This window comes from Gardnerella sp. DNF00747 (assembly GCF_049262675.1).
Taxonomy (GTDB): domain Bacteria; phylum Actinomycetota; class Actinomycetes; order Actinomycetales; family Bifidobacteriaceae; genus Bifidobacterium; species Bifidobacterium swidsinskii.
Map to the genome: position 1 here is coordinate 1,441,786 of NZ_CP058394.1, position 115,343 is coordinate 1,557,128.

At 42.9% G+C, this 115,343-nt stretch carries 98 protein-coding genes, 7 tRNA genes and 1 pseudogene (1 of these 106 running past the window's edge); 28 read left to right on the forward strand and 78 right to left on the reverse strand.

The window, feature by feature from the left end; translation table 11 throughout:
- The 9 genes from HXT32_RS05735 to HXT32_RS05775 form a co-directional block, all read right to left on the reverse strand.
- Positions 1-1,497, reverse strand: partial view of an APC family permease gene (locus HXT32_RS05735; protein WP_064621619.1) — the 5' portion only. 135 nt of this gene lie to the left of the window's left edge; 1,497 of the gene's 1,632 nt are visible here — the first part of the coding sequence; its start codon is at positions 1,495-1,497; its stop codon lies beyond the left edge, outside the window.
- Between the two features lie 290 nt (positions 1,498-1,787).
- Positions 1,788-3,059 carry an FAD-binding protein gene (locus HXT32_RS05740; protein WP_004109738.1) on the reverse strand — a complete coding sequence of 424 codons (1,272 nt, stop codon included), beginning with the start codon at positions 3,057-3,059 and terminating at the stop codon, positions 1,788-1,790.
- Between the two features lie 124 nt (positions 3,060-3,183).
- Positions 3,184-3,354, reverse strand: coding sequence for a 50S ribosomal protein L33 (rpmG, locus tag HXT32_RS05745; protein ID WP_004105548.1), 171 nt, complete (start codon positions 3,352-3,354; stop codon positions 3,184-3,186).
- Between the two features lie 53 nt (positions 3,355-3,407).
- Positions 3,408-3,481: transfer RNA gene (locus tag HXT32_RS05750), tRNA-Met, on the reverse strand.
- 4 nt (positions 3,482-3,485) lie between these two features.
- Positions 3,486-3,557 (reverse strand) — tRNA-Thr (locus tag HXT32_RS05755).
- Position 3,558: 1 nt separating this feature from the next.
- Positions 3,559-3,640 (reverse strand) — tRNA-Tyr (locus HXT32_RS05760).
- A 110-nt stretch (positions 3,641-3,750) separates the two neighbouring features.
- Positions 3,751-4,848, reverse strand: coding sequence for a histidinol-phosphate transaminase (hisC, locus tag HXT32_RS05765; RefSeq protein WP_076002616.1), 1,098 nt, complete (start codon positions 4,846-4,848; stop codon positions 3,751-3,753).
- Between the two features lie 193 nt (positions 4,849-5,041).
- A complete protein-coding gene (gene groES / locus HXT32_RS05770) occupies positions 5,042-5,335 on the reverse strand; it encodes a co-chaperone GroES (RefSeq protein ID WP_004114319.1) in 294 nt (97 codons plus the stop codon).
- 172 nt (positions 5,336-5,507) lie between these two features.
- A complete protein-coding gene (locus tag HXT32_RS05775; RefSeq protein ID WP_102703340.1) occupies positions 5,508-6,590 on the reverse strand; it encodes a hypothetical protein in 1,083 nt (360 codons plus the stop codon).
- 309 nt (positions 6,591-6,899) lie between these two features.
- On the opposite strand from HXT32_RS05775, the gene HXT32_RS05780 reads away from it, so the two are divergent.
- Both HXT32_RS05780 and HXT32_RS05785 read left to right on the forward strand, forming a co-directional pair.
- Positions 6,900-7,076, forward strand: a complete 177-nt coding sequence (locus HXT32_RS05780) for an FmdB family zinc ribbon protein (RefSeq protein ID WP_004574103.1) — start codon at positions 6,900-6,902, stop codon at positions 7,074-7,076.
- Positions 7,077-7,188: 112 nt separating this feature from the next.
- Positions 7,189-7,968, forward strand: coding sequence for a hypothetical protein (locus tag HXT32_RS05785; protein ID WP_102703339.1), 780 nt, complete (start codon positions 7,189-7,191; stop codon positions 7,966-7,968).
- 131 nt (positions 7,969-8,099) lie between these two features.
- Here HXT32_RS05785 and HXT32_RS05790 read toward each other — a convergent pair whose 3' ends face one another.
- The 21 genes and pseudogenes from HXT32_RS05790 to HXT32_RS05890 all read right to left on the reverse strand — a co-directional run bounded on the left by HXT32_RS05790 (position 8,100) and on the right by HXT32_RS05890 (position 33,819).
- Complete coding sequence (locus tag HXT32_RS05790) at positions 8,100-8,303, reverse strand: hypothetical protein (RefSeq protein WP_004109746.1); 204 nt, start codon at positions 8,301-8,303, stop codon at positions 8,100-8,102.
- Positions 8,300-12,058 carry a helicase gene (locus tag HXT32_RS05795; protein ID WP_116440338.1) on the reverse strand — a complete coding sequence of 1,253 codons (3,759 nt, stop codon included), beginning with the start codon at positions 12,056-12,058 and terminating at the stop codon, positions 8,300-8,302. The genes HXT32_RS05790 and HXT32_RS05795 overlap by 4 nt, the downstream gene beginning before the upstream one ends.
- Before the next feature lie 17 nt (positions 12,059-12,075).
- Positions 12,076-13,392, reverse strand: coding sequence for an FHA domain-containing protein (locus tag HXT32_RS05800; RefSeq protein ID WP_288231015.1), 1,317 nt, complete (start codon positions 13,390-13,392; stop codon positions 12,076-12,078).
- A 553-nt stretch (positions 13,393-13,945) separates the two neighbouring features.
- A pseudogene (locus HXT32_RS05805) lies at positions 13,946-14,119 on the reverse strand (peptidase); the annotation flags it as partial.
- A 150-nt stretch (positions 14,120-14,269) separates the two neighbouring features.
- The gene (gene rplL, locus HXT32_RS05810; protein WP_004105575.1) at positions 14,270-14,650 is read right to left on the reverse strand and encodes a 50S ribosomal protein L7/L12; all 381 of its coding nucleotides are present in this window, start codon (positions 14,648-14,650) and stop codon (positions 14,270-14,272) included.
- A gap of 97 nt (positions 14,651-14,747) precedes the next feature.
- Positions 14,748-15,269: a 50S ribosomal protein L10 gene (rplJ, locus tag HXT32_RS05815; protein ID WP_012913809.1), complete on the reverse strand. Its 522-nt coding sequence runs from the start codon at positions 15,267-15,269 to the stop codon at positions 14,748-14,750.
- Between the two features lie 391 nt (positions 15,270-15,660).
- Positions 15,661-17,055 (reverse strand): NCS2 family permease, encoded by a 1,395-nt coding sequence (locus HXT32_RS05820; RefSeq protein ID WP_012913808.1) that lies wholly within the window; start codon positions 17,053-17,055, stop codon positions 15,661-15,663.
- Positions 17,056-17,308: 253 nt separating this feature from the next.
- Entirely contained in the window at positions 17,309-18,088 is a 780-nt protein-coding gene (gene pstB, locus HXT32_RS05825; protein WP_004109757.1) for a phosphate ABC transporter ATP-binding protein PstB, read from the reverse strand.
- A gap of 88 nt (positions 18,089-18,176) precedes the next feature.
- On the reverse strand, positions 18,177-19,214 hold the full coding sequence (pstA, locus tag HXT32_RS05830) for a phosphate ABC transporter permease PstA (protein ID WP_004109758.1): 1,038 nt from the start codon (positions 19,212-19,214) through the stop codon (positions 18,177-18,179).
- Positions 19,215-20,162 (reverse strand): phosphate ABC transporter permease subunit PstC, encoded by a 948-nt coding sequence (gene pstC, locus HXT32_RS05835; protein WP_064621725.1) that lies wholly within the window; start codon positions 20,160-20,162, stop codon positions 19,215-19,217.
- A 106-nt stretch (positions 20,163-20,268) separates the two neighbouring features.
- Positions 20,269-21,495 carry a phosphate ABC transporter substrate-binding protein PstS gene (gene pstS / locus HXT32_RS05840; protein ID WP_012913805.1) on the reverse strand — a complete coding sequence of 409 codons (1,227 nt, stop codon included), beginning with the start codon at positions 21,493-21,495 and terminating at the stop codon, positions 20,269-20,271.
- Positions 21,496-21,701: 206 nt separating this feature from the next.
- Positions 21,702-22,427, reverse strand: a complete 726-nt coding sequence (mtnN, locus tag HXT32_RS05845; RefSeq protein ID WP_288231014.1) for a 5'-methylthioadenosine/S-adenosylhomocysteine nucleosidase — start codon at positions 22,425-22,427, stop codon at positions 21,702-21,704.
- Positions 22,420-22,926 (reverse strand): hypothetical protein, encoded by a 507-nt coding sequence (locus HXT32_RS05850; protein ID WP_033888564.1) that lies wholly within the window; start codon positions 22,924-22,926, stop codon positions 22,420-22,422. Before HXT32_RS05850 ends, mtnN begins: the two co-directional genes overlap by 8 nt.
- 106 nt (positions 22,927-23,032) lie before the next feature.
- A complete protein-coding gene (locus HXT32_RS05855; RefSeq protein WP_004109763.1) occupies positions 23,033-24,214 on the reverse strand; it encodes a 3-deoxy-7-phosphoheptulonate synthase in 1,182 nt (393 codons plus the stop codon).
- Positions 24,215-24,412: 198 nt separating this feature from the next.
- Entirely contained in the window at positions 24,413-25,747 is a 1,335-nt protein-coding gene (locus HXT32_RS05860) for a C1 family peptidase (RefSeq protein ID WP_004105599.1), read from the reverse strand.
- 111 nt (positions 25,748-25,858) lie between these two features.
- Entirely contained in the window at positions 25,859-27,283 is a 1,425-nt protein-coding gene (locus HXT32_RS05865; RefSeq protein ID WP_422118948.1) for a cell division protein, read from the reverse strand.
- 176 nt (positions 27,284-27,459) lie between these two features.
- Complete coding sequence (locus HXT32_RS05870) at positions 27,460-28,425, reverse strand: polyphenol oxidase family protein (protein ID WP_012913800.1); 966 nt, start codon at positions 28,423-28,425, stop codon at positions 27,460-27,462.
- Positions 28,426-28,439: 14 nt separating this feature from the next.
- Positions 28,440-29,303 (reverse strand): aldo/keto reductase, encoded by an 864-nt coding sequence (locus HXT32_RS05875; RefSeq protein ID WP_012913799.1) that lies wholly within the window; start codon positions 29,301-29,303, stop codon positions 28,440-28,442.
- A gap of 246 nt (positions 29,304-29,549) precedes the next feature.
- On the reverse strand, positions 29,550-32,330 hold the full coding sequence (locus tag HXT32_RS05880) for a polyribonucleotide nucleotidyltransferase (RefSeq protein WP_004109771.1): 2,781 nt from the start codon (positions 32,328-32,330) through the stop codon (positions 29,550-29,552).
- A 345-nt stretch (positions 32,331-32,675) separates the two neighbouring features.
- Positions 32,676-32,945: a 30S ribosomal protein S15 gene (gene rpsO / locus HXT32_RS05885; RefSeq protein ID WP_004109774.1), complete on the reverse strand. Its 270-nt coding sequence runs from the start codon at positions 32,943-32,945 to the stop codon at positions 32,676-32,678.
- 130 nt (positions 32,946-33,075) lie between these two features.
- Positions 33,076-33,819 (reverse strand): hypothetical protein, encoded by a 744-nt coding sequence (locus HXT32_RS05890; protein ID WP_004109776.1) that lies wholly within the window; start codon positions 33,817-33,819, stop codon positions 33,076-33,078.
- A gap of 227 nt (positions 33,820-34,046) precedes the next feature.
- Here HXT32_RS05890 and HXT32_RS05895 point away from each other — a divergent pair, with 227 nt between their 5' ends.
- Positions 34,047-34,733, forward strand: a complete 687-nt coding sequence (locus HXT32_RS05895; RefSeq protein ID WP_004109778.1) for a DedA family protein — start codon at positions 34,047-34,049, stop codon at positions 34,731-34,733.
- Positions 34,734-34,848: 115 nt separating this feature from the next.
- Positions 34,849-34,921: transfer RNA gene (locus tag HXT32_RS05900), tRNA-Ala, on the forward strand.
- A gap of 89 nt (positions 34,922-35,010) precedes the next feature.
- Here the strand turns inward: HXT32_RS05900 and HXT32_RS05905 are convergent.
- The 10 genes from HXT32_RS05905 to HXT32_RS05950 form a co-directional block, all read right to left on the reverse strand.
- Complete coding sequence (locus HXT32_RS05905; protein WP_422118949.1) at positions 35,011-37,344, reverse strand: hypothetical protein; 2,334 nt, start codon at positions 37,342-37,344, stop codon at positions 35,011-35,013.
- Positions 37,345-37,379: 35 nt separating this feature from the next.
- On the reverse strand, positions 37,380-39,293 hold the full coding sequence (locus HXT32_RS05910) for a serine/threonine protein kinase (RefSeq protein ID WP_012913797.1): 1,914 nt from the start codon (positions 39,291-39,293) through the stop codon (positions 37,380-37,382).
- 190 nt (positions 39,294-39,483) lie between these two features.
- Positions 39,484-40,845 carry a UDP-N-acetylglucosamine 1-carboxyvinyltransferase gene (gene murA / locus HXT32_RS05915; RefSeq protein WP_004109784.1) on the reverse strand — a complete coding sequence of 454 codons (1,362 nt, stop codon included), beginning with the start codon at positions 40,843-40,845 and terminating at the stop codon, positions 39,484-39,486.
- 91 nt (positions 40,846-40,936) lie between these two features.
- A complete protein-coding gene (locus tag HXT32_RS05920; protein ID WP_012913796.1) occupies positions 40,937-42,229 on the reverse strand; it encodes a metallophosphoesterase in 1,293 nt (430 codons plus the stop codon).
- 531 nt (positions 42,230-42,760) lie between these two features.
- Positions 42,761-42,832, reverse strand: a tRNA-Gln gene (locus HXT32_RS05925).
- A gap of 40 nt (positions 42,833-42,872) precedes the next feature.
- Positions 42,873-42,945 (reverse strand) — tRNA-Glu (locus HXT32_RS05930).
- Positions 42,946-43,130: 185 nt separating this feature from the next.
- Positions 43,131-44,693 (reverse strand): glutamate--tRNA ligase, encoded by a 1,563-nt coding sequence (gltX, locus tag HXT32_RS05935; protein ID WP_155104744.1) that lies wholly within the window; start codon positions 44,691-44,693, stop codon positions 43,131-43,133.
- Between the two features lie 56 nt (positions 44,694-44,749).
- Complete coding sequence (locus tag HXT32_RS05940; RefSeq protein ID WP_012913793.1) at positions 44,750-45,718, reverse strand: hypothetical protein; 969 nt, start codon at positions 45,716-45,718, stop codon at positions 44,750-44,752.
- Positions 45,719-45,746: 28 nt separating this feature from the next.
- Positions 45,747-46,439, reverse strand: coding sequence for a histidine phosphatase family protein (locus HXT32_RS05945; protein WP_012913792.1), 693 nt, complete (start codon positions 46,437-46,439; stop codon positions 45,747-45,749).
- Between the two features lie 34 nt (positions 46,440-46,473).
- Entirely contained in the window at positions 46,474-46,980 is a 507-nt protein-coding gene (locus HXT32_RS05950; RefSeq protein ID WP_033888629.1) for a GtrA family protein, read from the reverse strand.
- An 84-nt stretch (positions 46,981-47,064) separates the two neighbouring features.
- Between HXT32_RS05950 and HXT32_RS05955 the strand changes: the two genes are divergently transcribed.
- Complete coding sequence (locus HXT32_RS05955) at positions 47,065-47,412, forward strand: phenylpyruvate tautomerase MIF-related protein (protein ID WP_004574134.1); 348 nt, start codon at positions 47,065-47,067, stop codon at positions 47,410-47,412.
- A gap of 113 nt (positions 47,413-47,525) precedes the next feature.
- On the opposite strand, the gene brnQ is transcribed toward HXT32_RS05955, so the two are convergent.
- Complete coding sequence (gene brnQ / locus HXT32_RS05960) at positions 47,526-49,082, reverse strand: branched-chain amino acid transport system II carrier protein (protein WP_100066718.1); 1,557 nt, start codon at positions 49,080-49,082, stop codon at positions 47,526-47,528.
- A 257-nt stretch (positions 49,083-49,339) separates the two neighbouring features.
- Positions 49,340-51,136 carry an arginine--tRNA ligase gene (argS, locus tag HXT32_RS05965; RefSeq protein ID WP_012913790.1) on the reverse strand — a complete coding sequence of 599 codons (1,797 nt, stop codon included), beginning with the start codon at positions 51,134-51,136 and terminating at the stop codon, positions 49,340-49,342.
- Between the two features lie 112 nt (positions 51,137-51,248).
- Between argS and relB the strand changes: the two genes are divergently transcribed.
- Both relB and HXT32_RS05975 read left to right on the forward strand, forming a co-directional pair.
- Positions 51,249-51,485 carry a type II toxin-antitoxin system RelB family antitoxin gene (gene relB / locus HXT32_RS05970; RefSeq protein ID WP_041160461.1) on the forward strand — a complete coding sequence of 79 codons (237 nt, stop codon included), beginning with the start codon at positions 51,249-51,251 and terminating at the stop codon, positions 51,483-51,485.
- Entirely contained in the window at positions 51,469-51,735 is a 267-nt protein-coding gene (locus HXT32_RS05975; RefSeq protein ID WP_012913788.1) for a type II toxin-antitoxin system RelE family toxin, read from the forward strand. Before relB ends, HXT32_RS05975 begins: the two co-directional genes overlap by 17 nt.
- A 95-nt stretch (positions 51,736-51,830) precedes the next feature.
- Here the strand turns inward: HXT32_RS05975 and valS are convergent, their stop codons facing one another.
- From valS to HXT32_RS05995, 4 genes are all read right to left on the reverse strand, one after another.
- Positions 51,831-54,614 carry a valine--tRNA ligase gene (valS, locus tag HXT32_RS05980; RefSeq protein ID WP_415685049.1) on the reverse strand — a complete coding sequence of 928 codons (2,784 nt, stop codon included), beginning with the start codon at positions 54,612-54,614 and terminating at the stop codon, positions 51,831-51,833.
- A gap of 48 nt (positions 54,615-54,662) precedes the next feature.
- Positions 54,663-56,150: an ABC transporter substrate-binding protein gene (locus HXT32_RS05985; RefSeq protein ID WP_102703325.1), complete on the reverse strand. Its 1,488-nt coding sequence runs from the start codon at positions 56,148-56,150 to the stop codon at positions 54,663-54,665.
- Between the two features lie 130 nt (positions 56,151-56,280).
- On the reverse strand, positions 56,281-56,955 hold the full coding sequence (gene nth, locus HXT32_RS05990) for an endonuclease III (protein WP_415707399.1): 675 nt from the start codon (positions 56,953-56,955) through the stop codon (positions 56,281-56,283).
- Positions 56,955-57,746: a winged helix-turn-helix domain-containing protein gene (locus HXT32_RS05995; RefSeq protein ID WP_421783588.1), complete on the reverse strand. Its 792-nt coding sequence runs from the start codon at positions 57,744-57,746 to the stop codon at positions 56,955-56,957. The genes nth and HXT32_RS05995 overlap by 1 nt, the downstream gene beginning before the upstream one ends.
- Before the next feature lie 240 nt (positions 57,747-57,986).
- Between HXT32_RS05995 and HXT32_RS06000 the strand changes: the two genes are divergently transcribed.
- Positions 57,987-58,778 carry a hypothetical protein gene (locus tag HXT32_RS06000; RefSeq protein ID WP_004109821.1) on the forward strand — a complete coding sequence of 264 codons (792 nt, stop codon included), beginning with the start codon at positions 57,987-57,989 and terminating at the stop codon, positions 58,776-58,778.
- A 149-nt stretch (positions 58,779-58,927) separates the two neighbouring features.
- Here HXT32_RS06000 and HXT32_RS06005 read toward each other — a convergent pair whose 3' ends face one another.
- Positions 58,928-59,422, reverse strand: coding sequence for an inorganic diphosphatase (locus HXT32_RS06005; RefSeq protein WP_004105658.1), 495 nt, complete (start codon positions 59,420-59,422; stop codon positions 58,928-58,930).
- A 304-nt stretch (positions 59,423-59,726) separates the two neighbouring features.
- Here HXT32_RS06005 and HXT32_RS06010 point away from each other — a divergent pair, with 304 nt between their 5' ends.
- From HXT32_RS06010 to pgl, 4 genes are all read left to right on the forward strand, one after another.
- On the forward strand, positions 59,727-62,165 hold the full coding sequence (locus tag HXT32_RS06010; protein ID WP_421777236.1) for an acyltransferase family protein: 2,439 nt from the start codon (positions 59,727-59,729) through the stop codon (positions 62,163-62,165).
- 103 nt (positions 62,166-62,268) lie between these two features.
- Positions 62,269-63,849 (forward strand): glucose-6-phosphate dehydrogenase, encoded by a 1,581-nt coding sequence (gene zwf, locus HXT32_RS06015; protein ID WP_012913784.1) that lies wholly within the window; start codon positions 62,269-62,271, stop codon positions 63,847-63,849.
- Entirely contained in the window at positions 63,846-64,787 is a 942-nt protein-coding gene (locus HXT32_RS06020; RefSeq protein WP_004109831.1) for a glucose-6-phosphate dehydrogenase assembly protein OpcA, read from the forward strand. Before zwf ends, HXT32_RS06020 begins: the two co-directional genes overlap by 4 nt.
- A 54-nt stretch (positions 64,788-64,841) precedes the next feature.
- Entirely contained in the window at positions 64,842-65,666 is an 825-nt protein-coding gene (gene pgl / locus HXT32_RS06025; protein ID WP_116440326.1) for a 6-phosphogluconolactonase, read from the forward strand.
- Between the two features lie 98 nt (positions 65,667-65,764).
- Here the strand turns inward: pgl and gndA are convergent, their stop codons facing one another.
- Positions 65,765-67,219, reverse strand: coding sequence for an NADP-dependent phosphogluconate dehydrogenase (gndA, locus tag HXT32_RS06030; RefSeq protein ID WP_004109841.1), 1,455 nt, complete (start codon positions 67,217-67,219; stop codon positions 65,765-65,767).
- A 425-nt stretch (positions 67,220-67,644) separates the two neighbouring features.
- On the opposite strand from gndA, the gene nrdH reads away from it, so the two are divergent.
- The 5 genes from nrdH (at position 67,645) to HXT32_RS06055 (ending at position 72,861) form a co-directional block, all read left to right on the forward strand.
- Positions 67,645-67,905, forward strand: a complete 261-nt coding sequence (gene nrdH, locus HXT32_RS06035) for a glutaredoxin-like protein NrdH (RefSeq protein WP_033888558.1) — start codon at positions 67,645-67,647, stop codon at positions 67,903-67,905.
- Between the two features lie 3 nt (positions 67,906-67,908).
- Positions 67,909-68,409: a class Ib ribonucleoside-diphosphate reductase assembly flavoprotein NrdI gene (gene nrdI / locus HXT32_RS06040; RefSeq protein WP_004109846.1), complete on the forward strand. Its 501-nt coding sequence runs from the start codon at positions 67,909-67,911 to the stop codon at positions 68,407-68,409.
- A gap of 103 nt (positions 68,410-68,512) precedes the next feature.
- A complete protein-coding gene (gene nrdE / locus HXT32_RS06045) occupies positions 68,513-70,738 on the forward strand; it encodes a class 1b ribonucleoside-diphosphate reductase subunit alpha (protein ID WP_415697922.1) in 2,226 nt (741 codons plus the stop codon).
- An 82-nt stretch (positions 70,739-70,820) separates the two neighbouring features.
- Positions 70,821-71,900, forward strand: coding sequence for a class 1b ribonucleoside-diphosphate reductase subunit beta (gene nrdF, locus HXT32_RS06050; RefSeq protein ID WP_012913780.1), 1,080 nt, complete (start codon positions 70,821-70,823; stop codon positions 71,898-71,900).
- 367 nt (positions 71,901-72,267) lie between these two features.
- Positions 72,268-72,861 (forward strand): hypothetical protein, encoded by a 594-nt coding sequence (locus tag HXT32_RS06055; protein ID WP_041160459.1) that lies wholly within the window; start codon positions 72,268-72,270, stop codon positions 72,859-72,861.
- A gap of 212 nt (positions 72,862-73,073) precedes the next feature.
- Here the strand turns inward: HXT32_RS06055 and HXT32_RS06060 are convergent, their stop codons facing one another.
- Both HXT32_RS06060 and HXT32_RS06065 read right to left on the reverse strand, forming a co-directional pair.
- Entirely contained in the window at positions 73,074-73,361 is a 288-nt protein-coding gene (locus HXT32_RS06060) for an addiction module antidote protein (protein ID WP_004109873.1), read from the reverse strand.
- Positions 73,355-73,633 carry a type II toxin-antitoxin system RelE/ParE family toxin gene (locus HXT32_RS06065; RefSeq protein WP_004109878.1) on the reverse strand — a complete coding sequence of 93 codons (279 nt, stop codon included), beginning with the start codon at positions 73,631-73,633 and terminating at the stop codon, positions 73,355-73,357. Before HXT32_RS06065 ends, HXT32_RS06060 begins: the two co-directional genes overlap by 7 nt.
- Positions 73,634-74,041: 408 nt before the next feature.
- On the opposite strand from HXT32_RS06065, the gene HXT32_RS06070 reads away from it, so the two are divergent.
- Together HXT32_RS06070 and HXT32_RS06075 are read left to right on the forward strand one after the other, a co-directional pair.
- A complete protein-coding gene (locus HXT32_RS06070) occupies positions 74,042-74,254 on the forward strand; it encodes a hypothetical protein (protein ID WP_004105675.1) in 213 nt (70 codons plus the stop codon).
- Positions 74,255-74,443: 189 nt separating this feature from the next.
- Positions 74,444-74,704 (forward strand): hypothetical protein, encoded by a 261-nt coding sequence (locus HXT32_RS06075; RefSeq protein WP_012913776.1) that lies wholly within the window; start codon positions 74,444-74,446, stop codon positions 74,702-74,704.
- Positions 74,705-74,742: 38 nt separating this feature from the next.
- Here HXT32_RS06075 and HXT32_RS06080 read toward each other — a convergent pair whose 3' ends face one another.
- On the reverse strand, positions 74,743-75,960 hold the full coding sequence (locus HXT32_RS06080; RefSeq protein WP_102703322.1) for a histidine kinase dimerization/phosphoacceptor domain-containing protein: 1,218 nt from the start codon (positions 75,958-75,960) through the stop codon (positions 74,743-74,745).
- Positions 75,954-76,694, reverse strand: a complete 741-nt coding sequence (locus HXT32_RS06085; RefSeq protein WP_116431959.1) for a LuxR C-terminal-related transcriptional regulator — start codon at positions 76,692-76,694, stop codon at positions 75,954-75,956. Before HXT32_RS06085 ends, HXT32_RS06080 begins: the two co-directional genes overlap by 7 nt.
- Before the next feature lie 194 nt (positions 76,695-76,888).
- On the opposite strand from HXT32_RS06085, the gene HXT32_RS06090 reads away from it, so the two are divergent.
- Together HXT32_RS06090 and HXT32_RS06095 are read left to right on the forward strand one after the other, a co-directional pair.
- Positions 76,889-77,392 carry a hypothetical protein gene (locus HXT32_RS06090; protein ID WP_116431960.1) on the forward strand — a complete coding sequence of 168 codons (504 nt, stop codon included), beginning with the start codon at positions 76,889-76,891 and terminating at the stop codon, positions 77,390-77,392.
- A 182-nt stretch (positions 77,393-77,574) separates the two neighbouring features.
- On the forward strand, positions 77,575-77,811 hold the full coding sequence (locus tag HXT32_RS06095; protein ID WP_162861111.1) for a hypothetical protein: 237 nt from the start codon (positions 77,575-77,577) through the stop codon (positions 77,809-77,811).
- Positions 77,812-77,823: 12 nt separating this feature from the next.
- Here the strand turns inward: HXT32_RS06095 and HXT32_RS06100 are convergent, their stop codons facing one another.
- From HXT32_RS06100 to HXT32_RS06210, 23 genes are all read right to left on the reverse strand, one after another.
- Entirely contained in the window at positions 77,824-78,423 is a 600-nt protein-coding gene (locus HXT32_RS06100) for an FMN-binding protein (protein ID WP_103013773.1), read from the reverse strand.
- 44 nt (positions 78,424-78,467) lie between these two features.
- The gene (locus tag HXT32_RS06105; RefSeq protein ID WP_103013772.1) at positions 78,468-79,313 is read right to left on the reverse strand and encodes an ABC transporter ATP-binding protein; all 846 of its coding nucleotides are present in this window, start codon (positions 79,311-79,313) and stop codon (positions 78,468-78,470) included.
- A gap of 40 nt (positions 79,314-79,353) precedes the next feature.
- A complete protein-coding gene (locus HXT32_RS06110) occupies positions 79,354-80,721 on the reverse strand; it encodes an ABC transporter permease (protein ID WP_410310247.1) in 1,368 nt (455 codons plus the stop codon).
- A complete protein-coding gene (locus HXT32_RS06115) occupies positions 80,711-82,045 on the reverse strand; it encodes an ABC transporter permease (RefSeq protein ID WP_004109900.1) in 1,335 nt (444 codons plus the stop codon). The genes HXT32_RS06110 and HXT32_RS06115 overlap by 11 nt, the downstream gene beginning before the upstream one ends.
- A gap of 12 nt (positions 82,046-82,057) precedes the next feature.
- Complete coding sequence (locus HXT32_RS06120; protein WP_012913769.1) at positions 82,058-83,329, reverse strand: DUF2318 domain-containing protein; 1,272 nt, start codon at positions 83,327-83,329, stop codon at positions 82,058-82,060.
- A 72-nt stretch (positions 83,330-83,401) separates the two neighbouring features.
- Entirely contained in the window at positions 83,402-84,046 is a 645-nt protein-coding gene (locus tag HXT32_RS06125; RefSeq protein WP_012913768.1) for an iron transporter, read from the reverse strand.
- 95 nt (positions 84,047-84,141) lie between these two features.
- Positions 84,142-85,860, reverse strand: a complete 1,719-nt coding sequence (locus tag HXT32_RS06130; RefSeq protein WP_102703318.1) for an FTR1 family iron permease — start codon at positions 85,858-85,860, stop codon at positions 84,142-84,144.
- A 239-nt stretch (positions 85,861-86,099) separates the two neighbouring features.
- Entirely contained in the window at positions 86,100-89,390 is a 3,291-nt protein-coding gene (locus HXT32_RS06135) for a type I restriction endonuclease subunit R (protein WP_422118950.1), read from the reverse strand.
- Between the two features lie 37 nt (positions 89,391-89,427).
- A complete protein-coding gene (locus HXT32_RS06140) occupies positions 89,428-90,588 on the reverse strand; it encodes a restriction endonuclease subunit S (protein WP_422118951.1) in 1,161 nt (386 codons plus the stop codon).
- Positions 90,585-92,189: a type I restriction-modification system subunit M gene (locus HXT32_RS06145; protein ID WP_422118952.1), complete on the reverse strand. Its 1,605-nt coding sequence runs from the start codon at positions 92,187-92,189 to the stop codon at positions 90,585-90,587. Before HXT32_RS06145 ends, HXT32_RS06140 begins: the two co-directional genes overlap by 4 nt.
- 226 nt (positions 92,190-92,415) lie before the next feature.
- Positions 92,416-93,465, reverse strand: coding sequence for an FAD:protein FMN transferase (locus HXT32_RS06150; protein WP_422118953.1), 1,050 nt, complete (start codon positions 93,463-93,465; stop codon positions 92,416-92,418).
- A gap of 30 nt (positions 93,466-93,495) precedes the next feature.
- Positions 93,496-94,746, reverse strand: a complete 1,251-nt coding sequence (locus HXT32_RS06155; RefSeq protein ID WP_012913759.1) for a Fic family protein — start codon at positions 94,744-94,746, stop codon at positions 93,496-93,498.
- 294 nt (positions 94,747-95,040) lie between these two features.
- Positions 95,041-95,760, reverse strand: coding sequence for a Fic/DOC family protein (locus tag HXT32_RS06160; RefSeq protein WP_012913758.1), 720 nt, complete (start codon positions 95,758-95,760; stop codon positions 95,041-95,043).
- 18 nt (positions 95,761-95,778) lie between these two features.
- Positions 95,779-95,964 carry an antitoxin VbhA family protein gene (locus tag HXT32_RS06165; protein WP_012913757.1) on the reverse strand — a complete coding sequence of 62 codons (186 nt, stop codon included), beginning with the start codon at positions 95,962-95,964 and terminating at the stop codon, positions 95,779-95,781.
- A gap of 739 nt (positions 95,965-96,703) precedes the next feature.
- On the reverse strand, positions 96,704-97,018 hold the full coding sequence (locus HXT32_RS06170; RefSeq protein ID WP_033888552.1) for a F0F1 ATP synthase subunit epsilon: 315 nt from the start codon (positions 97,016-97,018) through the stop codon (positions 96,704-96,706).
- A gap of 2 nt (positions 97,019-97,020) precedes the next feature.
- Positions 97,021-98,508 (reverse strand): F0F1 ATP synthase subunit beta, encoded by a 1,488-nt coding sequence (atpD, locus tag HXT32_RS06175; RefSeq protein ID WP_012913756.1) that lies wholly within the window; start codon positions 98,506-98,508, stop codon positions 97,021-97,023.
- 6 nt (positions 98,509-98,514) lie between these two features.
- Positions 98,515-99,519, reverse strand: coding sequence for a F0F1 ATP synthase subunit gamma (locus HXT32_RS06180; RefSeq protein WP_004574170.1), 1,005 nt, complete (start codon positions 99,517-99,519; stop codon positions 98,515-98,517).
- A 3-nt stretch (positions 99,520-99,522) separates the two neighbouring features.
- Positions 99,523-101,184, reverse strand: a complete 1,662-nt coding sequence (atpA, locus tag HXT32_RS06185) for a F0F1 ATP synthase subunit alpha (RefSeq protein ID WP_012913755.1) — start codon at positions 101,182-101,184, stop codon at positions 99,523-99,525.
- Positions 101,185-101,200: 16 nt separating this feature from the next.
- Entirely contained in the window at positions 101,201-101,782 is a 582-nt protein-coding gene (locus HXT32_RS06190) for a F0F1 ATP synthase subunit delta (RefSeq protein ID WP_064621453.1), read from the reverse strand.
- Between the two features lie 99 nt (positions 101,783-101,881).
- On the reverse strand, positions 101,882-102,424 hold the full coding sequence (locus HXT32_RS06195; protein WP_004109948.1) for a F0F1 ATP synthase subunit B: 543 nt from the start codon (positions 102,422-102,424) through the stop codon (positions 101,882-101,884).
- Between the two features lie 55 nt (positions 102,425-102,479).
- Positions 102,480-102,713 carry an ATP synthase F0 subunit C gene (atpE, locus tag HXT32_RS06200; protein ID WP_004109950.1) on the reverse strand — a complete coding sequence of 78 codons (234 nt, stop codon included), beginning with the start codon at positions 102,711-102,713 and terminating at the stop codon, positions 102,480-102,482.
- Between the two features lie 77 nt (positions 102,714-102,790).
- Positions 102,791-103,645, reverse strand: coding sequence for a F0F1 ATP synthase subunit A (atpB, locus tag HXT32_RS06205; RefSeq protein ID WP_004109952.1), 855 nt, complete (start codon positions 103,643-103,645; stop codon positions 102,791-102,793).
- A 201-nt stretch (positions 103,646-103,846) separates the two neighbouring features.
- On the reverse strand, positions 103,847-104,878 hold the full coding sequence (locus HXT32_RS06210; RefSeq protein ID WP_422118954.1) for a homoserine O-succinyltransferase: 1,032 nt from the start codon (positions 104,876-104,878) through the stop codon (positions 103,847-103,849).
- Positions 104,879-105,032: 154 nt separating this feature from the next.
- On the opposite strand from HXT32_RS06210, the gene HXT32_RS06215 reads away from it, so the two are divergent.
- Positions 105,033-105,106 (forward strand) — tRNA-Met (locus tag HXT32_RS06215).
- On the opposite strand, the gene HXT32_RS06220 is transcribed toward HXT32_RS06215, so the two are convergent.
- The gene (locus HXT32_RS06220; RefSeq protein ID WP_116285258.1) at positions 105,066-105,317 is read right to left on the reverse strand and encodes a helix-turn-helix domain-containing protein; all 252 of its coding nucleotides are present in this window, start codon (positions 105,315-105,317) and stop codon (positions 105,066-105,068) included. The genes HXT32_RS06215 and HXT32_RS06220 overlap by 41 nt on opposite strands.
- Positions 105,318-105,476: 159 nt before the next feature.
- Here HXT32_RS06220 and HXT32_RS06225 point away from each other — a divergent pair, with 159 nt between their 5' ends.
- The 3 genes from HXT32_RS06225 (at position 105,477) to HXT32_RS06235 (ending at position 111,154) form a co-directional block, all read left to right on the forward strand.
- Positions 105,477-106,310: a tyrosine-type recombinase/integrase gene (locus tag HXT32_RS06225; RefSeq protein ID WP_033888551.1), complete on the forward strand. Its 834-nt coding sequence runs from the start codon at positions 105,477-105,479 to the stop codon at positions 106,308-106,310.
- A 198-nt stretch (positions 106,311-106,508) separates the two neighbouring features.
- Positions 106,509-107,567, forward strand: coding sequence for a hypothetical protein (locus tag HXT32_RS06230; protein WP_004109958.1), 1,059 nt, complete (start codon positions 106,509-106,511; stop codon positions 107,565-107,567).
- A 185-nt stretch (positions 107,568-107,752) separates the two neighbouring features.
- Entirely contained in the window at positions 107,753-111,154 is a 3,402-nt protein-coding gene (locus tag HXT32_RS06235; RefSeq protein WP_009993957.1) for an LPXTG cell wall anchor domain-containing protein, read from the forward strand.
- Between the two features lie 115 nt (positions 111,155-111,269).
- Here HXT32_RS06235 and HXT32_RS06240 read toward each other — a convergent pair whose 3' ends face one another.
- Positions 111,270-111,635: a hypothetical protein gene (locus tag HXT32_RS06240; RefSeq protein WP_162861110.1), complete on the reverse strand. Its 366-nt coding sequence runs from the start codon at positions 111,633-111,635 to the stop codon at positions 111,270-111,272.
- Between the two features lie 384 nt (positions 111,636-112,019).
- Here HXT32_RS06240 and HXT32_RS06245 point away from each other — a divergent pair, with 384 nt between their 5' ends.
- Together HXT32_RS06245 and HXT32_RS06250 are read left to right on the forward strand one after the other, a co-directional pair.
- Positions 112,020-112,508 carry a hypothetical protein gene (locus HXT32_RS06245; protein ID WP_226988337.1) on the forward strand — a complete coding sequence of 163 codons (489 nt, stop codon included), beginning with the start codon at positions 112,020-112,022 and terminating at the stop codon, positions 112,506-112,508.
- The gene (locus HXT32_RS06250) at positions 112,492-113,784 is read left to right on the forward strand and encodes an MFS transporter (RefSeq protein WP_004109964.1); all 1,293 of its coding nucleotides are present in this window, start codon (positions 112,492-112,494) and stop codon (positions 113,782-113,784) included. Before HXT32_RS06245 ends, HXT32_RS06250 begins: the two co-directional genes overlap by 17 nt.
- 408 nt (positions 113,785-114,192) lie before the next feature.
- Here HXT32_RS06250 and HXT32_RS06255 read toward each other — a convergent pair whose 3' ends face one another.
- The gene (locus HXT32_RS06255; RefSeq protein ID WP_255358933.1) at positions 114,193-114,315 is read right to left on the reverse strand and encodes a hypothetical protein; all 123 of its coding nucleotides are present in this window, start codon (positions 114,313-114,315) and stop codon (positions 114,193-114,195) included.
- Positions 114,316-114,393: 78 nt separating this feature from the next.
- On the opposite strand from HXT32_RS06255, the gene HXT32_RS06260 reads away from it, so the two are divergent.
- Entirely contained in the window at positions 114,394-114,942 is a 549-nt protein-coding gene (locus tag HXT32_RS06260; protein ID WP_231130963.1) for a hypothetical protein, read from the forward strand.
- Positions 114,943-115,343: the final 401 nt, after the last annotated feature.

Genomic DNA, 115,343 nt, shown 5'->3' on the forward strand with positions numbered 1-115,343 from the left:
ACCGAGCTGCTTAGCTTTACGTAACTGCCTGCCAAGCAAAGAATTGCGGTAAGAGTAGCCGAAGTATACCGCAAAGCCTATTGCCAGCCACACTGCAAAACGAATCCAAGTCAATACAGACAAGTTAAGCATGAGCCAGAATGTAGAAAGTGCTGCAAACAGCGGAAGCCATGGATTGCCAGGAACGCTAAATGAACGGTGCAAATCTGGTCTGCGCATACGCATAATCGGCACACCAGCAGAAACAAGCAGGAATGCAGAAAGCGTACCAATGTTCACCATGTCGGAAAGAATGCCAATATCGAGAGTGGAAGCAACGACTGCCACGACAATACCAGCAACAATCTGAAGTCTTGCAGGAATACCACGCTTGCTTACCTTAGAGAAGCTACGTGGAAGCAAGCCATCGCGGCTCACAGCGAAGATAATGCGCGTAAGACCGAGCAAAAGCACCATCACAACGGTTGTTAAACCAATAACAATACCGAGGGAAATAATCTTTGCAGCCCAAGTAGCACCCACAAGTTCGAAACTTGTAGAAAGCGAAGGAGCGGCTTGCTTTGCCAAATCCTTGTAGGAAACCATACCAGTTGTTACAACTGCGACGAGGATGTAAAGAACAGTAACAATAAACAATCCAAGACCAATACCTCGTGGAATGTTCTTGTGCGGATCCTTAGTTTCTTCTGCTGTTGTTGCAACAACATCAAAACCGATGAATGCGAAGAACACGAGAGCCGCGCCGGAAAGAATACCTGGAACGCCATAAACAGCTGGCTGCATGCCTGTTACCCACTGCCACAAAGGCTGTGCCATAACCCCAGAGACTTCTATTCCCTTTACACTTGCAGCGTCGGTTGCAGGTGGCACAAATGGCGTAAAGTTGGAAGCTTTAATGTAGAAGAAGCCCACAACAACCACGAATAGAACGATACCAATCTTCAAGATTGTTAAAGCGCCGTCGAAGCGTGCAGAAAGCTTAGTTCCAAGGACAAGCATAGTTGTAAAGAATGCAACGATTATAATCGGAGCAACATCAATAGTGAAACCACCTAAGTTAAAACTTGTGGTCATATTCAAACCGAAAAGCTTCATTAAATCGTTAAGATAAACGCCCCAATACTTTGAAATTACTGAGCCAGCCATCAGCATTTCTAGGATCATATCCCAGCCAATAATCCAAGCAATAAGCTCACCAACTGTAGTATATGTAAACGTATAAGCAGATCCAGCAACTGGAATCATAGAAGCAAATTCTGCGTAACACATTGCAGCAGAACCGCATACAATGCCTGCAATAATAAAGCTAATAATTACAGCAGGACCAGCATGAAATGCTGCAGCCTGAGCGCCAACAGAGAAAATACCGGCACCAACAGCGACAGCAACACCCATAACTGCCAAATCCCAAGCATTTAATGTACGTTTAAGATGGCGTTCACCATCCATAGTCTCAGCGATAGTCTGTTCAACAGACTTTTTTCTCCATATTTGCATAATAAACGCACTTTCGTTGAGGTATAGGTATAAAGGTATGCCGCAATCAGAAGCGCATCGACAAATTTGCGAAACAGTTGCGACTTCACCTATATAAAATTTCTACTTAATTTTCTTTATTTATTCCTGTAAATGTAATTAAATAAAAAATTTATATAGATAATGTAGGTAAATATTACACAAAACATTGCTTACACGGTAGTTTTACCGTGTGTTCCTTTATTATTTGTGAAAATTTAAATAATAAACTTATATATTACTGCATAAAACGCATCATATTCGTAAAATTTTCAGTTTATAGAAATATTTATTACAACAGGTTCAGGAATAAGCGTTACACCAAACTTACTTTGCACACCACGGATAATAGTTTTTGCCAAATTTGCAATATCGTCACAAGAAGCATTATTACGATTGGTAAGTGCCAAAGTATGCAATGAAGAAAGCCCCGCAGGCGAAGGTTTCCCATTTTCTATAAGCCTAAAACCCTTATGGAATCCAGCATGGTCAATAAGCCAAGCTGCAGAAGTTTTTATACCATGCGATCCATCTTGCATAATTGCATCAAATTTAGGAGCATCTTCTGGCAAAGTATCGGCTTCACTAGTACTAAGTATTGGATTCATAAAGAAACTACCGCAACTATGACGATCACTGTAAATATTATCGCTCTCTAAAAATTCGCCAGTAACATAGTCTTCACTTTGCAATCGCAAAGCAAATTCAACACCTTCAGCACACTTTGTACCACGCATCCACAGCTTATCGTAACGAGAAGCATCCTCAAGCATGCCTTTAGAGGCACGAACGCGCAAAACTTCACGACGTATTGCTGCTGTTTGCATGCGCTCACCCAATTCTACGTGCAAAGCATTAGCTAATTGCGAATGAGAGACAATGCCGGTTGAATTATGTTTCAAACAAAAAGTAACAGACAGCACAACGTAACGAGGAGTAGGAAAATACGAGTCCGCAGGAACTCCTACTGAAGAGTACATGCTTTTTTTAAGCAATGAAGTGCGATACCCAAAATTTAAAGCATCCTTCTGCAACTCCATAGTTGATTTTGTTTTGCGGTCCCAGACTTCTACGGAAGTAACACTTTGAGATACTTCTTGACCATAAGCGCCAATATTTTGCACAACAGAAGCCCCAACAGTGCCAGGTATGCCAGAAAGACCTTCTACACCCTCTAAGCCAAGAGAAATTGTATGGGAAACAAAATCATCCCAATTACAACCAGCTTCAGCATTGATATGCACTAAATGAGCACCACTTTGCAAATCAATGCCATCTTCTGAAGGTGCTGCTTCATCAAGCACATGAATATCACGTCTAGCATCTCGCACAACAACGCCATTGAAGTTCTCATCGCTAACAAGCATATTAGAGCCGCCACCGATAACGCATAAAGGCAGACCAAGCTCATCAGCATCTTCTACCGCTTCAATAACAGCAACGCGACTTTTTGGCTCTATAAAACGCGCAATTTTGCCACCTACGCCAACAGTTGTTATATCTGCAAAGGATGGATTATTTACTAAAGATGCTTGCATACTCATGGTTTAAATATTAACAGCAATAAATAACAAAAACCCCGCATTAAGCGGGGTAATAAGCATAAAATCTGCGCAACTAGCAATAAGCTTAAACAAGCCAAAATCGTGAGCGCAGTAAGCTGAAGATTCAGCGAGTCTCGCGATGAAGCGTATGCTTGCCGCAGCGTGGGCAGAACTTGTTCAACTCAAGACGATCAGGCGTATTGCGACGATTCTTCGTCGTGATGTAATTACGCTCTTTGCACTCCGTGCATGCCATCGTAATGCCCGGACGGATGTCGGCGCTCTTGCTTGCCATTTCGTTCACCTCTACAATTCATTATTGGCCAGCCAGTCTCCTACTGGCCGTTGTAGCGAGGAAGAGACTCGAACTCTTGACCTTACGATTATGAGTCGTACGCTCTAGCCAGCTGAGCTACCCCGCCAGAGAGCCTCGAGTGAGAATCGGACTCACGACCTCTTCCTTACCAAGGAAGTGCTCTACCACTGAGCTATCGAGGCGTGGCGGGTAGTGGATTCGAACCACTGAAGCACGAAGCGGCTGATTTACAGTCAGCTCCCTTTGACCACTTGGGAAACCCGCCAGCAGTCTCCGTAAGAAGTGAACTTCAAACGGCAACTTTGTTATTTTGCCACGAAATCGCGACTAATGCAAGATTAAGACACGCCGAAAGCAAAACTTTTATGCAAAAAGCTAGTTATTTAGCGAAAAACCTTCTTTTTTTAAATTTTCGCAAACTGTCAAAACCCTGTCATTAGCCTCGCGCTCGCCGATACTAATGCGAATACCTTCACCAGCAAAAGCGCGAACAGACAATCCTGCAGCAATAAAATGTTCTGTTGCACGCTCGGTATCTGCCCCAAATGGCATCCAGAAGAAGTTTGCATACGCATCTTCAATATTCCAACCTTGCTCGCGCAAAGCTTCAAGAATGCGCTCACGCTCAGCAACAAGAGATGCAACACGAGTACTCATCTCCTTGCTTGCGTCATCTTCCAAAGAAGCCAAAGCTGCGACCTGCGCTATTTGAGACACTCCAAATGGCACAGCAACTTTACGCATACCGTCTACGACTTCAGCCGGAGCAATACCATAACCAATGCGCAAACCTGCCAATCCATAAGCCTTGGAGAACGTTTGAGCAACAACTACATTTGGATACTCATGGTACAGTTTTATACCATTTGCAGTGCCTTTTGCTGTGTTAAACTGCACATAAGCTTCGTCAATAAGTACAAGAACGTCGCTTGGCACAGCATCTAATACCTTGCGAGCTTCCTCCTCGCTAAGTGAAGCAGAAGTTGGATTATTAGGATTATTCAAAATAACCAAACGCGTGCGATCGCTAATAGCTGCAATCATAGCGTCAACATCATGGGAACCATCAGCACGGTTAGGAATCTGAACGCTTGTAGCACCAGCTCCAGTCACAATAATCGGATAAGCTTCAAAGCTTCTCCAAGGGTATATGACCTCATCTCCCGGACCTGCAACCAAGTCAACAAGCTGCGTAATAACTTCCGTAGAGCCGCAACCAAGCACGACTTCGTCTGCAGTCACACCAAAACGCTTAGCAAGTTCTTCAACAACTTCTGTGCCACGCATATTAGGATAACGGTTTATTACATTAAGAGCGCGATTTGAGATCGCTTCTTTTACGCTTTGCAAAGGCTCATAAGGATTTTCGTTACTAGAAATCTTATACGCACGAATGCCGTCTAATTTAGGAGCTGGCTTACCCTGCTTGTAGCTAGGAATTGTATCTACAATATTGCGGTGTTTGTATGTCATACTTCTCCATCATACTCCACACATGCCTTAACTGTGCAATAGCAAAAATCCGACCAAAACCTTACAACCGCGTAAAGTTTCTGCCGCCTATCTAAATATTCCACAGACATTCTTACGTACCGCAATAAAAAACGCTGGGAACAACGTTTCCGTCATTTCCAGCGTAAGTTTTATTGTTTCAACCGGCTAAATACTAGCCAAGAATTGCAAGCACATCGCGAGAAGACACGATTAAGTAGTCCTCACCTTCATAATGCACTTCAGTTCCGCCGTACTTGGAATAAAGAACCTTGTCTCCAACCTTAACATCCATAGGAATGCGCTCGCCCTTATCGTCGCGACGACCAGGACCTACGGCAAGAACTTCACCCTGCTGTGGCTTCTCCTTGGCATTATCTGGAATATACAAGCCAGAAGCAGTCTGAGTTTCCGCTTGAGCTTGCTTAACAATAATCTTATCCTCCAACGGTGTGAGCTTAATCGACACTGTTGCCACCCCTTTCATAAGAGATACTATTTCGTACGCAAGAAACAATCCGACGAGGCTGACGATCACGTCCGCAACCGCACTTACGTTCTATGCCTCATAATACCGCGAATTTAGCACTCTAACAACTCGAGTGCTAATCTTTTAAGAAAATTTTTATAAAACTCTTAAATCATGCATTTCGACGAGCAAGAACATCATGCAAATTTGCCACGCCGAGTGAGTCTTCAGAACTCTCTGGAGCATCCACTTCGCTTACTTTTTCTTTTTCGTGGAACTGAGAAGAGTTTGTAGCAGCAAAATTAGCAGCGTCATCGGCATTATCAACATTAGCAACTGGTACAGCTTTAACTACTTGCTTAGTTGACTTAATTTCCAAACTTTCTGGAGTACGAGATGCTAAATTAGCATTACCTGAATCAGACTTAGTTTGTGAATCAAGCGAGAACGAAATTAAATCTTGATTAGACTGATAGTTTTGCTCCGAAGCCACAAAAGCGTTAGAAGAATCGTATGCGTCTTTCTTTTCCGTCTCAACGATATTAGACTCTTTAGATTCAGATTCTTCTTTATACAAACGCTCACGCAACGCTGCATTGCGCTCTTGCTCCGCACGATGTAACGCAACACGAATTTCGCTCTGCTCCATAACCGAAGTTTCAGTATTGTCACGAGACGCATCATTTCGAACAGGCACTACAGTCTGAGATACAGAATATTCAGCACTGTCGTTTTGAGAAATCGCATCACTACTGTTGATTTCTCCATTAAAATCAGAATCAGATGCAGAAGAATAATCTTTCAACTGGCGTATAACAGCACTATTGTGGCGTTCGCACAGCTCATCCTCAGCTTTGCATTTCGAAGCAGCGCGCATTGTTGCAATACGCGCCTCCCAAGCACGAGCATGCTTAGAAGCACGAGCTCCAAAATAAAGCACTACTGCCAATATAGCTCCAGGAATAAGAGCAAAAACTGGAGAAAATATACCAGAGCATCCTGCTAAGAATACGACAAAAGTCAAGGCAGCAAGCGCAACTACCAACACACAACGACGGCGTATTGCAGCACGCCTAGCAGCGCGAATGCGCGCAATATATTCAGGAGTTAATGTTCGTTTTTGTTGTGTCGGTTGCATACAAGCCCCTTTTGCCAACATACTAGTACCGTCGCAAATGCGCGCAGTACTCCACTCACCTACAAGATGAAGTGTTGGTGAAAACCTATCCTCGCGATGTTCAAGCATAGACTTCATGCCGTTAACCGTGCGTTTAGGCAACCACCCGAACCATAAGGCTACGAGGATGACTAATACGAGTACCGCACTCACCGATTCATAACCCATAAGTATTAATATAAAGAAGTCATAGGATGTGTAGCAACATAAACATTTCGGCGTGTCGCCAAAATGTGGGATTATTGCGCGCGACATCACACAATATGCTGTGCCGCAATCATTCACTAAGCAAATTTAACACCTATAATAACTGTCATAGTATGTACTAGGATATGTGAAGGAACAGTAAGCTGCTACTTATGTGCTCGTGTAACTTCGGAGGGACTTTTGCCTACTTATCATTATCGTTGCAAGCAATGCGGATACGATTTTTCAGAACATCAATCATTTTCAGATGACCCTATTACCATTTGCCCTCAGTGCGGAAAAGATGCAGTGCACAAAGTGTACTCTGCTCCTCCAATCAACTTTAAAGGCAAAGGCTTTTATCGAACCGATAAATGATTTTGTAAAATTATAAATATTAATTATTGTTTAAATATTGCGCGCTAATAGGTTTTATCCACAGCGCGCAATTTTTCTTGCTCTTGCATTTTTTATATTTCAAAATGCAGGTATGAGCATAAATTTTTCTTTATTTAAATCTCAAAATAACGCAAAAAATAGTGCGTTATTGCAGCGAAGGCAACGCGCTTTCGTGCGGAAAATCATTATTGTGCTATGTGCTGGAATGATGGCTTTACTCGTTGTGTCAACTATTATTGACTCACAAGAAACTCAAGTTATAGCAGTAGCTAAACACAATATTCAGCAAGGTTCACGCGTTAGCGTAAACGATATTGCATACGTTCGAGTGCCTAAACATAAAGTATTTAATCAAGCGCTATCTAATAATATAAGCGCGAATGCTTCTATTATTGCAACATGCGAAATACGTAAAGGCATGCCAATTTTGCAAACACTATTGAGTAAAATTCCGCGCATTCCAGAAGGATTCACTTCTATTACCATTCATTTAGCTAGTGCAGATCACACACTGCTTCCTGGCGAAAAAATTGATCTAGCTTTTAGCAAGCCGGTACAAGATGAAGAAATTTCTAACTCTAAAAATGCAGAAAGTCACAACAACGAAAAATCTAAAAGCAGCACTATAGAAAATAACGATAAAAACAAAAACCACGATATTGAAGAAAACAATATTGCAGAAATTGACGAACGCTATGTTAGCGTAGTTCATAATGTTACGGTAATGCAAATAACTCAAAGCACCCAAGTTTCACAAAATCAGCAAAATACTACCACTCTTGCTATGCCTGCTGCAGATGCGTTGCGATTATTACAAGCTCAGTCTGCAAACCCCTCTTTGGCAATTGTTGCCATGAAATTGTCACAATGAGATTGCCGTCATGGAATACGTACACGATTAGTAGAAATCAGCGGTAATTATTAGCAATTAGCGATAATGACCAGTCAGCAACAAGCAGCAACAAGAATAAATCATTCTGCTACTTCTCGCGTATTTCAAGCTCAACTAATACGCTCGGAAAACACCGCCCAGTGAGGCGGCAATTCGCTTAAAATACGATTATCGTCGTCTTGATTACGCTGTTGCAAAGTAAGCTCGTCAGAAGGCTCGAGTTTAACGCCATCTGCATCAAAAAGCTCCGAGCCTTCACGAACAACCCTAACTGACCTGCGGGGAGATCTTCTATTGGGATCGTATTTACTCATTCGTTGTCACCATACAATTCCCCGAGACGAGAAACAACACGGTCAACCTCTTTTTCAGGATTGACAAAAGCTCCAACGCTCCACACTGTCATAACTGACCAGCCCAAGGATTCCAAATCCTGAATAATCATGCGATGACGTTCACGAGTTGATTGCACGCTCATAAATTGCGCATCATCCGTAAGCACAGCAACAGCAAATGACTTGTCCGCAAGTCCAACTACTAGAGGAATTCTAACGCCATTATCGAAGCCATAGTTGACTGCAACTTTTAATCCACGCGAGCGAATACGCTCAGCTAAATCAGTAAATAGCACATTTCTTTGTGCAGCTTCTGCAGCAATTTGCGCTTCAACATCGTTGGCATCTTCTGGACGAAGCGGCTTATCACTTAACTTCTCAGCCCATTGCAAAAGGTTCTTCAAAAGCTTTGGACCATCTTGGTGCAAACGCTCATCTTCCATATCTTTAGATGTAAACGCACTAACAATATCTAGATGACGACGAGCTAGAGCCAAAGCGTCAAGAAGCATACTGCTTCCACCTTCTTCTTCAAGCAATCCAAACTGCTGAAGAAGTCTGCCATGAGATGTTTTTGCATAGCAAAGCGACATAATTACATCTGTTGCTATTGCTCCAGAAGCTTCATTAACGCCCAAAAGTCTCACATGTCGCAAGAATCTAGCCATGTTTTCGTCTTTAATAGACAAAGACTTCAATTCTGCTCCTAAACGACTGCGGAACACGTTTGTCAACGTAACTACGACAAGCACATAGCTTGAAGGAACAACCGTAAACGTATTCGCACGCTGACGAATAAGCTCAACTACTTCATCAATTTCACGCTGGCTGCTTTCAATAAGCCCAGAAGACATTACTGGAACTCCAGTTGCTTCAATTTGATGCAAACGAACTTTACCTTGCAAACGTTCAACAGGAACGTCATGACGCAACTTTCCGTAACCATGTTCTTCCAAGAATCGCGCTAAACGAAGCGAGCGCCTTGTTGCTCTAGAAACTACTGTTACAGATGGTAGTAATGAAATAAGCGAACGCAAACTTTCAGAACTTACTGTTTGCTTATGCGCTAAAACTACTACTTGACGAGCACGAGACAAAATAGATAGCAACTCAATATTTGATATATGAGATGCTGAATCAATTATTACAGTATCTGCAATAGGTCTCAACGGAGTCATCATAGTAAGAGTAGATGGCATAGCTACAAGTATTGGTTTCGCAGCCAACACAAGTTCCGCATAATTGCGCAATAATTTATTAAAAGTAATTCCAGAACGGTTTCCTGCAAGCATAGTATGTAACTGATTAGCTTCTTGCGTGTGCGAGAACAATAAATCGCACAAATGCCTCATAGCTTCTTGCTGAACCATTGGACCGATTGAACGCACATGTTCTGTATCAACTTGCACGAATCGATCAGAGACATCTTGCATTGCGGAGCCATCTTGGTGAGAAATAATTGCAGAAGAATTAACGATATCTTCAAAAACAGTAGTCCACCAAGCCAATTGCAACTCACCGTCAATTGCATTACCTGTAACGTTGCGACGACGCAAATCGCTAACTAAATCAGATAAGCCCGCTTTGCTGAACTCACGCTCCAAATTGCAACGACCAGGGAGAGTATCTAGAGATGCTCTGTCGTCATGCAAATCTTGCAAACGAGCTTCAAGCTGCGCAAATTCAATATTTTCAAGATCTGCGCCCTTAAGAGTTGTTGCTAACACTGCATCAAGAGCAACTAAATGCCTTGCTAATAATTCTTGAGTATTTACAATATCATCCAATTTTGGCGGCAAAACAGGCCATCCGCCGTGAGGCACGAAAGTACGCCACTGAGCTGCTTGCTGCGCAACAATCTTTAATGCCTCATGCAAATCATCGACTTTAGCTCCAACTCTTAGCAAGCTGCGCGCTTCTCGAACATGATGTCTACGTTCCCAGAAGCCCATAATTGTGCCTTCGGCTTTACGCTGAACTTTCGGCTTACTCGCTTCAATCATTGCATCTAAATCGCGCTCAAAAATTTCAGGCTGGAATACGTCAAGTACACGTCGCAAATTTTTGAGAACTGTAACTTGACGACTCCACTCACGAGCTGTTGTTGGCACAGGGAAACCACAGCTTTGCACAGTGCTTTTAACTTGTTCTCGAGTTGCTGGAAGAAGCTTAAGAAGCACGTCTACAACACGCTGATATACAGATATAGCTTCATTTTCGTCAAATATCGACGCGCCAAACCAAGGAGTATCTTCAGGATTTATCCTAAACTCTCCAAGCTCATCGGCTTGGTGGAATTTTTTCGACCACTCTTCAATATGACCGGTCATGGCGTGCGCTGCGGAAACATCCAAACGCACATGCGTAGACGGATGGGTTGGAAACATTGCAATTGCTGCAAGATTCTGGATTGTTTGATATGCAGATACTCCCCAAGTTTCGTTGATACCATGAAGATCGCCTAAATAACGAGTAAGGCGAGAACGCACTCCAACCAACTCATCTGCAACCTGCTCAAATCGTGAAGTCGCAATACTATGTCTAGCACCAACTGCTGCAATCAACTGCGCATCGACATGCTTAGCAATATGACCATCCGCAACGTCTAATGCTAATGAGGAAATTTCATGCGTATTCAACGTGTAACGGAAACGCCTCTGCTGCTCAACAACATTAGGCACATACAACACAGAATGTCCTGCAATCACAGAACGAGAAGCAATCGCAGCAGCAATCGCAGCTGAATCTGAGCCCGAATCAATATCCACGAACAGAGAATTTCCAGAAGCAACAAGCTCCGCTGCATAACGCACAACGTTATCTACTTCACCAACTTCGCATTCGCTATGAGGATCTGCGTCGAAAGGACTATATTCTAGCTTATTTGCAGACTGAAGCTTATGAATAGCTCGATCATCGCCAGCCATAGCGTCAATCATCGCATTCCCAACATTGCCAGATTGCAAAGCGTTAATAATTTGTTCACTTTCTGCTACAAAACGCGAACCAGCATCTGTAAAGCAGCCAAGTATAATATCGCGCTCAATATCAAAATCTGTAAAAGCTGAGCGAGCTTGCTTACAAATAGCATCAAACACTACAGAAGTTTCTGGCGTTCCACTTTCATATTGAGATCCGTCGAATAAAACATCTTCCCTAAGTTGAACACCACGCTCACTTAAACGCGACACAAGCGAATTGTTCAGCCCAACACTTCCAGAGAAATAAATAGTGGCGGAGGTCTCATCTTGATTAGTGTCACGAACAACTTTCACAGGATACGTAAGAACAGGCACATGGTTGCCATTCCACGATGCAACACCAACTATTAAAGAAAGTTCGGAAACGCCACTTTCGTGTGCTTTTGCGTCTCTATCTTCAAAAACTCGATCTAGCCTTCGCCCAGCAGCCCGCAACATTCCAGCGTCTCGGAATAAAGATTTTAACGTTACTTTTCCGCTTGCAAAAAGTTGCGCAATTCCGGAAGGATGAGCATGCGTCAACTCTAATTGTGCAGCAAGTTGCGTTATATCTTCTAGTGGAGAAGGAGATAGCTGAGCCTGATATTGCTGCTTCCACCCAACTATATGTTGTAAAGCGTTAGTACGAGCGCTGTTGGTATTGTTAGAGCCAGATTTTTCTAAAGAATCATCTTCTGACGTAGTATTTTCAACTACTGTATCAGTAAAAACTTGCTCTGACGAATCCTGCTCCACGTTGTTTGTATCACTCATATTCCCACCCTACTTGCTTACTGTTCAATAGCTTTGCGATATGCACTATAACCGCTGTTTCTAGCTAGTGCAGCATCTACTTCAGAATTACCTTGAGCTGCGAGCCACGCGTATAAGTCATCATATAACCCAGTGTTTGCAGCCAAAAACGGAAGCAACTGCGAATATTGCGCCATCTCAAATTGCTTTGAAAAATCACTACTTTCTTCAGCTTCTTTTGACGTAAATCCGCCGGCTTCCACTACATTTTCTTGAGAGTCAAATTCGCCTTTTGACACTTTTTCAAACACGGAGCCTGGCTCAAATGCAGGTGTGTACTCCGCATCAGAATTGTTAATATCGAGATTATTAGAGTCGAGATTTGTAGAGCCAAAACTGTTAATATCGAGATTATTAGAACCTGTATTTACACTATTAAAAGCTGAAGTATTGGCAATATTTTCAGCAAAAGTTTCAGTTGAATTTAATGGAGATACTGGAAATTCTTGAGAACTTTCGTTTTGCAATACATCTGTTTCCGAATTAACTGGCGTAACCGGAGAAACCTGAGCAACTGAATCAGCTTGATCAACTGCAGAAACCGAAGAAATCACAGAATCTTGTTGTGAAGGTTCTTCTTTAGTTGAACTTTCTTGCTGAATCGCTTGCGCATCTGCAAATAAATTACGCGGCTCTACAGGAACCTCCTGCTGTTCTCGCATAACAGGCAAAGTTACATCATGATTGATTGGAGCAACATCTGTTTGCGAATCATCATTGAGCTGAGTATGATTCTGCATGCCTTGTTTCCAAGACAATCCAGGATGCGAAACTGATTGAGCATGGAAAACACCTGTTGGCTCACCAGCGCGCAAATCAAGAATTTGATCTACTGATAAATCTGAAGCTGCAGGCTCATCATGCGATTCATCTGTAGCATAAGAGAACAGATTACGCACTGCGTTATCTTTTTCAACTTCAGCAGATTCTTCTTCTACACGCACAAAATCAACAGGAACATCACCGAATTGCATGCGCATTAAGTTATCTGGAAGCTGAAAATCAACATCAGGCTCTAGACGCAGCAAATCACCATTTGCGCTGACTAAATATGTACCGTTAGTTGAATGCAAATCTCGTATTGTTGCCACGCCTCGCATGTCTACAATTAGCAGCGCATGCCTCTTTGACATAGAACGTTTATTATCCACTATGTCGACGCGCGCGAAACCATCTTCACGCAACGGGCGTATAGGCTTTCGACCAATCTCTACAGACTGACCTGCACCCACACGTGCCTGCTCGACACCACCAACTGTAATCATCCAGCGCTGCACGGTTTGTCGCTCACTCACGTGATCTGCTCCCTTCAAAAAACACACTACTTACTATTGTGTCATGCTTTGTGTATATTGCGCTAGTATTTGTTGATTTTAAGCATAAAAATATCACATATTCATATTTGAAGATTTTACAAGAAAATTTATAAGGAATTTTACTAGAACTTTTGCAAAGAATTTTATTTGCAATAATTTTTAAAATCTTTATGCAAATGGAAATAACAAAAGGCTCGGAAGAAACTTCCGAGCCTCGAAACTTGCGATATTACCAACCGTCCCTAGCGGAAAGCAACAACGCAAAGTGCTCAGCATTAATCGGTTAACGAAGCCTGAATCAATAGTAAAAAAGGAAATTTGGCAAACCATATCAACAAGCAAACGCAAACCAATTAATTGCTGTATAAAACTAAAAGATCTACACAGCGTGCAGAGCACAAAATTTTTTACAAAAGCACTTAGTCTAGCGCACCTTTCAGCACACTAGACTAAGTAATTCACAGTAAAACCGACTCAACGATCAACCAATAAGCTAAAGCCCAAATGATTCATCACTGAATCAGATTTCAGCTTAGTGACGGATCTTGCGAAGAGCAGCACCCATGCCAGCAAGCACAGAAGCAGCAACAGCAGCCAAAGCTACAGCAGCACCGGTCTTAGCCAATGGAGCAGCCTTCTTCTCGGAAGACTTCTTAGCTTCAGACTTCTTATCAGACTTCTTTGCGGCAGCCTTGTCATCAACCTTCGCATAACACGCGCGGCAGAAACTTTACGCGCAAGTAAAGAAAAGGTCGCAGCGCAACAAAAAAGGCGGCAGGAATAATCCTACCGCCTAATTTTCACTATGCACACACGCATAAAACTGCGTTACACGCAAAGCAACAAAAAGTTAGAACTACTTAAGTTCAACGGAAGCGCCAGCCTCTTCGAGGGCAGCCTTAGCCTTCTCAGCGTCTTCCTTCTTAGCCTTCTCGAGAACAGCCTTTGGAGCGCCGTCCACGAGAGCCTTAGCTTCAGCCAAGCCGAGGCTGGTCAAAGCACGCACAGCCTTGATGACTGCAATCTTCTTATCGCCAGCAGCGGTGAGAACGACGTCAAACTCGTCCTTCTCTTCCTCAGCAGCACCAGCAGCAGCTGGAGCAGCGGCAACAGCGGCTACAGGAGCAGCAGCTTCGACATCAAACTTATCTTCGAATGCCTTGACGAACTCAGAGAGCTCAACGAGGGTCATTTCACCGAAAGCTTCAAGAAGCTCTTCGTTAGTGAGCTTAGCCATAATTGGCTTCCTTTCTTACTTGGCCGGGCATACCTTATGCCTTACGACCATAACATTTTTACATTTGGTTGGTCTCATGCAGCAAGCTGCAAGGGAATCAAGCGGCCTTTTCCTGCTTCTCGCGCAAAGCGTCGATTGTACGAACTGCCTTGGTTGGCAATGCGTTGAACAGGTAAGCGGCCTTGGACATGGTGCCCTTGAGCGCGCCGGCCATTTCGGAAAGCAACTGTGGACGCGACTTCAAGTCGGCGAGCTGCTTTGCACCTTCGGCATCGTAAACGGTTCCATCTGCGAAACCGCCCTTGATTACGAGGGCTTTATTCTCTTTGGCAAAATCACGCAAGGTCTTAGCAGCCTCAATGAAATCACCCTTAACGAAGGTGACTGCAGTTGGACCGGCGAGAAGCTCGTCGAGACCTTCAATGCCCGCTTCCTTAGCAGCAATACGAGCAAGCGTGTTCTTAGCCACAGAGTAGGAAGTATCGCGGCCTAGCTTTTCGCGCAGAGTAGAAATCTGCGGAACGGTAAGCCCGCGGTACTCGGTGAGGTAGATAGCGTCTGCGTTACGGAAAAGTTCCGTAAGCTCGGCAACTACCGCTTCCTTTTCGGGCCTCTTCATGGCGTTCCTTCCTAAATTGGCCGTAGGTGAAAGAAACGCATCAAGCTTAATTAAACAGAGCAATAAAAAAAGCCCTGCGCACTGGCAGAGCAACATAAGAAGCACTAAGGCGTGCTTAAATTTTCGACTCATAACGAAATTCGCTATAAATCATCGCTCAACCTGTGCTGGCCTGACACATCAATTTCAGGAATTTTTAATTCCGCCAACGGTCTGTGGTTTACGTTGGGTAAGTTTAATACGCCGTTAGGACAATGTCAAGAGAAATACTATAAAAATAAAAAAGAGGGCATGTAATTTACATACCCTCGAATTTTTTAATTTTTACTTTTATATTTTATGTTTCACAAGTTCACTACTTGCAAAATGCACCCTTACATTAAATGCACATTTACAGCACAGCATTAGCAACGAAATCAAGCAGGAACAGCAAGGAAACAATCCAAAGCATTGGATGAACTTCCTTAGCACGCTTCTTGCAAGTCATAACTAAGCAGTACATGATGAAGCCTGCAGCGATGCCGTAAGAAATGGAGTAAGAGAACGCCATGAATACGGCAGCAAAGAATGCAGGAATTGCTTCGGAAATATCATCCCAAGCAATTTCCTTCAAGGAGCTTGCCATCATGCAACCAACAACAACAAGCACGCCTGCAGTTGCTGCAGCAGGAACTGCAGAAGCAAAAGGCGCAAGAACAATAGAAAGCGCGAAGCAAATAGACACAACTACGGAAGTCAAACCAGTGCGACCACCGGCACCAATACCAGCAGCAGATTCTACATAAGTAGTGGTGTTAGAAGTACCGCAAATTGCGCCAACAGAAGTAGCAATAGAATCAGCAAACAATGCACGATCCATCTTGGAGCTAAATCCGGAGCCGTTTTCAAGAGCCTTTTCGTCAGCTTCAGAGAAGATACCTGTACGACGGCCAGTACCAATAAAGGTGCCGAGAGTGTCAAAAGTATCCGACATTGAGAATGCGAAAATAGTTACCAACACAAGCGGCAAACGAGCAGGATCAGCAAACAAAGATGCAAAACCCTTATCGCTAAAAATAGCACCGAAAGTAGTTGGAAGCTGAGCAAAAGCGTCAGTAACAGACACTGCATTGTTCAAAGAAGTCAATCCCAAAGGAATACCAATTAAAGAAGTTGCAATAATTGTAATAAGCAAGCTTGCGCGAACTTTAAGAACTGTAAGAACAATAGCAAAAAGAAGTCCAATAAGGAATAACCAAAGCACAGGGTTATTCATAACAGCAAGACCTGGAATAGCAGCAGTTGGTTTACTCTTTGCAGCGGCGGCAGGATCCTTGGAAGTAAAAGTAATCAAGCCAACACTCATCATGCCCACATAGGCCACAAATAAACCAATGCCACCGCCGATTGCTTGTTGAAGCGAAGTCGGGATGGCACGAATAATCATTTTACGAATCTTGGTAACGGTAATAATAATGTTAATTAAACCGCACAAGAACACCATGCACATGGCCTCTTGCCAAGTAAAATGCAGGCCGAAGCAAACTGTGTAAGTAAAGAATGCGTTAAGACCCATGCCAGCAGCCTGTGCGTAAGGTACGTTAGCAAACAAGCCCATAACAAGGGTACCAATGATTGCTGCGATGATTGTAGCGAGGAAAACGCCACCTTTAGGCATGCCAGTTTGGCTTAAAATCATTGGATTTACGACGATAATATACGACATTGCGAAGAATGTAGTGAGACCTGCAGTGATCTCCGTTGATACATTCGTGCCGTTTTCTTTGAGATGGAAGAACTTTTCCATATACTCTCTGTTCCTTGGTTTACAAGCGCAAAAGACCAGAAAAGCGCGGCGAAAGCACTTGAGCAATCGCGTACGCAATTACATTTGGGCATTCACGCAGAGGTTACTGCGACTCGTCGAATGAACGAAGGCATCACAAAATCTCACATAAAATTATGAAAATTGCGAAACCTTTGAACAACCGAACAGCTCTGACCTTACGCGCACGTGCTGACCAAGGAAATACACCGAAATCAAAGAAGTATATAACAACTCAGCCAAAACGACCGGAAATATAACGCTCAGCTTCAGCATTGCGCGGATTGTTGAACATAGTAGTTGTGTCTGCAAAGTATTCCAGATGACCAGGTTGACCTACAGCTTTCAAATTAAAGAATGCCGTGTAATCCGCAACACGCGCAGCCTGTTGCATATTATGCGTCACGATCACAATCGTGTAGTCACGCTTAAGCTCATTAATCAAATCTTCTACAGCCAACGTAGAAATAGGGTCAAGAGCTGAGCAAGGCTCGTCCATAAGTAAAACTTGCGGATGCACAGCCACAGCCCTAGCAATGCAAAGTCGCTGCTGCTGACCGCCAGAAAGACCAATACCCGGCTTATCTAAGCGATCCTTAACTTCATTCCACAAGTTCGCGCCTCGTAAAGCCCACTCAACTAAATCGTCAGCATCACTCTTAGCAATTTTGCGATTATTCAAACGAACTCCAGCGAGCACGTTTTCTCGAATAGACATTGTTGGGAAAGGATTTGGACGCTGGAAAACCATGCCAACATCGCGGCGGACAGCCACAGGATCCACGTCTTTACCGTATAAATCGCGGCCTTCAAGAAGCACTTGACCTTCTACTCGCGCGCCAGGAGTGATTTCGTGCATGCGGTCTAAAGTGCGCAAAACTGTTGATTTTCCGCATCCGGAAGGTCCGATAAAAGCCGTCACTTTATTTGGCTCAATATTAATATTTACATCTTCTACAGCAAGAAAATCACCATAGTAAATATTTAAGTGCTTCACATCAATTCGCTGACCCATTTTATGCTCACTTTCTAAAAATTTAATTCGCTTTGCTTTGTTTTATTTTGCTTTGCTTTAACTCACTTTATTTAAGATTTACTTCGCTTTATTTCGTCTTTACAGAAAACACTCGAGCTACAACTCGCCCCAAAATATTTAGCAACAACACCAACACAATAAGCGTTAAAGCTGCAGCCCACGAGCGCTCCATCGGAATTGACGTTACACAAGAAGCCGGCGCATTAGCTGGACAATTCGCAGAAAGTTTGGAATATTCTTGGTAAACGTACACCGGCAAAGTCGTCATTTGCCCATCAAATAAATTGAGATTCGTGGAAGCAATAAAGCCTGAAGCCATAAGAAGTGGTGCAGTTTCGCCAATAACGCGCGCAACCGCAAGAATACAGCCAGACACAATTCCCGGAAGAGCAGTGCGCAAAACGATTTTTGTAATTGTGCGCTGCTGAGTAACTCCCAAAGCAAGAGACGCCTCGCGCAAATCGTTAGGCACGATTTTTAGCATTTCTTGAGAAGACTTCACAACTGTTGGAATCATAAGAAGTGAAAGAGCCACAGATCCTTCAAAACCATTGATTGTGCCAGGACCAGCAAGAAGAGCAAACATAGAAAATGCAAACAATCCAGCAACAATAGACGGAATACCACTCATAACGTCAACAAGCAGATTAATTATGCGCGAAATTTTGTTTCCGCGAGCATACTCAACCAAATAAACAGCACACATTAAACCAATCGGAATTGAAATAACCATAGCTCCTAGCGTTATTTCAAGAGTTCCAATAATCGCGTGCAAAATTCCGCCGTAACCGCCAGTTCCAGTAGCATTTCCGCCCACAACGTAAGTCATGTTATGAGTGAGAAAATCAAAATTTAAACGCTTAATACCATTGATAATGGTTGTTAAAAGCAAAGAAATAAGCGGAATAAGTGCCACAACAAAAGACAAGAAAATCAGCACGCGCATAAGCATGTCTTTACGTTTGCGCGCAGCTATGTGTGAGCGAGTTGGGCGGAATTTGTTGAAGTCAATAACCGGAGCCGCAGAATTTTCTGCGCGATTTTCTACGCAATTTTCTGCGAAGACTTCAGCACCTTCGTTAGATTTATTAATTTGATGCTCCATTTATGCGCCCGCCTTTCCGGTAATTTTGCGAGCAATAAAGTTGACTGCAAAAGAAATAACGAACAAAACTAAGCCGGTTGCAATAAGCGCACTTACGCCAAGTCCGTTCGCTTCCGGATACTGCGCTGCAATATTTGCGGCAATAGTTTGATTTTGAGAAGCCTTGAAAATATTGATACCAAAAGTAAATCCAGGAGACAAAATCATCAAAACTGCCATCGTTTCACCCAAAGCACGGCCCAGCCCAAGCATAGAAGCCGACACAATACCAGACTTTGCAAACGGCAAAACAGCTAACTTAATCATCTCCCACTTCGTAGCGCCGAGCGCAAGCGCACCTTCCTGCTGCAAGCGAGGAGCCTGCTGGAAAATATCGCGAGCCATAGAAGTAATAATCGGCAAAATCATCACAGCCAAAACTAATGCAACCGTAGCAGCAGAACGAGAAGGATTAGCCGCCGGACCAGAAAATAGCGGAATCCAGCCAAAAAGTTTAGAAACCCAATCCCAGAAAGGATACATAGCTGGAACCAAAACCAATCCACCCCACAAACCATAGATTACGGACGGAATCGCAGCAAGCAAATCAATTACTCCACTCAAAAGCGGAACAATTTTTTTAGGCGCATAATACGAAATAAACAGAGCAATACCAATTGCCACAAAAAATGCGAACAGCAGCGCGAGCGCAGACATAAGCACTGTGCCAAAAATAAGCGGAGCCACATAGCTTATAAAATCATGCGCTTTACCACCAGTAAAATCAGCAAACACATGACTTACTTGATTGTGATTTCCACTTAATAACGGCAAAGCACGAAACAGCAGAAATACTGCAACTGCTGTAAGAACAAGCAAAATTAGCATGCCACAGCCTGCAGCCACGCCTTTAAAAAGACGGTCTACAAGATGAGTGCCAACATAATTTTTGCTATTGCTCTCAGAAATTTGAGCAGTTTCGTTTGCACTATTCGCAACTGCTTTCGCATTTTTCGTAGAACTCAATCATTCTCCTTTATAACCGATACGTTCATAATATCAGTTTGTAAAGTTTTTACTTTCCTGTTTTAACAGACTTAATCGATGCGTTAATTTTGCTTACCAAATTTTGTGGAAGTGGAGCCGTTCCAGCAGCAGAAGAAGCAGCATTCTGCCCTTCCGCGCTAGTTACGTAGCTAAGCCAAGACTTCACAAATCGAGCAGTTCCAGCATCTTTATAAACCGGGCAAGCAATATCGTAAGAAACTAACACAATTGGATAAGCACCCTTAGATTGCGTATTGTGATTAATTTTCATAACAACGCGATTAGGATATTTTGCAGAAGCGTCTGCGTCAATTTCAGAATCAGCTAAAGTTTTAGAAGCAGCTTCCGGAGAAATCTCATTGTAAGTATCCCCCACCTTCACTGCAACAGTACCGAGCTTACCGACCTGTGAAAAATCAGCGTAACCAATCGCACCATTTGCCATGCGAATAGTAGATACAACGCCCGAAGTGCCCTTTGCACCTTGACCGACACTATTCGGCCAGTTTTCAGAAAGATCATATTTCCAATCGTCCGGAGCTGCATCCTTCACGTAGCTTAAGAAATTCTGCGTTGTACCGGACTTATCGGAGCGGTGAACAACAGTAATCGGGGTGTCTGGAAGCTTTAGCTTAGGATTCTGTTTCTTGATATCCTCATCATTCCAGCGCGTAATTTTTCCGTCGAAAATTTTAGCAATCGTCGAAGCGTCCAAATTAATATGCTTGCCAGCATCCGAAACACCTTTAAGGTTGAAAATAATCGCAATTGGTGAAACATACACAGGCACATCGAAAGCCGTAGTTCCATGAGCACAAACCGACTTAGACTTTTCAACTTCGTCGTTACTCAATGCTTTGTCTGAACCAGCCCAAGCCGTGGCACCAGTCATAAAAGTGGTAACGCCAGCACCAGAACCAGTAGGATTGTAAGCAATTTTTGCACCCGGATTTTTAGATTGGAATCCTGCAATCCACGCTTCCATTGCAACCTGCTGGGAAGAAGCACCCGAGCCTTGGAAATTGCCGGAGATCTTAGTGTTTTGCGAACCTGACGCATTGGAATTATCAGCAGGAACATTGTCTCCGCAAGCAGAGCAGGTTGCACACAAGCCGAAAGTTAGCGCCGCCGCAGCAATACTGCGGAACTTAAGTGCGCTTTTAGTCGTATTAAATTTATTCATATTTGACTTATTCATATCGTTACGCATATTCTTCTTTCCTTTCGCGAAGAATTGCCTTGCGCCCCACCACATTTTCGCGTTCCTATAGCCGTATTGCGAATTGGGCGTATTTTCTTAATTAATCCCTATCTTTTTTTATTAACGCAACCATCGTAAACAGGTGGGTAAAACCTCACCGGCAAAAATAAAGTGGGTACCAAAAATGGCGGTATTTGGCGCTATATTTAACGCGACTTAAGCAAAATGAAGGTCGGCGACCACATCAGCGTGTCGAAATGCTACAAATTGCGAAGAATATTTACCGTAATTTTTGCAGCAGTGTCCGCATACTCGGAAATATCAAAAGTGTGAAAATCCTCGTATTTTGTATCCGCATTATCGCTCATTGCGCGCACAACAAGTGCAGGAACGTCGTTACGAGCAGCCACATGCAAGACTGCTGCGCCTTCCATTTCCACAGCATCCGCTTGAGTAGCTGCAATTACCTCCGCTACTTTTTCTGGCGAATCAACAAAATATCCGCCAGATGCAATAGTGCCAGCAATATGCGTGATTTTCATATCGGTAAGCACTTTGCTAGCTACTTTAAGAAGATAATCATCCGAATGAAATTCGCTTGCAAACGGCTTCCACTGGCCAATTAAGCGCATATCGGTATCGAGATATTTTACAGTTTTTCCAAGAACAACATCATTAGTATGCAAATTTTTATTAAGATTTCCTGCAATACCAGAAAAAATTATGGCTTGAGGATTGTATGCGTCAATAAGATATTGCACAGTTGCAGCAGCATTTACCAGACCCATTCCGCCAACAGTAGCCGCGACTTCGATTTTACTGCCATTCGCCGAGTCAAGAGTGCCGCAAGATACATCAAGACTTGCAGACTTATCGTGAGTCACGTTTTCAAGCGCGCTAGCAATATGCGCAACTTCTTCCTCTAAAGCACCAACAACAGCGACTTTAGTAATATCAGCTTCTGTAAGTTTTTCAATATTAGACATGAGTAGAATCATCCTTTTTTACTTCGCTACTTATGTATTTGTCATTACAATTAACCAAAAACACACATAATAAAGTCATAATAACAAAAGTTAAAGTCGCAATCTTCAGCAATGCTTCGCACGTAAAATCAAACCAAGGATTCACAACAGGAACATTGAAAAACGCAATAATTTGATTCTGCAGGGCAAGAAAAGCGAAAAATCCGGCTATAAGCAATACACAAACTAAAGTGCCAACAATGCGACGCCATCCGTTAGCAAAAACAAGCAAAGCAATTCCAGTTACAAACGGCATAAAAACGCTAAACCACAATGCAGAAAACGTAACAAGCGTATAACCAGCACTATGCGTGCCACGATACCATGCAAAAGCCAACAAAATAACACCAGTTGCAATCAAAGCTAACAATATATAACGCACCACCGGTAGTGCTTTACACATAAAACCTTTATTCGCATTATTCCCATTATTCGCTTTATTCAAGTCTTCGTTATACATTTCAACACACTCCCTTGTACGCAAAATATAATGCAAAAATAGGCGGCAAATACAGTAAGGAACATAAGCCAAGTAGAAATTAATTGAGATTATCTTACTACAATCTCTAAGCTCTACGGCGAGTTGCTACAGATTTATCTAAAATTCTTAGCAAATTGGCAGTATCTTCCCAAGAAATACAACGATCCGTAATAGACTTCCCATATTCAAGTTCGCTAAGAGGAGCAGGATCCTGATTACCACCCTGTAAGAAGCTCTCCATCATCACGCCCTTAATACCCTGCTCACCCGCAGCCAAACGATCCGCAATCTCACGCACAACCTCAATCTGGCGACGCTCATCCTTGCCAGAATTACCATGCGAGCAATCCACAACAACACCATGCGAAGCCATGCAACCAGTACCCAAACGCAAACGAATTGAAGCCACAGCAGAAGCAACCGACGCAGCATCATAATTCGGCCCCTTACTAGATCCGCGCAAAACCACGTGACAATCAGGGTTGCCAAGAGTCTGCACAGCACAAGCGCGACCAAGATGATCAATACCAAAGAACGTATGATGCTGGCTCGCAGCTAAGCAGCCATTTACAGCCGCAGAAACAGAACCATCCGTAGCATTCTTAAAACCAACCGGCATAGAAAGACCACTAGCAAGCTGACGATGAATCTGAGACTCAGTATTACGCGCACCAATCGCACCCCAGCTCACAGCATCCGCAATAAACTGAGGGCTGGTCGGCTCCAAAAATTCAGTAGCAGCAGCCAAACCAGCATCCAACACGCCGAGCAAAGTCTTACGCGCAAGCAACAAACCCTTATGAATATCATGCGTTCCGTCAATATCCGGGTCGTTAATCAAACCCTTCCAGCCAAGAGCTGTGCGCGGCTTTTCAAAATACACGCGCATAACAATAAGAAGCTCATCTTCAAGCTCCGAACGCAACTTAGCTAAACGACTCGCATAATCAAGAGCAGCCTTAGGATCATGCACAGAACACGGGCCAACAATAACCAACAAGCGATCATCTTCGCCATTCAAACAGCTACGAATCTCATCGCGCGACTGCGCAACAATATCCTGCGCATACGGCGACAATGGCAACTCACCAAGCACCTGAGCAGGAGTTGGCAAAGGCTCCAGCTCAAGCACGCGGCGGTTTATTATGCGATCCACACCAACCTGGTCTTCCCAGCGCTGAAACTTCGCAGAATTAAGAGGGTTACGCCCCTCCTCAACTTCCTTCTTTACCGCGCGAGAAGTACGCTGCTCAGCTGTAGAAGCCATTTGTCACCATCCTATAAAAACTGTGCTTGGTGTGATCGGTGGGTGCGAGGAGAGAATCAACCTAACTTGGTGGGGTCGGTGTACGCATCTTGACATAAAGATGCGTGCACCGCCGAGCTTGCGTTGAAAGCACACCGTGCTTTCAACTTTGAGCAAGCTCGGCACATTAGGTTAGCTTGAAATCCTAATGATTTCAAGCTATGCTAATGCGCCCATTGGATCCCACGCCGGTAATACGATTGCTGGTTCTTCTAGGGCTTTGCGATATTCTTCCGGAAGCAGATTCTTCGGCACTGCAACTTCGTACACATACTCGGTAAACCAGTCGTCACTCATCGTAAAGTAACCCTTATCTGCAATATCAGTGCCCCAAGAGTTCTCTACGCGCCAACGGCGAGTAGTCGTACCATCATCAGCAACATCCACACCAGCAAAAGCCATAGCGTGATTCATCGCAGAATCAGCAAAACGCACACGCGCTTCCTTATCCAAATCAAAATCAACGCCATAAACGCGACCATACTCGAACAAATCAGTAGCCCAAGCGCCATTCTCGCGATCCATCATAGGATGGCAATCGGCACCAAACCACACTGGAATGCCCTTCTCAACCAAAATCTTACGCACGCAATCCTTCATAAACTGGTTTGGCACGTTCAAATACTCGGTTGCGTCTCCGCCAGCAACATTACCCAAGTGCTCAATAGCAATCTTCTTGCCCTTAGGATGTTCAGCGCGAGGATCGTCAACCAAGCACACATAATCCTCAAGACCAGCATTCACATACTTCTTCCAGAACTCAACTGGCGTAATCTCACCATCGCGATGGAACTTGCCGTCGCTATCAGTCCACTCCCAATCGAAGCTCTTAGGTGGCTCACCCAAGTGAATTGTCAAAATCCTGTGACCTGCAGCAGTAGCATCCGCAATAATCTCATCAATTTCAGTGGCATTCGCATACATATGAGCAACAGCAGTATGCAAAAGCGCACGCAACTGCGTATTCATAGCACCAGTATTCTTAGAAGAAGCAGTTTCTGGGAACAAATCCTTAGGAACAGCACCATACTTCTTGTAAACATTCATAGCCATGGTCCACTGACCGCCATCGCCCATAACGTCATGCAACAAATGCTGAATCAAACGAGAATCTGAAGGCTCACCTGCACGCACCAAAGCAGCAACATCCTTCAAGAAGTAGTTAATTCGCTCAAGCTTGTCGTAGTACATTGCGTAGTTTTGAGAAAACTCAAATTCCTTCAATCCAAGGGATTTCTTCGCAATGAAACGAGCCACGTTCAACGAACTAAACAGCCAGCAACGGCCAGAACGATCCTGATGTGTTGCATCTCCGTTATCAACAATGGTAGAAAAACGACGCTGCAATAAGCGCGCACGATCATAATTACGCGCGACTTTATCAATACCAGCAGCAGTCACACCATTCATAGCTAAACGGTTTAAAGGATTTGCGTCAAAATCCTCACGCAAACCTTGTAATTTTTCATCAGTTAGAGCAGTGATTTCAGTCACAATGCTACCTTTCCTGTTAATTATCAATATTTATTTCAAATATTTATTCAAATACCAGCACATTCTAGCGTACGATGTTTAAGCCAATCTACAAATTTTACAATATTTTCTTTATTGATTATCTGTGTCTTGGTCTTCTTGAGACTCGTTAGCTTCTTCAGATTCAGCCAACGCAGCTTGAACATCTCGCTGAGCCTGCTTCGCATCTGCAGAAGATTGAACATCCGACGAATCCTCATTATCGTCAGAAGCTTGCGCAACTTGTTGGTTTTGTTGAACATCCCCAAAATCAAATCCAGAGAAAGCATTCGCAAACAGCGAACGCAATTCCGTAACGCGCTGCGTAATAGTTGCCTCACGATGCTGCAATTGGGTTAATCGAGTCGTCATGCCATCAAGCTCTTGCTGCGCTGCAGCTCTACGCTCTTCAACCTGAGCAGTTGCCTCCTGCATAGCTTTGCGCACAATATCAGCAGCCTGACTATCCGCAGCCTGATGCGTTTGCGCTGCATATTCGTCAGCTTCTTGATGAACAGTTTTTGCGCGATCAACCAAAGCATCTGCTTCTTCCTGAGCTGCTCTTTCTTTCTCTTTCAAACCAGAAAGCAAGGCATTGACTTTCTTTGTAGCTTCCTCCTGTTGAGCAGCAATATCTGCTCGAATCTGCTCAACTTCTGCACTAACTTGGCTTAACGTACGCGTGCGTTCAACTTGAGCATCATCTGCAATTTCTTGAGCTTTAGCAGCAGCAGCATCCGTAATTTCGCCAGCTTTGCGCTGTGCGTCAGCCATCATCTTCGAAGCGTGTTCGCGCATATCAGCAAGCTTTTTATTTGCTTCTGCAAGAGCAGATTCAATCTGATCGTTTGTTTCAGCTTTAGCACGTGCAATCTCTTCGTTTGCAGCCGCACGCTGCTCAGCAATTTTTTGCGCAGCTTCCGACTTAAGTTGCGAAATGCTGCTTTCTTGCTGAGCGCGCTCAGAAGCCATGCGCTTCGTATGTTCTTCTTGAGTGTTTTGTAAAGCTAATTCTGCAGCGTCTTTTTGAGCTTGCACATCTTTAGCAGTAGTATCGCGCAAACGTGCAGAATCTTCTTGTGCAGCTTGCATAAGTTGTGTCGACTTTTGCGTGGCATTGGAAAGCATTGTGTCTGCTTTAGTTTGTGCTTCTTGCATTAAATGTGCAGCATCCAGTTTTGCATTGTTCAGCAAAGTTCCAGCTTGTGCTTGTGCATTCTTTTTAATTGATGCAGCATCTTGCTTAGCGCGCTCAAGCAATTGAGAACTAGTCTGCTCTGCAGATGCCAGCAATTGCTGCGCATTTGCACCTAAGGATGCAAAAGTATTTCCGCTTTTTGCACGTTTTACATTATTTTTTTCTTCTTGCAATTGCGCTTGTAATTGCAAAATTGATTCATCGCTTGAACGCACTTGTTCACGCAGACGAGAAATAGTACGCTCATAGTTTGCAAATGCTTCATTTACCTTGTCTTTATCGTACCCACGCAACGCGGTTGGGAATAAATCAGCCACCATAATATTCCTTTCACAAGCCCCCACACAGCTGCACAAAACGCTGTGCTACACCATCAGAATCAACGCTATCACTTACAAGCAAAAAACACTCGTGTGTTGCGCACGTTTTTGCTAAGCTCACACAACTGCACTTACTACCTAGCTCAAATACAGTAATGTTTATATAGCATATGCGATTATTTGTCGCGAATTACTAAAGCAAGAAGTCTACCTTCATGCGATTTTCCAGCTAAACTAGCACGTCGATGAGAATACCATAGCGGATTTTCCAAAGTGCACATTGGGTTTTGCAAATTTTGCAAACGTTCCGGCAAAGACTCGCCTTCCCCATCTACTTCGCAAATCGTGCGCAATTCCTCATCTTCCTGCAAATATTGCGTAGCTGCAGTAACTCTTGGCAAAGCGTCAACAATATTCGCAACTCCTGCGATCGCTAAATCAATGCGTGCAGCTTCAGCAATATCAATACCAATTCCACCGAAACGCGTTTTTGTTACAGTTTGCGGATAACGTTTTTCAAAATCGCGCGCAATACTCTCACCAACTTCGTAGCAATCTCCACAAATACACGGACCGAGCACTGCTTCTATACGAGAACGCTCAGCTCCCTTTTCGCACATTGCTTCGATGACAGCATCGAGTACGCCAGCCATCAATCCTTTTCGCCCACAATGCGCTGCAGCGATTACTCCAGCTTCGTCGTCCGCAAGTAAAACTGGCAAACAATCTGCCGCAAACATTCCTAAAGCAAGCGAGCACGCAGTTGAAACTTGCGCATCCGCCTCAATTCTCAATTGCGAATCTGCAAAACCTGTTGCATCAAAGCCGTAAGAAGTATTCCATGAATCTACTACACTATCTGCGTCAAATACTTCTCTGCTATGAACTTGAGCAACAAGCGACAAGTCTGCTTGCAAAGCTTTCTGTAAAGCTGCGCGATTGCTTGCTACAGCCTCCTCACTATCTCCTGCGCGTCCGCCTAAATTAAGTGAAGCAAATGAACCTTCAGAAATTCCACCCAGTCTAGTAGTAAAAACTGCATGAGTGCGAGACCCTAACGGCACTGGAATGGTTACAGGAATTGGCGTACCGTCCTCATCTTCGTGAGGCAATGGCATACCAGTTACGCTTGTTTCTTGCATTTTATTGTTTTCTTTCAGCCTAAATAAGCCAATTCTTCATTGCTTAATTGCAAATCGGAAGCTTTCAAACTATCTAAAATTGTAGCTGGTCTGTGAGCTCCAGGAATGACAAATATGTGATCGCCTTTAGCGAGCTCCCAAGCCAAAACTACTTGCTGATAGCTTACGCTATGATTTTCGGCAACTTTGCGGAATGGATCGAAAAGATGCTCGTCATAAGGATGACGGAATCCACCTAATGGACTCCAGCAAACAAAAGCAATTCCAAGCTTTTCGCAATATTGCAACGTATCTTCATTCTCTAAATGAACTGGAGAATATTGATTTTGTACTGCTACTAGCTTTTCTCCTAAAATGTTGCGCGCAATATCGATTTGCTCCACAGAAGCGTTAGAAATACCGATTTCTCGAGCCACACCTTCATCAAGCAACTCCTGCATTGCTTCAATAGACTCATTGTATGGAACTTCTGGATCTGGCCTGTGGAAGTAAAGCAAGTCAATAGTGTCAACGCCTAGAGTCATTGCAGACTCTTTGGCATGCGCAATCAAATGCTCTGGCTTACCATCCTTACCCCACGTTGGTCGCCCGTCAGTAAAGTTACGGAAGTGACCGACTTTAGTAGCAACCAAAATAGAAGATTTGTCGCCTTTCCAGCTTTCTAAAGCCTCACGAACAAGCTTTTCGCCAGTTTGTTCTTCACCACCAGAGCAGTAATATGCCCAAGCTGTGTCAATATGCGTACAACCTGCATCAAGAGCTGCGTGGATTGTTTCAATTCCCATATCGTGACCAAGATTGTTTTCTATTGTCAATGGCATTTCGCCAAAACCAATAGCGGTCGTATCAAACGAACCTAATGCGCGATGCATAACCATATTTCACCCCTATTTTGTAAGTTTTATATTTTTCGTGAGTATTTATTATTGCATTACGCTACTTTACGCGGTCACAATATTTTACTACTTTTTATATTTTATTTTATTGCACAGATTGCATAAAACATTTAAATAGCTATCTAAAAGAAATGCCTCCAAACGCAAACGCAGCTTGAAGGCACTTCTACGAATATTTATTTTTATTTAGTATCTAGCAATAATTTTGCTTTAATACTATTTGCGCAATTAATCTTCCTCAAATGGATCAAAATCGCGACGCACGCGGCGACGAGGACGCTCTGCGCGCTCTTCGCGAGCCGAACGATACTCGTCATAGTGATCGTCATCAGCTGCATAACGCGGCTTTCTATCAGATACGCGACGATTTTCTGAATCTCGACGATTTGAGCGATCTTCACGGTCGTCACGATCTGCACGATCGTCACGGTCATCGCGATTTTCGTAACGATCGTCACGGTCATCGCGCACGCGGCGACGAGGACGCTCATCAAAATCGTTATCGCTGTAACGGTTATCGCGATCTGCACGATCTGCACGACGGTCGTCTCGACGAGTGTTGCGGTCATCATAACGGTTATCGCGATCCATGTATCGGTCATTTCGATCCATGCGATCTCGATCGTCACGGTCATCGCGCATGCGGCGACGAGGACGCTCATCGCGATCTGCACGATCCGCACGGTCATGATTATCGCGATCGTCACGGCGAGAACGACGGTAATCGCCACGAGAGTCACGAGAATCGCGATCGTCGCGAGAACTGCGGGAACGATTTTCACGCACTGCTGGAGCAGAAGATTCTTGATCTTCAAAACCTGGAATAGCCAAAGAAATTTTGCCACGCTCATCTACGCTTTGTACGATAACTTCAACATTATCGCCTTCCTTCAGCACATCTTCAACAGTGTCAATGCGCTCACCATTTGCTAAATTGCGAATCTGTGAAATGTGAAGCAAACCGTCAGTTCCAGGAGTCAAATTCACAAAAGCTCCAAAGCTTGTGGTCTTAACAACCTTGCCTGTGAAAGTTTCACCAGCTTTTGGCACACGAGGATTTGCAATAGAATCGATGATTCCCTTAGCCTTCTCAGCAGCTTCTCCGCCTTCAGAAGAAATGTAAACAGTACCGTCATCTTCAATAGCGATTTCAGCACCAGTTTCTTCCTGAATTTGGTTAATCATCTTGCCCTTAGGCCCAATTACCTCACCAATCTTGTCTACAGGAATTGTGGTTGTAATAATGCGTGGAGCGAATGGACTCATCTCAGCTGGACAATCAATGCATTCGTTAATAACTTCAAGAATCGTTGCACGAGCTTCATGTGCCTGCTGCAAAGCGGCAGCCAAAATATCAGCTGGAATACCATCAAGCTTCGTATCGAGCTGCAAAGCAGTGATGAATTCAGAAGTACCAGCAACCTTGAAGTCCATATCACCAAATGCATCTTCTGCACCGAGAATATCAGTCAAAGTCTTGAAGATATGCTTTCCATCAACATCACCAGAAACTAAGCCCATAGCAATACCAGCAACTGGAGCCTTCAAAGGCACGCCAGCAGCAAGCAAAGAAAGCGTAGAAGCACAAACGGAACCCATAGAAGTAGAACCGTTAGAACCAATAGCTTCAGACACCTGACGAATAGCGTATGGGAACTCTTCGCGACCTGGCAAAACTGGAACCAAAGCCTTCTCAGCTAAAGCACCGTGACCAATTTCACGACGCTTTGGAGAACCAACGCGACCAGTTTCACCAGTGGAGTATGGAGGCATTTCGTAGTTGTGCATATAACGCTTGGTTTGTGGACCAGAAAGTGCATCAACTTGCTGCTCCATCTTAAGCATATTCAAAGTAGTCACACCCAAAATCTGGGTTTCACCACGCTGGAAGAGTGCAGAACCGTGTACGCGAGGCACAACATCAACTTCTGCAGAAAGCGTACGAATATCACGCAAACCGCGACCATCAATACGATAATCTTCAGTCAAAATACGACGACGAACAATTTGACGCTGCAATTCTTTAAACGCATTGCCGAGTTCCTTTTCCTTTTCGGCTTCGTCCATATCAGTGAATTCTTCAGCAATTGCAGCACGCACGCCTTCCTTAATTTCAGCGATGCGATCTTGACGAGGAAGCTTTTCAGCAATAGAAAGAGCTTCATTCAAATCAGCATGAGCAATCTCGTCAATACGAGCATAAAGTTCGTCAGTATATTCTGGGAAGAGTTGGAATTCCTTAGTTTCCTTAGCTGCAATACGCTTCAACTCATTTTGAGCATCGCAAATAACCTTAATAAATGGCTTTGCAGCTTCCAAACCTCCGGCTACGACTTGCTCATCTGGCTTGGTTTGACCATCATTGTAAATCAAATTCCAAGCATTCTTACCAGCACCAGCCTCAATCATTGCAATAGCAACATCGCCGTTTTCAATCACACGACCAGCCACAACAATCTCAAATACTGCACGCTCGCGCTCACTCCAACGTGGGAAAGCAACCCACTGGCCATCAATCAAAGCCAAACGAACGCCAGAAACTGGGCCCTCAAATGGCAAACCAGAAATCATAGTAGATGCAGACGCCGCATTCAAAGCAATAACATCGTAAGCATCATCTGGATTAATTGCCAAAATTGTTTCAACAACTTGCACTTCGTTACGTAAAGTGTGTGGGAACAACGGACGCAACGGGCGATCAATAATACGGCATGCCAACGTTGCTTCGTTAGAAGGACGACCTTCACGGCGGAAGAACGAACCTGGAATCTTTCCAGCAGCATACATTTTTTCTTCCACATCAACAGTTAATGGGAAGAAGTCGTAATTTTCCTTCGGACTAGATCCTGCAGTCGTCGTCGACAAAATCATGGAATCGTCATCCAAATATGCGGCAACAGCACCATCTGCTTGCTGAGCAAGTCGACCAGTTTCAAAGCGTAGCGTACGCTTACCAAATGAACCATTATCAATAACGGCTTCTACAGCCTTAATTTCGGGACCCTCCACGGGTTCCTCCTTTTCTTAACTTACCTAATCAACCAACATGCGTAATAACATTGACGACTTCGCATTATTACTTATATGCGAATATTTGCACTCTTTGCAACACTTGCGTTACGTCAATATTTCGTAGTGTTTTTTGTTTCGGTTACTTCAATCATCCGTATTCAGTTATACATCAATCTTTAATTATTTTTTGAATTATTCGTTAATTCTTTTTAGTTATAAATTTTAAATATTGTTCACAACACTTACCCCAAATCTGTGAATATGTGAACAATTTTTATGCGTACACGTACCTGCGTACAGCACGAAGAATACAAAAGCCCGAGCTAAGCCCGGGCTACAAGACTATCGACGCAAGCCAAGTCGTTCAATCAAAGAACGATAACGGTTGATGTCAACACGCTTCAAGTAATCGAGAAGACGACGACGATCACCAACCATGAGCAACAAGCCACGACGAGAATGATGATCGTGCTTGTGCTCCTTCAAGTGCTCAGTAAGGTCAGCAATGCGCTTGCTAAGCAAAGCGACCTGCACTTCTGGGGAACCCGTGTCACCCTCGTGCGTCGCGTATTCGTTGATAATATTCTTCTTATCTTCAGCCGTTAATGCCACGGCGTCCTCCTTAATATCACTGCGCGGTGCCACAACCTTCTGCTGTAGCGCTCTCAATCCGCGGGCGTTACACGCCAAGTCTCTATCATACAACCACTTGCAAACAACTTATTTTCGCAAAATCCAAATATTACATTGCGGTCATAAAGCCACCAAATAGCACAACTAGAATTGCCAAAACCTCAATCGCATAAAACATTATGAACGACGCCCAACTACGCGTAAGAACATTCAAAGCCGAGGTTTTAGGAACAATGACAAGCAAACCAACAAAAATGACAGCAAATACAGCTACTCCAATACCTGCAGAAATAATGCCAAGATTTGCCGCATTCGCTAAACCTGAAGCATGACCATAGACCACATACGTCGAATACCAGAAGCTCATGTTTAGCATGCATAATCCGGCAATAAGTTGTTCTAAAGCCAGAAAAACAGCAAACATTATCCGCCAAATCCAACGATGAGTGTCAATTAACGCCATAGCAAGACTTGTAAAAGCAGACACTGTGATTACCCACGAAATAAAAACAACACCTTGCGAAGATAATCCAGAGCAATGCGAAATAACCCATGAAGTATGACGAGCGGCCATAGTGCGACCAATCCAATACGGAATAACAATAGCGACAAGCAGAACGCCAAAATAAATCCACCAATTCTTTGGATTAGAATGCTTACGAGAAAAATCAGCAATCGATAAGTCTGTTTCCGGCAAACCAATGTTTACATATTCGTCAGGAATTTTGCTTTTCGAATCATCATTCTTTTTTAAAACTTCATTAGCATTGATTACACGAGCAGAACGTTTCCTAGGCTTTAGCGGAGCAAAACTTTGTGGATATTCACCATCATGCTCATCATTTAACTTCATACGTTACTTCTCCTGCCAATCTTTAATTGCCAAGCAATTTCTCAAGTTTTAACCATGCAACATTACATTACTAACTATTATTGTATGTTATAACGCAATTAACTGATAGCGTGTGCACAAAAAGTGTCAACCGTTTATGGCGACTGCTAGGCTCAAAATAACAGTTGTTTCGCTTGATTTTTAATTAACAAGCGTCACTAAATACGCAAAATTTATGACAGGACATTATGGGATTTATTCATTTTATTGTTAACCTACTCAAGGATCCACGCTCAGCTATTGCAAGTTGGATTGCAATGGGCACAGCTCCAGCATTAGGCCTTATTTTTCTCATTGTTTTTATTGAAACAGGCGTAGTATTCTTCCCATTCCTTCCAGGAGATTCACTTCTTTTCGCAGCAGGGTTTTTTGCAGCTCCTGACGCTCAAACAGGTCATAGCGCGCTTCCACTTCCACTATTACTTGCCGTAGTGTGGCTAGCCCCAATTATTGGCGATCAGTGCAATTACTTTATTGGTCATTTCTTCGGACGAAAGATTGTAGAATCTGGGAAAGTAAAAGCGCTCACTCCAGAACGAGTTGCAAAAACCGAAAAAATGATTGATAAATGGGGTCCGCTGGCAGTATTCTTGGGTAGATTCTTCCCATTCATACGCACTTTTATGCCGTTCATTTCCGGAATTTCTGGAATGCGTTGGATACGCTTCACACCATTTTCTGTACTAGGCGGTCTCGTTTGGTCGTCGCTTTTCACATTTCTTGGATATTTCTTCGGCAAGATTGATTTCGTACAGAAGAATTTTGAATTAGTAATTGTTGCAATTTTGCTTATCTCACTTGTGCCAACTTTTATTGGTTTATACAAAGCGCACAAAGCAAAGAAAGCAGCAAAACTTAATAAAGAAAACAAATAAACTAGTATTTTAACTTACGACACTCAAGCACGCTGCACTACAAGAAATGTTGTTTTTATACAAGCTTTGTAGTACAGTGTGCAGAGTTGTCGTAAGATGATTTGTCTTAGACATTGGGGCTATAGCTCAGTTGGTAGAGCGCTTCGTTCGCATCGAAGAGGTCGTGGTTTCGATTACCATTAGCTCCACTGAGCCCACTGCATTCATTCCACCGCAGTGGGCTTTTTATTTTTCTCGCACAATGCCTGTCAAATCTAGCAAAACTAATTAGAATAGTTTACTGATTGCTAATTTTCTTTTTAAAAATAATGCTAATTCCTAATGCAGCACAAAGAATTGCTATAATTCCAGTGCCAATATAAGCCACAATTTCTATATAATTTACCGATTTTCGCTTAAAGAAATCAGCATTTTCAAAAGATTTTTCCGATTTTTTCACTTGCGAACGAGCTATCCAATCATCGTTATCGGAGCTATTGTCGGAATCATCATCTAAACCATCATCAGAACTATCAGCATCTTTACTCTCGCTATTTTTAGATTTTTTATCTGCTTCAGATTTTTTTACAAGCTTATTTGCAATAGAAACAATTTTTACATTTTTATATTGCAAAGTTGTTATATTTCCCGCATAATCTGCAGCTTTTACTAATACGTCGTGAGTAAAACCGTCTGGTTTTAGTTTTGTAGATAAAACTGATTTATTCACATCTTTACCGCTCCAAATACGATTTGTTTTACCATCAACATCGATTGTTACATATTGCAATGCTATGTTATCTTTTGCACTAATACGTAAAGTTTTTCCTTCTTTATTAGTACGATAAGTAGAATTATTTTGCATATCAAACACCGTTGTGATTGGAGCAAGATTATCTACTGTAAATTGCACGGAAGCTGGTGCAAATTGCAACATTCCTTCCTTTTTGCTAACTGCACTTTCGCTACAAGAATGATTGCCTGCCTTGTCTACTGACATAATGCGCACACGATAATGAGCGTTATCGGCAAAATTCCGTTTAAAAATAGTGTAAGTCAATCGTTGCCAGCCATGATCTATGCGACTGTTTACAGAAAAATCCTGTTTTGACAAAATCTTCTCTACACCGTCTTGCATAACACTAATTTTTGCAGGACTTGCCAGTCCGCTAGGATTGAGTTCTTCAATATGAATATCTTTAGCATTTTGCAATTGTTTACGATTCATTGCTTTAGTGGAACTATCTATACTAAATGAGGAACCGCTTCTATTTATAGAAAATTGCAACTTACCAGAAATAACATGATCTACTAAATCTTTAGCACTCCACTGAAGCTGATACACGTCATCGTCTTGAATTCCATTATAAAAACCTGCGTATAGCACACTTACGCTTTGCGAATCAGCTTTTCTAGACACAAAAGAACGCAATTCCTTAGCATATCGCATTCTTCTCAGCGAATACGTTACGCTTGCAGGTTTTAGCCAACGATCTTTTATAACTAATGTTGGAACTACAGCATGAGAATATGCTCCGCCTTGTTGCACTCCAGTAATAGAAACAGTTGGCACAAGCGTATCAATAATGAATTTATTACTGATAGAAGAACTCACATTACCTGATAAATCTTCAACACAATAGCGAACATCCCAAGAAGCATCCCCCGAAAAAGAAACATCAGCATACCACACGTTTGTATGCACACCATCGTTTTTAAAGCTTTTAGCTGTAAGTACCATAACCTGCTTACCATCAGCAAAAACTTTCGCAATAGGATAAGAATCGTGAAGCAAATACGAGAAAACGAACGAATCATCCTGTATTAATATTCTTGAAGCTCGATTATTACGAAAATATTTGCCTTCATACGATGCGTTGTTGTCATAACTAACACTCAAGCGAGGAGCAGTTTTGTCAATAACAATATATCTTGGACGCTTGCTATAAGAATTATCTTTTGTTAAATCTGAAGCATTCAAAACTGAATCAGGAATACTTAATATTGGCTTACGAGAGCGCAATTTGTTGCCAGAAAGTTTACTTTCATTAGAAATATAGTTAGTTTGCTTTGAAACATGAGAATTAGAGTCAACTCCTCCCCATATGCGTTTAGGATGCATTGTTACAGCAGCAAGTCTTATAGAGATATCTTGCAAATCGTATATTCCTTCTTTTTGCAATTCAACTCTTACTATTCCTAATACTCGAGGTCGGATCTTATAACGAATATTAACTAGCGACGACACCGCCTCAATCTTAGCTAAATCAACTTTGGCACTCACTATTTGATATCTTCCAACGCTAACAGTAGCTTTATGCGCGTTCCTAATTTCCGAAGCGTCCAATCCATCAAAAGTTATAAGTAGCGAAGCAGCACGTTTAGTAAACATGTACTCGCCTTGAGTGCGAACAGTTTTCTGTTTTGTCATAACAGAAACATTTGCTATATGCAATCCTTTGGCTGCGTTATAGCTGCTTTTTGCATACGCAATAGAATTAAGTGGCAATAATGCAACAACTATAGCAGCACTAATAAATACAATAATCCCAATATAAACGCCAATGCGAGCGCAGCCGCATTTAAATCGCTTGAAAAACCACATATCCCCCAAATTTCTTTGTTTACACATTTATTCCCTCCTTTTTATTATTCCTTTTATTTCTTTTATTTCTTTTGCAAAAAAGCTAGATTAATTTCGTCTTGAACTTTTTTGACGCTATCGATTGCGTTTTTCTTTCTACTTACAGCCTCATCATTTGACGCATGCGCTTGTTTAAGAAGATATTCTGCCTTGTCGCACATTTGCTGAATCTCTTGTTTACTGGCTCCGCTTTCTAGGAACATCGGCAACCACGAATGAATTGATTGCAAAACTAGTTCTCCAGTATCCACAAATAAAACGTCTCCGTGATCTTTCTCAACAATTTGCATTAGCTGCTGTAATTGATTCACATAATTTTTATACGTTTCTACGCTTGCACAATCTTTAGAAACATCAACAAGTTGCGCATAAGCGTCAGAAATAGCGATGTACGCGCTTAACATTTTTTGATTTGAAGCAGTATGCGATATGCCATCAGAATTAGTTTCTACAGCTTGCGAAGACGCTTTATTCGCATCTTTTTCATATTTTTGAGCCTCTTGGAACCATACTTTTGCTACTCGCATACGAGATAATCGTTCTGTTTGTGAAACTTTTCCAGAAAATCCTGCAAAATAGTACCAATACGCTTTGCCTATTTCTATAGAAATATTCAACCAATCTTTATTTACAGGACGCAAGTTTTGCTCGTATTTATTAATCAAACCAACAAAACATTGCTCTTCGTTGGCACTCCATTGCTGATCTGCAAGTTGAATTTGCAATAAAATTTGGAGAGGTTTAAATGATATTTTGCTTATATATTTCTTCTTGATCATACTATTTTGCACTTGCATTGCATGAGAAATATAGCGACACGCAATATCCGAATTGCTTTCGCGCTCAGCTAATTGCATGTAAGAATCGTAGCTTTTATTATTTTTGCGTATTTCCTCAATTCTTTTACTACTTGGCTCACCATCAAAAGATTGCTTATTTCGATTTACAAAAGCATTCCCAACAAATAAACCTAAGCAGTTGAATAAAATTACTATAAAAACTAGTACTACAACAATTAATGCCGTAATTGCATAGCGCTTTTTTCTAGGCTTAAAACTATTTTTGCATTGTTTGCGTCGCAATACATTCGTAGAGGTGTCGCATTGTTGCGAATGCTTTTCTGTATGCTCACACGCTTCCAGTGCAGAAAACATTTCGTCGCAATCTTTATATCTATGAGATGGTTTAGTAGCTGTAGCTATTGCGAGCACAGACACTAATTGTTCTACTACTTCACGATTCTCATGAGACAATAGTACAGCAGATTGCACGTTTGTTTTAGGCACTTCAGTTGGTAATAATGCGTAACGCAATGTCATTCCAATCGAATACACATCGCTTGAAGTAGTTGCTGCAGAGTTTTCGTTCAAAATTTCAGGAGCGGTAAAAATATTAGTAGCAAATCGCGCGTCGCACTGGTCTATTGTGCGCAAATCAAGCACTCCCCCGTTTGCATATAATTGCGTTGCAGCACCAAAATCAATCAAACGGACTGTGCCATCTTCTGAAATCATAACCTGAGAAGGCTTAAGATCACCGTATATAATTGGCGGATAATGCGAATGTAAATAAGAAAGTATTGAGCAAAGTTGCATACCTAAATCAAGAACAGTTTCAACATTTTGCAATCCAGATTCTTCTACAATAGATTTTAAAGAACGTCCCTTTACATAATCGCGAACAGCATAAGCTCTACCATTTTCTTCAAAAAAATCAACAATTCGCGGAATAGCTGGATGATCGCATTCCTTTAAAACATTCGCTTCAGCACGTAAGGATTGAATAATACGCCGTTGATACTCTTCGTCTCCTTGCAGAAGCGTTTCTTTAACAGCCCATTGCTTGTGCAAAACGGTGTCAACAGCAAGAAACACTGTTGAAGTGCCACCACGCCCCAGCTCACCAAGCAGCTGATAGCGTCCGCCTACACAAACCATCGTTACGCCTCCGCAATATTGAAAACTCCAACTACTCATCAAATATTTCAGTTAATTTTTTGAGTAATTGAATTACAGTTGCGACTACTGTACCGATAAATTTATGCGTAAAAAAGCTTTTTATAGCATTGTGGATAAAAGCTTATAAACCTACAAAACTCACGTTTTGTAGAAGAAGTAGAAGAATATATCAGTCGATATTAGCACCCAATGCTAAAAGTTTGCCTCTAAAATCTGCATATCCTCGATCAATTAGCGAAATTCCACGCACATTCGACGGACCTTGAGCAGTAAGAGCTGCAATCAAATGGCTAAAGCCTCCGCGCAAATCAGGTACATCAATATCTTGACCTGTCAACGGAGTAGGTCCGAAAATCACTGCAGAATGCTTGTAATTGCGCTGCTGGAATCTGCAAGGAAGCGAACCTAAGCATTCACGATAAAGCTGAATCATAGCTCCCATTTGCACAAGTGGCTTCGTGAAACCAAAACGATTTTCATAAACAGTTTCATGCACAATACTCAAGCCCTTCGCTTGAGTAAGCGCAACGACAAGAGGCTGCTGCCAATCAGTCATAAAACCAGGATGTACATCGGTTTCAATAGCAACCGGATGCAAATCCCCACCCGGATGCCAGAAACGAATTCCTTTATCTGTAACATCAAATTGTCCGCCAACTTTACGGAACACATTTAAGAAAGTCATCATTTCTGGCTGAGTTGCGCCCTTAATAAACACATCTCCGTGTGTTGCAAGAGCAGCAGAAGCCCAAGAAGCTGCTTCGATGCGATCAGTTAATGACGTATGAGTGTATCCTTGAAGCTCTTTTACTCCCTCAATACGGAAAGTACGGTCAACATCTACAGAAATAATCGCACCCATCTTTTGCAAAACGGCTACCAAATCCATAATTTCTGGCTCAATTGCAGCTCCGGAAAGCTCTGTACGACCTTCTGCAAGAACCGCTGCAAGCAAAGTCTGTTCGGTTGCGCCGACAGAAGGATAAGGCAAATGAATTTTAGTGCCATGTAAGCCATTAGGTGCAGTAATATGAATACCATCCTCGTGATCTTTATCTACATTTGCACCAAGTTTACGCAACGTCTCAAGATGAAAATCAATTGGACGGCCACCAATATTGCATCCTCCAAGCGCAGGAATAAACGCTTCTCCAAGACGATGAAGAAGAGGACCAGAGAAAAGAATTGGAATACGAGACGAACCAGAAAGAGTGTCGACGTCAGCTACATCTGCGAGCTGCACTTTTGTGGCATCAATTGTCACAATGCCTTCAGGTCCATTAACTTCAACGTCAACACCATGCAAACGCAACAAATCAGAAACTACATGAACATCGCGAATTTCAGGAACGTTTTTTAGAACAGACTTGCCAGGTGCCAACAAAGCTGCAACCATAGCCTTGCTAACAAAGTTTTTTGCGCCACGCACTTTAATAGTGCCATTAAGCGGCTTACCACCTTCTACATGCAACACATCTGCAGCGTCAATGCCACTATTGTTGTTCTGTTCAGCCGTATTGTGTGCGGACACATTTACCTCTTTCGTTCGCGCTAAAACACTATTCACTATAATACCGGCATATTTGCCAACGCGCTCATGCAATCTATTAAAACTGATTAAATTAGCGCGTAGATCGTTGACGCCATCGACGAATCAATCTAGTAAGTAATGATGGTTTACGTAATAAATCCACTTCTGGCAATTCATGCTCAGACTCAGCTGTAAGAGCATAAGTATAGGCTTTTTTGGAAGAAGGTTTGCCAACAAGATTCCCAAATTCAAGCATTTGCGTACGCGGTTCAAACGGGTGACGAATATCAAATTCAAGCAAGCGCACGCCTCTTTTAGCAGGTTCAGGACCGTAAGATCCAAAACCACATGTAGGAGTGGCAACAAATAGCATATTACTCTCGGGATCTTTAGCTGCGAAAGAATTGCGGTGATCGTGACCGGCAATTAGCGCAAAAGCTCCTGCATCAAGCAAAGCAGCGTATTCACCACTATCGGCGTCAGGGCAGCTGATTCCTTCACCTAAATACCCATCGGGCAGAACATGTTTTTCGTCAAGAGCATAATAGCGACCAGCAAAAGTACGATACCCTTCAATAGCATGTTCGCGCGCAGCAAGTTCTTGCGGAACTTCACGAAGAACACGATAATATTGCGGCAATGGAAAATGCTGAAAAACACAAATATGCTCAGGCAAATAAGAAGGAAGACCAGAAATAAACTCGATAGTTTTTTTAGAAGGGCTACCATATCCGCCGGATTTAGCATAATCTCCAGAATCAACTAAAACTATTGAAAAAACAACCTTTTCATGCTTTTCATCCATAACAGGCAAGGCAAAAGTACCAGGCTCACATGTAAAAATAATCTGCTTTGGCAACACACATTTTGTCGATTGCATAGCACTTGCAGAAGATACATTAGAAGCACTGCGATTCATGCAACATGGAAAATCTTGATATATCTTATCAAGCTCTTCATTACTCAGACCGCACTGGAAATCATGATTCCCATAAGTAACAACCCACGGAATACTGCGATCTTCTAGTGGCTTCATTAACTTAGCAACAAATTCGTGCACCTTATCAACCAATTGCTTCTTATCAGAAGCTGAAATATTGGAAGATTCCTGCCAGAGTCTACGCTGAAAAGTTTTTGCAAATACTCTTTCATAACCTGCAATCTGGTTTCCAGTAAAAACTACAAGATCTGGTCGCACAGCATCGCAAGCAGAAGCAATAAGTCGAATAGTATCTTGTGAAATACGTAACCCATCTTGAACATCTGCACACTGAAGCACCCGGAATTTACCAGAAAGATGGAACTGCAAACGTCCTAAACGAGCCGAAACAGATAAAGGAAGTGCCGCAGATGCATGAGCTTCAGATTGTGCAGAATCAGTCATACTTTAAGCATACGGCAGATATGCCGCGACTCACTCAATTTTGTGCGCAAGTTTACATAAATTATTTACATTCAAAAATACTAAATTAAGCAAATACTGATAATAAATAACCTAAAAGCGATAAAAACGTGCAATTTCAGTAAAATAGTTACAAATTCACAGACAATTCACAGGTAATCGCATTACTGCACTCAGCATAAGGTGGTTATTATATATACATCAAAAGGAAATAAACTACAAGCAAGTAGTTGAATTTGACTTTAATAACTTAAACCTCTCTTCTTCTCTTCTTTCTCTAACCCCGGTCACGCACCGGGGTTTTTGATTTTAAGGCTACATAAGAAGCGTGCGGCAAGCGTGGTAAACGGGAGTAAACGGCAAAAACTGAGCATGTATGTAAAGAAACTGCCGCTTTCACGCCAACAAGCGGCAGAAACTTTACAGCCGTGTACAGAAAAGGTCGCGCGCTGAGACAAATCGCAGTAATACAGATAGATAACAAAAAAGCTCTCGTTCTACGAGAGCTATTCGCTGGGGTACCTGGACTCGAACCAAGAATGGATGAACCAGAATCACCTGTGTTGCCAATTACACCATACCCCAATTGGCAAGCTTCGCGGCTCTTGGAACCGTTCCGTCTTCGTACCCCCGACCGGATTTGAACCGGTGTTGGCGCCGTGAGAGGGCGTAGTCCTAGACCGCTAGACGACGGGGGCTTTCATTTATCAGCTACGCCTCTTGACGCAACAAATAGCGACTTTACAACATAAAGCAAATACTTGCAACCGCGGCGTGTCGAAAATATATTAAGCATAAAACAAATAAAAAGGCGGAAATGCAGCAATAGTGCCACACTCCCGCCTTATTCAAATTTTATTTGCGCTTATAAATTATTTGTAATTTACAAATGCTCGCGCAAACCAGCCAAACGCGCCAAAGTCACGTCTTTGCCCACGATTTCCATGGACTCAAACAGTGGAGGCGAAACGCGACGACCAGAAAGTGCAACTCGCACAGGGCCAAACGCCAAGCGCGGCTTGTAGCCAGCTTCCTCAACAAGCTTCTTGTTCAAAAGCTCGTGCAAGGAATCAGTATGCCAATCAGAAGCATCAACGTCCTTCAAGGCAGCGAGCGCAGCGTCAAGAACCTCTCCTGCAGATTCCTTCAACTGCTTACGAGCGTCGTCATCTGGAGCAATGTAGCCATCTTCACTTAACAGGCTGCCAACCATTCCAGCGACCTCACCAAGCAAGCGCACACGAGACTGTACAAGAGGTGCAGCAGCGGTGAGTACTTCACGCTCGCGGTCAGTTAACGCATCCCAATTATCCGCACTAACTACGCCATCCTTATGCAAGTAAGGCACAGAACGGTTCAAGAAATCTTGAGGCTCAAGCATGCGAATATGCTCAGCGTTAATCGAAATTGCTTTATCCAAGTCAAAGTGTGCAGGATTTGCCTTAACGTCGCGCACATCGAACTTTTCAACCATCTCGTCCATAGTGAACACGTCACGATCAGGCGCAATAGACCATCCAAGCAAAGCCAAGTAATTCAGCAAGCCTTCTGGAATAAATCCGTTATCCCTATGCAAGAACAAGTTGGACTCAGGGTCTCTCTTAGAAAGCTTCTTCTTACCTTCGCCCATAACGTAAGGCATATGTCCGTAAAGCGGAGTTTCCTTAGCAATACCCATCTCCATAAGGTAACGGTACAGCACAATCTGACGAGGTGTGGAGCTCAAAATATCCTCACCGCGCAAAACCACATTCACATCCATTAACGCATCGTCAACAGGGTTCGTAAGCGTATAAAGTGGATCGCCATTCGGACGCACAATCACATAATCTGGAACAGATCCGGCTTTAAAAGTAATTTCACCACGAATTAAATCGTTAAAAGTAATGTCTTCATTTGGCATCTTCAAGCGAAGTGCAGGTTTGCGACCTTCGTCGCGGAAAGCTTGCTTCTGTTCTTCCGTAAGATTGCGATCGTAGCCATCGTAACCAAATTCAGCAGGACGGCCAGCAGCAATATTACGCTCCTTAATTTCTTCAGGAGTAGAGAAGGATTCATAAGCGTATCCTGCTTCAAAAAGCTTTTGTGCTACGTCTTTATAAATTTCCATGCGCTGGGACTGGCGATACGGTCCGTTATCTCCGCCAACATCAATGCCCTCGTCCCAATCAATATTGAGCCAACGAAGAGCCTCAATAATCTGCTGGTAGCTTTCCTCACTATCGCGCTCATTATCGGTATCTTCAATACGGAAAAGCAATTTGCCGTGAGTATGGCGAGCCTCCGCCCAATTAAACAACGCGGTACGAACCATACCCACGTGAGGTGTGCCGGTTGGAGAAGGGCAAAAACGCACGCGAACATTCTTTGGAAGTTCAGGCTTTGCGGATTTTGTTGCATTATTAGCAACTTCTTGAGTTTCCTCGATATCAGTCATAGGTTCCATTGTGCCGCGCGTTACGGACGTGCAGCATTCGCATCAAACATAAGTCAACCTAAAAACTAATCAAGCGCCTGCGTAGATTCTTTATTACCCTCAACGTGCGCAAACTTCGCAGCAAGAGCCTCGCGGGACTTTCTATCATCCTCTTCTTTTGCGAGCTTCTTCGCAACTTCAGGATCCCACAGCACGTCTTCACGATGCTTTCCCCACTCTGAAATAAGCAGCGGCGAAATAAAATTGACCAACGCACTTATATCGCCACTTATATCACAATTACACTTATCGCTAGAATTGCGCACACAATCAACAATCTCACGCCATTGAGCATCCTTGAACATCATTCGCGGCAAACCAGCACACTCACATATTTCGTTAATATATAAGAAGATTGGTAAAGTTTCGCAAATCTCGTTAGTTTTTTTAATTAGATTTGTTAATAAGCTTAAAACTACAATAATTTTTTGCATTTCCAATGATTTATTTTCATAACAAGAAACCATTTGTTTCGCATAATTAATTGCAAAGTCAATATCGCTAATACTCCAATTACCTTCAACATTTAACATATCGGCTGCTGCATTTATTGCATTAGAATCTTCGGCAGAATGAGATGCAATCTTACTAAAAATGGAATTTATATTATTACTATTTTCTAGTATTGCTTCTTCTGCTTCATCATAGTTAGGCTCATAGCATGAATCCATATTGTCGTAAGCATCGGCGGCAGCAAGTAGCGCGTCTACTATTTCTTGCGGACGTCCAGGAATTTCATCCGCACCTTCATACACAAATTCAGCATCCGGCACAGTAACATCAAGATTCGTGAGTATTCGTGCTATTGCTCGCATTGAGCGCACCTCAAGATTTTCCGCATATTTTGCGTCGTTATCTAAGTGTCGCGCTTCCGTCAATGGCCATAATTCCGTTAGTTTTGCGGCAGATTGCGCTGCATCATTCAGCATTAGCATACTTTTTTCATTATTTTTAATATCTTCAGAATCTTTGACAGAATCAACAGAACTAACCATTTCAATGCTCCTTCGCATTATATGTTACTTACTTCACTCGCCCAGCAGGATCAACATACGTAATTGAAAGCACACGCAAAGTCTCGCAATCGTAAGTAATAGAAGTAATCGAAGCTAAAGCCGTGTGACGAAGAAGCATATTATGTTCAGCGTGGCCGGTTTCCAGTAGGTGTCTATAAGACCAGATTGGCGACTCATGAGTAACTGCAACGATTTGCTCACCCGGATGCTTACGAACCTGCTCGCGCACAAAATCGCCAACTCTAGCGGCGATACTTCTGTAGCTTTCTCCCCAACTTGGCTTCCACAAATTCGCAACAAGCTTCCAATTGTTGTTTTTCCACAGTGCGCCTTCACCGTAACCTATGCGTTTCCCGCGGAAATTATTTCCAGCTTCAATTAAGCGTTTATCTAAAATAATGTCGCTTTCTTGAGATTGCGCAGAATCTTCGTCACAGTGCGCTTTTACATAGGCAGAATCTGCAATATTGCGCAAAGCATTTTCGATTTCACGCGCTGTTTCACGTGTTCGCTCAAGAGGAGACGAATAAATTGCAGTAATTCCGCGCATTTGCGGAACAGTGGCAATATATTTTGCTGTAGCTTGCGCCATTCTCACTCCGCGAGCAGAAAGATGAAATCCAGAAAGACGCTCATACAACACGTGATTTGGATTATCAACTTCTCCATGACGCACAAAATGAATTGTCGTAGCTGGCATTGCGTTCTACTTTCTGTTTAAAAGATTAAATCAATTACTTGCGATTTTTTGTATGATTAAGCGACCACATTCCCAAACGGTGAGCAAAACTCGTATCTTCTTGCGCAACATACCCAGGCTGTTGAGATTTAGTATCATCGAGCAGCCACTTTCGTATAACAAAATTCCACACAGCAACAACAACAGTAGCTACAAGTTTTCCTATATTTGTGCGCAAAACGTATACTGCAGATCCGCGTAAGCTTTCAACCATTCCTAACGTACTAGCCCAAATAATCAAATCGTTTATAAGCAAACCTATAACTGCGGAAATAACAAAAATCAGAAGCTCCATCCACTTTGCCATATCTTCACGATGTTTAAAGACGTATTTCATACTGGCAATATAGTTGAAGATAAGTGAGATTACGAAAGAAATCGTACCCGCAACCACATTATTTAAGTGCGCAAGCATTAATAAATTGAGTAACGCAACGTCAATAATAAGGGCAATAATGCCAACAATTCCAAACTTTACAACCTGTTCAATAAGCTTTTTCATAATATCCATTAAACACGCGGCTGCTAACAAATAACATATAATTGTTACGTAATAAAGCTTACCAAATTTAGCAAAGGAGCGATTATGCCAGTTATTCATACTCATGTTTCTGTAAGCACAACACCTGCCCAGCGCGACGCATTAAAAGCTGCTTATGGCAAAGCAATTAGCGCAGTTCCAGGAAAAAGCGAGCATTGGCTCATGTGCCCATTCGAGGACAATATGCCGATTTATTTTGCAGGAGACAATACTAAGCCTGCAGCTTACGTTGAGGTGAACGTGTTTGGTTCCAGCGTGCCAGGGTCTGCTTGGGAAAAGTTAACTGAGCAGATTATGGCAGCTTTAGAGCGAGAGCTTGGGATTCCACAGGATCGCACTTATATTCGTTACACTGCAACTACTGACTGGGGTTGGAACGGCGGCAACTTCTAGGCACAAGTCGCAAGCCTCAATTAGCAAGTCGCATAAAATCGCCATATCTTGTTACGTAAAATACGCATCAAAATATGGCGATTATTATGACGTCTACGCGACGTTACAAAACTTTAGGATTGCTCACTAAAATTAGGTTCGTCAACAGTAGACTTAGCGGATACAGCGAAGTCAGCAGGCTCGTTAAACTCAGCATCGCTTGAAGAATAATAATCGTCGCTAGCAACACTGCCTTCAAGATCTGGACCAGCAGCTAGACGAGCCACCTCTTCCATGTCCTTGTTTTCAAATAAAACCATGCGGACATAACCAACAACAAATCCAACAACAGCAGGGCAAACCCACGCCATGCCAAATTCTGAGAACGGTAGCCAGTTTTGAACAACCACCAACATATCGTTCATATGCAATGCACTGCGTAAAGCTTGTGGCAAACTATTCAAAAAATCATATACCGCTGCAACACCAGTAAAACCAAGCGTCCAAGCGTACACGACTTTGGAATTTCCAAAAAGTCGACCGCACAAAGCCAAAAGAATCAATACGATTGACAGTGGATACAAGAACATCAATACTGGAACTGCATATTCGATGATTGTGCTCAAACCAAAGTTTGCAAGGCCAAACGAAACAAGCGTAATCAACACAGACCAAACGCGATAGCTAGGACCCTTAGGGAATAACTTAGAGAAGGTTTCCGAGCAGCTTACAATTAAACCAACTGCCGTCTTTAAGCATGCAAGAGTAACAGTTGCAGCAAGAACAAGCAAACCAACGTTTCCAAGATGGTAGCGTGCAACTTGCGCCAAAGTTACGCCACCGTTTTCAGCAGGCTTAAACAGTGCACGGCTACGCACACCGACAACAACAATTGCGACGTAAATCAACGCCATAAGCAAGCAGCTAAAGAATCCAGATCGCACAGTATTCACTGCCACATCTTTAGGGTCTTTTACGCCAAAGGATCGAATAGTACTAACAACTATAATGCCAAAAGCCAAGCTAGCTAAAGCATCCATTGTATTGTAGCCATCTAAGAATCCTGTAAAGAATGATTCATTAACATACTTCCCTATAGGAGCAGCATCCGCAGAAGCGCCGCTTACAGGAGAAAACAGTGCAGTAAATACCAGAATACCTAAGAAAACCAGGAATATCGGCGTAAGAACTTTACCAACCCATGTAAGTATTCCGCTAGGCTTCATAGCAAAGAAGAATGCTAACGCGAAGAAAACCACAGAGAACAAGAACAAATACAATTGACCGTTTCCGTCTTGTGGAATAACGCGCTCCAAACCAACAGTGTACGAAGTTGTTGCGCAACGAGGAATTGCAAAGAATGGTCCGATTGTTAAATACAGCACACAAGTAAAGAACATGCCGTATTTTCTGCTCGGCTTACTAGAAAGTTCAAAAAGACCGTTTGCACGACTCATTGCAAGAGCCGTAACACCAAGCAATGGCAAACCAACGCCAGTAACAATAAAGCCAATTGTTGCAGGCACGAAATTAGTTCCTGCATTAGCTCCAAGGAACACAGGGAAAATCAGGTTTCCTGCGCCAAAGAACATACCAAACAACATGACCGCCACGTACGCGGACTCAATAATGGTCAAGTTCCTTTTTTTCGGGGCACTATCTGTGCTGACACTTTGTGTTGTGACGCTCATGCTTACACCTCCCATAAGGATAAATTTGTATTTACATACTATTCAGCTAAATCTCTTACTTTGTAATTTTGTGGATTTAAAGCAAAAATAATATTAGAGGGTATATTAATAAATTGCATGTACTTAATCGATAGAAACTTATAATTCGTGCGTGTCTCTAATAAAAAATAAAAAAGGACGCTGGCAAGCTACCAACGTCCTATGTAATCAAAAATGCTCTATAGCTTTGCTCTAAATCTTATATAAAATAAGCAAAATCACATCTTTTCTGGAGCAGAAACTCCAAGCAAATCAAGACCAGTTGCAATAACTGTGCGCACAGCAGCGTTAAGCTTTAAGCGAGCTGCAGCACGAGCTGGCTCTGGGCACTTTGCAATGCGCTGAGCTTCACGCTCGGCTTCTGGCAAACGATTTTCAGGGTCAGTTAACTCCATTGGTACAACACGCTCAAGGTTGTACCACTTGTGGTAACTTGCTGCCAAATCCTCAAGGTAATGCGCAACTCTGTGAGGAGCGCGCAAATCGCCAGCTTGAGCCAAAGCAGCAGGCCATTGAGCCAAAGCAGCCAACACTTCGCCGTCAGTCTCGGTATTAAGCAAGCTTAAATCAGCGCCATCTTGCGTAATTCCAGCGTCAGCCGCATTGCGAGCCACATTGCAGCTGCGTGCGTGAGCGTATTGCACGTAGTACACAGGATTATCGTTGCTGTGAGAAGCAAGCAAATCCAAATCAATATCAACGCTTGTGTTGTAGTCGGTGCGAGCAAGCGAGTAGCGCGAAGCGTCAACGCCAATTGCATCAACTAAATCGTCAATCGTAATAACGTTTCCAGCACGCTTGCTCATGCGCACAGGTTTTCCGTCCTTCATAACGTTTACAAGCTGACCAATAAGAATCTGCATGTTTTCGCCCGGCTTGTCGCCAAAAGCCGCGCACATTGCCATCATTCGGCCAATATATCCGTGATGATCCGCGCCGAGCATGTAGATTGCTACGTCTGCAGGATTCTGCTCGCGGTGACGCTTGTTGCGATAGTACGCAATATCAGCAGCAAAGTAAGCGTAGTTTCCGTCGGACTTAATAATTACGCGATCCTTGTCGTCGCCATGCTTAGTGGATTCAAACCAAGTTGCGCCGTCTTTTTCGAAAATATCTCCACGCTCACGCAAGTCTGCAATAGCGCGCTCAACTTCGCCATCCTCGTACAGGCTATTTTCGTGGAACCACACGTCGAAACTAACACGAAAATCGCGCATAGACTTACGAATTTCCGCAAACATCATTGGAACTGCGCGCTTGCGGAACTCTTCGCGCTGCTCGGAATCGCCTTCGCCAAGAGGCAATCCTTCCTCGTCTTTTCCAAGATCAATTCGCGGCAATGAAAGAACATCAACGCCGTCCGCATTCGCTTCTTTTATAACAGAGTCCGCAATTTCGTTAATATACGCGCCTTTGTAGCCGTCTGCAGGCGTTTCTTCGCCATGAGCTGCAGCAACTAAAGACTTTGCAAAACGGTTGATTTGCTCACCGTGATCGTTGAAGTAGTATTCGCGCACAACTTTTGCGCCGTTCGCTTCCAAAACTCGAGCCATAGAATCGCCAACTGCAGCCCAGCGAGTTCCACCAATGTGGATTGGACCAGTTGGGTTTGCGGATACAAACTCAAGATTCAAAGTTTTGCCGCTCAAATGCGTATTCTTGCCAAAAGCCGCACCCTGCTTTAAGACTTCGTCTACGACCGCCGCCGCAGAAGCAGAATCAAGCGTTATGTTAATAAAACCAGGACCTGCCACTTCTACGCGCGCAATACCTTCCGCTTCTTGCAAACGCTCAGCAAAAAGTTCTGCTAAATCGCGAGGCTTCATACCAGCTTTTTTAGCGAGTTGCATAGCAACGTTCGTAGCCCAATCGCCGTGTGCACGATCTTTTGGTCGCATAACTGCAAGTTTTTCGGCAGCAGGAATCAAATCTTCTGTTAGATTGCCAGCTTTACCGCTTGCTACTAAATCTTTAGCAATTTTTTCAATTAATTCACTTAAGCTTTCTGGATTCATGGTTTACAGTCTAGCGTTACCGCGCGATGCTTCGCGATTACAACCCATTGGATTGCATTATTCTGAGTGTAAGGTAATATATGTTTTACACGTTTTACATTGGAGATTAAAAATGGTCGCAACAATTACAGGATTAAGAGTACCCTCTAACGTTTTAGATCGTTATGATCAGCTCGCTAAAACCACTCACCGCACCCGTTCATTTTACATGAATCAAGCACTAGAAGCTCAAATTGATGAACTTGAACATGAATATGGTCTAATGGCAGATATTGAAGCATACAAACGTGGAGAATTAGAAACATCCCCACTCGACGACGTGGTGAAGCGCCTTGATTTGGAAGATTAATTTATCTAAAAGAGCTGAAAAACAGCTAGGGAAAATTGACAAAACGATTGCCAAGCAAATCGTTAAGGAGCTTCGCGAAATTAGCAATCTCGACAATCCTCGAATCAGAGGCAAGGCACTAACTGGCAACTATTCGGGATTTTGGAGATATAGAGTAAGGGATTACAGAATAATTTGTGCAATTGAAAATAATGTACTGACCGTTTTTGTTGTGGATATTGACCATCGCAGCAGGATTTATAATAAGTGATTATGCTTAGTTCTTAAATACACAAAAAGCGCTGGAGTCGAAGATTGACTTCCAGCGCTTTTGTTTTGCGATTCATTATTTTCGATTACTTGCAACTACTTCTTTTTTGCAGGAGCTTCGCCGAGTTCGCTTTGAGCAACTGAAACGTTTACGTTAGCTGCATCAGATTCTGCAGAATCAGAAGCAGATTCAGATTCAGAAGCAGAAGCAGAAGAATCTCCAGCAACTGCAGCCTTAACAGCGTTAAGTTTTACTTCTCCAGTAACGCGACCAGCTTCAGCAACGTCATCCAAAGTCTCCTCAACAGCCTTGTAAGCGTTTTCTGCAACGTTCAAAGTTACTTGCAAAATAGGAGTCTTCATAGAAACTTTTGCTTCAGACTTAATCTTGCGCAAAGTAGCCAAAGCTTCACCCGCGTAAGCCAAAGTGTCTGCAGAAACTCCGTTTGCAGCAGACTCATACGCCTTAGCGCATGGCCAGCTAGCACGATGCACGGATCCTTCGCCGTCATGCATCCAGCTCCACACTTCTTCAGTAGCGTAAGGCAAGTAAGGAGCAAGCAAGCGAGCCAAAGCATCGAGTGCAAGACCAAGAGTTGTGCGAGCAGACTTCACAGCAGCTTCACTTGGAGTGCGTCCAGTGGATTCTGCAGTACCGTAAGCACGATTCTTTGCAAGCTCAATGTAATCGTCACAGAACTCCCAGAAGAATGTTTCGATTGCTTCCAAAGCCTTAGAATGCTCGTAAGATTCAAGCGCATCAGTCGCAGTACGAATAACGGATGCAAGCTTTGCCATAACAGAGCGATCCAAAACTTCCGTAACGTCTGCAAAATCCCAATCCGCGCTAGCAGACTCAAGAACCTGATGCTCATCATCTTCGCGACCAATTGCGAGCGCAAACTTCGTAGCATTCAAAAGCTTAATCGCTAAACGTCGACCAATCTTCATTTGACCTTCGTCGTAAGTTGCATCCAAGCCAAGTTTTGCAGAAGTTGCCCAGTAGCGCACAGCATCCGCGCCAAACTCTTCGATTGGTTTATTTGGCACAACCACATTGCCCTTAGATTTAGACATCTTCTTATGGTCAGGATCAAGAATCCAACCAGAAAGCGCAGCATGCTTCCAAGGCAAGCAGCCATTTTCAAGATGCGCACGATCAACCGTACTAAACAGCCAAGTACGAATAATATCCTGGCCTTGTGGACGCAAATCCATTGGGAAAGTAGCCTTAAACAAAGCTTGATTTTCCTCACCAGGCTCTTCCCAACGGGTCACAATTTGCGGAGTTAAGGAAGATGTTGCCCAAGTGTCCATAATGTCTTGCTCAGCAGTAAAGCCGTTTGGCTGGTCGCGCTGAGATTCGTCGAATCCTTCTGGAACATCGATAGTTGGATCGATTGGCAAACGGTCTTCGCTAGGAGTCAAAGGATGCTCGTAATCCACTTCCCCATTTTCGTTTACTGGATACCAAAGTGGGAATGGCACACCAAAGAAACGCTGGCGAGAAATAAGCCAGTCACCATTCAAGCCGTGAACCCAATTCTCATAGCGCACGCGCATAAAGTCCGGATGGAAATTAAGTTCCTTGCCGCGCTCAATAAGCTCAGCATTCAACTTTTCGTCCGTGCCACCGTTCTTTAAGTACCACTGACGAGAAGTGACGATTTCCAAAGGCTTATCACCCTTTTCGTAGAAGTTCGTCATACGCTTTGTTGGCTTTGGATCGCCTTCCATATCTCCAGCTGCTTGCAAAGCTTCAACAACTTCCTTGCGAGCGGAGAACGTGGTTTTACCGGCAATTTTCTCGAACATTTCGCGGCCGGACTCGTCCGTAATCCAATCAGGAGTGGTCATCACAATGCGGCCGTTGCGCTGAATGATTGGTCGAGTTGGAAGATTCAAGTCACGCCACCACTCAACGTCGGTTACATCACCGAAAGTGCAGCACATTGCAATGCCTGCACCCTTGTCCATTTGAGCAGCAGAATGCGCCAAAATTGGAACTTTCACCTTAAACAGTGGAGAATAAACTTCCTGACCAAAGTACTTCTTATAACGCTCATCTTCTGGATTTGCAATCAAAGAGGTGCATGCAGCAAGCAATTCTGGGCGCGTAGTTTCAATATAAATTGGCGTACCATCTTCAAAACGGAACGCAATCTTATGGTAGAAACCAGGATATTCGCGCGATTCAAGCTCAGCCTGAGCAACAGCAGTCTGGAATGTAACATCCCACAAACCTGGAGCATCTTTCTGATACGCTTCTCCGCGAGCAAGATTGCGCAAGAATGCTTTTTGTGCAACTCGGCGAGGCTGCTCACCAATAGTGTGGTAAGTTTGCGACCAGTCCACAGAAAGACCAAGCCTACGCCACAAAGCTTCAAAAAGCTTCTCGTCCTGAGAAGTTAAGCGTTCGCAAAGTTCAATAAAGTTCTGTCGGCTTACAGGAACCTGATCTTTTGCCTCAATCTTCTTACCTTCAGTACCTTCAAAAGGCGGCTTAAAATCAGGGTCATACTTCAACGAAGTATCCACTCTAACGCCGTAATAATTTTGTACTCGGCGCTCTGTTGGCAAGCCGTTATCGTCCCAACCCATTGGGTAGAACACGTCAAAGCCTTGCATGCGCTTATATCGCGCAATGACATCCGTATGCGTGTAAGAGAATACGTGACCTACGTGCAAGTGACCACTAACGGTTGGAGGTGGAGTATCGATAGAATATACGGCCTTACGGTCGCGAGAATTATGGAATGCGTAAGTCTTAGCTTCGTCCCAATTACTACGCCACTTGTCTTCAAGACCATCAACACCAACCTTGTTAGGCAATGGTGTTAAATGTGCGTGTTTTACTGCGTTATTATCCTGTTCACTCATGAACTGAATATTAGAAACTCAGCGCGACAACGCAAATCTTACGCTTTTCTATTTCACCACTATGCTCTGCAATGGCAGAAGCTGATCCGTCATATTTTTCGTATAGCCGCTTACATTAGACTTTACAGCCATAATGCTCTTTCGAGCATATAACCAGTGAGCTGCAGCATTATTGCTTACTTCGCGCGCATATGCACGAGCATTTGCCTCATATTCGTTTGCATTCTTAGAATGAACCGCATCGGTCCAAGCTTGTTGAGCACGCGCGTCTTGCAAAACGAACGGAGAACCGCTTTCTGCAAACATGCCTTCATCTAAAGTACGATTGCTCGTAGTAAGCGCAAGATCATACTTACCTTCACTAATACGCTTACGCATAGTTTGTTGATCAACTTCTTCAAGATTGACCTTAAAACCGCTCACGGAACTAATCTGTTTTGAAAGCTCGCCCCCAACTCCACCTTCGCCCTGTGGAACAAGAAAATTAATAGTTCCTAAATAGCTTGCGCTAAAGTAATGGAACAAAGGAGCAGCTTTGCCTGGATTATAAGGATACAATCCATTTAAATCTTCATAACCAGTTGAAAGAGGATCAATAGGTCCTCCTACTGGAACACCACCATTGCCATCAGCTGCAAGTACAGTTTGCGCATTCAAAGCGTATCTCGCAGCTTTACGAGCCTGCTCATCGCAGAAAATCGACGAAACTGTTGTATTTATTGCAATAAATCGCACTCTTGTGCTCTGACCCTCTACCATTTGCGTATTAGCAACAGCAGCAAGACGCTTATTTTCGTTACCTTCAAGCGGAACTGCCATTTGAATATTGCCCTTTTCCATTGCCTCAGCTAGAGCAGTATCGCTATTGAAATATTGCAAAGTAATACTTGCACAAGAAGCAGGGGTTCCCCAATATTTATCGTTGCGAAGTAATACTAAAGAATTGCCTTTATTGTAGTCACTTACAGTGAAAGGACCTGTGCCAAGAGCAGCACTTGCATAGTCAATCATCGATTTTGTGTCATAGACAATGCCAACACGTCCAGCAAGACGACGTAGAAGTAAAGCATCTGGATTATTAAGTGTAATTACTAAAGTGTAATCATCCGGATTATTAACAGTTTTAATATTTGTAAGTGCACTATAACCAGGATAATTATTTGTGATGCCTTGTTTCAAAGATTGTAATACGGAATTTGAAGTCATCTCACTACCGTTAGAGAAATGCACACCTTGACGCAAATTAAAACGATATGTTAAGCCGTCTTTCGAAATATCCCATGACTTCGCGAGACCTGGTTGCAAACTATTATCATCGCCACGTTTAACAAGAGTTTCGTAAACATTACCAATTAAAGCTTGCTGTAAAGCGTCACTGTCGTCGTTTCTAATATCAAGAGATTCAGGAGCAGTACGTAGACCAACTTTTAGCACTGAGTTACTAGCTGGATGCATTATTGCAGCAAAAGGCGAATGACCCTGGTACATTTGCCATCCACACCACAAAATGCCGCTCATTATTACAGACACAACCACAAACACAACCCATGGTATCCAGTCTGCACTAGTACGAGTATGATATGACCTGGAAGCGTGACACGCATATTTGCCTGTTCTTGACATAACCTACAGTCTATATCAATATCTGAATTGGGAACAACACGCTTTAAATAATTGCCGACGGACATGTTGTATTTAAAGGGCATGAAACACATTTTGGATTCCGAGCAGTGCAAATTTTTCTGCCATGCAAAATAAGTCTATGAGAGAGATTAGTCCACTCTTTAGGAGCAAAATAAGCAGTTATTTCGCGCTCAATAGCAACAGGATTTGGACGATTCTGAACCTTACGCCAACCAAGACGACCTGTAACACGTATTACGTGAGTATCTACAGGAAACCCCGGTAATCCAAATGCGTTGCCAAGAACGACATTGGCAGTTTTACGACCAACACCTGGCAACGATATTAAAGCTTCCATATTTGATGGCACTATACCAGAAAAATTATTAAGCAAACATGCAGATAATGAAATAATGTTCTGTGCTTTTACTCTATAAAATCCGAGAGGGTAAATAATTGACTCAACTTGAGATACAGGAGCAGCAGCTAAAGAACTCGCGTTGGAGAAAATAGAAAAGAGTTCAGGCGTCACGATATTCACACGCTTATCTGTAGTTTGCGCGCTTAATACAGTAGCAATTAGTAGCTCAAATGGATTTTTGAAATTTAATGCACACTTAGGTTCCGGTATTTCTTTGCACAATAAATCGTACTCTGCATAAATACGAGCTAATTTCGCTTGTTTTGATTCTCGCATATTAGAACTTTGATAAATCATTATTGCGCAGACTGCTTATCTGCATCATTTTCAGAATCATCTTCAATGCTGCTTTCGGAAATCTCGCTATTCTCATCTGATTCCGAAGGATCGAAGCGATAGCCAACATTACGCACTGTGCCAATCAAATGTTCATATTCAACACCAAGTTTTGCGCGAAGCCTACGAATATGGACATCTACAGTACGAGTGCCACCGTAGTAGTCGTAGCCCCATACTTCTTGCAACAAATGAGTGCGAGTAAACACCCTGCGCGGATGCTGCACAAAGTATTTCAGCAATTCAAACTCTTTATAAGCTAAATCAACAGGATGACCATGCAAACTCACTGTGTAGCTACGCATATCTACAACAAGATCTCCAGAACGCATAGTTCCATTGTCTGAATTGAAAGAATCATCAATTTCAGAGCCTTGCGAATGCACAAATAAATCATCAGAAGATCCGTGTTGCAAAGAAGCCAAACGCAAACGACCCTCTACTTCTGCCGGAGAAGCATTAGTAAGCACAACATCAGAAATGTTCCACGAAGGATTTACTACAGTAAAACCACCCTCAGTTATAACTAATATGACAGGAACCGTGATATTTGCAACACGCAGAGAAGAACACATTGATTTAGCGAGAACTAAATCCTCACGCGCATCAAGCAAAAGAATGGTTTGTGCAGGTAGTTTTGCCAAACTTGACGTATCCAAAGAAAGTAAACGCACTTTATGAGATAACAAAGTAAGTGAAGGTAAAACTGAAGAGGGAGAAGCACACGAAGTCATCAATGTGATATCAGTCATATGATGCCTCCAACAAACAATTGATGTAGTAGCAAATTCAGCCTTTACAGGAATTGTAAACCATACTGCGAAAAATAGCGATAAGCGCAACACTTGCATTTTCCAAAGATAAAAAATATCAACACAATAAAGCACAGTGCAGGTTATAGGCTACATTAGTAAATAAACAAAGTAATTTGTTAATGTTTTACGGACATATTACGCTTTATAAATATAAAATTACGGCACTAGGGAGTGTGTATGAGCAATGAAACACGTATCTGCAATGACAAGATGCAGAAAAATGATAATTCTTGCGTAAATGTTCAAAAACATACCCGTATACCTAGCATGAACGCATTAGCGATGTTTGTAAGCCAAATTTTTGTTGTAGTACTTCTCGCAATTGCAGCAATATTGCCAATCGCAACAGCAAAAATAACACTTATATTATGCCTTATCATAATGCTTACATTTATAGCGTTGTGGCCACTGCACGGAAATGTAATTGACCGAGCTATTGCATTATGCGCAGGAATTGCTTCTACATGGTTTGCAACCGGAGTATTAAAGGGATGGCTACCAAAAAGCGTCATTATTGATAACGAAACTGTGTCAATGAGTAAGTTCATTGCTGCAATTCACCCTTACGAACGCTGGGCTGTATCTTTTGCTCTAATTCTTGTAGCAGCAACATTTGTAACATTCTTGAGGCAAATGCTGCGCGAGAATCGCACAAATTTAGTACGAAATCTTTCGCACACGCTTACTGCAAGTATTGCTTGTGCAGCACTTCCGGGTTGGCTATTTTTGCCGTCAATTATTAGCTTTATGCCATCGCTTCGCAATTTAGACGGTGGAATACTCGTTATAGTACTGTGCATATTTATGCTAATCGCGCTATCAGGACTTTCATATTTATGGGTTCGCAACAATTATGAAGAATACGAAACTGGAATAGTTTCACACGATATCGCTATTTCTATATTGCCAATAATGCTTTCAGGGATACTCGTGTATATTGCAGGCCTTGGAATGCTAGTAGCTGCTTAAAATTATTAAAAGCGTATGCAACGTTACGTTTTAATTTACTTCTGAAAGCAGCACGCACTTACATAAAAACGTCGAAAACACAGTATGTGTCTTCGACGTTTTATTTATTAACTTTTAATTTTTATTGTTTTACTCATTAAAAGCGAAACTTATTTTTCGCTTTCTTCCAAGCGCTTGCGAGCTGCAACGATCTCCTTCTCAGCCTGCTCAACGCCAGCCCAGAAGTCACCAGGAAGAACTTCCTTACCTGGTTCCAAAGCCTTGTACTGCTCGAAGAAGTGCTTGATTTCAGCCTTGTGATACTCGTTCACGTCATCGATATCCTTGATGTCGTCGAAACGAACGTCCGCTGGAACACACAAAACCTTGTCGTCTCCACCGGCTTCGTCAACCATGTGATACAAGCCAACAGCGCGGCACTCAACAACGCATCCTGGGAACACAGAATTTGGAATCATAACAAGAGCGTCGAGTGGATCGCCATCTTCGCCCAAAGTGCCATCAATATAACCGTAATCATCTGGATAACCCATAGCTGTGAAAAGGGTGCGATCCAAGAATACGCGACCAGTTTCGTGATCCACTTCATACTTGTTCTTAGAACCGCGTGGAATCTCTACCACAACGTTAAAAGTTTCTGCCATATTGGCTCCTTTGATAACTTTAATAACAATTCATATAACTGTTCTATCTCACTTTAGCGCGCACCGACGAACGACAGCAATAGAGCATATAAAACAAAATTTTGTTAACAAATTTCGTTAAATAATAAACGTTTTGTATCACTTACAGAAGTAGCATAAAATCACATATTTCTAACACATCCTAGGCATAGCAACAAGACACGCTTTAAGCTATAAAAGTGTCTCAATACACAGTTACTATTGCTACGTTTTACACACGATATGTTGCATACATTACCAGTATGGTTACCGAAGCGTAGGCAAGATGACAAAAAAAAGATGCGTGAACACTTCCACTGCTTCACAAGCAGGTCAATCCTTCAAAACAAAGAAGGTTCCTGCAGAAAAAAATGCTAGTAAAACGACCTCAACTAATCTTTCAGCAAACGCAAATAATACCGTAGAAAAAACTATTAATAGCGCAAAAGCTGAAAATAAACAATCATCTACTTTACCTACAAATACTGTTTCGAAGCGAAATAAAGCAATAGACGGTTTAAGAGCTCTAGCAATTATTGGTATTGTATGCTTTCATATGCGTCCAAGCCTTCTTATGGGAGGATTCCTTGGAGTAACACTGTTTTTGGTATTGGCAGGATATTTTTGCACGAGATCAGTTCTGCGCTATTTAAACGCAGATGAAAACGCAAAAAATGCAAAAAATATCGAAGATAATAATAAAAATACTCAAGGAATCAGGCATTACTGGGAGTATTTACTAAAGCGCGTAAAAAGAATTTGGCCGCCAACACTTGGAATTATCGCTATAACAGCACCAATTATGTGGCTTTTTTCGCCAAGTCTACTACCAAAGTTACAAGCGGATGCTCTTTCAGGCTCCGGATTCTTTAGCAATATAATGTATGTTGCTCGTAAGCTTTCATATTTTGAACAGTCCGGACTACCTTCTCCTATCAAACATCTTTGGTATCTCGGACTTTTAATGCAGGCTTTTGTTATATGGCCTATTATCCTTGCTGCACTTATTAAATTCGTGCGTAGCAAGCTAATACGCATGTATATCACAGCAGGCTTAGCCATACTTTCTTCTATTCTTACTTTTACTTTTGCCTACTTATTTAACAATTACACAACTCCAGCTCGCGTCTACTATTCTCTAGATACGAGAGCATCAGAATTCTTAATGGGTGCAATGCTAGCAATGTACGGTGCTTGGTTTGCCAAACATTCATTCCACGCGTGGCTTATTCATGCATTACATTTGCTGATGGGCAAAAAGAACATATCGGTCAGCTTAGCTTCATCAGTTAAGTTAGATAGTAATGCAGATAGTAGTGTAGATAATTCAGCACTAACGAAAAAATCAGATAAAGCCTACGCAAATAACGAAAAAGTATTTGCTGAAGATGGAATACCTGCTGACTTGCGCGAAGGATTACAAATTGATTTATCAGATAATAGCGTAGCTCCAGATATACAAGAACTTCCAAATAACGCATTCAATAAGCCAAAAACTGTTTTTTATAATCCACTTCATGCATGGCAGAGATCTTGCATTGGACTGTTGGCAACAATTGTGTTGTGCTGCTGCTTCGTGTATGCAGAAGGCACATCTTCAGTATTTGTTTTTGGCGGATACACAATAACAGCAGCCGCTTGCACACTAATACTGTGGTCTTGCACGCAAACTGATAATATTTGCTCAAGAATATTTGCATGGGCTCCGCTCGCTTATATCGGCAGACGCTCTTTTGCAATTTATTTAGTTCACTTCCCTGTTCTTGAATTATTCAACCCAGCAAATAGAACAACTGCTGTATCTACAGGAGAGCAAGTCTTGCAAGCACTAGTAATAGTTGTACTTGCAGAATGCTTGTATCAATTATTTGAAAAGCCAATACAAGATCAACAATTATTTAAGCTTATTCGCTCTGTCTCACTAACTTTGTGCTGCATAATTATTGTGTCGTTAATTATCTTGCCAGTAAATTGGCAAGATATAGCTAAGCATAGGTCAATGCAGCTTCGCCCAGAATTGACAGCACAAGTAGAGCAATCTTCATCGTCAAATAAAAAACCTACTGCTTTTGACAAAACTAATTCTAAGCAAGAAACAAAAGAAAAAGCAGTTCCAAAAGGTGTGCAAAAGAATGTAGTAAAACAGTCTCTTCCACCTACACCATCGAAGTATCGCATTCTCTTCCCTATTGCGGAAAAAGTTCCACGAAATCTTGTTACTACTCATACGCGGATCGACAAACGACGCAATACTTGTTCCGTAAACTTAACTATGGTTGGAGATTCTATTACTGAAGGCGCTAAACCATATTTGATGCAAGTTATGCCTAACGCTTATATAGATGGAAAAGTGAGTAGACAAATTTTCCACGGAGCTGATGAATACGAGAAAGATATTTCGGTAAAACACGCTGGAGATGTGGTGATTTTCGCTCTTGGAACCAACGGTCCTCCTCATGACGATAGCGTGCTTCAACACATGGTTGATGTCGCAAAAGGTAGACCTGTTTATTTCGTTACCACACGAGTTCCGCAACCTTGGCAGGATGCAACGAACGATAGCTTACGCAAGTTCGCAGCAACTCATCATAATGTTGGCATTATAGACTGGCATGGTTTGAGTAATGGTCACTCGGAATATTTGACTGACGATGGAGTTCACTTAACTCCAATCGGCGGTCCACAATACGCGAAGATGATTCGTTTAGCTGTATGCGGCGGCTGAAAATTAGAGTTATAACGCGCTAAAACTTTTTAATACTGTTATTAAGCATAATAAATTGCGTTTTGCGTGGTGAAAATAGCTACGAAATATTACGATAGTATCTATGACTGAGTTGAGGACACTACGTGATTCGCAAGACGCTGGGGAAAGCGTATCTACTTGGACGAATCCTCTGCGCGATCCGCGTGATTTGCGTTTAGCTCGCATTGCGGGTCCGTGCAGCCTAGTAATTTTTGGCATTACTGGCGATTTAGCACGCAAAAAACTTATGCCAGCAGTATATGATTTAGCTAATCGCGGGCTTTTGCCTCCAGGATTTGGTTTAACTGGTTTTGCGAGACGCGATTGGACGGATGAACATTTCGTAAACTTTGTGCGCGAAAATATTGAGCAGCATTGCAGAACGCCATTTCGTGAGTCAACTTGGATTAATCTCGCTAAAGGCATACGTTTCGTACGCGGCACCTTTGACGATGCGTCCGCGTTTGAGCGTTTAAGCAAAACAGTGAACGAACTTGATCGAGACAGAGGTACTCGCGGAAATCACGCTTTTTACATGTCTATTCCGCCTTCCAGCTTCCCAGTTGTTGCCCAACAGCTTGCAGCATCAGGTCTTTCGCACTCTTCTGAGCATGCTTGGCGACGCGTAATTATTGAAAAACCTTTTGGCCACGATTTAGCAAGCGCACGAGAATTGGATCGCGTCGTTTCTGAAGTTTTTGATCCTAATTCTGTATTCCGAATTGACCATTATTTAGGCAAGGAAACTGTGCAAAACTTGCTGGCTTTCCGCTTTGCTAACGCAATGTACGAGCCGATCTGGAACGCAAATTACGTCGATCACGTGCAAATTACGATGGCTGAAGATATTGGCATTGGCGGAAGAGCCGGATACTACGACGGAATCGGTGCTGCTCGTGACGTGATTCAGAACCATTTGCTTCAACTTATGGCTCTTACTGCTATGGAAGAGCCTGTAAGCTTCCGCGCTAGCGATTTGACTGCTGAAAAAACAAAAGTATTATCTGCAATCCGACTACCTCAAGACTTGGCTGCCAACACTGCTCGAGGACAGTATGCAGCAGGATGGCAGGGCTCTTACAAAGCTGTTGGATACTTGGAAGAACAAGGCATTGATCCTCAAAGCACTACTGAAACGTACGCTGCAGTGCGACTTGACGTTGATACTCGCCGTTGGGCTGGAGTTCCGTTCTACTTGCGAACCGGAAAACGTTTAGGCAAGCGCGTTACGGAAATTGCTGTTATTTTTAAGCGCGCTCCGCATTTGCCGTTTGAGTCTACTGCTGTGCGCGAACTTGGCAGTAACGCTATTGTGATTCGAGTTCAGCCGGATGAGGGCGTTACTATGCGTTTCGGCGCAAAAGTTCCTGGCGGCACAGCTATGGAAGTTCGAGACGTTTCTATGGACTTTAGTTACGGACGCTCTTTTACTGAAAGTTCCCCTGAAGCTTACGAGCGATTAATTCTTGACGTACTTCTTGGCGAACCACCGCTATTCCCAACTACGCAAGAAGTAGATTTAAGTTGGAAAATTCTTGACCCTATTGAGGAATTCTGGAGTTCGCTTGGCACACAACCGCAACCGTATCGCGCTGGAACGTGGGGTCCAGCAGAAGCTGATGCTATGCTTGCTCGAGATAATCGCCATTGGAGATTGCCATGATTATCAACCTTCCTGATACCAATACAAGCAAAATTGCAGCAAAAATCGACGAATTGCACGAAGAGCGCGGCGAATCCGCTACTGGTCGAGTGCTCACTTTGCTTATTGATACAACTCTTAAAGAATTAGAGCATGCACTTGATGCAGCAAACGCAGCTAGTCGCGAGCATCCTTGCCGAGTTATTGCAATGGTTCGAGATTGGTCTAGCGAACACGCTGCTGAGCGCGGTGAAGTTGTGCCAAATCTTGATGCTCAAGTGCGTTTTGGCGCAGATGCTGGAGCTGGTGAAATTATTATTTTGTATCCGCACAACGGTTTAGTTCGTCATCCGGATACGCTTGTTATTCCACTACTCGTGCCAGATGCGCCGATTGTTGCATGGTGGCCAACAAACGCTCCTGAAGATCCTGCTCACGATTTGCTTGGAGCTATGGCAAGTAGCAGAATTACTGACGCACAGCGAGCAGACGATACTCTTAAAACTGTGCAAAACTTGCGCAAAAACTGGTCTCCGCAAGATGCAGATTTGTCTTGGACGCGTTTAACTCCTTGGCGCGCGTTACTTGCTTCTATGCTCGATCAACCTCCACATTTGCCTATTCTTAGCGCGAAGATTGTGGGTCCTACTCATTACGTATCTTTGCACTTACTGGCAGCTTGGCTTAAGAGTAGCTTGCATGTTCCTGTAGAAATAGTTGAAAATCCTGAAGCTCAAGCTATTACTTCCGTAACTTTAGAACGCGAGGATGGCACATTGTCACTCACTCGCCCTGCTGGCGGAGATCAAGCTTTGATTAGTCTGCCTGGACAGGCTGCACAACCTATTGCGCTTCCTATTCGCACTCTGGATGATTGCTTAAGCGAAGAATTGCGACGCATTGATCCTGACGAAATTTACGCGCAGTTGGTGCGAGATAATCCTGCAGAAAATGCGTGAATCATTACGTGAAACAATTCGTGAAACATTTTCAATGGCATAAAAGGAACAACTATGACAAATAATGAAGTTACTTTTGCGCATAACGCAAGTATTTACGGATACGATAATCGCGATGTGCTTGCAGCTGTTGCAGCCCAACGCTTGGTGACTCTTATTATGGAATCACAGAATGATGTGCAAAATCTCAATAAACCATTCCATTTACTTCTTACTGGTGGCACAGATTCAATACGCATGTTCCAAATGCTTGCTAGCAATCCACTTTTACCAGCAATTAATTGGAATTTAGTGCATATTTGGTGGGCAGATGAGCGTTTCGTAGCTTATGATAGCGAGGATCGCAATGCACGCAAGGCTCGCGAAATGTTTCTTAACTTACTTACTTCTAACAAAGCTTTGGCAGAATCTCATATTCACGAAATGCCTGCAGATGAGCGTAATGCGGAGGAAATTGCAGCAGCCAGCGACGCTGAAAATGACGCTATTTTAGATGCTGCAGCGCGCGACTATGAGGAAGAAATTGTGAGCATACTTGGCAAAGAGCCAGTGTTTGATTTAGCAATTCTCGGTATGGGGCCGGATGCGCATATGGCTTCACTTTTCCCAGGATTACCGCAGGTTAATAATCGCGATCGCATTGTTGTTGGAGTAAATCACTCCCCTAAGTTGCCGCCTATGCGCTTAACTCTTACTGTTCCTGTATTAGCTCACAGTCACTGCACTTGGTTTTTGACTGCCGGAGCAGAAAAGGGCGCTGCTTTAATGAATTCACTTTCGGGAGCTAATAATCCTGAATATCCTGCGTCTTTTGCAAACGGAACAGACGAAATCTCTTGGCTAACCACCGCAGAAACTTTGCAAGCTGCAATTAAGTAGCTTTCATAGCTTTCTAGCAACATGCATAATACTCAGAACAATAAATAACAGACCCCTGCATAATAATGCAAAGGTCTGTTATCTCTAAATATTATTTTTTAATCTTGCTTTACTTCTGGGCGATTAGGATCTGCCCACAAAGTGTGGAATACGCCTGGCTCGTCAATACGACCGTAAGTATGAGCACCGAAGAAATCACGCTGAGCCTGAATAAGCGAAGCCGGCAAACGCTTAGAACGCAAACCATCGTAGTATGCAAGCAAGCTAGAGAATGCTGGCACAGGCACACCATGCTCCACCGCACGCGCAATAACCCTACGCCAAGCAGCTTGAGACTTTTCAATTGCAGCCTTAAAGTACGGTGCAAAAAGCAAAGAAACGCTTGCTTCACCGGACTCAAAAGCCTCGGAAACGCGGTTCAAGAACTGAGCGCGAATAATGCAGCCGCCTCGCCAAATACGAGCAACTGCAGCCTGGTCAATCTTCCAATCATGCTCAATTGCAGCAGCCGCAATCTCATCGAAGCCCTGAGCATAAGAAACAATCTTAGAAGCGTACAAAGCTTGGCGAATATCCTCAATAAACGCCTTACGCTCAGCATCGTTCAAATCAAAATGCACATCCGGACCAGTCAAACCTTGACTTTCGGCAGCTTCTCGCAAAGCAACCTGACTGGAAAGTCCGCGAGCAAACACGGCTTCAGCGATACCCGTAACTGGTATGCCAAGCGAAAGCGCAGATTGTACAGTCCAAGTACCAGTGCCCTTCATGCCAGCATGATCCACCATCATCTCAACCAAAGGCTTACCAGTCTTAGCATCCTTCTGGCGAAGCACATCCGCAGTAATCTCAATCAAATAAGAATCAAGCTCGCCCTTATTCCACTCGCTAAACACATCCGCGATTTCGTCGGACTTCATGCCCAAACCGCGAAGCATTAAATCGTAGCTTTCGGCAATAAGCTGCATATCCGAGTACTCGATGCCATTGTGAACCATCTTCACAAAATGACCAGCACCATCGGTACCAATATGCGTTACGCAAGGCTCACCTTCAGCAACAGCAGCAATAGACTTCAAAATAGGACCAAGAGTCTTCCAAGATTCCTCAGTGCCACCAGGCATCATCGAAGGACCACGCAAAGCACCTTCTTCGCCACCAGAAACACCGCAACCAACGTAATGAAGACCACGCGCGCGAATGTCACGCTCTCTGCGAATCGTATCTTCAAAATAAGAGTTTCCGCCGTCGACGATAATATCTCCAGGCTCCATAGCATTTGCAAGTTCTTCAATAACAGCATCCGTAGGAGCACCAGCTTTTACCATAATGATTGCGGTGCGCGGACGCTTTAGAGAAGCCACAAATTCTTCAACAGTTTTTGAAGGCACAAAAGCACCTTCACTGCCATGCTCATTCATTAAAGTTTCAGTGCGCGAATAATGACGATTGTAAACAGCTACTGTATTTCCATGATGCGCAAGATTACGCGCTAAATTCGAACCCATGGCAGCCAAACCAACAACACCAATATTTGCCTGAGCTTGAGTCATAATGACACCTCTTATCTTGTACTTGTTTTGTTATTTGCACGCATGCTTTGCGCACCCAAGCAATCTGCATTATCTACAAAATACACAATTTTTTATTTTGCGTTACGCCCCTTCAAGAAACGCACTTAATAATTTTATAGGCGGATATGCACAAGGCTTAACAATATGCAAGTTAAGTAGTTTTAAATATAAATTTTGTGAAATAAATTACATTTTTAATCGTTAAAACTAAGCTCATATTTACTTCATAAAACACGACACGCTTACAAACACGCTATTTTTAGCTATTTTAATAATAACTATATATAGTGTTTACACAGTCGACACACCACTATAAATAGTGCTTATTCAGAGTAAGCTAACTACTTGGCTTTTGTCGATACAACACGGAATTGTAAAATTCCCCATCACCAGAGGAGATTGAAATGACTATCACAGTGTTTACTAAACCTCATTGCCCACAGTGTGATGCAACTAAGCGACAGTTCACAAAACTTGGCGTGAACTTCGAAACTGTAGACTTGTCAAAAAGCCCCGAATCACTCGAACAGCTAAAAAATGCAGGATACCGTCAAGCTCCAGTAGTCATTGCTCCCGACGCATCCTGGAGTGGGTACCGTCCAGATTTAATTGCGCAAATTGCGGATAAACTCGGAACTTCCGCAGAGACAGCAAAAGAAGCATAAGAAATGTGTGAGCAAGAAAATATAACACAACAAAGCGAACCAGAATCTAGCGCACAAGGCGAATCAATCGGAGCTGTAGTCTACTTTTCCTCAGTTTCGGAAAACACGTTAAGATTTGTGCAAAATTGCGATTTTCCAAGCAATAACGTGAACGTATATCGCATACCGCTTCGTCCTAAAGAGCCGGAATTAAACGTGCGCGAACCGTACGTTTTGATTGTTCCAACTTACGGCGGTGGAAATATTGCGAAAGCAATACCGATGCAAGTTCGCAAATTCTTAAATAATCGCGAAAATCGTTCGTTTATTCGCGGAGTAATTTCTTCCGGAAATACGAATTTTGGAGAAGCATATTGCGCTGCAGGTGATCAAATTGCAGGAAAGTGCGGAATCCCAAATATGTACTCGTTTGAACTTACGGGAACTGCAGAAGATATAGAAAAAGTAGCGCAGGGCATACCGAGATTTTTAAAACAACTCAAAGAAACAGAAGAAACAAAATAAACAAAACAAACGAAACAAACGAAACAAACGAAACAAGTAAAAGAAACAAAACAAAAAGCGTTTAAAAAAGCAAAAATAACGCATGAAGAAAGGAACAAACCCCATGAATAGCACGGATCCGATGAGCGAATCTACTTCGCTTAATCTTGATCACACTGATTCTGCAAGCACAACTGCCAGCACAACAGCAGAGCGCATTCGCAACAGTCGCGACTACCACGTTCTTAACGCTATGCTCGGTCTTTTTGACCCAGAAAAAGGCATTCAGTTTGATAAAGATCAGGAAGCAGAAAAGCTTTACGTTTCGGGTTACGTGCAAGAACACAGCATGAAGTTTGCTTCAACTCGCGAGCGCTTGAACTATTTGGTTGACAACTACTACTACAACAGCAATGTGTTCGGAAAGTACAGCGACGAGTTTCTCGATAAGTTCTACGAGCATGCGGAAGCTGCCCACCACACTTTTGGCACATTCTTGGGTGCTTTTAAGTTCTACACTTCTTACGCTTTGAAGACTTTCGACGGCAAGCAGTATTTGGAAAACTTCGCTCAGCGCGCAGCTGCTGTTGCATTGGAACTTGCAGATGGTGACGAAAAAGCAGCGACCAACTACTTAGACGAAATGCTTGCAGGCCGCTTCCAGCCAGCCACCCCAACGTTCTTGAATCTTGGTAAAGCTCAGCGCGGCGAAGCTGTGAGCTGCTTCCTCGTGCGTTTGGAAGATAACATGGAGTCTATTGCGCGCGGAATTAATTCTGCTTTGCAGCTTTCTAAGCGTGGCGGCGGCGTGGCTCTGCTTCTTACGAATTTGCGCGAACTTGGCGCTCCTATTAAGCGAATCGAGAATCAGTCGAGTGGCGTTGTGCCTGTTATGAAGCTTTTGGAAGATTCATTCTCTTACGCTAATCAGCTTGGCGCTCGACAGGGTGCAGGTGCAGTGTATATTAGCGCGCATCACCCAGATATTATGCGTTTCCTCGATACTAAGCGCGAGAACGCAGACGAGAAGATTCGCATTAAGTCGCTTTCTTTGGGTGTTGTGATTCCAGATATTACTTTCGAGCTTGCTAAGCGTAAGGAAAAGATGGCTTTGTTTAGTCCTTACGATGTTGAGCGCGAATATGGCAAGCCTTTTGCAGATATTTCTGTTACCGAGCATTACGATGAGATGGTTGCAAATCCTCGCATTCACAAGAAGTACATCGACGCTCGCGAATTCTTTATGACGATTGCAGAAATTCAGTTCGAGTCTGGCTATCCTTACATTTTGTTTGAGGATACTGTGAATCGCACGAATCCTATTGAGGGTCGCATTACTATGAGCAACTTGTGCTCAGAGATTTTGCAAACTCAGGAAGCAAGCACTTATAACGCCGACTTGTCTTATAGCCACGTCGGTCGCGATATTTCTTGCAATCTTGGCTCTCTTAATATTGCTAAGACAATGGATGGCGACTTGGGCACAAGCGTTGATTTGGCTGTGCGTGCGCTCACTTCTGTTTCGGAGCATACTTCTATTGATTCTGTGCCTTCGATTCGTCGCGGTAACGCGGAAGGTCACGCTATTGGCTTGGGTCAAATGAATTTGCACGGTTTCCTTGCGCGTGAACACATGCAGTACGGAAGCGAGGAAGCTCTTGACTTTACAGACATGTACTTTATGACGGTTGCTTACCACGCTTATAAGGCTTCTCACGCTTTGACTGTAGAGCGCGGCCACGCTTTTGCAAACTTTAAGACGAGCGCTTACGCTAAGCCTGCAGGAAAAGGCAACTACTTCGATAAGTACACAGATGGCAGCCGCTCGCTTGAGCCTAAAACTCAAAAAGTTCGCGATTTGTTTGCCCGTTTTAACGTTGCGATTCCAACCGTCAGCGATTGGGAGCAGTTGCGCGACGAGATTTTGCGCGACGGCATTTATAACGAGTATTTGCAAGCTGTTCCTCCAACTGGCTCAATCTCGTACATCAACCATTCCACAAGTTCAATCCACCCGATTGCTTCTCGCATTGAGATTCGCAAAGAAGGCAAGGTTGGACGCGTCTACTACCCTGCTGCATACATGACGAACGACAATATGCAGTACTTTAAGGACGCCTATGAGATTGGCTGGAAGGCAATTATTGACACTTATGCCGAAGCAACTCAGCATGTGGATCAAGGATTGTCGCTTACTTTGTTCTTCCCAGACACTACGACTACTCGCGATTTGAACAAGGCTCAGATTTACGCATGGCGTAAGGGCATTAAGACTCTTTACTACATTCGTATTCGCCAGAAGGCTTTGGAAGGTACGGAAATCGAAGGTTGCGTAAGCTGCACGCTGTAAGTCGTAACGCTGTGAATTTTTCGCACGCCAAATCAAAAACTTAAAAATTTTATAAAACGTAAACACAGAATCAGGAGTAATAATGACAGAACTCAGCCCAACCGAGCTTAGAAGTAGCCTCGATAAGCCTTTCGGCACAAATCGCGTAATCGCAGATGACGCTATGATGGCAGCTTCTATCACACCATCTCAGTACCGCTACCATCACGGATCGCGCGTACGCCCAGTTAATTGGAATAATATTGTTGACGACAAGGATTTGGACGTTTGGAATCGCCTTATTGCTAACTTCTGGCTTCCAGAAAAGGTTCCGCTGAGCAACGATATTCCTTCTTGGCGTTCCCTCACCGATCTTGAGCGCAAGACCACTACTCGCGTTTTTACAGGCTTGACTTTACTCGATACCAGCCAGGCAACTATTGGCGAGCTTTGCCAAATTGAGCACGCTCGCACGGAGCACGAGCAGGCTATTTACACGAATATTGCTTTTATGCAGTCGATTCACGCTCGCTCCTACTCCTCTATTTTCTCTACTCTTTGCTCTAGCGAAGAGATTGACGAAGCTTATCGTTGGGCTGTTGGCAACGACGTTTTGCAGCAGCGTGTTACCACAGTGCTTTGCGAGTATGAGAGCGAAGATCCGCTTAAGCGCAAGATTGCTGCAACTATGCTTTCTTCGTTGCTTCTTTACGCGGGATTCTACCTTCCGCTTTATTTTGCTTCTCGCGGTAAGATGATGAACACTGCAGATATGATTCGTTTGATTTTGCGCGATAAAGCGATTCACGGCTACTATTCTGGCTACAAGTTCCAGCGCGGTTTGGAGCTTAGAAGCGAGAACGATAAGAAGAATCTTGAAAAGTTCACTATGAACTTGCTCGACACTTTGTATGATCTGGAAGTTGAGTATTCTGGTCAGATTTATGAAGGATTTGACTTCCATGATGACGTTTTTGACTTCGTGCGCTACAACGCTAACAAGGCTTTGATGAATCTTGGTTACCCTGCCAAGTACAGCGAAGAAGAAACTCACGTAAGCCCAGAAATTCTCGCTGCTCTTTCTCCTGCAGCCGACGAAAATCACGACTTCTTCTCCGGCTCTGGTTCCAGCTACATTATGGGCAAGTCAGTTGAAACCGACGACGATGATTGGGATTTCTAATCAAATAGTTGATTTACTAACTGATTTGCTGAATAACTGAATAACTAACTGATTGGTTAACTAATTAATTTAATTAGTTAACCAATTTTAATTTAGTTAGGTTAATTATTGCAGCTAAATAGAGTCTATATAAAAAGCTAAAAAGTCAGAAAGCAACACAGGTCACTCAGCCTTTATGGTACACTATGTGAAAAGGAACTGGTCTTGTTGATTCGTTTATGCAAAAATCGGCAGCGATTATCACTTCCTACTCACGTTCAAACCAAGATTTTTGAACTGAACTGAGCAGGCACTAAAGTTGGAGTTCAAGTTTATAAAGATGACTAACATCCGTTAGACGCATCTACAAGAAGAAAGAAATCCATTTATGGGGAAAATGACTTATAAAAAATTACTTTGTGTTGTAGTGCTCTTCAGCTCGCTAGTGGGGCTAGCAGCCTGCGGTAACTCCGAAGCAAACAAACCAGTACCAACAAAAATAAGCCGTCATTCTACCAAAAAACATTCAAAACCAATCAAAAAAGCCTCAAAAAAGAAAATCGCCGAAGCTTTTGTAAAGGGACAAGAAGGGACTTTGGAAGCCCTAGGTGAAACTAAACGCGTTATTTGGGACGCTTATCCTGATCAGTTGGCTTACGTTAAAGATGCTTTCTATCACTGGACTCTTCAAGACGACTGGTTCCAGGTTAACACTGGCCATTATATGGTTGTAGACCGTTTGAACAGTTCAGGCATCTTATTAAAGAAACTCCAAAAAGGCATGCCAGTTAAATTAAACGGCAAAGATTACAAAGTGGCGGATTATAAAGACTTTGAGGGTGGCGGAAGCTCGGATAAGTTGCTAAAAGTATTCAAAGAGTACGTTGAGCAATTCCCTAAATCTGCTTACTTTATTCAAACTTGTCTCGATGCCAGAACTTATGGCGGACAACGTTTAGTAGTTCTTGACGTAGCAAAATAGTAAACGATTTAGCAATATAACTTAGATTAGTTTCCAAATTTTGTTGTCTTGAAAATATTGCCTGTTCATCAATATCGTTGATGAACAGGCAATATTTTTTAACTGATTACGCGACTGTATCGCATAACTTTAATTGCACAGTCGCTATGCTATACGAGTTATCGTGGCAAAAATTGCAAAATTAGCAAAAACTGCCACGATAACTTGGTATGTCACGCATTTGCTGGTTCTATTGCAATGCGTCCACCTAACGCTTGAACAACTTTCGCAATAGTTTGAAAGCTAGGATTGCCATCTCGTCTTAGGCTTTTGTAAAGGCTTTCCCTTCCAACCTCAGCTTTTTGAGCAATCTCTTTCATGCCTCGAGCTTTTGCAATATCGCCTATAGCAGCTTGCAACAAACGAGGATCGTTAAGTTCTGCTGCAGCATTGAGATACGCAATAACATCATCATCGTCCTCAAGATACTCACTCGCATCCCATTTACTTATATTTACCATTTTTTCTCCTCAATTAATTGTGCGAGAAGTATCTTCGCTTGCTTAATATCTTTACTTTGACTACTTTTATCTCCACCAGCAAGTAATAGCATTAGTTTTAAGCCTTTTTGTGCAAAATACACACGATACCCTGGTCCAAAAGTGAAACGCAGTTCACTAATACCATTGCAAACTGGATGTAAATCACCTACTGGCTTACCTGCAATTTCGCATAATCTCAGTCTCGCGTTAATTCGAGCTTTAGATTGAGTATCGCGAAGTTTTTCATCCAATTGCGATACTCATCTGTTTTAAGTATCTCCATAAAAGTATTTTATCCTGTAGGATACAGTTTTGCAATATAAGTAAACAATCATATCAGTTATCGTGACAGTTTTTGCTAATTTTGCAATTTCTGCCACTATAACGTATGTGTTTGGGTTGATTTTTGCAGCATAAAATTTCTACTGAGCCAAAAATAACAATTACAAGTATTGCCAATTTTACTGTGTCGCTAAAAATAGTTACAGCTGATTACATGACAGTATTTTTTATTACACTGAGACCCATTGCACAATTTATTTGTGCAGCAAAATAGCGTTTTAAGTAAAGGAGTTATGCGGTGAAGTGCTTAGCAAAGACAGTAGCTGCAGTAGTTACAACAGTGACAATGTGTCGCAACCAGTGGTAGGTAAATCATTATGAAAAAGCAAATCTTGGCTTATTTTAAGCGACTTATCAAACGAGAAGCTACTTATATGCCGTTAACATTTATTGGCTTGCTTGGAATTTTTGCAATATTTAGTGGCAATACAATTGCTTACATTTCATCTCCAAATAGGTGGATTGAAACATTTGTTTTTACACTTATTGTTGCTTTTGCACGTGCCTTTATACCTGATGATCGTTATTGAACAATTTATTTCATGAAGATTAGCGAAATGCACACAGCACTTCGCTAATCTTCTATTTCATATTTTCTAAGTTATATTACGGTAGATTTTAATCCTATTTGGTTGTTTTTATTTATCAGTAACTTTTCGGTTGCTGTCTAAGATGCTAATATGCAATATTCATAGATTACATTAAGAAGAAGGAATGTCATGAGTCAAGATTTTGGAGTAAAAAATTGGAATCCATCTGCTGCAGCAAATATTAGTAACGATGACGATAATCTTTCTGAAGAAGATTTTGATAAATTGGCTGCAGAGCTTGAGCAATTCTTTACCAAGTATGTAGTGCTAGAAAATAATAAGTTTGTAGTTCATGACGATGCGATTATTGCCGATGGTTATGAAGAATATTTAGAAGGCTTTCACATCTTAGCAGAAAAATTCACTGCTGGTCTTGAAGAGGACAGGTAGCGTAAATTAACCACGATAAAGCGAGAGTCTGATTGATACTAGTTTAGCGGAATAACAACATTGACCAACCATGCATCATCATCTTTTTGCGCGTTTAAAGATCCACCTAAACGTTCCACGGATTTTTTGTGGAATAGTAGTCCTTTGCCAAAAACAAGTCTTCCACCAAACTTATTCGACAACGAATTCATACACATTATTTTGCATTCTCGCTCATCAACAGTAACGTTCATAGAAAAGTCAACGCTAGTACTGCAATGCTTACGAATATTAGTAAGCAACTCACTGCACATGCGAATAGCACATTGAGCTTTTTCAGTACTAACAGTTGCAGATGCAGCAAAATCACCACTCCCCGAACTTTTATCAACCACTGTTAGAGAGCCATAGTACCCAAGCTGCTCACAAATTTGCCGTTCAGCCTGTAAACGCGCACGAATATTGCATAAGAAATCAGCCAAATTCATGCAATCATTGCTATTAGAACTATAAACAAACTGCGTACTAGCAATATTTGAATCTAAAGAATCATCATACTTTTGTTCAGTTTGCTCAAGCAGACTGATAACAAGTCTCGCTTTGGAAAGTGCATTACGCGAATGTTCAATAATCTGCTCTAACGATTCTTTTGTATGTTCATTGTTCTCAGCATATAAAGCATCCGTTGCAAGCAGTGTAATATCCGTAATCTCATTGTTCACATCGTCATGCAATTGCAACGCAACCGACGCAATATAAGACTGGAACTTACTTCGTACAATATCCATTTTTGCGCGATTATTTTCTTCCAACATGTTCAAATATTTGCGCAAAACGTAACCACAAATCATGAAAATAAGAATAAAACAAGGAAAAGTAAACGGAATGTACGCCATTTTTGCAAAGTACATAATATTCAGCGAAACTATGTACGCACAAAGCAAATACTTCCACGAATCATAAAAGCCTGCAACAAACATGCTAGCAATCAGCGCAAAAAGCACGCACGTCGCATTTACACCTGGTACTGCTAACGTTACGCAATACAAAATCGGAGTTACGAGTGATACTTGACGCGGAAAAGCAATCAAAAGAAATATTGCAAACATCCAAACGTATTGACACGCAGATTGCTGCGGGTTATGCCACAACCCAGCTGTATTGCACGATTGCACATCCATTGACACTACAAGAGTCGCCAATATTATGAATAAAGTTCGCTGAATTTTCCAGCTTTTAACCAACTCAATAACGCGCGAAAATGTTTTCATTAACATGCGTTATCCGTTTCTTGAGAAGGATTCGGATGACTCTGCGGCGAATCATTCAAATATTGCAGATTGCTAGTTTGCTCACGATTTTGCATTGCAGCAAACGCGGATATTGCTTGCACTCGGTTAGAAACATGCAATTTTTTGTAAATCCTATGAATATGCGTGTTTACAGTGTTTGGCATAAGACCAAGTTGAGCCGCAACCTGATTTGTTGTGCAACCTTTAGAGAGCAGATCCATGATTTTTAGTTCTTGAGGCGGCAAAACGCTACGCGACCTTGATTTAGAAAGCCTAATAAAAGATTCTTGCGGAGTAGCAAAATCGTAAGCAACATCTCTAACACATCGACAGCCATACACGTTTTGATTATCGCAATATTGCAAAGCTTCTGCTAACCCTTTGAAATTGTCTTTAGCAACCATAGCTTGCCCACCAACTTGCGCAACCATCGAAGCGTAGGTTCTACAATCGTATGAAGTCATGCCAATTAAAATGATACTGTTGTTTTGCTCACGAATTGCGCGTATTACGTCTACTCCAGACATGTCTTTCATTGACATATCTATCAAAATATAATCCGGAGTTGTTTTTGTTACTTGGCAATATTTCAAAGCTTGCACGCCTGATTTTACGCACCATTTGCACACGTACTCGCTTGGCAAAAGCTTGCTGAGCACGTTTCGCATAACCGCTAAAACTAGTGGGTCGTTATCTACTATTGCATACGTTTTTGGCATAATGGCTTTCTTGCAATCACACGCTACTTTTCTTATATTCTACTTTATAAACGCGCGCAAAGTAGGGCAAATTGTGTAGTAATAAATGATTACAAATACTGCGCGTAAATCATATGTGCTTATAATAAGTAACAATATGTGACTTTTAGTTGCGTTTGAAAATGCAGTTTCAATAATGATTGCAGCAGGATTATATGACAAAACGATTAGTAGTATTGCACTCCGCAGAAGTAGCTGCGATGGCACTTGCCTCAACAGCTGCTTTTATGCGTAGCTTTGGCTTTTTCGTTTTGTGGCTTGTTTTAGGACTTCTTTCTGTTGCATTGTATTCTTATGCATATTTTTTCTTGCGCAAAAGCGTTATTAAAGCAAAAAATGCGTATATAGAAAATAATATATCTAATCTTAACGGCGCAGGCGCTAACAGCATAAGTAGTGATGTTGAGAATATAGAAAACAACAAAGATTACATAACAACTCTTGAGCAAAAACGCAAAAAAGTCGAATCACAAAATAAGCAAATACTTAGCAATTATCTAAATAATTTAACAAATATTATTTCATGCTTTATTTGTGGGCTTATTCACGTTCCTTGGATTTATTACTACGGAATTGCAAATGGCGTCTTAACATTGGTGATTTTGTGGCGAGTAATAAAGCGTCCACAAGGTCACCCTATTGATGAAAGCGATTTGTAAAGATTTAAGACTTATTGGCAATCTACCATTACGTTGAGTATTAAGTTTTGAGTACATCATATTGCTGCAAAGAATTGCAATATTTATACTAGAAATACAAAATACATACGAACGAGAAGCAATGTACATGAATTAGCTACAATGCTCACAAACAAAACAGCAAATTGGAAAGAAGGCAACTCATGAGCAAGAACTCTATAAAAGTTATTAAAAAAACGCTTATTTGGATTCTTAAGTGGGCATTATTTACAGCAGTTGAGTTCCTTCTTTTGTATGTTGCAATTATTTCTTGGAATCATGATTTTGCACAGTTCATGGACGAATACAGTGATGCTATTATTCCATTTATGGCAGCAACCGGAGCCATGGCAGCAACAATGATTCGCGACGAAGGCACTATTCTTGAAGTCAAAGATTAAGGTGGTTGTAGATTATTTTGCGGATGCGATTGAAGCCTCTTGGCGAGCAACGTCAAGTGCTTTGTTGAAGGCATCGCTAGTCCAACTTGCTCCAGCAACAACTGAAATATGCAAATCTTTCAACGGCTTTCCAACGATTTTTCCTGGAATAGCCTTTGAGAATGCATCCATATGGCCTCTTGAAATCGGCGTAAACGGATGAGGCGTCATTTGCACATCGCTAACATTCCCATTTGCAACGCTTAAGCGCACATCGAAACTGTCTTCTGCAACCGGACCATACGTAGCTTTGACTTTATAGTCGCCATCTTTGTAATTGCCAGTGTCTGTTTTAGGCTGATTCTGCTGGTTCTGAGAATCCTCACTTTGCGCAGAAGATTTAGATTGCTGAGCACCAGCATCGTACTTTCCAGAAGGATTACCGCCATCATCCGCGCTTTGACCAGAATTACCAGCGAACTCATCGTTCATTGGTACAGCACTCGGCTCACCGCAAGCAGACAACATAGCAGACGATGCAGCTACAATTGCAAGCGTAGCAACAGTTTTTGCAACTTTTTTGGATTTCAAATCGTCGCGTGAAACATCGTGAAACATATTATCTGAAACCATAAAATCATCGCCTTCAAATCTTGTATATTTTAAAACCCACGCAACTAATCATCTAAATTCGCTAATTTAGGCGACTTAGTAGGCTCATGGTCTTGCAAAGCTTCCACAACACTTTCATCAAGGTGAGCACTCGTAAACGCAGGCTTGCCACCAATCGCCTCATACGCTTTGCGAGCATCCTCGTTATTCCAACGCTCACCAACAAGCACACCGTGGTTGAGCATAATTTCTCGATCTGCACATTGAGCAACCAAAGAATCGTGAGTTACAACAATAATCGTCGTACCTTGATTGTGCAGCTGCTTAAACAAGTCGAGCACAATCTGCTCATTTTTTTCATCCAAATTACCAGTCGGCTCATCCGCAAGAAGCAACTTAGGGCAGTTGATAAGTGCACGAGCAACGCAAACACGCTGCTGCTCGCCGCCAGAAAGCTGGCTTGGCAGATGGTGAGCGCGATCCTTCAAGCCCACGCGATCCAAAGCGTCCATTGCTTGAGCTTCGTCAACAACAGAATGATAGTATTGCGCAACCATCACATTTTCAACAGCTGTTAAATGCGGAACAAGATAAAACTTTTGAAAAACTAAACCGATTACGTTTTTACGAACGTCAGCGAGTTGACCGGCATTCAAATCCTCAAGTTTGCGACCTTGCAAAGACACGGAACCTTTAGATGGTGAATCCATGCAGCCAATAATGTTCATTAACGTTGTTTTGCCAGAACCACTGGAGCCAACAATAGAAAGCCACTCGCCTTCTGGCACAGTGAGCGACAAATCGTCAACAGCTCGAAGAGATCCGTAAATCTTGGAAATATGATCCAACGTCAACAGCATTTTTGGCTTAGACTCCGCGCTATCTAACTTATTTTCTATATTCTCTGTCATATTAAATCCTTAACTAATCACTCTAAAATCACTCTAAAAGCTATTCTTCTCGAAGCACAATCGCAGGGTCGATCTTTGAAGCACGCAAAACAGGCGGCAATGCAGCAACGCAAGACGCAGCAACGCTAAATACAATAGAGAACACGACTAGCCACCAATTCACGCCCAAATCTCTCGAGAACACCATTGCAGCAAGCAAGCGCGCAAACACATACCCTACCGCAGTACCAGCAATACCGCCAACGAAGCCATATACTCCAGCTTCAGCAGTAAACTCCACGCCAATACTCCGTGCGCTCGCACCCAAAGCTTTGCGCAAACCAATTTCATTTCGACGCTGCTGCACAATCGAAGAAATCGTAGTGCTCACGCCAACCATCATCAATACTAGAACAACTAGCGATACAATGCAGAACAGGCTGCGAAGCATAGTGATAATACCAGTGTCAGCAGCAGTAACTTTAGTAACTTGCTGAGCGCGCACGCGCATAGAAGTCATGTCGTTAATACTTCTAACAACCGCATCGACGCTAGGCGCAGAAGACGAGTAAGCAATCACGTCTGCTCCGCGCTTAACTCCCGTAAGAGTATTCACATCCGCATTAAGAGCGTAAAGCATAGAATCTTCAGCACCGCCCGTATCCAAAATGCCGCAAACGCGGAAAGTTGTGCCGTGAGTATCCATAATATCCGTTGAGACTCTGCCTTCAACAAGCTTTTGTTGAGAAGATTTTTGCGCAGACTGATCTGAAGAATTTGCAGCAGAATTTTGCGCTTGATTCTCTGCTGGCTTCTCTACAGACTGATTTGTAGACTTATTTGCAGATTCACTTGCAGACTTATTTGCAGACTTATTTGCAGACTTCTCTGCTGGCTTATGCGAGCCGGCAGTATTATCCGAAGATCTATACGCAATCGCAATTCGAGAACCTATTTTTAAGCCCATCGCAAGAGCTACATCTCGCCCAACCATAACATTTCCACTGCTAGGCCAAGAGCCGTCTACATTCCAATGCTTATTAAGCGACTTTACTGAACGAACGTCTATTCCTGCTAAAACATACGGAGCTGCGTTAATACGCACGTTTTCGTAACGATATGTAGCAGATCGCATAGCACCTTTTGCAAGAACCATATCGTTTGTGTGCAAAACCATCGCGCGATCAATACCGTTTTTCCACTCGCCCTCAATTGGAGTTACGATAATATTCGCTCCATAAGCACGCATTTCATCGCTCATTTGCTGAGGCACAACCAGGCAGATTGCAGCTAAACAAAACAGCGTAGCAGCACCAACAAGCGTTGCAATAACAGCCATCAAAGCACGCGATTTTCTACGAAATACCGCGCTAAATAGCATGGTAATAAACATAGAATTGTTGGAAGTCATATAAGATTTACCTGCCATGAAGCACCTCCGCAGGACGCACACTCAAAATCGAACGAATCGAAGAGCCTGCAGCCGCAAGCACAGTCAACGCAAGCAGCACGAACACCAGAACAAATACCATTGGTCGGAACAAAATCGAAGAGCCAAACACTGTGAAACCAATAATCTGCGCCACCGCAAATCCCAAAGCCATGCCGAGTAACGCTCCACCAAACGCAATAACCGCAGTTTCCATAAGCATAAGACGAGCAACAGCACCATCACGTGCACCCAAAGCCTTAAGCAATGCAAGCTCGCCAGAACGCTCAGAAATTGAAGCAGCCATAAGATTCGCCACAGCAACAGCAGCAGCAATTAAACTCAACGCAGTCATCAAAACCATAACAGCACGCGTCTTATTTAATACGTTACCCTGCAACGCCGCAACTTGACGAACCTGCTTTGCAACAGCTCCAGGAATTACCTCCTCAATTTGGTAAGTAATCGAACTCGGGTAAGCCGTGCAATACCAAGTTTCCCACTCTTCCTGGCTTAGCGCTGCCGGATTTTTAGCAGCCTTTCGCGCTAAATCATTTTCAGGAGTAGTAAGCGCCTTTACTTCAATCGAATCAACCTTATTCGGCTTATTTGCAAGGCCTTGAGCATCGCTAGAACCTGCGTAGATTGCGTTATTGTCGTCGTCGCCAGAATCGTATACGCCAACCAAGCGCAACGAAACCTCGCGTCCGTCACGAATCAAACGCAAACGCTGGCCAAGTTTTAAGTGCAAACGCTCAGCTAGCTGCGCACCTACCATTGCTTCAGATTTATTATCTTTTGCCCAACGACCTGCATTAATCTTCCACCAAGAGCGCAAACCTCTAACACCAACAACTGTTGTTTCCCCGGAAGCGAGCGCAAGCTTACGATTAAACCAAGTTCCAATAATAGGCACTACCAAATCGCCAGAAGATTTCGCTTCAAGATTTGCATGAACAATTATTTTCGGCGCAAAATTAGTGATATTAAACGCCCAGAAAATCATTTTTATTTTTGCAGCATCAGATTCTTTTAGCGAAGCAGTAGACTCGTGGCTTTCCGCAGCCTTTAAACTCTCAGAACCATTAGTATCAATCTGCTCTCGAGAAGCATACAAATCATTTACAACAGCGCTAGATTTTGGCTGAACCACAATATTTGAACCATATGAACTCAGCTCTGCGTTAATTTTGTCTCCAACGTCATACACAACGCTAAGCATTGACACGCTAACGCACGCGCTTAAGCACACTACGAGCGCAATTAACACACGCTTTTTCAATTGCCGCACAAGAGATCGAGCAACCATGCGCATCATAAACATAGCAACTCTCCCTTACTTAAAATGCGAACTGAGCACGTCTAAATCAGCAGTATGAATTGTGATTTTGCCATGCCCAGCCTTATACGGGAACGGAATCGGATTGCAACCACCTTTAAAACCGATAGTTGCCAAATTAATTGCTACGTCGCACTTACGGCAAATAATCTTACCGTCTTTTTCATAGTAGCCTGCATCGCCGCAGTTTTCGCAAGCATCCAATCCAACGCCATACGCTCCACCATTCTTTTTAATGATTATAAAACGCATAATAGTGCCGTCTTTTGCTTTGTATTGGAAACGATGCAAATGACCATCTGAAACTTGAACGTAATTAATAGTTGCAACACCATCGTGCAATTCATACGGTTCTGGAGGCGTAAGAGTTGGTTTAATATTCATAATAGATACGCCTACAGTAAGCGTAAGTATTACTGTGATAGCAGCCAAAAGAGCTGCGAGCGCAGACTTTCGAGATTTCCTTTTAAACGCTCGCTTCGTGCGAATTTCTGCTGCATTTTCACCAACTACAGCCGTTTTAAAGCCGATTATTACAGACGCAGCAGCAGGAATCATGAACACGCTAATTTGCGCCATAATCATTAATGGAGCGTTATTAATTAGCCAAACAAGCACGCTGAAAGAAAAGTCATCCATATAAAGCAGAATGCTTCCTTGCATAATCTGCAAAAGTGAAGTTATGTGCTGCACTAGCAAAATAATCATGCTTAAAACTACAGCAATTTTGAAGCAAATAGCGTTAGACGTAGTGCGCAAAGAACGCACCATAAGACTTAAGCAGATAGCAGCAATAACGCCAAGCACAAAACCAAGCGCGCGAAGTAACATGTCTGATGTAAAAGGCGGAGTGCTTGAATCTACGAAAATAGTAAGTTGCAAAATAACATCTGGTAAAGCATAAAACACAGTAAACGCTAAGCAACATGCACCAATCGCGTTACTTATGTGCATTAAAAGCGGGCAATTACGCCAATTTTTTATTATTTTGTGTGAAAAAATAACCACAATAATTGCAGCAATATCAAGCGGAACCGCAATACACAACGCCGGCATATTAATAAAGTTTCGCTGATTAATTACCACAGATGCGCGGAGTATAGCAAAAATAAGAGCTGCGACTGTGCCTGCAGACAGCCCATACAATCTCCAACGTGCACTCAGAGGCTTATCTCGCCCCTCGCCAACAGTAAGCGATGTGCTTAATCCCATTGTGAGTAGCGCAAGAGGGAGCAGCCCAGGCATAACTGCCACAAACAGTCTGAGCATAACTCCCTCCTTTGCTATTACTTATTATTTACTAAAATTATTAATTAATCGCTAATTATTAACTAGCTACCACTACCACTGACGAGGAGTGTACTTCCAATCGTCGAAGGTTGCCTTAATTGGCTCAGTCCAGAAGCGACCGGTTACGCCGGTAGCAGGATCGACGTGAAGCATCCAACCCTTCTTTTCTGGGGATTCAATAGAAAGCACGAGCTTATAATTTCCAGCCTTGTCAAGCTTAACGTTTGCACCGTAGTGAGGACCATCGGAAGCGTTCATCTGCATAAAAGTACCCTTGCCAACGGATTCGCCGCTTGCCTTATCGACAATCTCATAGTTCACAGTCAAATCTGGAATGAACTCGCCCTTACCGTAGCCAAGCTTTGTACCTTTTTGGTTAGCGTGGATATCGGCTTCAAGGTGGAAGCTTGCTTCGCTTGCCTTCAAGCCCATACCAGCTGGAACCATGTCCACTGGCTGGAAGTACACAGCGCCAATAGTAAGAGGTCCAATGTTCTGATCTTGGTGAGGACCAACTGGAACCTCCTCAAAGCCCTTATCACCGCCCTTGTCGTCAGCCTTGTCGTCAGCCTTCTGCTCGGTTGCTTGTGACTTAGCATCAGTTTTAGCTGAATTGCCATTAGAACCGCATCCAGCGAGCGCAAGCAGTCCAGCAAGAGCCAAAGCTGCAATTGCCATCATTTTATTATTCTTCATATCTAACCTTCTGTGTTTGTTGTTAGTTATTTTTATTTAATTGTTGTTATTGGTTGTTTATTAATTATTTATTAGTTGGTTATTTGTTGTTTTGCTTATTTATTTTCTATCGCGCGTTTCCCACGACTTCGCGCAATAGATACGCAAAGCAGTGAAATCACAACAATTGCTGCCACAATTTGAGCAACAATCGTCTCAACATACGGATAGAACCCAAGCCAATCGTTAGTTGGCAAGCCTTGAATATACATTCCTTCGAGAGCATCACCCTCGATTAACGCGTGCACACCACCGCCTGCAAAAATCACTACGAGAACAGACATAAGAGCACTTGTTCCAGTAAAGAATGGGCGAATTGGTATGTGCACAGATGCGAAACGAATCAGCAAGAAGATTACAACCAGCACGGCGGCTGCGGCCACGAATCCGCCCCAAATCATGGAGTCAGCTCCGCTTGATACAGCAAAAATCGCCTGGTAGAAGATTACTGTTTCTGCGCCTTCGCGGAACACCGCTAGGAAGCTTAGCAACGCTAGAGAAATCAAACTGCCTTTAGAAACTGCTGCCGTTGTTTGCTCACTAATATACTTATTCCATGCTTGCACTGAAGATCTTGAAATCATCCAATTACTCGTGTAAAGCAGCATAAGCATTGCGAACAATGCAACAACGCCTTCTGTAATCTCCTGCTGCGGACCAGAGCCATTAAATAGCAAGCCGAATAGTGCAGCTACAGCAAGAGATGCCACAATTCCAGCCGCAATACCTAGGTAAATATACTTCACCATATTCTTGTGACCGGATTTAACAAGGTATGCAATAATTGCTGCAACAACTAGCAGCGCTTCCAAACCTTCACGAAGCAAAATCACGAAAGCTTGACCAAATGAGCTAGTTATGAATTGCATAAATGGATTTGCGCTTGAAGATGCACCTTTGTCTAATTTTGCTGCGTCTTCAATAAGCATCGCTTTAAGATCCGTTACGAACTTTTTAGCTTGCTCAACCGTTTTGCCGTTGTTCATTGCTTGACGGCACTCTTTGAACTGATATTCGACTGTTGAAACGCGACTACCACTTATTGCGTTCATTACGTTCTTTTCAAAACCGAGCTTTTCGTAATACTGGTAATAGGCTTCGTTAATTAAATCAACTGCAGATGCTACTTGAGTTTTATTACCTTTTGCAAACTTGTAGGTTGCAACCGATTTGTCGAGAATAACGTTCATTTCTCGAGCAACTTGACCCCACGTACGACCATTACGTCCAAGGTTTTTCTTTTTTGCAGCATCTAGCTTTTTGCGCTCTGCTTTAATTTGCGCACGCAACTTTTGTGCATAAACATTTGGCTTATCCACTTTTAAGTTGGCATCGAGACTAGATGCAGTTTGTGCAACATCCACTGAAAGAGCCGTTGAAACAGCACTTATTTGTGAACCTTGATTTTGCTGGTATACAAGCGTTTGTAGCTGCTGGAATTGATCAGTTTGTGCCTGAACTTTATTCTGCCCAATTGCATCTCGCACAACCGTAATCATGTTAGAAGCAACGTAAACTGAATTGTATGCTGCTTCAAATCGAGTTGCAGCTCCAGAATTATTGCCACTATTGTATTCTGATTGACCTTGTAGCAATTCATTGTCGATTGCTTTAGAAACTTCTGTCCAGCTAGTATACGAACGATCTGCATCTGTTGCAAAAGCTGGAATAGTTGTAGCAAACGAGCTCACTATGCAACCCACCAACATGCACACAGCCAGAATCAGTGCAGCCGAGTCACGAATAATTCGGCGCACTTTTACATACGCGCGCATAACATCTCCTCGCGTTCTTCCGCGTCTTCTTGCGATTCCGCACTTCTCACGCGTTTTACGCCTTTTGCGTTAACGCATTTCCTGCATATCTACGCGCTCTACCCCAAATTGAGCGCACCCAACTAAAACTTGCCATTACAAAGGCCCCACAGGTACATAATATCGACATATCATGTAGATTGATATAGTTCGGCGCAAAAAACTCGCAAATATTACAAAAATGATATTGATAACGATAATTATCTTTCGTTTTTACTAAAGCCAATAAGCCCAACAAACTCATTAAACATGTTTCTCATACTTTCTACAATGCGACTTTTCTTCTCAGCGCGCGCAATAGCCGCAGCGCCAAATCTGCTCATTCTAGGCATTAAATCATTAATATCTGTGCCAAGCTCACTCACTTCGCCAGCGCTAAAAGATTTCTCCATAAACTTGCGAGTCAAAGCATCGTTTAATCCTTCGCTTTGCACAAGTTGCGCCAAATCATGATTATACTTTTGCTCAACATACTCGCTCCAGCAATCAACAATACTCAACTTGTTGCCGTTAGAATCGTAAATAGTAATGTCACCTTCAGAATCTACAAGCTTCCCAAGCTCCTTCTCGTTAAGCTGCGCAATAAACCCTTCAATAAGCTTCTTTTTACTACGCAACTGCGGGCTAGAGTCAACTGCCACCTTAATAGAAGCAAGAACATTTTTATCCTTACAATGCTTGCTATGGTAATGTTCTACTAACATCAAAATGTAGTCAATATTTACTTCTACTTGGCGCACAAGCTCCATCTCAAACACAACATCGTCCGTAATGTTTGCAATATCGCCTTTTTGCTCTTTGCGCTTCCATTCTTCATGCAAATCCTGGTAATACCCCAAGTAATCTTGCATATCGCGCTCTTTGATTATCTCGTTGCCTTCAAATTGATCGAAAGCTTTCAGCATGTTACGCAATCGCAGAATATTACCAAAAAGCGATATAAACTTTTTCTGATTCTCTTCTCCAACAATGTTGAAGCCTTGCAGTGGATACTTTTCCATAAGCTCATTTACTAAATCACTGTATCCACAACGCTCAATTCCTTTAGCGTCAACGTAACCGTTGTAAATCTGCTCAAACGTAGGGCAAAGCACAATACCTTGCGCATCTTTATCTCCAAAAAGAGCTACCGCTTCGTCAACTTGATAGCTCAAATCCCTAAAGCACACAATGTTTCCAAATGTTTTAACGGAATTTAAGATTCGATTTGTGCGCGAAAACGCTTGAATAAGCCCATGCATGCGAAGATTTTTATCTACCCAAAGCGTGTTCAAAGTTGTTGCATCAAAACCAGTTAGAAACATGTTGACTACAATCAAAATGTCAATTTCCTTATTTTTCATGCGAATTGAAACGTCTTTGTAATAGTTTTGGAATTTGTTATTTGACGCATCATACGCAGTATTAAACATTTCGTTATAGTCTTTTATTGCGCTTTCCAAAAATTCTTGCGAATTTGCGTCTAGCTTTGCCGTGCTTTCTGAATTTTCTTCTCCAAGAGAACCCATGCCGTTGGCGTACGCCGAAGAATCTGACTCACCCTCGTTTACTGCATAGCTGAAAATAGTTGCTACTTTTAAGCGTTCGCTTGGAGGCAGATTTTGCTGCTGCTTTTTGAACTCGTTGTAATACGCTTTTGCAAGAGGAATGTCTGCAACAGCAAAGATTGAATTAAAGCCGTTTATGTCAACTTCTTCAGAAGATTTTTTAGTCTCTAAAGTATTATGCTTATCTGCAGCAAGTTCTTTAACGTTAATAATGCGCTTGTATTTGTAAGTCTTCTCGTTGCGATACGTTTTTTGAGTAAAATGCTCAATAATGTATTGAACAACATTATGCACGCGATCTTTATGCCTAATTACATCTGGTCGATTAATATCTTTAACCAATTCGTCGGTTGCTTTTTCCAGCTCGCTCGACGTTTTTACAGTAGCAACGTATTCCACGCGGAATGGCAACACGTTTTTATCGTTAATCGCGTTAATGATTGTGTACGTATGCAAGCACGGTCCAAAGGTTTGCTCGGTTGTGGAAAGATGCGCAGCGTCGGAGCCAGCAGCGTTCGCTTCAAAAATTGGCGTGCCAGTAAACCCAAAAAGCAGAGCATTTTTAAAGTGTTTTACAATATCTGCATGCATGCCTCCAAACTGGCTTCTGTGGCATTCGTCAAAAATAAACACTATGCGCTTTTTGTAAATTTCATGACTTGGGTTGTTGCTTATAAATTTACTAAGCTTTTGAATAGTGGTTATAATAAGCCTGCATTCTTCCGTATTGTCTTCTAGCTGTTTTGTAAGCACAGATGTTGAAGTGTTACTATTTGCGGCTCCTTTTTCAAACCTGTCGTATTCTCTCATTGTTTGATAGTCAAGATCTTTACGATCTACAACAAACAAAACTTTGTCAACAAGATTATTGCCTTCTGCGTCTTTCAAAGCTTTTACTAGCTGCGATGTTTTGAAGCTAGTTAGCGTTTTACCAGATCCAGTAGTATGCCAAATATATCCGCCCTTTTGACGCTCTGCTGCCGGCATTTTGCTCGCATTAGCAAACATGTATTTTACGCGATTCACTATGTTTTCTGCTGCAGTAATCTGGTATGGTCGCATTACCATCAAGCATTTGTCTGCATTAAAAACGCAATATTTTGTAAGAATATTAAGAATCACGTGCTTTGCAAAGAAGGTTCTAGCAAAATCGCATAAGTCGTAGATTATAGTGTTTTGAGCATCGGACCAATAGTTTGTAAATTCAAAACTGTTACTTGTTGTGCTTTTGCTAGATCCTTTACTTTTCTGCTCGTTGTACGCATTATTGCGAGTTGAGTTAGAGTAATACTTTGTTTCAGTGCCGTTTGAGATTACGAAAATTTGCACATATCCAAATAGTCCACTTCCAGCCCAAAATGAGTCGCGAGCATAACGGTTAATTTGATTGAACGCTTCTCTAATAGGCACACCTCTGCGCTTTAACTCAATGTGGACCATTGGCAAGCCGTTTACTAGAACAGTCACATCGTAACGATTGCTACGCGCAGGGCCATTTGCATCATTATTGTTTGCATTATCGTTTGCGTTAACAGCATATTGGTTGATTACTTGCACAATATTCTTGTGAATATTTTCTTTGTCAATAATAGTAATGTTCTTATCTACGCCGTCATCTTTTTTGAGTATTTTAACGTTATCTCGCTGAATAGTATCTGTTTTATTGGCTATATCGTCAGTGCTGTTTGCAATATTTTCTTTGAAAAATCTTTCCCACTCGTCATTTGAAAAATGGTAGTCGTTGAGCTTTTCGATTTGCACTCGAAGATTTGCTATAAGATCTTTCTCGTTGTGAATATGAGCATACTCGTAGCCTTGGGATTGCAAAATGTTAATAAACTCTTCTTCGAGTTGTGCTTCGCTTTGATAGCTGCCGTCGTTTCGCGCACTCGGCGTAAATGTAGACATTACAGTGCTATCTTGATTCTCTAACACAATTTTCATTTTGCTTCCTTCTTTCTTACTTACTCACATTTTTCGATTACGCACGCTTGAAGGCTAGGAGTTGATCGCGATAGTACTCGTATTGTTTGCGTCTAGCTTCGATTTCTGCAGGCAAACCTTGAGTTAAATCATTGCACAATGCGTCAAAGCGATCCAGAATTTGTACGATTTGACGCTGTACTTCTAGAGGCGGAACGGGGATTGTTACTTTACTCATAACATTACTCATGAGTTTTGCATTACCCATGCCCGAACTTACATAGTTCTTCGCATGAATTGTCAACGCATAATACACATACTTAGTGTCAACTTGACAATCTGATATATCAATAACGCCACAAACATTTGTCACACTGAATTTACCGTCACGATAGAACACTGTTCCTGCATTAGCACCATCAGTTGTCCATGTCACATACTTACCGTCAAACATGTAAGTAGAAATCGCACCAAATTGACCATTATTTTCTGTTTGAGACGAGTAAACAGGATACTCACCTGGATTATCATTTATAAAACTTTTCGACATTACTTTACCACGAGAAAGCGTAGCAATATCACCGAGTTTTTTATACTCCACACCATTAGGGCAGTAGCGTTGGATAAGCGAGTGTAGAGGATTATTATCGTTGAAGGTGAGCAAGGTATCTCGATAGTATTCGTATTGCTTTTTACGAGCTGTAAGCTCTGCTGTAAGCTCTGCTGTAAGCTCTGCTGTAAGCTCTGTGAATGTGTCTAAAATCTGCACAATCTCCGCTTGCACATCAAGCGGCGGCACGGGGATTTCAAAATCTTTTATGCTTGAAATATGCACATGTGGTACGCCGCCGCCTTTTTTCGTAGCATAAATAGCTTCCTGCTTACTAAGCAAAACATAATACAAAAACTTAGTTAATGTTAAATCATCTACACCCTTAACAGAAAAAGCATCGCAAACAAAAATAGGCTTATCCCAATATTGCACAAATCCCGCGCCAGCACCGCTTCCAGCAACAGTGATAGTTTCGCCATTCCTATTAGAAATATCGCAATAATAGGCAGGTTCGCGACCGCCAGAAATCACAGGAATATCACCAGGATTAACACTCTTTTTTGTAACAGTCGTGCCGCGCTTCATATCAGACACATCACTTAGTGCTTTATACTCCACACCATTAGGGCACAATTCAGCGATTAACTCATCAAGTTTGCTGGTCATTGAGCCACCTCGCAATTATTAGAGTTAACATCGCCAGCCTCAATCTCGCTTACAATCTTCTCAATTTGCTCGCGCAACTCTTGCTCGCGAGCGCAAATCGTTTTTAATTGCGCGTTAAGCTCTGTAATATCAATCTTTTCGCGAGTATCTTCTGCTTCAACGTACGTGGAAACGGAAAGATTGTATTTATTGGATTCCACTTCTTCCAAAGATGCCACGTGCGCAATGTGCTCTACATCTTGCCTAGAATTGTACCACTGAACAATTTGCTCAATGTTCTCGTCCGAAAGCTTGTTACTATTCGTTGATTTTACAAACTCTTGGCTAGCATCAACAAACAGTATAGAAGTATCGTTTTGCTTGTTTTTGCGCAAAACCATAATGCACGTAGCAATCGAAGTGCCAAAGAACAAGTTGCTCGGAAGTTGAATCACGCAATCAACAGCATTATGCTCAATTAAATATTGGCGAATCTTTTGCTCAGCTCCGCCGCGGTACATAATTCCTGGGAAGCAAACAATTGCAGCAGCGCCGTTTTCTGCTAGATGCGCTAAACAGTGCAACACAAATGCCATATCCGCCTTGCTTTTTGGAGCAAGAACTCCAGCCGGAGCAAAACGAGGATCGTTAATCATCAACGGATTAGAATCCCCCTCCCAACTCGTGGAATAAGGCGGATTAGAAACAACTAGCTCAAACTTTTTATTAGCATCGATTTGCGGATTTATAAGAGTATCGCCGCACGTAATCTCAAACTTGTTAAAATTCACATCGTGCAAAAACATATTCATGCGGCACAAGTTGTAGCTAGTAACGTTCTTTTCTTGACCGTAAAAACCGCCATTAATGTTTTCAATGCCTAGCACTTTTTTGGCTTTTAGCAGAAGCGACCCGGATCCGCATGCTGGGTCGTATACGTCTGAAATGCTTGATTTTCCAGTGGTCCCAAGGCGCGTGAGCAGCATTGAGACTTCTGCAGGCGTAAAGTATTCGCCGCCAGATTTTCCAGCATTAGAAGCGTACAAGCCCATCAAATACTCGTAAGCATCGCCAAAAGCCTCAATAACATTGTTGTTTACACTGCCAAGCCTCATCTCACTAATCACTTGTAATAACTTAACAAAACGCTTATTTCTGCCTTCAACAGTATCTGCAAGCTTAATATTATTCACATCGTAATCGGAGAATAATCCCTTAAAATCGCCAGACGAATCAGTTCCTTGAGAAGAAGCTTCAATATTGCGGAACACGCGGCTCAATGTTTCGTTTAGATTGCTATCTTGAGGAGCGTTCTTAAGCACATTGCAAAACAGTTCGCTAGGAAGTATAAAGAAGCCTTTAGCAGAAATCATCTCACTGCGAATAGGCTCTGCATCTTCATCGCTTATTGTTGCATAATCAAAGTTTGGATCGCCGTCTATAGATTCGTGCTCGTTCTTATTAATAAAATCGCATAAATTCTCGGAAATATAGCGATAAAACATTGTGCACAATACGTATGCTTTAAAGTCCCAACCATCAACGGAACCTCGCAAATCGTCGGCAATCTTCCAAATCGTGCGATGCAATTCCGCGCGTTCTTCTTCTTTGCGAGTGTCCATTCTGCTGCTCCCTATTTGTGCAATTTGTGCAAGCGCATGCGCCATAATTAAATAAACGCAATAATTGAATAAGCGTTCTTTAATATTCTACTGTAAGCGCACACAATCAGCAGCGATGTTATTTGCATAATGTTATTTTCATTGCTTGCGTCTAGCTTCGATTTTGTGCGCGCAAGCCTTGAGTTACAAAAGACACAACGCAACAACGCATTAGGCAATAAGGCGATTATTCAGCAAAAAAGCGCGCTGGGAAAGCACACGTTTTGCGAAGCGCATGATTTGGCTGCATTACAGCAAACTCAGCGCCGGTAGTTTGCGCGATTTTTTGCAAATCGCTTTCTTGCGAAATAAAAAGCGCAGTTGCGAGCGCATCGGCGTAAGCAGTCGGAAAAGCACATGTTTTAGCAGGAACGTAAGTCCAGCTTGCAGAAAGTTTTTGCGAAGGTACGCCATCTAAAGCGTTGATAAGGTGAGTTGCAACTACATTAGATTCAAAAGCATCAGCTGCAAGGCAATTTGTGTCTTTTACTTTCCAGCGCCTTCTTGCAGCAGACGAAGCACACAACGCTCCGCTTGCGATTGATGCCACACCTACCGCTTGCGTTGTGTCAAAAGGATTTTCTAGCGCAACTTTTATTTGACTATTCTTTTTGCTAAAGCAAGCGCGCATATCTCCGCCTGCGTTTACCAAAAAATCAAAATCCGAAGGAAAATAATTATTCGCAGTCGAATCGTCACTAAACTCCTCTTTAATAATCTGCATTACAAGATCTACAAAATAGCCCTTACCGGCTGCACCAAAATCAAGCTGCACTGGCTTATTTGTGTGAAGCGTTGCGCCGCCGTCATCTCGCGAAATATCTGCCCACTTAACTGGCAGAGCGCGGCGATAGTTAGAGCAACTGTAGCTGCTGCTATTATCGTTCTTGCCTGCGCTAGCTGCCGACTCCGGAACGAATTGCACAGAATTGTTGTAGCCAAGCGCAAGCAGATCCGCACCAATACAAGCGTCAAAAGCACCGTGCGTGGCATCGTAAAACTCGCTATAGATCGCAAAAAGCGGCTGAGCCCACGTTGGAAACTCAAACTCGCCGCCATGCTCCGCACGAGCCATGCGCGAAACAAGCGAATCCGCACGAAAGCGCGAAAGCACCGATTCATACTCTTCAATAAAAGCGCGAATCCGCTTCTGCACGCGCTGCGGAATCGTCACGCTGCTAGAGATAATAATCCCCGTGCCAAGCGCGCGCTCAATCGCCATTACATTCCCAAACATCACTTTCCTCACACAAAAACATCGCTTGCCTCACGCAAACATTTCATTCGCTTTTTTAGAAAGCTCATACCGAATAGGGCGTTCGCCAATAGAATCAACCATTCCAAGCTCAATCAAACCGTTAAGCGCACTCACAATCTTTCTCTCACCAACCTGCTCAGCAATTGCATTGCCAACATATTCGCTTAATTGCTTGCGAGTCATCGGAGTTGGATTATACGAAAAAAGCTTATTTTGCAACAAAATAGACAGAACTTCACGCTGCACTTTAGAAATTTCTTCCTCTGAGAAAAGCTCACGCAGCTTACCCATACAGTAAATAATGTGCTTTAATTGCACACTAATATTCTCAAACACTTCGCCCTGTGCTTTTACAATATATTCCAACATTGTGCAACAAAACATAGTTAAATCATTGCAATTAAACAGCTCCTGAGCTTTAGAAAAAGCAGCATAGTATCCAGATTTTTCTGCATAAATTATAGAGCTTAAGCTCAAAATTGTTGGCATCGAAAGATGCTCATGCAATTGCAAAGCAAGCAAAAACCGCCCAGTTCTACCGTTTCCATCGTAAAACGGGTGCACGCTCTCAAAAGCATAGTGGCACATGCACGCCTTAATAAGCGTTGGAACTTCGCTGCTATTCATCAAACTCAACATCTGTGTTAAATGATCTTGAATTTCTGCTTCCGTTGCATCGCCATCGTGCACTACATTATTTGCACCATCACGAATACTTACTTTTCCACTCCTAAAAATCTCGCCATCTGGAATATTATTTGCTTCTAATTCGCCCTGCATAATACTGTCGTAGATTTTTCGTATATCTTGCAAGGTTTGTGGAATCGAAGTGTCACATTCATTTGAATCCGCAAGCTCGAGAAAAAGCTTAGTAAATTCACTAAAACGCGTATGATTATTCTGCTCGTTTGCAGCATCAAGTGCTTTGGAAAGCTCTTTTCTAGTGCTGTGAACACCTTCAATAATGTTGGTATTTTGCACTTCTTTTGCAATAAGTTGCATTAAATACTCGCGCTGAGCAAACCGCGGCAACTCGTTCCACGCTTTTTCAACCGCTTTTTCAGTATTCGCAATATAATTCATATACGTCACAAGATCCGTTACGCACATTGCAAAAATCTCATGCGCATCAAATACGATTCCAGAACGATACGTCACTGGATTATCAATGCGCAAGCAATACTCTTCTTCCGCAATATCACAAGGTTTTGCATTACTTTTAGACATTGCAACTATTTTGCGTATTGTTTTGTAATCCATAATGCGACTCCGTTTACATTATTGCGTTTACATTATTGAGGATTTTGTAGTGATGTCTTGCAATATTTTGCTTGCGATATTTTGCTTATACGCAAATAACGCATTTATCACAAAATGATTGCATAACTAATATAAAAGTCTATTCTATACCTACATTTTGGCAAAATGAAGGCATAGCACACAAAAAACATTCGTCTATACCGACATTTTGGCAAAAACGCGCTATAGAAACATCGGAAGCATTGGCAACATCACACCACTCGTTTCGGCGTTCGCAATACTCAAACGCTAAATTCAATCTATGCCGTAACGCGTTTTATACGCAGCGTAATCCTTATCTTGCAAAATACTAGCCACATTCGGAGCGTATTCGTATTCTTCTTCAACAAGATGCGCAAACTGCTGCTGAGCTAAAAGCTCAACATTCAAAGGCTTTGTAATAATGTGGAACATATCCTCAAGAAGCTTCGTATCGTTAGCATCTTTAGCCTGGATTGAAGCTTCGTCGTTAACACGCTGCGTTATTAATCCCCAATCGAAATGGTATCCAGCATCTCGCGCAACTATATCCCAAAAAACGCGTTGCGTTCTACCATTGCCCTCACGAAATGGGTGTAAAACATTAAAATTATTGTAATTTACACTTAGCTTACTAATAAACTCGTCAATAGATAAACCTTGCAATAAATTATCATTTTTAAGCGTTTGCTCACAGTAACGAATCCCAACGCCCATGTATTCAAGCGGATGAAACGGTTCGCCGCCGCCTTTAGTCATATCTATAGTGCGAATCTGGCCAGCCCAATCGTAAACATCTTGAAAAAGATAATGATGAATCCACTGCAATTGCTTAACAGTTCCTTCAGCATGTGGCAAGTTTTCGTACAAAATAGAACATCTTGTGAGAACAGCATCGTTCTCATATTTATCTAATTCAATCTGATTATTTATATTAGATTTGTTCTTCAATACCCTTGTGTGAGGAATAAGATAAGGGTCAAAAACTGTTTCCACGACACACAACCCAATAACTTAATCCATCACGCCATATCTAGAACGCATTCTAGCAACAAATTCATTGCTACTTATAAGACCATTAGCATATTGATTTGCGTCATAAAGAAACTCTTTTGAAGGCGAATTGCCTTCAAGTTTGCCTGAAGCTATTGCAAGACCCAAATTTTCTTGACGCCTACGTTGCGTTTCTTTATCAATCATTTCTTCTCCCTGCCAACACACGCACCCAAATCAAAAACAACTATTAACTATTTTACTATGCACGATACATTTTGATTACAACATATTCAATTACAACACATTTTACTTACAGCACATTCTGCGATTTGACGAATCTAGCATCGGCAACATAACGCCGCTCGTTTCGGCGTAGATTATTCCAAAGATAAGCGCCATGTTATAGCTAAATCTTTACTTATTTGCACATAACAACAATAAAAAGTAAAGATAATTGCAATCTTGCATATTGAAAAGTAAAGATTCGCAAAACTTAAGCAAAAAGAAAGAGCCTTCGCACACGAACGCAAATAGGCACTCACTTTCAAAAGTGAAAAAATTTTACAGTTTTGAAAGTGAAAGTGCGAATCTGCTTGCAAACACTCGCCACGATTCTTACGACATTGAAGGAATCCGCGTAATAGACATAGCGCAATGGCTGCTCGAAACAAACACGTCGTTTCGTTTGTGAGCGTTACTTTCTCAGTCGGCTAACTGAGTTTTTAACAGTGTTTTGCCAATCACCGTTACTTTCTCAGTTCGTTAGCTGAGTTAGTAACAGTGCTTCGCCTCTGAGATCTATTTTCTTTACAAACGCGCTATAAAAACAAAAAGGCAGGAGCTTGAGAATATCCCAAACTCCTGCCTTAGAAGAGATTACCTTGCTTACACAAGTTCATAAACTTACAAAAGCAACAAACTTACATAAGCAACAAAAGCAACCTTAAATCACCTTAGCGTTAGGCAGCACGTTGCCGTCTTTATCAACGTTACAACTATGCTCAACAGCAATCGTAATATTGTCAGAGTCAACCGAGTAGAAGCCATCCGTCACCTTAAAAACGTGACGCACGCCTTTCAAATCGTCAACCTTCACAAAACCGTGATCAATCAACGCAAGCACAGCCTCATGTCCAGGAAGCACGCCCATTGCGCCATTCACAGAAGGAATAACCACAAACTTGGCGTCACCTTCCCAAACAGGATGCCTGGCTGCCACCACACTAACGTGCAGCGATTTTACTTGCTTCTCCGACATAATCACGCACCAAACTCTTGCTGCATATCGTGCCAACGACGCTCAAGATCATCAATGCCACCGATACCAGAGAATGCCTGCTCAGGAATCTCATCGTAAACACCATCGCAAATGCGAGTGAATGCCTCAATGGTTTCGTCTGCTGGCACATAAGAACCTGGACGACCAGTGAACTTTTCAGCCACATAGAAGTTCTGACCAAGGAACTGCTCAATCTTACGAGCGCGGCTGACAGTAGTCTTATCTTCCTCACCAAGCTCATCGATACCAATCAAAGCGATGATGTCCTGAAGCTCCTTGTTACGCTGCAAAATAGCCTTAACGCGGTTCGCGCAATCATAATGAGCCTGACCAACGTAACGCGGATCCAAAATTCTAGAAGTAGAAGTCAAAGGATCCACAGCTGGGTAAATACCCTTAGCTGCAATATCACGCGAAAGCTCAGTAGTTGCATCCAAGTGCGTAAAGGTTGTTGCAGGTGCAGGATCAGTGTAATCATCTGCAGGAACGTAAATAGCCTGAAGTGACGTAATGGAATGGCCGCGCGTAGAAGTAATACGCTCCTGTAATGCACCCATTTCATCTGCCAAGTTTGGCTGGTAACCAACTGCGGAAGGCATACGACCAAGCAGCGTGGAAACCTCAGAACCAGCCTGAGTAAAGCGGAATATGTTATCGATGAACAGCAACACATCCTGATTCTGCACATCGCGGAAGTACTCAGCCATAGTCAAAGCGGTAAGAGGCACGCGAAGACGAGTCCCAGGAGGCTCATCCATCTGACCAAAGACAAGCGCTGTTTTCTCCAAAACGCCAGCATCAGCCATTTCGCCAATCAAATCGTTACCTTCACGGGTACGTTCGCCAACGCCAGCAAACACAGACACACCACCGTGATTCTGTGCAACGCGCTGAATCATTTCCTGAATCAACACAGTTTTACCAACGCCTGCACCACCGAACAGACCAATTTTACCGCCCTGAACGTAAGGGGTAAGCAAATCGATAACCTTAATACCAGTTTCGAACATCTGAGTCTTAGACTCAAGCTGATCAAAAGCAGGTGGGTTACGGTGAATTGGCCAACGCTCAGTTATTTCAATGTGCTCGCCAGGCTTAGCATTCAAAATGTTGCCTGTAACATCGAACACGTGACCCTTAGTAACATCACCAACAGGTACAGAGATTGGGCCGCCAGTATCTCGCACTAAAGCACCACGAACCAAACCGTCAGTAGGCTTTAAAGCAACTGCACGCACAGTCGAATCACCAAGGTGCTGCTCAACTTCCAGCGTAATCTCGTGGACGGTATCTCCCTCGGTGTTTCCAACGGTGTTGATATCGACTTTGAGAGCATTGTAAATATCCGGCAGATAGCCGACCGGGAATTCAACGTCAATCACGGAACCCTGAACGCGGGTTACGCGACCAGCTGTTGGATCGACCTCCTGCTCAGCTTCTGGAGGCGCTGTGGTCTGATTTTCAGCCATATGCTCCTAATCCTCCTCATTATTCAGCGCATCAGCGCTGCCGATAATTTCGGTAAGTTCTTGAGTAATGGATGCCTGACGAGAAGCATTAAGCTTTCTTGTCAAATCATCCACCAAATTGCGGGCGTTATCTGTAGCCGTATGCATAGCGTTCTGTCTGCTTGCCGTTTCGGAAGCAGCAGAAGTAAGTAAGCACTCGTGAATACGAGACTGAATATACTTCGGCAAAACAGCATCCAATACTTCATCCGGGCTTGGTTCGAAGCAATACTCCACAGCTTCTGGATTGCTGCGGCTCACTGCTTCTTCACGAGCCGAAACTGCGCTCGTAGACGACAATGCTGCTGAAGGACCAGAAGCTGCTTCATAGTCAGGACGATGCATAGAAAACTCTTCACCGTCCTTCAAAGGAACCAACTCAACTGGCAGCATGCGTAACGTACGAACTTTTTGCCTCACCATATTTATAAATTCAGTGAACACAATATACAGTTCCGAAACTCCGCCTTCTGCTTCCGGCGTCATATAAGCGTCCATTAAAGTATCGGAAATCTTTTCAGCAATAGTAACGTCTGGGTGGTCAGTAGAACCTTCCCAAGTACCTGCCACATCGCGATTGCGATACTTGTAGTAAGTTGCACCGCGTCGACCGTACACGTACAGTTCTGCATGCTTACCTTCTGCATCGAGTTTTGCAAGAAGTGCTTCAGTCTCACGAATAATCGAAGACGTAAACGCACCTGCCATACCACGATCAGAAGTAAGAGCTAAAACTGCTACACGATTGCCAGCATGCTCTTTACCAAAAATAGGATGCTTAATATTTGCTTCGTGATGAGCTACCAACGCCTGCACGGCATCGAAAATTGCGTCACTATAAGGCTTAGCATTAAGCGCAATATCTCGCGCTTTAGCGATATGAGAAGACGCAATCATTTCCTGAGCCTTAAAGATTTTACCCAAAGACTGTGTGGAAATAATTCTCGATTTCAATGCAAGTTGGGAGGACATACGCTACTTCCCCTCAGGCTCGCGACTGTCTGCTTTCGGCTTAGCTACGAGCTGTTCCTTCTCAACAGGAGCAGGGTTTTCAGCCGGCGGCAAAGAATCCTTTACAATCAAAGGCTTGCCAGCAGATGTCTTAAACGTCCTACGGAAATCATCAATGGCTGCATCAAGCTTAGCTTCAGTTTCCTTAGTGAAGTCTTCAGTATCGCGAATTACTTGCAAAATGTCGGTTCCCTTATCCAAGTAATCCAACAATTCGCTTTCGAAACGCAACACATCCTTCACAGGAATATCGTCAAGCTTGCCATGAGTACCAGCCCACACAGAAACAACTTCTTGCTCCATTGCTCGAGGAGAGAACTGCTTCTGCTTAAGTAGCTCAGTCAAACGAGCACCGCGAGTAAGCTGCGCCTTTGAGGCTGCATCCAAATCAGAAGCGAACATTGCGAAGGATTCCAAAGACTTGTAACGAGCCAAGGAAATCTTCAACATGCCGGAGACTTTCTTCAAAGCCTTAGCCTGAGCTGCACCACCAACACGAGACACGGAAATACCAACGTCTACTGCTGGACGCTGACCGGCGTTGAACAAATCAGACTGCAAGAAGATCTGACCATCGGTGATAGAAATCACGTTGGTTGGAATGTATGCAGAAACATCGTTTGCCTTGGTTTCGATAATTGGAAGACCGGTCATAGAACCGCCACCCAAATCGTCAGAAAGCTTAGCACAACGTTCAAGCAGACGAGAGTGCAAGTAGAACACGTCGCCTGGGTAAGCTTCACGCCCAGGTGGACGACGCAAAAGCAAGGAAATTGAACGGTATGCTTCTGCTTGTTTCGACAGATCATCGAAAACAATCAAAACGTGCTTGCCGTTATACATCCAGTGCTGACCGATTGCAGAACCAGTGTAAGGTGCAATGTATTTAAAACCTGCAGAATCAGAAGCTGGACTTGCCACGATTGTGGTGTACTTCATAGCTCCTGCTTCTTCAAGGCTTTGGCGCACTGAAGCAATAGTAGAACCCTTTTGACCGATTGCTACATAAATGCAGCGAACCTGTTTCTTTGGATCTCCAGTTTCCCAGTTAGCACGCTGGTTAATAATCGTATCTATTGCGATTGCAGTCTTACCTGTTTGACGGTCACCAATAATCAACTGGCGCTGACCACGACCTATTGGCGTCATTGCGTCAATAGCCTTCAAACCAGTAGACAATGGTTCATCGACTGGATGACGGTGAATAACGTCTGGAGCCTGGGCTTCAAGAATACGACGCTCACTGCACTCAATCGCACCCAAACCATCGATTGGATTACCCAACGGATCCACAGTACGACCAAGATAAGCGTCACCAACCGGCACAGACAACACCTCGCCTGTGCGGTATACTTCCTGCCCTTCCTCAATGCCTGTAAAATCGCCGAGAATAACGACGCCGATTTCGTGTGCATCAAGGTTGAACGCAAGACCCAAGGTATCGTTCTCGAATGTGAGCAGCTCGTTTGCCATGCAGCCGGACAATCCAGCTACGTGCGCAATGCCGTCACCAGCCGTAACAACATAGCCAACTTCTTGCGTTGGCATGTCGGTAGGCTTATACGAGTCAACAAACCCGTCGAGCGCCTTGCGTATCAGGGCGGGATCAATAGATAGTTCCGCCATAATTCTCCTTAATTTACTACTTCACTGCCTGTGTCCAAGCACCATTTCGCGCAGAACGCTGCAACTGCTTAAGCTGCATCAACATGGTGCGATCGGTTATTTGATCACCGATTTGTATACGCATACCACCAAGTACGTTTGGATCCACAATTGGGTTAATGTATGCACGATGACCCAACTTATTGCTGTAGATTTCAATCAAACGCTTAATTTGCTTATCTGTAAGCGGCTGAGCAGTAGTGACTGTAACCAATGTTTCGCCAGCTTCACGCTCAAATCCTGACCAAGCACCACCGAAGCTACCGGTTTTACCGCTTTCGGCACCTCCGTGCCAAGTTCCTACTAGATAATGCATAATGCGCAATACAACAGGGTGCGCCTTACCTCCAATAAGCTCGTCAATAAGGCGAGACTTATCTTCCGAAGACCTATTCGGATCAGTAATCGCATCAGAAAGCTCAGGATACTTATCAATCATGTCCATCATTGACGAAAGCTCGTCTGAAATGCGCTGCGCTTCATCGTGCGCATCTGAGATGGCCTGAGCAAGCGAAGAACGCGACAAACTATCGTTTACTCGCGATGCCTTTTCTGGCATTCTTACCTCCTCGTTTCTGTAAAAAACGAAGTAATGCAAATAATACAAAATGAAATAACCGTAATTTTATTTTGCGATTATTCAGTTTTGTACATTACTTTACTTGCTTTGATCCGAATTTTTAGTGTCTCCAACTTCATCGATCACATGATCAATAATCTTGGAGCTGACGGTATCGTCATCCAATTTGGATGCAAGAATCTTGCCAGCTAAAGCTGCTGCAAGAACCGACACCTCTCCTTGGAGGCTGGACATGGCATGCTTATGCTGAGCCTCAATGGAATGCTGCGCTTCACTGATAATCTTCGCAGCATCCTTTTCAGCGCGTTGTCTAGCTTCGCCAATAATTTTTGAAGCTTCCGATCGAGCCTCTTCACGAGTCTTTGCAGCATCAGTTTGAGCTTGAGAAAGTTCGTTTTCAATCTGGCTCTTCAACTCGTCTGCTTCACGCTGCACATTAGCAGCCTTAGCCATTCCGCCTTCAATTTTTTCTGCACGCTCGTCGAGAATTGCCTGGAATTTAGGCATAACAAACTTGTAGAAAAACGCTGCAAGAACTACCAAAACTACTAATGACCACAGTACGTCATAAGGCTCAGGCAAGAACAACGCCAACTTATTACTTCCGGCTGCATATGCCATGGCTTGTCCTTTCTATTCTTTCAACACTATTCGTGTTGTGCATTGTAAGTTTTGTTCAGGCTCCCATAATGTAGGAAACGAAGCCAAGCAAGCCCAAAACCTCAATAAATGCCAAGCCGACGAACATAAACAGCTGAATGCGGTTGCCAACCTCTGGTTGACGTGCAGTAGATTCCATAGCCTTAGACACTACTATTGCCATGCCGAGTGCAGGGGAAATAGTTGCTACAGCAAAGCCAAGAATGCTCAGGTTGCCGGTCAAACCTGCAAGAGCGATGATACTATTCATTGGTTTCCTTTCTGTTGAAACAGTAACCAGTATAAACCCGTAAGATATGTAAAATCTGAAAATCTAAACTACTTTTATTAAGCAGCTACAACAGCAGACTTTTCTTCCTCTTCCGGATAACTTTCCGAAATGTAGACTGAAGCAAGCACTGTAAAAATAAATGCCTGCAAGCCAGCTACCATAATTTCGAATAGGGTAAACAGAATGCCACCAAGCAGCCACAAAGCACCGCCTAAGGCAAGGAGTTTATTGCTGGAATCCACCACGAAGAAATTGGTGAATACTAAACAAGTGGCCACCAGCAAATGGCCAGCAATCATATTCGCAAACAAACGAATTGTAAGCGAAAGTGGTCGCACAATTATTAATTCTATGAGCTGCAATGGCGAAAGAATAAAGTAAATCGGCCATGGCACACCCGCTGGGAACAATGCTTCGCGGAAGAATCGCAAAAAACCTTTTTCGCGAATGCCAGCAATAAGATATTGGCAAACAACCCACAAAGCAAATACCAACGGACAAGCAATGGTTGCGGTTGCAGCCATATTTAATCCTGGAATCACAGAACAAAGATTAAAGAAGAAAATAGTGAGGAATAATGTGGACATCATTGGCACATAGCGCTTGCCGCGTTCCTCGCCAATCATTTCGTAAACAATGTTGTAGCGCACAAAATCCATCAAAATTTCAAGCACGCTTTGGAATCTGCCAGGAACAACCTTTGCTCGCATAGCACCAATTCCAAAAATAATCATTACTACTACTGCCATAAGTAAGCGCACTAAAATAATGCGATTCATGGCAAATGGAGTGCCTTGGAACAAAATTTCTGGAGGCAAAAACTCACTAATATTAGGTAGCTCTGGTTTATTCGAAGCTACAGTAGAAGCTACAGTTGTGGTCTTCTGTAAAACATCAACCATTACATCCATAAGTGCCTCCTTATAGCAATTCGTTCACACGCCTCAATTCAGTGCCGCTCACTCACATACTCAATTCATTCATTCTTGCGGCATATATATCAACTAGATCATATGTTTCATATTTCGTAAGGCGCGGGGCACGAAACGAAAAATATATCTAATTGCTGATTGTACTCTTTGCTTGTACATAAAATTACGCAACGTCAAAATTTATTTATTCATACCGTACTTAACTCCGTCAAATGGATAAAAATTATCGGAGCGCGGAGAAGCTGGCTCATGTCTTATAGAACGTTCAGTTCCAAGCCTTCCAGCAGTTCTTAAATGAGGAATATCAGAAAGATTGTAAGGCGTAGTTTCGTACACCCAATTAAGCCAGTTGCGCCAAAGCAAATTCGCGTGCGCGCGCCAAGAAAATAATGGCTCTAATTTTGGATCGTCATGAGGGAAATAGTTGTAAGGAAATGGAACGTTGCTCAAACCTTTTAACATGTCACGCTCATATTCCTGCGCAAGAGTCATTTTGCCATATTCCCAGTGTCCTAGCGCAAAAACTTCAGAAAAATCACGCGTAGCAACTAAGCCCGGACCAGATTCGGGACCATACGTAAGAATTTGTAAACGCTGATCTGCAGAAATGCTGTCAACATCAACACTCGCTATTCTAGAATGCGGTTGTAAAGCGATTTCATCAAAACCATTTGTAAGAAAACAGTACTCATCCTGCAAATATTGTGGGAATACGCCAAAAATTTTCTCGCTGAGAACATGCTTTTTTATGCCATATCGATAGTAAAGCGCACCCATTGCACCCCAGCACAAATACATTGTTGAGAAAACGTGTGTTGCTGCCCAGTCAAGAATTTGCGTAAATTCGTGCCAGTAGTCGACATCCTCAAATTCCATGTGCTCAACAGGAGCTCCCGTTACAACAAATCCGTCGTAATAGTTGTTACGAAGTGCGTCAAGATTTTCGTAGAATTTTACTAAATGATCAGCGTTAACGTGTGTGGATATATGCGTGGAAGTTTTCATAAAATCGACATCGACTTGCAAAGGAGATTTAGAGATGAGTCTCAAAAGCTGAGTTTCTGTCTCGATTTTTTTGGGCATAAGATTCAAAATCAACAAACGAAGTGGTCGAACATCCTGCTGTTCTGCTTCTGGGCGTTCCAATGCAAAAATTCGCTCAGCATCTAATATGCTTCGCGCTGGCAATCCTTCAGGAATCTTAATAGGCATGTGTTTATTATACCCCGCACTTGTTTATGTTTATTGTGTCTATGTCACTAATGTGCACAAATCGTAAAATTTTAACCAACTACAGAGAGACACGCCCGAATTTGACAAATTCAAATTTGCACCTATTGTAGATAGAGCTGCTAAAAGTAGCCGACGCGGGGTGGAGCAGCTCGGTAGCTCGCTGGGCTCATAACCCAGAGGTCCATGGTTCAAATCCATGCCCCGCTACGAATAAGGTCGTAGGTTCTACTTTTAAGAATTCTGCGGCCTTTTCTATTTCCGGAACACGCCATGGAGTGGCTTCATTTAATCTCATATTGACCGACGGTCGTGTCATATCTAATACTTCCGCCAATTCATTTTGCGTACGTCTTTGACCCGCCAAAAGCATACGAATATTCATTGTCACAATCTGATTCAATGTCAAATCCATTATCATTCATCTTTCTTTCCTAAAACCAACTAGCCTTTTCATCCTATCGGTTAGTTACATATATAGTATATCACATATTATGTATTTGTAAAAAAAACGGACTTGAAACCGTGTAACGAAACAATACGTAAAATCTTTTCTCTACGTATTCTAGTCTATGTTTTTATGTTAAAAATCAAAAGAAAACTACTCCCTAATAGTTGGGAAACATATGTTACACATTGGCTGGAATATCTTGAAGCAAGTGGATATACAGAAGATACGATTAGATGCCGCTACTACAAAATCAGTCGGCTTGCACGCCTACTTAATCAGCCACCAGAAGATATTACAGGACAACAACTTGTTGAGCTTTTTGCACACCAAGACTGGAAACGAGAAACGCGCAAAGGTTATTCTTCAACAATACGCTCGTTTTACTCATACATGATTGAAGAAGAAATTATTGATGTCAATCCAACAGTAAAGTTACCTAAAATTCGTAAAGAATACGCAATACCTCATCCATGTCCTGATTACATCATTCGTGGTGCTTTAGCCCGAGTTAGAGGTAACAAGGAGTATGAAGCCATGCTCAGGCTCGGGGCAGAATGTGGATTACGACGTAGTGAGATAGCACAAGTATCTTCATCCGATATTATGATGCTTAATACTCATCCCCAGCTTCTTGTACACGGTAAAGGACGCAAAGAACGCACTGTCCCCATCGCGCCAGATCTCGCACAAATCATCGCCAACAAGCATGGATACATGTTTCCTGGCAGATGGACCGGTCACGTCGAAGCATCCTATATTGCGCATCACATCTCTCAGCTTCTTGGTAACGGATACTCCACACATAGTCTCAGACATCGATATGACACTAAGGCATATGAAAGTACACACGACCTTCTCTTAGTATCTAAACTCCTTGGCCACGCTAGTGTAGAAACCACTCAAATATATATCAGTCTCACATTCCCTGATAGCAGTGCCATTACAGAAGCTGTTCGCCTCTAAAACAAGACAATATGAGGGGAGCACACGAGCATATTGACTTTATATCAAAAAGTTGCCAATCGTATTCTCACTACTATGTATAAAGCAAAAGTTATCGAGATTAGGAAAGAAAAATTAGAACGACACTAAGTATGTATATATCTTTCACCTGAATATTTACGTATAGTAAAAACATAGATAGAAAGACGAAGGATAATTATGGCTAATATGGATAAAAATCAGATTATTAAACAAGAAACCGAGATTACGAGACTAGATGCTATTTCTGGTCGCGGTGACCAGAAGCCAGGGAGCAAGAAGAAGCGTAAGCTTATCATCATTGCTACTGCGGTTGTTGTAGTTATAGCTTTGCTGGTTGCGAGTATGCTGGGTGTGAAGTCTTTAAGAGATTCCAAGACTCAAGCGTGCATCCAGGCAAACAGTGCGTACGCCAAAGCGTGGGCACAGTACGAGAAGACACGCCAGGATGCTGATGAAACTGCTAAGACTGTGACTAGTGTGGAGCAGGTTGCAAACGCTAAAACCTACACCACATTCACAGCCCAGCATGCTAAGAGTAAAAAGGTAAGTAAGGCGCAGTCTTTGAATTGTGCTATCTCCTACACTCAGGCTTTCAACGCGACCATGTCTAGTCTTGATAAGACTACAGCACAGCTTAATAAGACCACTAAGGCTCTGAAAAACTCAGTCGTTCAGGTCACAAAGTCGAAGAATGTGAAGGATCTTGAAAATGCTAAGAATATGGTGAAGGCGAAGCTTGATGAGATGAATAATCTGCTCTCCTCATCAGACGGTCAAGTGGCTGATAATGCTACTCGTGATAACCTGCAAAACCAGATAAACACGCTTACCGCAGCGTTGAATGATAAGAAAGCAACCGTCGAGTCTTTGACTAAGGCTCTTGAGCCAGTCCAAGGCGCAATCGACAGTGTAAACGCAAGTATACAAGCGAAGCAGCAGGCAGACGCTGCCGCAGCGGCTGCGGCGCAAGCAGCTCCGCAGGCTCGTTCCCAGTCTGCGGCTCGTACTAGCTCGGGAGCTCCTCGTTCAAGTACTCGTGGTGGGTCTTCTTATAGTGCGCCAGCACAGAATAAGAATTCGGGTGCGGTCGACTGGGATAAATACCTTGCTGACGGGAAAGCATATAATGAATTACATAGAACACCTAATCAATGTCGATATATCTATCGCTGTGGCACTGGATGGAATACCGATGGAACACCAGATGGTGACGGTGATGTAACTAATAGCAAATAGTTTCCATCTTTACTCATTTTCCCTTTACATAGTGGTTGGTTTTAGACGACTTCTAAAACCAACCATTTTTATCAATACCAAATTTTTATTGATATAAAATAAAATTTTTTCATTTTCTCATTACTGAATGTGAAACTTTTTGGTTTCGCATTTCATAATAAGCAATTTGAAAAAGGGAGACTTTTATGTCGCTTTTCGCTAAGCATAAAAGTATGAGAGACAAGATCCGACAAGGTTCACATCGCGCTCTTGCTGGTATCGTTGTCGCATCAACAATGTTGACAGGATCCGCATTTGCCGCTGGCGGTGCCGGATGGACAGGTGGAAACACTGGCGGATCTGGCACATATAAATCGAATACATTCTGGGTTACCGATGATAACCTAGGTTCCGCATCAGATAATGAAGCAGTGGTGCGCGCTATCCAATCAGAAGGTGTAGCCATCGGTAGCTCTGCTACCCGCGAAGCAGCAGCTAGAGCGCAAATTAACGCTGCATTATCCAAGGCTCGCGGTGATTGTGAAACAGAGTATACTGCGCGAGGTGGCACTGGTTCGGCAGACTGCCGCATCTGGGGTGTAGGCTTCACCGCAACAACAGCAGGACCAGGAATCACAAAACCGGAATATAACAATACTTCTAGCGCGCAAGCAACTGGCGCTCAATGGTTATCAGCATGGAACAACGAAACACAGAACGGTACCAGAAAATATAATCACGGCGGTAGCGAATACACAGTGTTTGATGATATTGATTCAGCTAATACACTCGCTTCATTCGCTGCTCAGGGTATGAGTACGCCAAATACTGATTTGATTGTTATCGTTCTTGCAAAAGACCAGCCTAAACTGTGGGACTTTACCCCTGATAAGTCCTGGGTAAAATACTCTAACGGCAAATGGGCAACCGTTATTGATGCGAAGCATACCAACACCACCGGTGCAGACACCCAAACCATCCTTGATGGTGACAAGCTCGGCTCTGTGGTTAACGGTAGCTTGGGCGAGAACCTGGGAGATAGCCTCGACACATTCACCCTGTCTGATGATTACACGGCTGCTGACTATTTGTGGGATCCAGATATGAGTGATGTGCATGTGTATGCTGCTCCAATCCCTGAGGCATCAACTACCGTCTCCTCAGTCGATGACATCATCACTAAGGGTACTGACGTGACAAGCCAGTTCACTATCCAACAGGCTGGCACGACCATTACTGCTACCATGACCAGTCAAGCTCTTGCTGCTGCACGTAGTCTTGCTACCCCTATGCAATACACGCTGCTTATCGGAGGCAAGGCGAATTATGCAAATGGTAAGGGTGCAGCCCAGGTACGCGCTGACGCAGGCAAAAAAGCTACGGATGAAGTCGAGTTTTGTGCTGATCCAACCACAGGCGCAGCCCTCAATTCTCATGGTTTGAAGAATAAAGGCTCAGAGTCTGCCGCGGGCAAGACAAAGACTACGAACGAACCATACGTGTGTGGTTACGTTCCACCAGTAGCAAAGGCAGTCATATCTGAGGCCTCTCAGGGTGGTGACCAGGACGATATTAATGGTAAGAGTGTCATGCCAGGACAGAAGCTGGAATACGAACTCACTAGCGAACCAACCATTCCAAACAACCTGAGTTATGCTATCGAGTCTGTTGCATTCACTGACACGTATGACCAGTATCTTGAGCTTGACAAGCAGACTATCGAGCTGCGTGACCTTGAAACCGGTCGCACCATCAGTAAGAAGAACTACACGCTTACTGCAGATACCGAGAAGCATGAGTTTACTATCGAACTCAACAAGGATTACGTGACAGCGAATATGACCGCGGGATCTAAGCATCGTTTCCAGGTTCGTTTCGAAGGCACGGTATCCAAGAACGCTCCAACAGACCATAGTGTGGATAATCAGTGGGGTTTGAAACTCAACAATAGTTTGACCTCGTCTAACGTGGTATCAAATAAGCCGGTAGAGCCAAAGCCTGAAAAGAAGGATGAAACCAAGACTGGTATCAATATTGATGGCAAGACCGCATACGTAGGAGACGATATTTACTACCGTCTCACTTTAAGCGCAGCCACGTTGAAGGACACTGCGTATAAGGTTCACCGTCTCGGCATGATCGATGACTATGATGATGAGTACTTGCAGCTCAATGACAAGAATATCGAAATCCTAGACGCAGCCGGTAAGGACGTCACCAACAAGTTCAATATCCAGGTTAAGGATGGTGTCGTCTACGTGTTCGCTAAGACCGTAGACACGGAGTATCTCGGAGATATTCTTCCAGGGGATCCACAACCAACAGATTTAAAGGCCTACGCTGGCAAGGTATTGGATGTGACAAAGGATCCTGCAATCGACCAGTCTCTCCTTGGTCAGGATTACACCATCGTGCTTCCTATGACAGTCAAGCAGGTCAAGGACGGGTATGTAGTGAAGAACACTGCCACCCAGATTACAAACGATCGCAAGGATGTAACGAACACGGTAACTAACCCGTTAAAGGTTATTAACCCGAAGAAGGATGTGACTGTTAAGGTTAATGGCGAAAGTGCGAATGGTAAGAGTATTTATAAGGATCATCAGTTCTTGTATCGTCTCGATAGCTCCAAGATCGCTGGTAACCGTGCCTACAAGCAGATCAAGAATTGGCGCATCGTGGATGATTATGATGAAAAGTTTGACAAGCTAACCGGCCAGTGGGCAGTCTATGTCAACAACGACATTAAGCTCGCTGACGGCACTGTGATCTCCAAGGGTAGCCGTATCGACGGTAGCGGTGTTGATGCCGGATATTTCACTTTCACCGAGGCTAATGGTGCGTTTACTGTAGAGGCAACACAACAGTTCCTTGATATTGCATCTGCTATGGATAGTGACTTGTCCTGGACAGCGTACGTGCAAATGACCCGTTTGGGCGTAAGCGATCGCGTAGAAAACACGTTCGTGGAAACCATGAATGATGTTGAACGCGAATCCAATATGGTGTGGACCAAGACCCCAGACCAGACCCCTGCTATTAAACTCATCAAGTACGACGCAGCATCTGGTCTTGAAGCGGGAGACCGTAACACACCAAGCGAAGCCTTGAAGTCTACCAAGAACGGCACCAAGATTGTGTTCCGTATCATCAACACCGGTAAAGTCAACCTGACCAAGATCACGTTAGATGATAAGACTATCGCAGGCTCCGGTACGGTAACTAATCTGGAGTATCCAGCAAACTGGTCTAACCTGGTATTAAAGCCTGGCGAATACGTAGAAGTCAAGGGCACGTTGACTGGTATGAACACGATGAATCATACCGACCGTGGTCACACGACTGGTACACCTATCGTGCCATGCGCATCCCATAACGATCACCCATTCGACCCAAACGGTGGAGATAATGGTAATGGTGGTAATACGGGTGTGTGCTATGACACTCCAGTCGAAGATTCTGATGATTGGAACGGTGTTACTGCTGCACCATTGGCTCAGACTGGTAGCGCGGTCGTGTCTATCGCTATCGCTGCTCTTGCAGCCCTGGGCGCAGGAGCAAGCATCATGATCACTAAGCGTAACAAGGAAAATGCTCGTAAGCATTAACCCGTAAACACGCTTAGTATTAACTGGCGAGGGGTCGCACATGCACACGGGACTATCTCCGTGCAATGGTGTGGCCCCTCACTCTATATTTTCTTCTTCCTCTATTGATTTCTTATTAATCTTTCACACGTAACGGTTCATACTCATGAGTAGAAAAGACACAGCCTTTACCCCTAGTCAACGTGCTTATCTCAACAGTCTTCCAGCTATCAAACACGCGACAGCCACACGAATCTACTACACAAGCCAATTCCACAAAGACGCTGTCCAGCAATACGATAACGGTGTCAGACCGTCTGTTATTTTTGCACAGGCTGGAATGCCGTCCACCCTCATCGGGAGCAAAAGGATTGAACGCTGCATCAACAGGCGGGAAAACACCGACTACACACAGTCCGGCATGCCAGAACAAGTACACAAGCAAGTCAGCATATTCCTCGACCAGATGGCGAGCAGAGTTGAGGGTTTTGATTGAAGCCAAGCGTTACACCTTATCCACCAATTCCACAGAAAGAATCCTGACATACGAATAGCCGGACTCTGCCAAACAGTAGGGATATCAGAAAACACGTACTACGAGCTGAGACTGGTAAATAGTTAAGGTCTAATAATGTACTACTAATTTTTATATAAAATTATTCCACAATAAGAGACATACTTGGAAAGAATGCGAATCCTGTATTAGGATTATTTGTATCTTCATAGATGAATATGCAAATAAGATACAGCATTGTTCTTATGAAAGGAGGCAAAGATGAACAAGAATAGCAAGCGCGGCGGAATCAACCCACGACCTCGACCATATCCTCATATGATTTAGGCATAATTTATCCGCACATATTCACACCAAAGGTTAATAATGAACATGACTTCGTACGAAGAAATGTTTGATGAGTATGTGAAATCAAGTGCAGCATATTGCGCTTCTCTATTTGAAGCAACAGAATATTTTTTCAAAGCAAATGCTGCACTTGAAGCCACTATCGTCAGTACAAACACAGCGAAAACATCCACCATCCATTCAATACAAGAATATTTCGAGACATGTAAAATATCGCTTATTAAAACAATTGATTTGCTACGGACATTCCAAGAAATACATACGACTATCCCTGGAGAGCAAGTAGAAGTCGATTTCGCACAACAATACTTCTATATAAAGAAAACATTATCTTGCGTCGAGCAGATTATTCAACTCTTTAGCACAGTGCGTGATGACAAGAACCTACAGCAACAGATTTGGGATAACGACGACTTTACAACATACTTCACTACTAGTGCCGATAGCATCTCTCAAGCAATAATTTGGCAATGTAATTTCGCGAAACGAGCAAACCTTGACGAATCTATTTAAACCTTACCGCGGATATCTGCGTTTAGCAGCTAGTGATTTTCTTTCTAACTATGCAACTACACTAGCCTCAACTACTATTCAATTATGGCTATTGAACTCACTTTTTATCGGTTTTCAGCAGTCAAGCCATTATTTATCGCTTTACCTCACCCTCACTGCAATAAGTGAATTAGTAGCAGGCCTTTTCTCAGGAGCACTAGCTGAGCATGTAGGAATTTTCAGGACAACAGTTGCTGCATGCTTAGCAAGAATGATTGCGGGATTATGTATTATCGCAATTGTATCGGTATCCTTCTCAACCCCATCTGCTAACAAGTTGCTCCTATTTTGGTGTGTTTGTATACTTGTAATGGTTACGACAGCATGTGATACTTTCTATTTTCCTGCTATTACTTCCTTTGTTAATCGTGTAACAAAAAATGATGATCTTATTAATGTTCTTTCACTTCTTCGCTTTACAAGCCTCATGGGTACATTAGTAGGACCAGCAGTTGCAGGTTTTGCGAGTAGTAAATATTTATACATTCCAATTCTATTTACAGAAACTATCGCATTAGCAGGAATAATAATTTTTATTTATTTTATTTACAAGCATGCAGTTAGAACCGGAATTTATACTTCAGACGTCGCAGATGAAAATCCAGAATATTCTCAAGGCTTTTTGGCAACTTGGGCTAGGGGAATGGCAACATTTGTAAAAAACCAAACGTACAGGACTTTAGCTCCATTTGCAATACTCGAAGCTATCGCATCTACTGGCATAAGCTTTGCTGGAGTCCTCTTATTCTCAATGGTTCTACATAGTGCAGAAGGATATGGCTGGTATTTAAGCGCAATGTCACTTGGGTATGCCCTCAGCTATCTCATCGCGCCAAAAGTGTCCAGCAAAATGTCCTTCTCTATGCTACTCACTCTTTCACATATACTAGTGACTCTTTCTATAATAGGACTGGCATTAGCGCCTAACGCTATAGCAGCAGCCGTGTTTGGTTTCCTTTTTGCTTTCTTCCAAGGAGTAGTAAATCCACCATTCCAAACAGTATTTATTCATGTAGTAGATGATAATCTCGTTGGACAGGTAATGTCTGTATTCATCTCAGTTGTTGCCGCTATAGGAGCAGTAAGCTATCCGCTATGGGATTACGCTTATTCCCACATGACCATTCCATCTCTACATGCAGAGTCAGGAATAATTGTCATAGCTGCTCTTATCCACTTTATACTGGTGCTTATCTGCATATTCGATAAGCGATTGCGTTCAATTAAAGCAGAATAAGATGCAATAAATATTGTAAATACGAGCACAACTACAAGCTGCGCTGTGAAAGTTCACTACAGAAGTTTCACAGCGCAGCTTATTTTTAAATTAGAACGCTTTCAATTCAGACATCTAAGTTAACCGAGTGAACCATACTTTATCTGTCATAGAGTGTTCATTTGTGCCGTGAGCAAATAGCACCAACATCTATATCTAGGATATTTATAACTGATGTCCCGTCTGTAAATTCTTTTGACTAACATCATGAGAATTAAAAGAAATATCAGCACCATACCCGGATCCACTAAAAAGTCTGGGCGGCTATTGTCTCCACGAGTTTCACTCGTGGAGACTGTACTGTTGTGGCGCAGCAAGAATGCTGCCACCGGTCGCCGCCCCCACTTTCTCGTGTTGGTAGCCCAGAGGCTAGCACACCCAGTCCAAAGACCACACGCCAGCCTTGTCACGCCACCCAACAAGCTCACCCCTGCCAGCCCATTCCACAACATGTTCCACGGGCTGACCGGAGTCGAGCCTGGAGCGTCGCACAAGGACTGGGAGTGTTCTTGTGGGTTTACGGGTGTGCCTGCCCTGGAACTACCAACACACAAGGAAAGGATAAAAAAAATGGTTACCATCAACAGCGACCACACGGTCACACTCCTAATAGGAGAGGTAGAAGCTCTCGTAGCATTCCACAACTACCTAGCAGGCTTTACCACGAAAGGATTGGACGAGAACACACTACGCTACGGTATCCAAGCATTAAGCAGTCTCCTCATCGTGCGTGACATGTTCCTTATTGATAGTTTCCATGGCTGCACCATGCAAGACTTCCTCGATAACGTTGAGCACCCATTCGCTGAGAAAACTGTCCACTATGTGCGTTCAAGCCTCGACCTGGTTTTTAGAGATGACAATTTCACCCTCGACACACGGCGCATCCATCGTGCAATAGCACTGCTGACCACCATGCTGGAACTTAAAGGATTAAGTCAGAGGGAAACTGTCACAGTCTATGGCACACTGTCATACTTGTATTGGCTGAAAAATGACACGACAAACGCTCGTATCACAGCCCAGAAAGCACTCACGATAGACGAGAAGTACTGGCTTGCACGCATCACTACTACAGCGCTCCTTCACCACATCACACCCCACTGGTGCCAGAAGTAAGCAGAGGGTTTGCTGGCAGAAAAAGAAGCGCAACTTTTTCTGCCAGCCCCTGGTGGCTTATCGCAGCCACCCTCCCGCGCGGGGCGCGTCTTACCCCTAGGGCATGCCCTGAACAAAATTCCATAAATTTTAGGGCATTACCCCCAGGAGCAAGCCGCGCTATTACCACGCGAGAAGGGTGGCTACTATGCTTCCATAAGTTCACACAAAGATGTGTGAACCAGCCGCCACCAGCAGAACAAAGAATCTGCCACCACTATCATGGCGGCAGACCCATTATCATCGCATGGAACACCTGCGGTGTACTCTCATTTTTTGCTTTTTATGACGTGTTCTTGACACTTCCCACTCTAAAAAACGGGTCACTTCCGCCAACTTCCCCGCGTCCTCCACTCGCGTTA

Coding starts and splice junctions, on each gene's coding strand:
- HXT32_RS05740 (WP_004109738.1), bottom strand. CDS start 3,059: ATGAGTATGCAAGCATCTTTAGTAAATAATCCATCCTTTGCAGATATA.
- rpmG (WP_004105548.1), bottom strand. CDS start 3,354: ATGGCAAGCAAGAGCGCCGACATCCGTCCGGGCATTACGATGGCATGC.
- hisC (WP_076002616.1), bottom strand. CDS start 4,848: ATGACATACAAACACCGCAATATTGTAGATACAATTCCTAGCTACAAG.
- HXT32_RS05775 (WP_102703340.1), bottom strand. CDS start 6,590: ATGAAGTCTATGCTTGAACATCGCGAGGATAGGTTTTCACCAACACTT.
- HXT32_RS05785 (WP_102703339.1), top strand. CDS start 7,189: ATGAGCATAAATTTTTCTTTATTTAAATCTCAAAATAACGCAAAAAAT.
- HXT32_RS05790 (WP_004109746.1), bottom strand. CDS start 8,303: ATGAGTAAATACGATCCCAATAGAAGATCTCCCCGCAGGTCAGTTAGG.
- HXT32_RS05795 (WP_116440338.1), bottom strand. CDS start 12,058: ATGAGTGATACAAACAACGTGGAGCAGGATTCGTCAGAGCAAGTTTTT.
- rplL (WP_004105575.1), bottom strand. CDS start 14,650: ATGGCTAAGCTCACTAACGAAGAGCTTCTTGAAGCTTTCGGTGAAATG.
- rplJ (WP_012913809.1), bottom strand. CDS start 15,269: ATGAAGAGGCCCGAAAAGGAAGCGGTAGTTGCCGAGCTTACGGAACTT.
- HXT32_RS05820 (WP_012913808.1), bottom strand. CDS start 17,055: ATGGAAAAGTTCTTCCATCTCAAAGAAAACGGCACGAATGTATCAACG.
- pstB (WP_004109757.1), bottom strand. CDS start 18,088: ATGGGTCAGCGAATTGATGTGAAGCACTTAAATATTTACTATGGTGAT.
- pstA (WP_004109758.1), bottom strand. CDS start 19,214: ATGGAGCATCAAATTAATAAATCTAACGAAGGTGCTGAAGTCTTCGCA.
- pstS (WP_012913805.1), bottom strand. CDS start 21,495: ATGTGGTGGGGCGCAAGGCAATTCTTCGCGAAAGGAAAGAAGAATATG.
- mtnN (WP_288231014.1), bottom strand. CDS start 22,427: ATGTCTAATATTGAAAAACTTACAGAAGCTGATATTACTAAAGTCGCT.
- HXT32_RS05850 (WP_033888564.1), bottom strand. CDS start 22,926: ATGTATAACGAAGACTTGAATAAAGCGAATAATGGGAATAATGCGAAT.
- HXT32_RS05855 (WP_004109763.1), bottom strand. CDS start 24,214: ATGGCTTCTACAGCTGAGCAGCGTACTTCTCGCGCGGTAAAGAAGGAA.
- HXT32_RS05865 (WP_422118948.1), bottom strand. CDS start 27,283: ATGGTGGCTGATTTATTCCCAACCGCGTTGCGTGGGTACGATAAAGAC.
- HXT32_RS05870 (WP_012913800.1), bottom strand. CDS start 28,425: ATGCAAGAAACAAGCGTAACTGGTATGCCATTGCCTCACGAAGATGAG.
- HXT32_RS05875 (WP_012913799.1), bottom strand. CDS start 29,303: ATGGTTATGCATCGCGCATTAGGTTCGTTTGATACGACCGCTATTGGT.
- HXT32_RS05890 (WP_004109776.1), bottom strand. CDS start 33,819: ATGAAGTTAAATGATGAGCATGATGGTGAATATCCACAAAGTTTTGCT.
- HXT32_RS05895 (WP_004109778.1), top strand. CDS start 34,047: ATGGGATTTATTCATTTTATTGTTAACCTACTCAAGGATCCACGCTCA.
- HXT32_RS05905 (WP_422118949.1), bottom strand. CDS start 37,344: ATGTGTAAACAAAGAAATTTGGGGGATATGTGGTTTTTCAAGCGATTT.
- HXT32_RS05910 (WP_012913797.1), bottom strand. CDS start 39,293: ATGGTTTGTGTAGGCGGACGCTATCAGCTGCTTGGTGAGCTGGGGCGT.
- HXT32_RS05920 (WP_012913796.1), bottom strand. CDS start 42,229: ATGACTGATTCTGCACAATCTGAAGCTCATGCATCTGCGGCACTTCCT.
- gltX (WP_155104744.1), bottom strand. CDS start 44,693: ATGGAACCTATGACTGATATCGAGGAAACTCAAGAAGTTGCTAATAAT.
- HXT32_RS05940 (WP_012913793.1), bottom strand. CDS start 45,718: ATGGTTAGTTCTGTTGATTCTGTCAAAGATTCTGAAGATATTAAAAAT.
- HXT32_RS05945 (WP_012913792.1), bottom strand. CDS start 46,439: ATGCCAGCTACGACAATTCATTTTGTGCGTCATGGAGAAGTTGATAAT.
- HXT32_RS05950 (WP_033888629.1), bottom strand. CDS start 46,980: ATGAAAAAGCTTATTGAACAGGTTGTAAAGTTTGGAATTGTTGGCATT.
- HXT32_RS05955 (WP_004574134.1), top strand. CDS start 47,065: ATGCCAGTTATTCATACTCATGTTTCTGTAAGCACAACACCTGCCCAG.
- brnQ (WP_100066718.1), bottom strand. CDS start 49,082: ATGAGCGTCACAACACAAAGTGTCAGCACAGATAGTGCCCCGAAAAAA.
- argS (WP_012913790.1), bottom strand. CDS start 51,136: ATGAATCCAGAAAGCTTAAGTGAATTAATTGAAAAAATTGCTAAAGAT.
- relB (WP_041160461.1), top strand. CDS start 51,249: ATGGTCGCAACAATTACAGGATTAAGAGTACCCTCTAACGTTTTAGAT.
- valS (WP_415685049.1), bottom strand. CDS start 54,614: ATGAGTGAACAGGATAATAACGCAGTAAAACACGCACATTTAACACCA.
- nth (WP_415707399.1), bottom strand. CDS start 56,955: ATGATTTATCAAAGTTCTAATATGCGAGAATCAAAACAAGCGAAATTA.
- HXT32_RS05995 (WP_421783588.1), bottom strand. CDS start 57,746: ATGACTGATATCACATTGATGACTTCGTGTGCTTCTCCCTCTTCAGTT.
- HXT32_RS06000 (WP_004109821.1), top strand. CDS start 57,987: ATGAGCAATGAAACACGTATCTGCAATGACAAGATGCAGAAAAATGAT.
- HXT32_RS06005 (WP_004105658.1), bottom strand. CDS start 59,422: ATGGCAGAAACTTTTAACGTTGTGGTAGAGATTCCACGCGGTTCTAAG.
- HXT32_RS06010 (WP_421777236.1), top strand. CDS start 59,727: ATGACAAAAAAAAGATGCGTGAACACTTCCACTGCTTCACAAGCAGGT.
- zwf (WP_012913784.1), top strand. CDS start 62,269: ATGACTGAGTTGAGGACACTACGTGATTCGCAAGACGCTGGGGAAAGC.
- HXT32_RS06020 (WP_004109831.1), top strand. CDS start 63,846: ATGATTATCAACCTTCCTGATACCAATACAAGCAAAATTGCAGCAAAA.
- pgl (WP_116440326.1), top strand. CDS start 64,842: ATGACAAATAATGAAGTTACTTTTGCGCATAACGCAAGTATTTACGGA.
- gndA (WP_004109841.1), bottom strand. CDS start 67,219: ATGACTCAAGCTCAGGCAAATATTGGTGTTGTTGGTTTGGCTGCCATG.
- nrdH (WP_033888558.1), top strand. CDS start 67,645: ATGACTATCACAGTGTTTACTAAACCTCATTGCCCACAGTGTGATGCA.
- nrdI (WP_004109846.1), top strand. CDS start 67,909: ATGTGTGAGCAAGAAAATATAACACAACAAAGCGAACCAGAATCTAGC.
- nrdE (WP_415697922.1), top strand. CDS start 68,513: ATGAATAGCACGGATCCGATGAGCGAATCTACTTCGCTTAATCTTGAT.
- nrdF (WP_012913780.1), top strand. CDS start 70,821: ATGACAGAACTCAGCCCAACCGAGCTTAGAAGTAGCCTCGATAAGCCT.
- HXT32_RS06055 (WP_041160459.1), top strand. CDS start 72,268: ATGGGGAAAATGACTTATAAAAAATTACTTTGTGTTGTAGTGCTCTTC.
- HXT32_RS06060 (WP_004109873.1), bottom strand. CDS start 73,361: ATGGTAAATATAAGTAAATGGGATGCGAGTGAGTATCTTGAGGACGAT.
- HXT32_RS06070 (WP_004105675.1), top strand. CDS start 74,042: ATGAAAAAGCAAATCTTGGCTTATTTTAAGCGACTTATCAAACGAGAA.
- HXT32_RS06075 (WP_012913776.1), top strand. CDS start 74,444: ATGAGTCAAGATTTTGGAGTAAAAAATTGGAATCCATCTGCTGCAGCA.
- HXT32_RS06080 (WP_102703322.1), bottom strand. CDS start 75,960: ATGTTAATGAAAACATTTTCGCGCGTTATTGAGTTGGTTAAAAGCTGG.
- HXT32_RS06085 (WP_116431959.1), bottom strand. CDS start 76,694: ATGCCAAAAACGTATGCAATAGTAGATAACGACCCACTAGTTTTAGCG.
- HXT32_RS06090 (WP_116431960.1), top strand. CDS start 76,889: ATGACAAAACGATTAGTAGTATTGCACTCCGCAGAAGTAGCTGCGATG.
- HXT32_RS06095 (WP_162861111.1), top strand. CDS start 77,575: ATGAGCAAGAACTCTATAAAAGTTATTAAAAAAACGCTTATTTGGATT.
- HXT32_RS06100 (WP_103013773.1), bottom strand. CDS start 78,423: ATGGTTTCAGATAATATGTTTCACGATGTTTCACGCGACGATTTGAAA.
- HXT32_RS06105 (WP_103013772.1), bottom strand. CDS start 79,313: ATGACAGAGAATATAGAAAATAAGTTAGATAGCGCGGAGTCTAAGCCA.
- HXT32_RS06110 (WP_410310247.1), bottom strand. CDS start 80,721: ATGGCAGGTAAATCTTATATGACTTCCAACAATTCTATGTTTATTACC.
- HXT32_RS06115 (WP_004109900.1), bottom strand. CDS start 82,045: ATGTTTATGATGCGCATGGTTGCTCGATCTCTTGTGCGGCAATTGAAA.
- HXT32_RS06120 (WP_012913769.1), bottom strand. CDS start 83,329: ATGCTCAGACTGTTTGTGGCAGTTATGCCTGGGCTGCTCCCTCTTGCG.
- HXT32_RS06125 (WP_012913768.1), bottom strand. CDS start 84,046: ATGAAGAATAATAAAATGATGGCAATTGCAGCTTTGGCTCTTGCTGGA.
- HXT32_RS06130 (WP_102703318.1), bottom strand. CDS start 85,860: ATGCGCGCGTATGTAAAAGTGCGCCGAATTATTCGTGACTCGGCTGCA.
- HXT32_RS06135 (WP_422118950.1), bottom strand. CDS start 89,390: ATGAAAATTGTGTTAGAGAATCAAGATAGCACTGTAATGTCTACATTT.
- HXT32_RS06140 (WP_422118951.1), bottom strand. CDS start 90,588: ATGACCAGCAAACTTGATGAGTTAATCGCTGAATTGTGCCCTAATGGT.
- HXT32_RS06145 (WP_422118952.1), bottom strand. CDS start 92,189: ATGGACACTCGCAAAGAAGAAGAACGCGCGGAATTGCATCGCACGATT.
- HXT32_RS06150 (WP_422118953.1), bottom strand. CDS start 93,465: ATGTTTGGGAATGTAATGGCGATTGAGCGCGCGCTTGGCACGGGGATT.
- HXT32_RS06155 (WP_012913759.1), bottom strand. CDS start 94,746: ATGGATTACAAAACAATACGCAAAATAGTTGCAATGTCTAAAAGTAAT.
- HXT32_RS06165 (WP_012913757.1), bottom strand. CDS start 95,964: ATGATTGATAAAGAAACGCAACGTAGGCGTCAAGAAAATTTGGGTCTT.
- HXT32_RS06170 (WP_033888552.1), bottom strand. CDS start 97,018: ATGTCGGAGAAGCAAGTAAAATCGCTGCACGTTAGTGTGGTGGCAGCC.
- atpD (WP_012913756.1), bottom strand. CDS start 98,508: ATGGCTGAAAATCAGACCACAGCGCCTCCAGAAGCTGAGCAGGAGGTC.
- HXT32_RS06180 (WP_004574170.1), bottom strand. CDS start 99,519: ATGTCCTCCCAACTTGCATTGAAATCGAGAATTATTTCCACACAGTCT.
- atpA (WP_012913755.1), bottom strand. CDS start 101,184: ATGGCGGAACTATCTATTGATCCCGCCCTGATACGCAAGGCGCTCGAC.
- HXT32_RS06190 (WP_064621453.1), bottom strand. CDS start 101,782: ATGCCAGAAAAGGCATCGCGAGTAAACGATAGTTTGTCGCGTTCTTCG.
- HXT32_RS06195 (WP_004109948.1), bottom strand. CDS start 102,424: ATGGCATATGCAGCCGGAAGTAATAAGTTGGCGTTGTTCTTGCCTGAG.
- atpE (WP_004109950.1), bottom strand. CDS start 102,713: ATGAATAGTATCATCGCTCTTGCAGGTTTGACCGGCAACCTGAGCATT.
- atpB (WP_004109952.1), bottom strand. CDS start 103,645: ATGGATGTAATGGTTGATGTTTTACAGAAGACCACAACTGTAGCTTCT.
- HXT32_RS06210 (WP_422118954.1), bottom strand. CDS start 104,878: ATGCCTATTAAGATTCCTGAAGGATTGCCAGCGCGAAGCATATTAGAT.
- HXT32_RS06220 (WP_116285258.1), bottom strand. CDS start 105,317: ATGATAATGGATTTGACATTGAATCAGATTGTGACAATGAATATTCGT.
- HXT32_RS06225 (WP_033888551.1), top strand. CDS start 105,477: ATGTTAAAAATCAAAAGAAAACTACTCCCTAATAGTTGGGAAACATAT.
- HXT32_RS06230 (WP_004109958.1), top strand. CDS start 106,509: ATGGCTAATATGGATAAAAATCAGATTATTAAACAAGAAACCGAGATT.
- HXT32_RS06235 (WP_009993957.1), top strand. CDS start 107,753: ATGTCGCTTTTCGCTAAGCATAAAAGTATGAGAGACAAGATCCGACAA.
- HXT32_RS06245 (WP_226988337.1), top strand. CDS start 112,020: ATGACTTCGTACGAAGAAATGTTTGATGAGTATGTGAAATCAAGTGCA.
- HXT32_RS06260 (WP_231130963.1), top strand. CDS start 114,394: ATGGTTACCATCAACAGCGACCACACGGTCACACTCCTAATAGGAGAG.